Origin of the sequence: Streptomyces sp. NPDC001068, from assembly GCF_042897315.1 — a bacterium.
Classification (GTDB): domain Bacteria; phylum Actinomycetota; class Actinomycetes; order Streptomycetales; family Streptomycetaceae; genus Streptomyces.
Map to the genome: position 1 here is coordinate 427,677 of NZ_JBIAYD010000003.1, position 112,988 is coordinate 540,664.

At 71.2% G+C, this 112,988-nt stretch carries 100 protein-coding genes and 1 pseudogene (2 of these 101 cut by a window edge); 39 read left to right on the top strand and 62 right to left on the bottom strand.

What is annotated here, in order from left to right:
• Positions 1–1,220: the 3' portion of a M14 family zinc carboxypeptidase gene (locus tag ACFY3I_RS11335; protein WP_390860364.1), read on the top strand. The gene continues 106 nt to the left of window position 1, outside the view; 1,220 of the gene's 1,326 nt are visible here — the last part of the coding sequence; its start codon lies off the left edge, out of view; the stop codon is at positions 1,218–1,220.
• A gap of 162 nt (positions 1,221–1,382) precedes the next feature.
• Here ACFY3I_RS11335 and ACFY3I_RS11340 read toward each other — a convergent pair whose 3' ends face one another.
• The 7 genes from ACFY3I_RS11340 to ACFY3I_RS11370 all read right to left on the bottom strand — a co-directional run bounded on the left by ACFY3I_RS11340 (position 1,383) and on the right by ACFY3I_RS11370 (position 7,825).
• Positions 1,383–2,204: an enoyl-CoA hydratase/isomerase family protein gene (locus tag ACFY3I_RS11340; protein WP_390860365.1), complete on the bottom strand. Its 822-nt coding sequence runs from the start codon at positions 2,202–2,204 to the stop codon at positions 1,383–1,385.
• The gene (locus ACFY3I_RS11345; RefSeq protein WP_390860366.1) at positions 2,201–3,448 is read right to left on the bottom strand and encodes a cytochrome P450; all 1,248 of its coding nucleotides are present in this window, start codon (positions 3,446–3,448) and stop codon (positions 2,201–2,203) included. The genes ACFY3I_RS11340 and ACFY3I_RS11345 overlap by 4 nt, the downstream gene beginning before the upstream one ends.
• Positions 3,449–3,537: 89 nt before the next feature.
• Positions 3,538–4,914, bottom strand: a complete 1,377-nt coding sequence (locus ACFY3I_RS11350) for a cytochrome P450 (protein ID WP_365294006.1) — start codon at positions 4,912–4,914, stop codon at positions 3,538–3,540.
• Between the two features lie 9 nt (positions 4,915–4,923).
• Positions 4,924–5,484: an ATP/GTP-binding protein gene (locus tag ACFY3I_RS11355; RefSeq protein WP_365294004.1), complete on the bottom strand. Its 561-nt coding sequence runs from the start codon at positions 5,482–5,484 to the stop codon at positions 4,924–4,926.
• A gap of 4 nt (positions 5,485–5,488) precedes the next feature.
• Positions 5,489–5,878: a DUF742 domain-containing protein gene (locus ACFY3I_RS11360; RefSeq protein ID WP_365294002.1), complete on the bottom strand. Its 390-nt coding sequence runs from the start codon at positions 5,876–5,878 to the stop codon at positions 5,489–5,491.
• Positions 5,871–6,698, bottom strand: coding sequence for a roadblock/LC7 domain-containing protein (locus ACFY3I_RS11365; protein ID WP_390860510.1), 828 nt, complete (start codon positions 6,696–6,698; stop codon positions 5,871–5,873). The genes ACFY3I_RS11360 and ACFY3I_RS11365 overlap by 8 nt, the downstream gene beginning before the upstream one ends.
• Positions 6,699–6,718: 20 nt before the next feature.
• Positions 6,719–7,825, bottom strand: a complete 1,107-nt coding sequence (locus ACFY3I_RS11370; RefSeq protein ID WP_390860367.1) for an ATP-binding protein — start codon at positions 7,823–7,825, stop codon at positions 6,719–6,721.
• Positions 7,826–8,689: 864 nt separating this feature from the next.
• Between ACFY3I_RS11370 and ACFY3I_RS11375 the strand changes: the two genes are divergently transcribed.
• The gene (locus ACFY3I_RS11375) at positions 8,690–11,950 is read left to right on the top strand and encodes a choice-of-anchor D domain-containing protein (RefSeq protein WP_390860369.1); all 3,261 of its coding nucleotides are present in this window, start codon (positions 8,690–8,692) and stop codon (positions 11,948–11,950) included.
• 199 nt (positions 11,951–12,149) lie between these two features.
• Here the strand turns inward: ACFY3I_RS11375 and ACFY3I_RS11380 are convergent, their stop codons facing one another.
• The 5 genes from ACFY3I_RS11380 to ACFY3I_RS11400 form a co-directional block, all read right to left on the bottom strand.
• On the bottom strand, positions 12,150–15,641 hold the full coding sequence (locus ACFY3I_RS11380) for a phosphodiester glycosidase family protein (protein WP_390860370.1): 3,492 nt from the start codon (positions 15,639–15,641) through the stop codon (positions 12,150–12,152).
• Between the two features lie 388 nt (positions 15,642–16,029).
• Positions 16,030–16,644 carry a hypothetical protein gene (locus tag ACFY3I_RS11385; RefSeq protein WP_390860371.1) on the bottom strand — a complete coding sequence of 205 codons (615 nt, stop codon included), beginning with the start codon at positions 16,642–16,644 and terminating at the stop codon, positions 16,030–16,032.
• The gene (locus tag ACFY3I_RS11390; protein ID WP_390860372.1) at positions 16,641–17,303 is read right to left on the bottom strand and encodes a hypothetical protein; all 663 of its coding nucleotides are present in this window, start codon (positions 17,301–17,303) and stop codon (positions 16,641–16,643) included. Before ACFY3I_RS11390 ends, ACFY3I_RS11385 begins: the two co-directional genes overlap by 4 nt.
• A gap of 33 nt (positions 17,304–17,336) precedes the next feature.
• Positions 17,337–18,644 carry a hypothetical protein gene (locus ACFY3I_RS11395; RefSeq protein WP_390860373.1) on the bottom strand — a complete coding sequence of 436 codons (1,308 nt, stop codon included), beginning with the start codon at positions 18,642–18,644 and terminating at the stop codon, positions 17,337–17,339.
• Positions 18,645–18,725: 81 nt separating this feature from the next.
• Positions 18,726–19,004, bottom strand: coding sequence for a hypothetical protein (locus tag ACFY3I_RS11400; protein ID WP_390860374.1), 279 nt, complete (start codon positions 19,002–19,004; stop codon positions 18,726–18,728).
• Between the two features lie 659 nt (positions 19,005–19,663).
• On the opposite strand from ACFY3I_RS11400, the gene ACFY3I_RS11405 reads away from it, so the two are divergent.
• On the top strand, positions 19,664–20,245 hold the full coding sequence (locus ACFY3I_RS11405; RefSeq protein ID WP_390860375.1) for a Uma2 family endonuclease: 582 nt from the start codon (positions 19,664–19,666) through the stop codon (positions 20,243–20,245).
• Between the two features lie 109 nt (positions 20,246–20,354).
• Here ACFY3I_RS11405 and ychF read toward each other — a convergent pair whose 3' ends face one another.
• Positions 20,355–21,443 carry a redox-regulated ATPase YchF gene (gene ychF / locus ACFY3I_RS11410; protein WP_362172261.1) on the bottom strand — a complete coding sequence of 363 codons (1,089 nt, stop codon included), beginning with the start codon at positions 21,441–21,443 and terminating at the stop codon, positions 20,355–20,357.
• Between the two features lie 193 nt (positions 21,444–21,636).
• Between ychF and ACFY3I_RS11415 the strand changes: the two genes are divergently transcribed.
• Entirely contained in the window at positions 21,637–22,170 is a 534-nt protein-coding gene (locus ACFY3I_RS11415; RefSeq protein ID WP_390860376.1) for a DUF6542 domain-containing protein, read from the top strand.
• Positions 22,171–22,220: 50 nt separating this feature from the next.
• On the opposite strand, the gene ppgK is transcribed toward ACFY3I_RS11415, so the two are convergent.
• Entirely contained in the window at positions 22,221–22,970 is a 750-nt protein-coding gene (gene ppgK / locus ACFY3I_RS11420; RefSeq protein WP_390860377.1) for a polyphosphate--glucose phosphotransferase, read from the bottom strand.
• 76 nt (positions 22,971–23,046) lie between these two features.
• The gene (locus ACFY3I_RS11425) at positions 23,047–24,060 is read right to left on the bottom strand and encodes a 4-hydroxy-3-methylbut-2-enyl diphosphate reductase (protein ID WP_365293984.1); all 1,014 of its coding nucleotides are present in this window, start codon (positions 24,058–24,060) and stop codon (positions 23,047–23,049) included.
• 173 nt (positions 24,061–24,233) lie between these two features.
• Here ACFY3I_RS11425 and xseA point away from each other — a divergent pair, with 173 nt between their 5' ends.
• The 3 genes from xseA (at position 24,234) to ACFY3I_RS11440 (ending at position 26,530) form a co-directional block, all read left to right on the top strand.
• Positions 24,234–25,442, top strand: coding sequence for an exodeoxyribonuclease VII large subunit (gene xseA, locus ACFY3I_RS11430; RefSeq protein ID WP_365293982.1), 1,209 nt, complete (start codon positions 24,234–24,236; stop codon positions 25,440–25,442).
• A gap of 70 nt (positions 25,443–25,512) precedes the next feature.
• Positions 25,513–25,764: an exodeoxyribonuclease VII small subunit gene (locus tag ACFY3I_RS11435; protein WP_390860378.1), complete on the top strand. Its 252-nt coding sequence runs from the start codon at positions 25,513–25,515 to the stop codon at positions 25,762–25,764.
• Between the two features lie 175 nt (positions 25,765–25,939).
• The gene (locus ACFY3I_RS11440) at positions 25,940–26,530 is read left to right on the top strand and encodes a malonic semialdehyde reductase (protein WP_390860379.1); all 591 of its coding nucleotides are present in this window, start codon (positions 25,940–25,942) and stop codon (positions 26,528–26,530) included.
• 69 nt (positions 26,531–26,599) lie between these two features.
• Here the strand turns inward: ACFY3I_RS11440 and ACFY3I_RS11445 are convergent, their stop codons facing one another.
• Positions 26,600–27,124, bottom strand: coding sequence for a DUF4245 domain-containing protein (locus ACFY3I_RS11445; RefSeq protein ID WP_390860380.1), 525 nt, complete (start codon positions 27,122–27,124; stop codon positions 26,600–26,602).
• A 125-nt stretch (positions 27,125–27,249) separates the two neighbouring features.
• On the opposite strand from ACFY3I_RS11445, the gene glpX reads away from it, so the two are divergent.
• Complete coding sequence (gene glpX / locus ACFY3I_RS11450) at positions 27,250–28,284, top strand: class II fructose-bisphosphatase (protein ID WP_390860381.1); 1,035 nt, start codon at positions 27,250–27,252, stop codon at positions 28,282–28,284.
• Positions 28,285–28,438: 154 nt separating this feature from the next.
• On the opposite strand, the gene ACFY3I_RS11455 is transcribed toward glpX, so the two are convergent.
• Together ACFY3I_RS11455 and ACFY3I_RS11460 are read right to left on the bottom strand one after the other, a co-directional pair.
• Positions 28,439–28,822 (bottom strand): WhiB family transcriptional regulator, encoded by a 384-nt coding sequence (locus ACFY3I_RS11455; protein WP_365293970.1) that lies wholly within the window; start codon positions 28,820–28,822, stop codon positions 28,439–28,441.
• A 152-nt stretch (positions 28,823–28,974) separates the two neighbouring features.
• Positions 28,975–29,676: a DUF1707 domain-containing protein gene (locus tag ACFY3I_RS11460; protein WP_390860382.1), complete on the bottom strand. Its 702-nt coding sequence runs from the start codon at positions 29,674–29,676 to the stop codon at positions 28,975–28,977.
• 169 nt (positions 29,677–29,845) lie between these two features.
• On the opposite strand from ACFY3I_RS11460, the gene ACFY3I_RS11465 reads away from it, so the two are divergent.
• Positions 29,846–31,516, top strand: coding sequence for a fumarate hydratase (locus ACFY3I_RS11465; protein WP_390860383.1), 1,671 nt, complete (start codon positions 29,846–29,848; stop codon positions 31,514–31,516).
• A gap of 97 nt (positions 31,517–31,613) precedes the next feature.
• On the opposite strand, the gene ACFY3I_RS11470 is transcribed toward ACFY3I_RS11465, so the two are convergent.
• Complete coding sequence (locus ACFY3I_RS11470) at positions 31,614–31,988, bottom strand: hypothetical protein (RefSeq protein ID WP_390860384.1); 375 nt, start codon at positions 31,986–31,988, stop codon at positions 31,614–31,616.
• Positions 31,989–32,173: 185 nt separating this feature from the next.
• Here ACFY3I_RS11470 and ACFY3I_RS11475 point away from each other — a divergent pair, with 185 nt between their 5' ends.
• From ACFY3I_RS11475 to ACFY3I_RS11485, 3 genes are all read left to right on the top strand, one after another.
• Positions 32,174–33,559 carry a class II fumarate hydratase gene (locus ACFY3I_RS11475; protein ID WP_390860385.1) on the top strand — a complete coding sequence of 462 codons (1,386 nt, stop codon included), beginning with the start codon at positions 32,174–32,176 and terminating at the stop codon, positions 33,557–33,559.
• A gap of 84 nt (positions 33,560–33,643) precedes the next feature.
• Positions 33,644–34,357, top strand: coding sequence for a DUF402 domain-containing protein (locus tag ACFY3I_RS11480; protein ID WP_390860386.1), 714 nt, complete (start codon positions 33,644–33,646; stop codon positions 34,355–34,357).
• 305 nt (positions 34,358–34,662) lie between these two features.
• Positions 34,663–36,735, top strand: coding sequence for a SpoIIE family protein phosphatase (locus tag ACFY3I_RS11485; protein ID WP_390860387.1), 2,073 nt, complete (start codon positions 34,663–34,665; stop codon positions 36,733–36,735).
• Positions 36,736–36,860: 125 nt separating this feature from the next.
• Here ACFY3I_RS11485 and ACFY3I_RS11490 read toward each other — a convergent pair whose 3' ends face one another.
• On the bottom strand, positions 36,861–39,299 hold the full coding sequence (locus ACFY3I_RS11490) for a transglycosylase domain-containing protein (RefSeq protein ID WP_390860388.1): 2,439 nt from the start codon (positions 39,297–39,299) through the stop codon (positions 36,861–36,863).
• Between the two features lie 284 nt (positions 39,300–39,583).
• Here ACFY3I_RS11490 and ACFY3I_RS11495 point away from each other — a divergent pair, with 284 nt between their 5' ends.
• From ACFY3I_RS11495 to ACFY3I_RS11515, 5 genes are all read left to right on the top strand, one after another.
• The gene (locus ACFY3I_RS11495) at positions 39,584–40,501 is read left to right on the top strand and encodes an SPFH domain-containing protein (RefSeq protein WP_390860389.1); all 918 of its coding nucleotides are present in this window, start codon (positions 39,584–39,586) and stop codon (positions 40,499–40,501) included.
• On the top strand, positions 40,498–40,776 hold the full coding sequence (locus ACFY3I_RS11500; RefSeq protein ID WP_365293951.1) for a hypothetical protein: 279 nt from the start codon (positions 40,498–40,500) through the stop codon (positions 40,774–40,776). The genes ACFY3I_RS11495 and ACFY3I_RS11500 overlap by 4 nt, the downstream gene beginning before the upstream one ends.
• A gap of 118 nt (positions 40,777–40,894) precedes the next feature.
• Positions 40,895–41,419 (top strand): PadR family transcriptional regulator, encoded by a 525-nt coding sequence (locus tag ACFY3I_RS11505; RefSeq protein WP_365293949.1) that lies wholly within the window; start codon positions 40,895–40,897, stop codon positions 41,417–41,419.
• Positions 41,416–42,105, top strand: coding sequence for an ABC transporter ATP-binding protein (locus tag ACFY3I_RS11510; protein ID WP_365293947.1), 690 nt, complete (start codon positions 41,416–41,418; stop codon positions 42,103–42,105). Before ACFY3I_RS11505 ends, ACFY3I_RS11510 begins: the two co-directional genes overlap by 4 nt.
• Positions 42,102–44,447 carry an ABC transporter permease gene (locus ACFY3I_RS11515; protein ID WP_390860390.1) on the top strand — a complete coding sequence of 782 codons (2,346 nt, stop codon included), beginning with the start codon at positions 42,102–42,104 and terminating at the stop codon, positions 44,445–44,447. The genes ACFY3I_RS11510 and ACFY3I_RS11515 overlap by 4 nt, the downstream gene beginning before the upstream one ends.
• A gap of 101 nt (positions 44,448–44,548) precedes the next feature.
• Here ACFY3I_RS11515 and ACFY3I_RS11520 read toward each other — a convergent pair whose 3' ends face one another.
• From ACFY3I_RS11520 to ACFY3I_RS11540, 5 genes are all read right to left on the bottom strand, one after another.
• Positions 44,549–45,922, bottom strand: coding sequence for an AI-2E family transporter (locus ACFY3I_RS11520; protein ID WP_390860391.1), 1,374 nt, complete (start codon positions 45,920–45,922; stop codon positions 44,549–44,551).
• Positions 45,923–46,062: 140 nt separating this feature from the next.
• The gene (locus ACFY3I_RS11525; protein ID WP_365293941.1) at positions 46,063–46,746 is read right to left on the bottom strand and encodes a transglycosylase SLT domain-containing protein; all 684 of its coding nucleotides are present in this window, start codon (positions 46,744–46,746) and stop codon (positions 46,063–46,065) included.
• Between the two features lie 426 nt (positions 46,747–47,172).
• Positions 47,173–48,498, bottom strand: a complete 1,326-nt coding sequence (locus tag ACFY3I_RS11530) for a PhoH family protein (RefSeq protein WP_365293939.1) — start codon at positions 48,496–48,498, stop codon at positions 47,173–47,175.
• Between the two features lie 409 nt (positions 48,499–48,907).
• Positions 48,908–49,681: an isoprenyl transferase gene (locus ACFY3I_RS11535; protein ID WP_390860392.1), complete on the bottom strand. Its 774-nt coding sequence runs from the start codon at positions 49,679–49,681 to the stop codon at positions 48,908–48,910.
• 943 nt (positions 49,682–50,624) lie between these two features.
• The gene (locus ACFY3I_RS11540; RefSeq protein ID WP_390860393.1) at positions 50,625–51,449 is read right to left on the bottom strand and encodes a methyltransferase domain-containing protein; all 825 of its coding nucleotides are present in this window, start codon (positions 51,447–51,449) and stop codon (positions 50,625–50,627) included.
• Positions 51,450–51,501: 52 nt separating this feature from the next.
• On the opposite strand from ACFY3I_RS11540, the gene ACFY3I_RS11545 reads away from it, so the two are divergent.
• Entirely contained in the window at positions 51,502–52,026 is a 525-nt protein-coding gene (locus ACFY3I_RS11545; RefSeq protein ID WP_390860394.1) for a DinB family protein, read from the top strand.
• 88 nt (positions 52,027–52,114) lie between these two features.
• Here ACFY3I_RS11545 and ACFY3I_RS11550 read toward each other — a convergent pair whose 3' ends face one another.
• The 5 genes from ACFY3I_RS11550 to ACFY3I_RS11570 are packed head-to-tail and all read right to left on the bottom strand — an operon-like array spanning position 52,115 to position 55,966.
• On the bottom strand, positions 52,115–53,011 hold the full coding sequence (locus ACFY3I_RS11550) for an LLM class flavin-dependent oxidoreductase (RefSeq protein WP_390860395.1): 897 nt from the start codon (positions 53,009–53,011) through the stop codon (positions 52,115–52,117).
• 58 nt (positions 53,012–53,069) lie between these two features.
• Positions 53,070–53,726, bottom strand: a complete 657-nt coding sequence (locus ACFY3I_RS11555) for a hypothetical protein (RefSeq protein ID WP_390860396.1) — start codon at positions 53,724–53,726, stop codon at positions 53,070–53,072.
• Position 53,727: 1 nt separating this feature from the next.
• Positions 53,728–54,354 (bottom strand): hypothetical protein, encoded by a 627-nt coding sequence (locus ACFY3I_RS11560; RefSeq protein WP_390860397.1) that lies wholly within the window; start codon positions 54,352–54,354, stop codon positions 53,728–53,730.
• The gene (locus ACFY3I_RS11565) at positions 54,351–55,658 is read right to left on the bottom strand and encodes a hypothetical protein (protein WP_390860399.1); all 1,308 of its coding nucleotides are present in this window, start codon (positions 55,656–55,658) and stop codon (positions 54,351–54,353) included. Before ACFY3I_RS11565 ends, ACFY3I_RS11560 begins: the two co-directional genes overlap by 4 nt.
• Entirely contained in the window at positions 55,655–55,966 is a 312-nt protein-coding gene (locus ACFY3I_RS11570; RefSeq protein WP_390860400.1) for a hypothetical protein, read from the bottom strand. The genes ACFY3I_RS11565 and ACFY3I_RS11570 overlap by 4 nt, the downstream gene beginning before the upstream one ends.
• Before the next feature lie 219 nt (positions 55,967–56,185).
• Here ACFY3I_RS11570 and ACFY3I_RS11575 point away from each other — a divergent pair, with 219 nt between their 5' ends.
• The gene (locus ACFY3I_RS11575; RefSeq protein WP_390860401.1) at positions 56,186–56,548 is read left to right on the top strand and encodes a DUF192 domain-containing protein; all 363 of its coding nucleotides are present in this window, start codon (positions 56,186–56,188) and stop codon (positions 56,546–56,548) included.
• Positions 56,549–56,571: 23 nt separating this feature from the next.
• Here ACFY3I_RS11575 and ACFY3I_RS11580 read toward each other — a convergent pair whose 3' ends face one another.
• The 14 genes from ACFY3I_RS11580 to ACFY3I_RS11645 form a co-directional block, all read right to left on the bottom strand.
• Complete coding sequence (locus ACFY3I_RS11580; RefSeq protein ID WP_390860402.1) at positions 56,572–57,201, bottom strand: OmpA family protein; 630 nt, start codon at positions 57,199–57,201, stop codon at positions 56,572–56,574.
• Between the two features lie 7 nt (positions 57,202–57,208).
• Positions 57,209–57,793 (bottom strand): hypothetical protein, encoded by a 585-nt coding sequence (locus ACFY3I_RS11585; RefSeq protein ID WP_390860403.1) that lies wholly within the window; start codon positions 57,791–57,793, stop codon positions 57,209–57,211.
• A 35-nt stretch (positions 57,794–57,828) separates the two neighbouring features.
• Complete coding sequence (locus ACFY3I_RS11590) at positions 57,829–58,467, bottom strand: pilus assembly protein TadG-related protein (protein ID WP_390860511.1); 639 nt, start codon at positions 58,465–58,467, stop codon at positions 57,829–57,831.
• Positions 58,464–58,652: a hypothetical protein gene (locus tag ACFY3I_RS11595; RefSeq protein WP_362172351.1), complete on the bottom strand. Its 189-nt coding sequence runs from the start codon at positions 58,650–58,652 to the stop codon at positions 58,464–58,466. The genes ACFY3I_RS11590 and ACFY3I_RS11595 overlap by 4 nt, the downstream gene beginning before the upstream one ends.
• Before the next feature lie 108 nt (positions 58,653–58,760).
• Complete coding sequence (locus ACFY3I_RS11600; protein ID WP_390860404.1) at positions 58,761–59,513, bottom strand: response regulator; 753 nt, start codon at positions 59,511–59,513, stop codon at positions 58,761–58,763.
• A 41-nt stretch (positions 59,514–59,554) separates the two neighbouring features.
• The gene (locus ACFY3I_RS11605; protein WP_390860512.1) at positions 59,555–60,712 is read right to left on the bottom strand and encodes a sensor histidine kinase; all 1,158 of its coding nucleotides are present in this window, start codon (positions 60,710–60,712) and stop codon (positions 59,555–59,557) included.
• 180 nt (positions 60,713–60,892) lie between these two features.
• Positions 60,893–61,780: a DUF5936 domain-containing protein gene (locus ACFY3I_RS11610; RefSeq protein ID WP_390860405.1), complete on the bottom strand. Its 888-nt coding sequence runs from the start codon at positions 61,778–61,780 to the stop codon at positions 60,893–60,895.
• 11 nt (positions 61,781–61,791) lie between these two features.
• Positions 61,792–62,736 carry a type II secretion system F family protein gene (locus ACFY3I_RS11615; RefSeq protein WP_365293910.1) on the bottom strand — a complete coding sequence of 315 codons (945 nt, stop codon included), beginning with the start codon at positions 62,734–62,736 and terminating at the stop codon, positions 61,792–61,794.
• Between the two features lie 3 nt (positions 62,737–62,739).
• Entirely contained in the window at positions 62,740–64,077 is a 1,338-nt protein-coding gene (locus ACFY3I_RS11620; protein ID WP_390860406.1) for a CpaF family protein, read from the bottom strand.
• An 18-nt stretch (positions 64,078–64,095) separates the two neighbouring features.
• Complete coding sequence (locus ACFY3I_RS11625; protein WP_390860407.1) at positions 64,096–64,437, bottom strand: TadE/TadG family type IV pilus assembly protein; 342 nt, start codon at positions 64,435–64,437, stop codon at positions 64,096–64,098.
• Positions 64,434–64,763 (bottom strand): pilus assembly protein, encoded by a 330-nt coding sequence (locus tag ACFY3I_RS11630; protein WP_390860408.1) that lies wholly within the window; start codon positions 64,761–64,763, stop codon positions 64,434–64,436. Before ACFY3I_RS11630 ends, ACFY3I_RS11625 begins: the two co-directional genes overlap by 4 nt.
• 260 nt (positions 64,764–65,023) lie before the next feature.
• The gene (locus ACFY3I_RS11635) at positions 65,024–66,289 is read right to left on the bottom strand and encodes an AAA family ATPase (protein WP_365284302.1); all 1,266 of its coding nucleotides are present in this window, start codon (positions 66,287–66,289) and stop codon (positions 65,024–65,026) included.
• A gap of 12 nt (positions 66,290–66,301) precedes the next feature.
• Positions 66,302–67,006: a Flp pilus assembly protein CpaB gene (cpaB, locus tag ACFY3I_RS11640; protein ID WP_365284300.1), complete on the bottom strand. Its 705-nt coding sequence runs from the start codon at positions 67,004–67,006 to the stop codon at positions 66,302–66,304.
• Positions 67,007–67,088: 82 nt separating this feature from the next.
• Positions 67,089–68,021: a hypothetical protein gene (locus ACFY3I_RS11645; protein ID WP_390860409.1), complete on the bottom strand. Its 933-nt coding sequence runs from the start codon at positions 68,019–68,021 to the stop codon at positions 67,089–67,091.
• A gap of 202 nt (positions 68,022–68,223) precedes the next feature.
• Between ACFY3I_RS11645 and ACFY3I_RS11650 the strand changes: the two genes are divergently transcribed.
• Positions 68,224–69,948, top strand: coding sequence for a chitinase (locus tag ACFY3I_RS11650; protein ID WP_390860411.1), 1,725 nt, complete (start codon positions 68,224–68,226; stop codon positions 69,946–69,948).
• 131 nt (positions 69,949–70,079) lie between these two features.
• Here the strand turns inward: ACFY3I_RS11650 and ACFY3I_RS11655 are convergent, their stop codons facing one another.
• Positions 70,080–71,000 (bottom strand): MEDS domain-containing protein, encoded by a 921-nt coding sequence (locus ACFY3I_RS11655; RefSeq protein WP_390860413.1) that lies wholly within the window; start codon positions 70,998–71,000, stop codon positions 70,080–70,082.
• A gap of 338 nt (positions 71,001–71,338) precedes the next feature.
• Here ACFY3I_RS11655 and ACFY3I_RS11660 point away from each other — a divergent pair, with 338 nt between their 5' ends.
• Positions 71,339–72,694 carry a M14 family metallopeptidase gene (locus tag ACFY3I_RS11660; RefSeq protein WP_390860414.1) on the top strand — a complete coding sequence of 452 codons (1,356 nt, stop codon included), beginning with the start codon at positions 71,339–71,341 and terminating at the stop codon, positions 72,692–72,694.
• Here ACFY3I_RS11660 and ACFY3I_RS11665 read toward each other — a convergent pair.
• The 5 genes from ACFY3I_RS11665 to ACFY3I_RS11685 all read right to left on the bottom strand — a co-directional run bounded on the left by ACFY3I_RS11665 (position 72,691) and on the right by ACFY3I_RS11685 (position 77,392).
• Positions 72,691–73,290, bottom strand: a complete 600-nt coding sequence (locus ACFY3I_RS11665; RefSeq protein ID WP_390860415.1) for a hypothetical protein — start codon at positions 73,288–73,290, stop codon at positions 72,691–72,693. The two genes, ACFY3I_RS11660 and ACFY3I_RS11665, sit on opposite strands and share 4 nt — an antisense overlap.
• 64 nt (positions 73,291–73,354) lie before the next feature.
• A complete protein-coding gene (locus ACFY3I_RS11670; RefSeq protein WP_390860416.1) occupies positions 73,355–74,836 on the bottom strand; it encodes a GntP family permease in 1,482 nt (493 codons plus the stop codon).
• Between the two features lie 125 nt (positions 74,837–74,961).
• Positions 74,962–75,375, bottom strand: a complete 414-nt coding sequence (locus ACFY3I_RS11675) for a RidA family protein (protein ID WP_365284288.1) — start codon at positions 75,373–75,375, stop codon at positions 74,962–74,964.
• On the bottom strand, positions 75,372–76,133 hold the full coding sequence (locus ACFY3I_RS11680; RefSeq protein WP_365284286.1) for an IclR family transcriptional regulator: 762 nt from the start codon (positions 76,131–76,133) through the stop codon (positions 75,372–75,374). Before ACFY3I_RS11680 ends, ACFY3I_RS11675 begins: the two co-directional genes overlap by 4 nt.
• Positions 76,130–77,392 carry a sugar kinase gene (locus ACFY3I_RS11685; protein WP_390860417.1) on the bottom strand — a complete coding sequence of 421 codons (1,263 nt, stop codon included), beginning with the start codon at positions 77,390–77,392 and terminating at the stop codon, positions 76,130–76,132. Before ACFY3I_RS11685 ends, ACFY3I_RS11680 begins: the two co-directional genes overlap by 4 nt.
• A gap of 92 nt (positions 77,393–77,484) precedes the next feature.
• Between ACFY3I_RS11685 and ACFY3I_RS11690 the strand changes: the two genes are divergently transcribed.
• Entirely contained in the window at positions 77,485–78,810 is a 1,326-nt protein-coding gene (locus ACFY3I_RS11690) for an alanine racemase (protein ID WP_390860418.1), read from the top strand.
• Between the two features lie 8 nt (positions 78,811–78,818).
• Positions 78,819–80,435 carry an amidohydrolase family protein gene (locus tag ACFY3I_RS11695; RefSeq protein ID WP_390860419.1) on the top strand — a complete coding sequence of 539 codons (1,617 nt, stop codon included), beginning with the start codon at positions 78,819–78,821 and terminating at the stop codon, positions 80,433–80,435.
• 114 nt (positions 80,436–80,549) lie between these two features.
• Here the strand turns inward: ACFY3I_RS11695 and ACFY3I_RS11700 are convergent, their stop codons facing one another.
• Both ACFY3I_RS11700 and ACFY3I_RS11705 read right to left on the bottom strand, forming a co-directional pair.
• Positions 80,550–81,395 carry a serine protease gene (locus ACFY3I_RS11700; RefSeq protein ID WP_390860420.1) on the bottom strand — a complete coding sequence of 282 codons (846 nt, stop codon included), beginning with the start codon at positions 81,393–81,395 and terminating at the stop codon, positions 80,550–80,552.
• 220 nt (positions 81,396–81,615) lie between these two features.
• Positions 81,616–82,323, bottom strand: coding sequence for a hypothetical protein (locus ACFY3I_RS11705; RefSeq protein WP_390860421.1), 708 nt, complete (start codon positions 82,321–82,323; stop codon positions 81,616–81,618).
• Between the two features lie 146 nt (positions 82,324–82,469).
• Between ACFY3I_RS11705 and ACFY3I_RS11710 the strand changes: the two genes are divergently transcribed.
• The 6 genes from ACFY3I_RS11710 to ACFY3I_RS11735 all read left to right on the top strand — a co-directional run bounded on the left by ACFY3I_RS11710 (position 82,470) and on the right by ACFY3I_RS11735 (position 88,840).
• A complete protein-coding gene (locus ACFY3I_RS11710) occupies positions 82,470–83,681 on the top strand; it encodes a pyridoxal phosphate-dependent aminotransferase (RefSeq protein ID WP_390860422.1) in 1,212 nt (403 codons plus the stop codon).
• A gap of 84 nt (positions 83,682–83,765) precedes the next feature.
• A complete protein-coding gene (locus tag ACFY3I_RS11715) occupies positions 83,766–84,173 on the top strand; it encodes a hypothetical protein (protein WP_365284272.1) in 408 nt (135 codons plus the stop codon).
• A gap of 233 nt (positions 84,174–84,406) precedes the next feature.
• On the top strand, positions 84,407–85,483 hold the full coding sequence (locus ACFY3I_RS11720) for a hypothetical protein (RefSeq protein ID WP_365284270.1): 1,077 nt from the start codon (positions 84,407–84,409) through the stop codon (positions 85,481–85,483).
• A 30-nt stretch (positions 85,484–85,513) separates the two neighbouring features.
• Positions 85,514–86,713, top strand: a complete 1,200-nt coding sequence (locus ACFY3I_RS11725) for a toxic anion resistance protein (RefSeq protein WP_390860513.1) — start codon at positions 85,514–85,516, stop codon at positions 86,711–86,713.
• A complete protein-coding gene (locus ACFY3I_RS11730) occupies positions 86,710–88,251 on the top strand; it encodes a substrate-binding domain-containing protein (RefSeq protein WP_390860423.1) in 1,542 nt (513 codons plus the stop codon). Before ACFY3I_RS11725 ends, ACFY3I_RS11730 begins: the two co-directional genes overlap by 4 nt.
• Positions 88,238–88,840, top strand: a complete 603-nt coding sequence (locus ACFY3I_RS11735) for a hypothetical protein (protein WP_390860424.1) — start codon at positions 88,238–88,240, stop codon at positions 88,838–88,840. The genes ACFY3I_RS11730 and ACFY3I_RS11735 overlap by 14 nt, the downstream gene beginning before the upstream one ends.
• 255 nt (positions 88,841–89,095) lie before the next feature.
• On the opposite strand, the gene ACFY3I_RS11740 is transcribed toward ACFY3I_RS11735, so the two are convergent.
• Positions 89,096–90,940, bottom strand: a complete 1,845-nt coding sequence (locus ACFY3I_RS11740; RefSeq protein ID WP_390860425.1) for a phosphoenolpyruvate carboxykinase (GTP) — start codon at positions 90,938–90,940, stop codon at positions 89,096–89,098.
• Between the two features lie 368 nt (positions 90,941–91,308).
• On the opposite strand from ACFY3I_RS11740, the gene ACFY3I_RS11745 reads away from it, so the two are divergent.
• From ACFY3I_RS11745 to ACFY3I_RS11760, 4 genes are all read left to right on the top strand, one after another.
• Complete coding sequence (locus tag ACFY3I_RS11745; RefSeq protein ID WP_390860426.1) at positions 91,309–92,025, top strand: hemolysin III family protein; 717 nt, start codon at positions 91,309–91,311, stop codon at positions 92,023–92,025.
• 113 nt (positions 92,026–92,138) lie between these two features.
• Positions 92,139–93,713, top strand: a complete 1,575-nt coding sequence (locus ACFY3I_RS11750) for an MFS transporter (protein ID WP_390860427.1) — start codon at positions 92,139–92,141, stop codon at positions 93,711–93,713.
• Positions 93,710–94,351: a TetR/AcrR family transcriptional regulator gene (locus ACFY3I_RS11755; RefSeq protein WP_390860428.1), complete on the top strand. Its 642-nt coding sequence runs from the start codon at positions 93,710–93,712 to the stop codon at positions 94,349–94,351. Before ACFY3I_RS11750 ends, ACFY3I_RS11755 begins: the two co-directional genes overlap by 4 nt.
• A gap of 33 nt (positions 94,352–94,384) precedes the next feature.
• Positions 94,385–95,107 (top strand): Mut7-C RNAse domain-containing protein, encoded by a 723-nt coding sequence (locus ACFY3I_RS11760; RefSeq protein WP_390860429.1) that lies wholly within the window; start codon positions 94,385–94,387, stop codon positions 95,105–95,107.
• Positions 95,108–95,122: 15 nt separating this feature from the next.
• Here the strand turns inward: ACFY3I_RS11760 and ACFY3I_RS11765 are convergent, their stop codons facing one another.
• From ACFY3I_RS11765 to ACFY3I_RS11785, 5 genes are all read right to left on the bottom strand, one after another.
• Positions 95,123–96,481 carry a UDP-glucose dehydrogenase family protein gene (locus ACFY3I_RS11765; RefSeq protein ID WP_390860430.1) on the bottom strand — a complete coding sequence of 453 codons (1,359 nt, stop codon included), beginning with the start codon at positions 96,479–96,481 and terminating at the stop codon, positions 95,123–95,125.
• A 115-nt stretch (positions 96,482–96,596) separates the two neighbouring features.
• The gene (locus tag ACFY3I_RS11770; protein ID WP_390860431.1) at positions 96,597–97,820 is read right to left on the bottom strand and encodes a right-handed parallel beta-helix repeat-containing protein; all 1,224 of its coding nucleotides are present in this window, start codon (positions 97,818–97,820) and stop codon (positions 96,597–96,599) included.
• A 26-nt stretch (positions 97,821–97,846) separates the two neighbouring features.
• Positions 97,847–99,787 (bottom strand): right-handed parallel beta-helix repeat-containing protein, encoded by a 1,941-nt coding sequence (locus ACFY3I_RS11775; protein WP_390860432.1) that lies wholly within the window; start codon positions 99,785–99,787, stop codon positions 97,847–97,849.
• A 4-nt stretch (positions 99,788–99,791) separates the two neighbouring features.
• Complete coding sequence (locus ACFY3I_RS11780) at positions 99,792–101,078, bottom strand: glycosyltransferase family 2 protein (RefSeq protein ID WP_390860433.1); 1,287 nt, start codon at positions 101,076–101,078, stop codon at positions 99,792–99,794.
• A gap of 374 nt (positions 101,079–101,452) precedes the next feature.
• Complete coding sequence (locus ACFY3I_RS11785) at positions 101,453–103,480, bottom strand: thioredoxin domain-containing protein (RefSeq protein WP_390860434.1); 2,028 nt, start codon at positions 103,478–103,480, stop codon at positions 101,453–101,455.
• A gap of 228 nt (positions 103,481–103,708) precedes the next feature.
• Between ACFY3I_RS11785 and ACFY3I_RS11790 the strand changes: the two are divergent.
• Positions 103,709–103,936, top strand: a pseudogene (locus tag ACFY3I_RS11790) (Uma2 family endonuclease); the annotation flags it as partial.
• A gap of 110 nt (positions 103,937–104,046) precedes the next feature.
• Here the strand turns inward: ACFY3I_RS11790 and ACFY3I_RS11795 are convergent.
• Positions 104,047–104,673, bottom strand: a complete 627-nt coding sequence (locus tag ACFY3I_RS11795; protein ID WP_390860435.1) for an ArsR/SmtB family transcription factor — start codon at positions 104,671–104,673, stop codon at positions 104,047–104,049.
• Between the two features lie 199 nt (positions 104,674–104,872).
• Here ACFY3I_RS11795 and ACFY3I_RS11800 point away from each other — a divergent pair, with 199 nt between their 5' ends.
• Positions 104,873–105,271: a hypothetical protein gene (locus ACFY3I_RS11800; RefSeq protein WP_390860436.1), complete on the top strand. Its 399-nt coding sequence runs from the start codon at positions 104,873–104,875 to the stop codon at positions 105,269–105,271.
• A 167-nt stretch (positions 105,272–105,438) separates the two neighbouring features.
• The gene (locus ACFY3I_RS11805; RefSeq protein ID WP_390860437.1) at positions 105,439–108,639 is read left to right on the top strand and encodes a tetratricopeptide repeat protein; all 3,201 of its coding nucleotides are present in this window, start codon (positions 105,439–105,441) and stop codon (positions 108,637–108,639) included.
• A 6-nt stretch (positions 108,640–108,645) separates the two neighbouring features.
• Here ACFY3I_RS11805 and ACFY3I_RS11810 read toward each other — a convergent pair whose 3' ends face one another.
• A complete protein-coding gene (locus ACFY3I_RS11810; RefSeq protein ID WP_365284235.1) occupies positions 108,646–108,885 on the bottom strand; it encodes a hypothetical protein in 240 nt (79 codons plus the stop codon).
• A complete protein-coding gene (gene mca / locus ACFY3I_RS11815) occupies positions 108,878–109,759 on the bottom strand; it encodes a mycothiol conjugate amidase Mca (protein WP_365284233.1) in 882 nt (293 codons plus the stop codon). The genes ACFY3I_RS11810 and mca overlap by 8 nt, the downstream gene beginning before the upstream one ends.
• Before the next feature lie 137 nt (positions 109,760–109,896).
• Here mca and ACFY3I_RS11820 point away from each other — a divergent pair, with 137 nt between their 5' ends.
• The 3 genes from ACFY3I_RS11820 to ACFY3I_RS11830 all read left to right on the top strand — a co-directional run bounded on the left by ACFY3I_RS11820 (position 109,897) and on the right by ACFY3I_RS11830 (position 112,451).
• Positions 109,897–110,295: a DUF4307 domain-containing protein gene (locus tag ACFY3I_RS11820; protein ID WP_390860438.1), complete on the top strand. Its 399-nt coding sequence runs from the start codon at positions 109,897–109,899 to the stop codon at positions 110,293–110,295.
• 169 nt (positions 110,296–110,464) lie between these two features.
• On the top strand, positions 110,465–110,965 hold the full coding sequence (greA, locus tag ACFY3I_RS11825) for a transcription elongation factor GreA (protein ID WP_365284228.1): 501 nt from the start codon (positions 110,465–110,467) through the stop codon (positions 110,963–110,965).
• Between the two features lie 199 nt (positions 110,966–111,164).
• Positions 111,165–112,451 (top strand): hypothetical protein, encoded by a 1,287-nt coding sequence (locus ACFY3I_RS11830; RefSeq protein ID WP_390860439.1) that lies wholly within the window; start codon positions 111,165–111,167, stop codon positions 112,449–112,451.
• Positions 112,452–112,503: 52 nt separating this feature from the next.
• Here ACFY3I_RS11830 and ACFY3I_RS11835 read toward each other — a convergent pair whose 3' ends face one another.
• Positions 112,504–112,988, bottom strand: the 3' portion of a protein-coding gene (locus ACFY3I_RS11835; protein WP_390860514.1) for an ABC transporter permease. It continues 295 nt past the right edge of the window; the window shows 485 of its 780 coding nt (coding positions 296–780); the start codon falls outside the window, past its right edge; the stop codon is at positions 112,504–112,506.

Genomic DNA, 112,988 nt, shown 5'->3' on the forward strand with positions numbered 1-112,988 from the left:
CCCGGGCGGGCCGCCCGATCCTGATGCTGTCCGTGGGACACGGGCCGCACCACGTCCTGGTGGTGGCCCGCCCGCACCCCGACGAACCCGTCGGCGGCACGACCGCGATCGCCCTGGCGGAACTGGTCGCGAGCGCCACGCCGGCGCCCGGCGGCGGCCGGCCGGCCGGCGCGACCGACCCGTCCCTCGTCACCTGGGACATCGTCCTGTGCCTCGACCCGGACGGCGCCGCGCTGAGCGAGGGCATCGAGGAGGCGACCGCCACAACCGGTCACTCCCTCGCCGACTACTACCGCGCCGCCTACCGCCCGGTCGCGGCGGAACAGCCCGAGTGGGCTCCGATCGAGTCGCGGCACCTCCCGGAGAGCCAGGCGCTGTTCGACGTCGTCGACGAACTGCGACCGCTCCTGCAGTGCTCCCTGCACAGCGTCGAGGCGGGCGGCAGCTGGGTCCAGCTGACCCGGCCCCTCCCCCAACTCGTCACACCGTTCGCGAAGTCCGCCGCGTCCCTGGACATCCCGCTCCAGCACGGCACCTTCGACGCCCTGTACTGGGAGAACCCCGGACCCGGCGTCTACGTGCTGCCGCCGCCGGAGAGCACCGCCCGGCTGGCCGCCGGCTCGGAGAACATCGGGGCGTCCACCTGGTGCGCACCCGCACGGTACGGCGGGGTCACGGCGATCGTGGAGGTGCCCATGTGGGCCACCGACCTGGCCGACGACCCCTCTCCGCACCCGGAGGCCGGATCCGTCCTGCACGACCTGGCCGGGCTGGTACGGGACGGCGGACGGCAGGTGACCGCCGTCCTCGACAAAGCCCGCCCCTTCCTGCCCGCGCCCGAGGACAGCGCGCCCCGGCGCGTGCTGGAGTGGATGGCCGGCGGCCTCTACGACCTGGTCGCCGACTCCTGGGCGCCGCTCGCCCGGCAGGCCGCGGACGGCGGTCCACCGGGGCTGACGAGAGCCCAGGTCTGCGCGCTGGACGTCGTGGCCCGCCGGCAGCCGCTGCGCGCGGCGGGCCTGCTGCTGCGGCTGCTGGAGGCGGCGAAGGACCCCGCGGCGCCGGGGCTGCGCCATGGCCTGGACGAGCTTTTCACCGCGTGGGCCACGGACTTCGAGCTGGCCCTGCGCCTGCGCCGGGTGCCCGTGCACCGGCAGGTGGCCCACCAGACCCACACGGTGCTGGCGGCGGCCGAGAGCGCGCTGGCCGCCCTGCGCTGACCGCCCCCGGCCCACCGGCCCGGACGTCCCTCGCGCGGAATCGACTCGGCCGTCCCCGGGTTAGCGCTGCCGCGAATCCGGGGACGGCCGGGCGTGCCCTACGGCGGGTGCCGTCGGAAAGGCCGGTCACGGCGTCGGGGTGCGGGCCCCGCGCCCGGCCCGCTACGGGACGGGCGCCGTGCGCGGCTGGGTGAGCTGGGCGGCGAAGAGGTGGGCGTCGAGGAGGGCGGTGTCGGTCGTACGGGCGGCCTTCGCGTACCCGTTGAGCATGCGTTTGGTCAGGACGAGCGCCTGCGGCGAGCGTCGGGCGAGGGGTCTGGTCCAGGCGGTGACGGCGTCGTCCAGCCGGTCCATCGGGGCGACCTTGTGCAGGAGGCCCAGGCGGTGGGCGGCGGCGGCGTCGAAGTCCTCGCAGGTGAGCATGAGTTCGCGGATCCTGGCGGCGCCCGCCTCCGTGATCAGGCGGCCCATGGCGCCGCCCCAGGCGGGTGCCAGTCCGAGGCCGACCTCGGGCATGCGGAAGCGGCAGGTGTCCGCTCCCACGCGCAGGTCGCAGTAGGCGGCGAGCGCCAGGCCGGCGCCGATGACCCTGCCGTGGAGCCGGGCGACGGTGACGGCGTGGCTGTCCTCCAGGGCCTGGCACAGGCGCTGGGCCTTGTCGGCGATGCGCCGTACCGCGGTCCCGGTCGGGTCGGCCGCCAGGGCGTCCTGGAACTCACCGCGGTCGGCTCCCAGGCAGAAGTCCTCCCCCAGCGAGGAGAGCACCAGGACGCGTATGTCGGGTTGTTCGTGGAGGTCGTCGAGGACGGCTATGAGCGCGTCCAGCACGGCGGCGCTCAGGACGTCGTCCCGGGCGGCCGGGTTGAGCCGGACGTGGAGGACGGAGCCGGTCCGGGTGAGTGCCAGGGGTGCGGATTCGGAGGAGCGCGCGGGCCCCGGTACGGCGGCGGACCGGGCGACGGCGGACACGATTGGCGAGTTCATGCCAGTGATACATCCAGGTTCAGGAGGCGCCTGAACGCCACTCTCGACGCCTGCGCCGGGCGGCGGACGAGGGTGAGTCTCGGCAGACGGGTGATCATGTGGCGCAGCAGGGTCTGCGCCTCCAGCCGGGCGAGGGGGGCGCCCAGGCAGTAGTGGATGCCTCCGCTGAAGGCCAGGTGGGTCGCCCCGCGCCGGGGGTCGAAGGAGTCGGGGCCGGTGAACCGGGCGGGGTCGCGGTGGGCGGCGCCCACCATGAGGTGGACCATCTCCCCGGCGCGGACCTCGGTGCCCTCCAGAACGCAGTCCTCGGAGGCGACCCGGCTGATCACATGGGTCGGCGGGTCGTAGCGCAGCGCCTCCTCGACGAACGCGGGCACGAGGTCCGGGTGTTCGGCGAGCAGGCCCCAGCGGCCGGGGTCCTCGACCAGCAGGAGGGTCATGGTCGACAGCAGGGTCGCGGTCGTCTCCAGAGCCGCCAGCAGGACGAACAGGGCGAGGAAGTACACCGCCTCGTCGGCCTTGTCCTGGTCCGGTTCGAGCTCGTCCCAGGTACGTATCCAGCGGGAGACGGGGTCGTCGCCGGGGTGTCCGCGCCGGTCGCGGACGAGGGCGAGGAAGTAGGCGCGGAGCTCGGCCATGGCCGCGTCGGAGCGGGCCAGTTGGCTGGCGTTCGGAAGGAGCTCCTGGGTGAACACCTGGTCGTGGGTCAGTTCACGCAGCCGGGGCCAGTCCGCGCCGGGCAGTGCGAGCCAGTCGCCGATGGTGGCCACCGGCAGTTCGTCGCTGACCAGTGCCGCGAAGTCGGCCTCCCCGTCGCGCAGACGCTCGTGCAGGGTGTCGAGAAGCCGGTCGACCACCTGGCTCACCCGGCGGCCGATCTGGTCGATGGTGGTGCGGTCGAAGCTGCCCGCCGACCGGCGCACCCGGGTGTGCTCCGGAGGGTTGAGCGCGGGCAGGGTTCGGCTGATCTCCCGGGAGGAGGGGGCGCTCCAGCGGGTGCGCGCGCCCTGTTGCTCCCGCCACCTGGTGTCCGGTTCGAGCCACGCGCCACTGCGCAGTACGCGGTCGCACGTGCCGTAACCGGTCACGAGGTGACCGCCCCAGGGCGCGGGGCTGACATCGCCGCGCGCCCTGAGTTCGGTGTAGATAGGGAAGGGATCGGCCTGTCCTTCAGCCGTCCGAAGACGGGAGAACAGGGAGATGACGGTCCGACGGTCCGATGACGGAGTCGTGACGCTCCCCACGATGGCGGCTCCTTTCTGCCAGCCGCCATCCGTACCCTCCGGATGATTGAAGCATCCAATAACACATTGCTTTCATAGGGTTACTTGCGTCACTCGCCATTCATCCAGGCGCGGAACCGGCTGAACAGCCCGCCCTTGGGGCGCGGTGCGGCATGCGTCGGCCGACCGGCCTGGACGGGCTGCGAGAAGGCGGCGGACGGCTGCGGCACCGCGGCGGAGGACGGCGCCACGGGCCTGGTGCCCGCCGCGGGCGGCACGGTACGAGGGGTGTACCGGATGGGCACGGTCACCAGCGAGCGGCTCCACGGCGTCGCCACCCACGCGAGCTCCTTGAAGGGGACGCGCACCTCGACGTCGGGCAGCCGGTTGAGGAGCGACTCGACGGCGGTGGCCGCGATCATGAACGCCGGATCCTTGGCCGGGCAGGCGTGCGGGCCCGCCCCGAACGCCAGATGAGCCTTGGAGCTGAGCTTCTCGCGGTGTTCGGTCAGCCTCGGATCGGTGTTCGCCGCGGCGAAGGAGATCAGCACCGGGTCGCCCGTCCGGAGCGTGCGGTCTCCCAGCTCGACGTCCTGGGTGGGGTAGTGGGCCGCGTAGTTGGCGATCGGCGCGTAGTTCCACAGCGTCTTGACGACCGCGTCCTCCACCGGCAGGCCGCTCGGCCACTCGTCGTCGAGGTACAACGCGGTGCTGGTGCCGATGGACGCCGTCAGCGGCGCGGTTCCCCCGGAGAGCAGGGTCACCAGCTGGTGGAGCACCTCCTCGTCGGTCAGCCGGGCGGAGTGCACCATCAGGCGGGTGGTGAGATCCTCGCCGGGCTCCCGGCGCTTGAGGGCGATCAGCTCGGCCAGCGCGCCGCCCAGCGTCTCGTCGGCACCCGGGGTGCCCTGGAAGATGCCGGTGATCCCGACGATGACACGGTCGCCGATCTCGGGCGGGCAGCCGAACAGGTCGCCGAAGACCAGCAGGGGCAGCGGCTGGGCGTAGGCCGCCATCAGCTCGGCCTGGCCGAGCGCCTCGGAGCTGAACCGGCTGATCAGGTAGTCCGCCGACTGCTGGGTCAGCCGCACGAGCCGGCCCTGGTCGACGGTGGCCAGGCTGTCCGTGACCGCCTGCCGCAGCCGGGCGTGCGCCGCGCCGTCGCTGAACAGGGCGTTGGGGCGGTAGCCCATCATGGGCAGGGCCGGGCTGTCCCCGGGGACCCGCCCCTCGTTCAGGGCGTTCCAGCGGCGCGAGTCACGCACGAACAGGGTCGGGTTCTGCAGGATGTACAGACTGGCGTCGTAGCTGGTCACCAGCTCGACCTCGACGTCCGGCGCGATGTCGACCGGGGCGCTCGCCCCCTGGGAGCGCAGCCGGGCGTAGGTGCTCTCGGGGTCGGAGCCGAAGTCCGTCCCGTACAGCGGGACGTTGCCGTGTGCGGGGCAACCGGCCGGTATCCCAGCCGTGTCGAAGGGCTGTTGCATGCTGGGCTCCTAGCCGAGTGAGGACAAGAGGTGCTTCACGAGCGTGATGAGTGCCTGCATCGAGGAGTCCTGGTCACGGACGTCGCAGTCGATGACCGGCGTCTCCTCGGAGATGTTGAGCGCCTCGCACACCTCGGAGAGCGGGAACTGGCTCTTCCCGTCGAAGGTGTTGACGCCGATGACGTAGGGCAGACCGAACGCCTCGACCAGGTCGAGGACGGGGAACGTCTCCTCCAGCCGGTCGGGGTCCACCAGGACCAGCGCCCCGAGCGCTCCCCGGGACAGGCCCTCCCACATCTGCTTGAACCGCTCCTGGCCGGGGGTTCCGAAGATGTAGAGGACCAGGTCCTCGCTGAGGGTGAGACGCCCGAAGTCCATCGCCACGGTCGTGGTGGTCTTGTCCGGGGTCTCGGAGAGGTCGTCGAGGCCCTCGCTGGCCTCGGTGATCTCCTCTTCGGTCTGGAGCGGCTCTATCTCGGAGACACTTCCGATGTATGTGGTCTTCCCGACCGCGAAGTGGCCCACGACCAGGACCTTCACGGAGCGGGAGACGTCGGGATCCAGATACACGGGACTACGCTCCGGTTCGAATTCGCATCAGGCCGTCGAGCACGGCGGTGAGCAGGACGGGGTCGTGGCGTTCGGCGTGGGGTACCGGATTGCGCACGTGGATCAGGCCGTCCTCGGCCATCTGCGCCAGCAGGATGCGGATGATGCCCAGCGGCAGTTGGGTGTGGGCGGCGACCTCGGCGACCGAGAGGAAGCCGACCTCGATCAGGTCCATCACCGTTCGGGCCTCGGGCGCCAGCGTACGAGCCGTCGCCAGGGCACCGTCCTGCGCCGTGATGATGGTGGTGTGCTCGTACTCGCTGTCGCGGGGAAGGGCACGCCCCTGCGCGATGACGAAGAGTGGGACTAACGGGGTCGTGAGCTCCAACTCGGCGTCCAGGTCGTCGTCATGCATCGCCCGCCCTCCCTCCCCGAGCGCCGGATCCCGCGGTGAGCGCGGGCATCGTGTCGCTCAGACGTACGGTGAACTCTTCGATGTCGCAGCCGTGCTCGGCTGCCGCCGCCAGGAAGGCCCCGTCGCCGGCCGCGATCAGGAACACCCAGCCGTGCTCGAACTCGATGACCGTCTGGATCCAGGCGTCGTCCTGCCGGCCGCCCGCGAACGGCGCGGTCGCCCGGCTGTAGGCGTGGATGCCGGTCATGGCCGCCGAGATCGTGTCCGCGAGGTTCCGGCCGATCCCGGCGCTCGCCCCGCGGGGCAGTCCGTCCGCACCGAGCAGCAGGGCGTGCAGGGCTCCCGGTACCGAGGCCACCGCCTTGTCCAGCTCCGCGAGCAGGAAGACCGACCCGCCCTCCGCGCCACGCGGCGCCGAGGGGTCGTCCCCGGCCTGGTCCGCGTCGCCGGCGCTCACCCGCGGCGGGGCCGTGAGGTTGTTGCCCAGCCGGGAGACCAGCCGGTTCATCCGGAAGGAGAGCTGCTCCATGTCGACGTCGGGCTCCGCGGCGGCGGCCAGGTAGGCCCCCTGCCCGGCCCCGATCAGGAAGACCCAGCCGTGCTGGAACTCGATGACGGTCTGGATCCACCGCCGGTCCGGCGACGGTCCGGCGAAGTGGGCGGTGGCCCGGCTCAGCGACTGCATCCCGGCCATGGCGGCCGAGATGGTCCGCACGTCCTGGCCGGTCAGGCCGTCCGTCGACCCGCGCGGTATGCCGTCCGCGGACAGCACCACCGCGTGCCGTGCTCTGGGCACGTTGTCCACGATGTCCTGGACCATCCAGGACAGGTCTGGCGTACTCATGCGTTCTCGGACCCTCCGGGCGTCGGGGCGTCAAGGGAGGCCGCGTCACGCGCGGTCTGCGTACCGCGCTGCAGGGCGGCCAGGCTGCCGGCACCGCGCCGGGCACTCCGCCGCGGCGGCTGCTCGGTACCGGTGGTGATCCCGGTGGGCGACATCCGGGAGCCGCGCTTGGGCAGGCCGCCCGCGGTACGCGCCGGCCTTCCGGTCTCCATCGGCCGGATGCTGCTCACGGGCGCCTCGGCGGCCGGCGGCAGTGTCTCCTCCATGGTCCACAGCTCCTCGGGCAGCAGGACGACGGCTCGCACGCCGCCGTACCGGGAGACGCCGGTGACATCCACCGTGAAACCGTGCTGACGGGCGATCAGGCCGATCACCGGGAAGCCGAACTTCGGCTGGGTGCCCAGCTGGGACAGCCGGGGCAGGTTCTCGCCGGACAGCAGGGCGGTCGCCCGCTGCCGGTCCTCGTCGCCCATGCCGACACCGGCGTCGTCGATGACGATGCAGAGGTTCTTCTGGACCTGCCGGAACGTGACCTCGATCGGCGCGTCGGCCTGGGAGAAGCTGGCCGCGTTGTCGAGGAGTTCGGCGACCGCCAGGGCGACCGGCGCGACCGCGGAGGCCTTCAGCGCGATGCCGCTCGGCTGCATGATCTCGACCCGCTGGAAGTTGCGGATCTGGCTCTGCGCGCTGCGGACGACGTCGTAGACGCTGGCGGGCTGGTTGCGGCGGCCGAGCGGCGCTCCGCACATGACCGCGATGCCCTGCGCCTTGCGGGCCATCTGGGCGTTGGCGTGGGTGATGTCCATCAGGTCGGAGAGGACGGCGTGGCCGCCGTACTCGCGCTGGACCCCGTCGAGCAGGGTGGTCTGCTCGGCCGCGAGGCTCTGCAGGAACCGGGCGGCACCCTTGAGGACCGCCTTGGTGTTCTCCTCTGCGGCCTGCTCCGCCTCGCGGATGACACCGTCCTGCTCGTCCCGCAGCTTGACCAGGTCGACCTGGACGCGGTCGAGTTCGCCCTGGGCATACCGCAGCCGCGCCTCCAGCGCGGCCTCGGACTCCTTCTTCCTCCGCCCCAGGGCTCTGCTGCGGAGGACGAGTGCCACGACTGCGGCTGTGGCTATCACCGCTATCGCAACCAGGCACCAAAGAAGCACGTCTTGAGTCATGGAAACCTTTCCCGGCGCGTGGCATGTGGGCGTCAAGGGGGGTACGCCTCGCAGGATCCGCAACCCGTCCAGGGGACCGCATCGCCGATGGGTGCGGAGAGCTGACCGCGTTCACCCGCAGCGTCTGAGCAAAAGTGGATCAAGGTCGCAGACGGCGGAATGCTATCACCGTCAACTCAGGTACCAGACTTCACACCTTCGGGTTTCACAGGGTCAACATGTCCACACACAAAGGACGTTGACATCGTCGCGCCGAAGGGGCCGGAGCGGGGCGCGGCGGGGCCCGCGCCACCGGACCGAGGAGTCCGACCGGCACGTCAGGGCCGTCGAACGTGAACACGGTCCGCCGCCTCCGTCGAGCCGTCGTACGTCCGACGCCACCGCGCCGGGAACGGCCGGCGCGGTCCGCCCGACGCGAGCCGCCCCTCGCGGCCTGCCCCGCGAAACGGCGGACCGGTACACAGAAGACCCCAAAGCTCACTGTGAAAAGTCGAGGACGGTTCCGGTCCGTCGCGCGGAACGCGGCTGCCGGCGACGGCCACCCGCGACCGACCGGCACAAGTACCGGACGACCACCTCACATGGGATGAACCGTGTGGTTTGATGCGCGGGCCGCGACCGCGCGCCGCGTCCTCCCGTGCGAGGAGGCCGCCTGGGGCGCCGGAGCGGCTCCGGGGAGGGCGGTCGCGTGGGGAGCACGGTCGTGGGGCTTTCGGGTACCGGGCATCGGAGGGGGTTTTCGTCGTGGGTGCTGACAGACGCAGCGGTATACGCGGGAGATGGGCCGGGTGGCGCGGGCTGGTGCTCGCGGTGGCGGGCGCGCTGACGGCGGGGCTGGTCGGCGTGGGAGTCCCGCAGGCGCGGGCCAGCGAGACCACCGGGTCGGTGGACACGCTGCGGACCGGCTGGGACCAGGGCGAGGCAGGCCTGAGCGCGGCGGACGTGCGGTCCTCGTCGTTCGGGCAGTTGTGGAGGGCCCCGGCCCAGCTGGACGGGCAGATCTACGCGCAGCCGATCGTGGTCGGCGCCACGGTGGTGGCGGTCACCGAGAACAACATGGCCTACGGCCTGGACCGGACCACCGGCGCCGTGCTGTGGCACCGGAACTTCGGGCCCGCGTGGCCGGCCGCCACGCTCAGCTGCGGCGACCTGGCGCCGAACGTGGGCAGCACCGGCACACCGGTGTACGACCCGGCGACCGGCGCGGTCTACCTGACGACCAAGGTGAACGACGGCCCCAACGCGCTCAACCCGCACTGGTACATGCACGCGCTCGACCCGGTCACCGGCGCCGAGAAGCAGGGCTTCCCCGTCACGATCCAGGGCTCGGCGTCCAACGACCCGAGCCAGTCCTTCCTGCCCGCGTACGAGATGCAGCGGCCGGGACTGCTGCTGCTCGACGGGGTCGTGTACGCGGGCTTCGGCGGGCACTGCGACGCCAAGCCGTACCGCGGTTACGTGGTCGGCGTCAGCACCACCTCGCCCTCGGTGACGTCGATGTGGGCGGCGGAGACCGGCGCCAGCAACAGCGGCGCCGGCATCTGGCACTCCGGCGGCGGGCTGGTCTCCGACGGCCCCGGCCGGATCTTCGTGGCCACCGGCAACGGCGTCAGCCCGGCCCCCGGCCCGGGCAGCTCACCGCCCGGCACGCTCGCGGAGTCCGTGGTCCGGCTCCAGGTGCAGGCCGACCAGAGCCTGAAGGCCACGGACTTCTTCAGCCCGTCCAACGCGCCGACGCTGGACCAGCAGGACACCGACCTGGCCTCCGGCGGCCCGGTGGGCCTGCCGGACGGCTTCGGCACCGCCTCCCACCCGCACCTGATGGTGCAGCAGGGCAAGGACGGCCGGGTGTTCCTGCTGGACCGCGACCACCTCGGCGGCCGCTCCCAGGGCCCCGGCGGCACGGACGCGGTCGTCGGCGTCACCGGCCCGCTGAAGGGCCAGTGGGGCCACCCCGCCGTCTGGGGCGGCGACGGCGGCTACGTGTACGTCGTCGGCAACGGCGGCTCGCTGACGGCACTGCACCGCGGTGTGACCAGCAAGGGCGACCCGGCGCTGAGCGTCGCGGGCGCGAGCCAGGACTCCTTCCCCTACACCAGCGGCTCGCCGGTGGTCACCTCCGACGGGACGCGCTCGGGCAGCGCCCTGGTGTGGGTCGTGTGGTCGGGCGGCCCGACGGGCGTGGGCGCCCAGCTGCGCGCCTACGACCCGGTGCCGGACGCGAACGGCGTCCTGAGGCTGGTGTGGTCCGCCCCGATCGGCACCGCGCCCAAGTTCGCCGTCCCGGCGACCGACGGCAACCAGGTCTTCGTCGGGACGCGGGACGGCAGGGTCTACGCGTACGGCAACCCGGTCGGCAGCCCGCTCAGGGGCGGACCGGTCGAGTTCGGGACGGCGCGGGTCGGCGACACCGCGAGCACCGACGTCGTCCTGACGGAGAACCAGAACCCCTCCAGGGCGCTGACGATCAGGTCGGTGAGCGTCGAGGGCCCGTTCACCGCGGACACCTCGTCGCTGCCGGCCTCGATCCCGGCCGGCGGGCAGCTCACCGTACCGGTCACGTTCAGGCCGACCGCGGTTCTCGGCGCCAGCGGCACGCTCACCGTCGCCACCGGCGCGGGCACGTTCGCGCTGAGCCTGCACGGCGTCGGGACCAGGGCCGGGCTGGCCGCCTTCCCGGGCACGGTGTCCTTCGACAACCAGCCGACGGGGGTCGCGGCCACCGCGAACGTCCAGGTGACCAACACCGGCACCGAGCCGGAGACCATCACCTCCGTCACCCCGCCCACCGGGCCGTTCAGCGCCGACAACCTGCCGAGCGCCGACCCCGCGGACCCGACGGTCCTCCCGGCCCAGGGCTCGGTCGTGCTCCGCGTCGGCTACGCGCCGACGGCCACCGGCCGGCACTCCTCGTCGGTCACCCTGACGAGCACCAGCGGCACACTGACCATCCCGGTCGAGGGCAACGCGATCAGCGGCAAGGGACACCTGCTGCTCACTCCCCCGTCGCTGGCGTTCGGCGGGGTCACCCGCGGCACGTCGGTCACCAAGTCGTTCACCATCACCAACTCGGGCAACGTCCCGGTCACCATCACCAAGGCGAAGGCGCCGGCCGGCGTGTTCACCAGCGCGGACCCGCTGCCCGAGGGACTGGTCGTCGGGCCCGAGCAGAGCGTGCGGCAGACCGTCACCTTCGCACCGGCCACCGTCGGCGCCTTTTCGGCGTCCTACGAGATCACCGGCGACGCCGGGCAGGGCGCGATGCTGGAGACGGTCACCGGCACGGGCACCCCGCCGCCGGCCCAGCTCGGCACCCTGCTGGCGCGGGACGCCTCCGGCACGCTGTGGCAGTACCACGGCACGGGCGTGACGGCGGCGCCGCTCGCCAAGCGCCTCGCCGTCGGCCCCGGCTGGAACACGTACAACCTGATCACCAGCGTCTCGCGGGTGATGTCGGACGGCAGCGGCTCCGTCGTCGCCCGCGACACCACGGGCACGCTGTGGCTGTACCAGGGGACCGGAAAGGCGACGGCACCGTTCGCGGCCCGGAGGAAGGTGGGGCCGGGCTGGGGCGGCTACACCGCGCTGACCGGCACGGGCGACCTCACCGGTGACGGCAGGGCCGACCTGGTCGCCCGCGACAGCGGGGGCAGGCTCTGGCTCTACCGCGGCACCGGCAACGCCGCCGCCCCCTTCGCCGCCCGCACGCAGATCGGCACGGGCTGGAACACCTACTCCAGGCTGACCGGCGCGGGTGACGTGACGGGTGACGGCCGGGCCGACCTGGTCGCCCGCGACACCGGGGGCGTCCTGTGGCTGTACCGGGGCACCGGCAAGGCCGCCGCGCCCTTCGCCGCCCGCACCAGGATCGGCACGGGCTGGAACACCTACGACGCGTTCGCCGGACCGCGCGACGTCACCGGCGACGGCAGGGCCGACCTGCTGGCCCGCGACACCACGGGCACGCTGTGGCTCTACCCGGGGACCGGGAAGGCCGCGGCGCCGTACGCGGCGCGCGTCAGGACCGGACCCGGCTGGAAGATCTACAACTCCCTCGTCTGAACCCGTCCGAACCAGCGGTGCGATGACGGGGGATCAGGCCGGCGTCGCCGTCGAGTCCCGGGGCCCCCGCCCTGTCGGACCCCGGGGCTCCCGTCCTGTCGAGCCCCGGGGCTCCCGTCCTTCGCGACAGTGAGGGCGAGCACGTGGTACGTGCTCGCCCTCGGTCACGCCGGGTGGCGTGCCGTACGGAATGCCGCGGTCAGCCCCGCGCGGGCGGTACGACCTGGACGGTCCTGGAGGCCGTGACCGGCGCGAGCGAGCTGTCGTCGGTGTAGGGACGCATCGAGTCGTTGGTCACCGTCACCGTCACCGAGCCGGCCTTCAGCGCGGTCAGGATCCGGGTCCGCGGGTCCAGGATCGCGACCTTGCCCTTGCGGCGGGCGTCGTCGACCGCGTCCTGGCCGGTGCCGATCGCCAGGTTCGACGAACCGCTCCAGTGGACCGACATCGGGTACCGCAGCGGCACCACCCGCGAGCCGTTCGCGACGCCCTGCGGCTGCACGATGCTGCCCGACAGCCGCGCGGTCGAGCCCGCCTCGACCGACTCGGGGGTGTCCAGCGTGATCGACTGCGCGAAGGCCCGCACATCGGCCTGGAGCCACTGCTGACGCGCGTTGCGGTGCGAGTCCACCGACCAGTCGACCCAGCCGGTGAAGCCGCCGCGGTCCGGGGTGCCGTACGGGTCCTTGCCGGAGGACGGCAGCACCACGTACGGGACGCCCTCGAGGTGGTGGACGTCCGCGATCTGCGCGTGGGAGCCGACCATCACGGCGCCCTTGCCCGAGTCGTCGCGGAAGTCGGTCAGCAGGTTCTCGATCAGCGCGGCCTCGTCGCGGTCACCGAGCTGGCTGGACTTGGTCTCGGCCGGGTCGTCCACCGGGTGGTGGGCGAAGACCGCGACGTTGTCGACCGACTTGTCCTTCTTGGCGTCGGCCAGCGCCTGCTGGAGCATCGGGAGCTGGTCCCAGGCCGTGCCGCGCAGCGATCCCACGGAGCTGGCCAGCAGGATGAAGCGGGTGCCCTTGTGGTCGAACGTGCGGTAGGGCCTGCCGAACTCCGCGGTGAAGTTCGTCAGGTCCTGCTGGACGTTGTTCAGGCCGTAGGACTCGTGGTTGCCCGGCACGTAGTAGCAGGGGATGGAACCGGCGTCCGGGTCCGGGGCGCTGTCGGCGGGCGGCTCCTGGCCGACCGGGATCAGGTCGCAGCCGGCGTCGGTGAGCACCTGGCGGGCGAGCTCGAGGTCCTGCGGCAGGCCGCGGTCGGTGATGTCCCCGTTGAGGACCAGCAGGTCGGGGTGGGTCTTGCGGATCCGCTGGACGGCGGCCGTGGCGACCTGGGTCAGCGTCGGGTTGTCGGCGGTGAACTGCACGTCCGACAGCGTCGCGAACTTCCAGGTGCTGCTGCCCTTGAGCAGCGTGCCGTCGTCGGAGACCAGCGGGTCGGGCGCGAGGTCGGGCTGCGCGGGCAGGTCCACCGGCGTCGGGACGTCGGCCTCGATGCGGTCCAGGACGAACGTGCCCGCCTTCTGCTGCGAGACGCTGGTGTTGATGCCCTGGAAGCCCGAGATCGCGATCGGGAACTTGGTCCCGGCCGGGACCTGGAACGTCGCGTACTGCCAGTCGCTGCTCGCGGACAGCCCGGTGCCGTACAGGCCGACGCTCTTGCCGCTGGAGTCGGTGTAGGCGAGGTAGCTCAGACCGCTGGGCACGCTGATGCTGGACTTGAGCCGCACCCGCAGGCGCAGCGGCTGGCCGGGCACCTCGACGCGCTGGGAGGACGTGATGCCGACGTTGCGCATGGCGTTGAAGTCGATCCGCAGGCCCTCGGGGGCCTGCGAGAACGTCGTGGCCGCGGTGCTGTTGTTGCGCCAGCGGGCGAGCACGTCGTCGTCGAAGTCGTAGACCGTCCTGGTCTGCACGCCGATCGTGATCGGCAGCTGCGCGGTCACACCGCCGGCCGTGATCTTCAGGGTCGTGCTGGCGTTGGCCAGCGGGGTGATCCGCAGCTTGCCGTCCACGGCCTTGATGTCGACGACGCCGTGGTCGTAGTCGAGCGAGAGGTCCTGCGGGTCGATCGGGGCCGTGTAGCCCTCGGCGTCGCGGCCGGTCACCGCGACGGTGGCCGCGTCGTCGGGCGTCACGCCGGCGATCGACAGCAGCTTGGAGGACGGCTCGACGCTGGTGAGCGGGCCGAGGACGGAGACCGTCGCGTGCCCCTCCACGCCACCGGCGTCGGCGTCGACCGTGATCGGGCCGTGCGCCTGGGGGGCGGTGAGCGTGGCACCCTCGACGGTCGCCTCGCGCGCGGACCACCGCACGGAGTCGGGGTCGACCGTCACCGGCGTCTGGTGGTTGTCCACGCCCTGTGCGGTGAACGTGCGGTGCAGCCCGGGGAAGACCTTGAGGCCGCCGTCGGCCGAGACCGCGCCGGCGGTCGGCTTGACGAGGAGCTGGTGCAGCCGGCCGTCGCCCTTGGAGACGAACACGCCGACGCCGTTGGTGTTGCTGCGTTCCTGACCGTCGGACGGGGTGTTCCGGATGGTCACCTGGTCCTCGCCGAGCGGGCGGGCGACCATCTCGCTCGAACCGCCGCTGTCGAGGACGACGGCGGTCTGCACGCCCTGCGCGACCATGTCGTGGGCCACCTTGTCGAGCCCGACGCCGCCCTTGCCGGTGCCGCCGGGGCCGTTCCACTCGCCGAGCACGAGCGTGTGCCCGCCGTCCTTGAAACCGAACGAGGTGCGCGGGGAGATCGAGGTGGTCAGGCCGGCGCGGGCCTTGCCGTCGGAGACGATGACGCCCTCGCCGTTGCCGCCGTGGCCGAGCGCGAACTTCATCGTCCTGGCAACGTTGTCGGACAGCTCCCAGTCCAGTGCCGCCGGGTCGCCGGGCTGCAGCGCGCGGATCGCGGCCGCCGAGGCGCCGGTGCCGACCAGGTAGAACCCGTCGTCCGGGATCGCTCCCGCGCCCGCGGGACCGTTGGGGGTGACGGACACGACCTTGCCGTCGCGGACCAGCACCTCGGCGAGGTCCTGGTCCACGCCGATGAACGGCCGGTTGCGGCTGTAGGTGCCCCACGCGGAGGTGAAGGCGACCATGCCGCCGGCGGGGACCGGGTGGGGCTCGGGGTCCGCGGCGTTGACCGACAGGAGCTTGTGGTCGGTGCCGCCGAAGTTCGCGGACGCGTCGACCATGACGTTCACCAGCTGGGCGATGCCGTCCTTGCTGACGCCGACGTGCGGCTGCACCGGGGCGGCTTCCGGACCACCGAGGTTGGTGGTCTTGAGCAGCTTGCCGTCCTGGATCTCGGCGCCGTGCGCGGCGGTGGAGTTGCCCAGGTCGTAGAAGTCACCGTTCACCCCGGCGACGGCACCGGCCTTGTCGGCGACCCCGCTGAGCGGGCCGCCGGAGGCGACCGGACCGGCGGTCAACAGGTCCGTGCTGACCGCGCTGTTGGACAGGTCCACGGTCAGGAACCGCGCGTCGTACCAGCCGCCCTGGTCGAGCGCCTGCACGTGCTGCAGGCTGACACCCGGACCGATCTTCTCGGTCGTGTCGACCAGCGGTATGCCGCCGGTGACGGGCGCGGGCGTGCCGCCGTCCGCGTACGCCACGGCGGGAGCGGCCGCGAGCGCGGTCGCCGTGGCGAGCACCACGAGCAGGGTTCTTGCCCGTCGATGGTTCGTGACCATCACATTCATGGAAACCTCGGGTCGGAGGAGGGCGCGGAGGCCACGCCCCCGCTACGCCCGTGGCGGATCACGGGTGCGAGAGCCGATTAGAGGGAGCCAGTGCGGAGCGCACATGAAGTCTTCACATTCAGCCAATGAACCCTGGCTGTGATGTCACTTGCGCGGTAAGGGGGCTGACACCCCGTCGGGTCGCCCGCCAGGGGATCCACCGGGGGCGGCGGTCGCGAGCGCGCCCTCTCCGCTCGCGGTACCGGTCGCACCGCCGAGGGCCGTGCTCCCGTCCCGGGGCCGTTCCTACGCCCGACCGCCGAACCACATCACGGACAGCACCGGCCGGACGAGTCCGAGCACCTTCCTCAGATCCCTGCACCGGCTCCCTGGTCGCCGATCACTCCCAGTGCAACGTCCGGGCCACGGTGTCGAACAGCTCCACCATCTGATCCGCGAGCGGATCGATCGGAGTGGAGAAATTCAGCATCAACCACCGCTCGCTCGCCGGAATCGGCACGTAGTACGTGAGAGTCGTCGTAGGCATGGTGTTGCCGAGCTCTGTCTGGGGGTCCGCTTCCTTCCTGCGCCGGGACCGCGCTGCCTTGCCGGCGGCCGGAAGATGTTCGACACTCACCTCGCCGTACCTGCCCTGGCCACCTGTGGCCAGGTGCTCCGCCAGCTCTTCGGCATCGGAGGTACGCGGCCACTCGTCCGGCGCCGGGATGCTGACCAGCAGTGAGGAGGCAAGCGGGACCGGACCCACGGAGAGCGTGGACAGGTACAGCTCGGTTCCGCCGACCTTGTACGCGTCCTTCGCCTTCCGCTGGATGTCCCGCATGAACTGCTTCTTGAGGTGGGGCGCATCGTCCACGCCGCGGAACGTCAACTCCGCGAGAGCCACGATGGCACGGTCACGGTCGTCCGGTGGATCGAGCGGGAGCTGGAACCAGCCGTCCGGCACGATGACGCGGTAATCCCCGGGCGGCGAGGAGAACTGCTCTGCTGTCTTCATTCGGCCCCTCCGCCGGCCGGGGCCGCCAAGCCCCCTGTGGAGAGCGGAGTGAGCCGCATGGAGCGTACGGCCTCGTCGGCCAACTCCGTGATCTCTTCCGTACGGGCGATCTTCTCCCAGGTCACTGTGACGACGACCAGGGTTTCCATGCGGGGCGGAAAGACAGCGTAACGAATGTATTCGGTCAGCTTCCGGCCGAACCCGAGTCTGCGCTTCACCTCCAGCATGGACTGGACCCGGACCGCCGGTCCGGCGGGCAGATCGAGACGGGTGATCTGCGGCTCACCGGTGACCCGGGCGTTCCCCCACTCCAGCAGCAGGGGGGTGACCTCCTCGGCGGTGGGCCGGGGGACGCCCTCATCGCCATAGCCCTCGACCATGAGGCCGGCGAGCGCCTCCCCCATCTCCGTGTAGTACGCCGCCGCGAGGACTGGCACATCAGCGTTCAGGCTCACGGCCCGTTCGACCATGTCGTCGAAGACCGCGCTTTTCTCGATCTCCAGGCCAAGTGGATTGAGGCGATTCACCACCTCTGTGGCCAGGGCCTTGGCCTCGGCCTTCGTGCCTTCCTGAAGCGTCAGGTCGATCCAGCCCGGCTGGAATTCGAAGATACACTCGAAGGTCTCAGCCAGCGGGGCGCCATCGCTCGATGCGGTCACGTCTCTCCCTTTCAGCGGAGCATGATCGTCCGCTCAGCCCAGGAGCGGGTCGAGGTTTCCGTCCAGGCCCAGCCCGCCCAGCGTAATGCCAGCCCCGACGACCGACATGCGGCTGGCGGTCCGCGAGATCCGATTCAGCGCGCCGGTGTCGAATTGTCCACCCAGTGCCGCCGTTCCCATTTTGACCGACTTGAGGTCGGACGCCACACCCGGATCGGCCATGGAGAAGGACTTGGGAATTCCCTTGAGCAGACTTCCGCCGCCCCGCGCGCGAAACTCGTTCCAAGCCTGGTTGTAGTTCCCGTTTCCGGGCTTCAGAGCCTTGAGGTTGTCACTCCAGGCCCCCTTGGAGAACGGCTCGGTGAAAGGCTCCTTGAGGGAGTTCCAGACATCAGCCTTGTCCAGCTCGAACTGCTTTCCGGACAGCCGCCGAAGATTCCTATTGGCCCGACCCACCTGACGGGCGGTGCGAGCAGCCCCAGCCCTGCCAAGCCTGCCCAGCGCACCCTTCGCGAACTTTCCGGCGATCTTGGAGAAGCCCTTGCCGACACCCATCATCAGGAACCCGAGTGCAGCCATCCCCAGGTCCATCCACTCTGCGTTTCCTTGCAGCACCTGAACGAACGTCGCAATGAAGTTGATGAGGGTCGCGATCATCGCAATGGCACCCAGTACGCCGGCCAGGGCCTGCCCGATCACCGGAATCCAACCGACGACCAGGGACAGAATTCCGCAGACTGTGGCAACCCAGGACGTCACGTCGGCGATTTCCTTGACCAACGTGTCCCAGTAGCCGTCCTTCAGGGAGTCGTGGTTGATGATCGCGTCGACGGATTCGGCAGCGCGCCTGGCCGCGTCATCACGAATCTTCGTCGCCTGGCTGATTCTCTCGCGGGCAGTCTCGATCTCATCCTTGGCAGCGTCCCGTTGCGCCTCGTAACCCTTGCGGTCCTTGTCGACGTCCTCCTTCTTGCGTCCCTTGCCGGACAGGCCGTCCAGACTCTTCTGCGCGGCCCCCTTGCGCTCCTCGGCGTCCTGGGCATCTTGCAGGGCGGCGTCGGCGATCTCCTGGGCACGGTTGAGATCCGAGGCGTAGTTCCGGGAACTGGCGTGCAGCTTGTCCTCGTAGCCGCCGCCCACATCGACGACCGTGGAGCCGACGGCCGTCGCCGCGGTGTCGTACCGCTTGAGGGCGGCCTCCAGTTTCTTGACGTTTCCTCTCGCCCTCTCGCGGAACTCCTTGCCCGCTTTGCTGTCCCAGGCGTCGACCTCGACAACCGCCTTCAGATTTTTGATCTGACGCTCGAGCTCGTCGGCTGTCTTACGCAGAGTCTTGCCCAACGACGCCAGTCGGTCGGGGTCTCCAGGAACCGGATCACTCTCCGCCACCGGATGCCAGTCGCGTGGCCTTCCTCCCACGGCCTACTCCCCCTTCACCTTCGAGGCCCGGGAACTCCGAATGGCCTCCGCCAGCTGATGATCGATGTCCTCGTAGGCCTTCGCAGTCGCCTTCGCAATACTCGCCAGCGCGTCGACCTCGCCGGTCAGCTTCTCTCTGCTGATCTCCCAGTTGTCGGCGAAGTCCTCGAACTTGTGCGCAAGATGGGCATCACCGAAGTCATCCGAGTAGTCACCGATTTTGCCGATACCGTCGAACGCCTTCTTGATGCTGTTGAGTCCCCTGCCCATGCTCTCGATCACGTCGAGATCAAGCTGTTGGTGATCACCTTCGCCGGCCACAGCGCCCCCAAGATGTCGCGTGTCTCACCGCACCCTTGGTGCGGTTCTCGATGGACTCGTCGTCGTACCCGCCGAATGCCTTCAGTCGCTGCGGTTCGGCCTCCCCCCATGGCCTGATTGATGCCGCCCACCCGGTCGCCCACCGGCCGTCCGCAGGAGCAAAGATCCTACGGGAGGGCGCTGTCGAGACGACCCACGTTCCCGGGCCACGACAGAAGGTGACCATGCCAACTCATAGAGGCCTGCGAAGGACTCACTCGTGGGCCGGAGGACCGGATCCGCAGGCCATAGATCCTGAGAGGAGAGTCGACCGGTGCAAGAGCGAGCGCCGCAACCCGAAGAGACGGAACACCTCGCCGCTCTCCGGGCCGCGCAAGCAGAGCATCTGCGCGCCCTTCCGGAATCAGCACGTGTCTCGACGGGTTCACGCCCTCGCGGAACACCCGAGACCGGTACCGGTCATCGCAGGAACGCGGTGGCTCCCGGGGGACCGCACGGCAGTGGCCTCGGGCGCCTGAGAGCAGTAGGGCCGCGTGCCCGTTCACGAAGGCCCGGGGGACAGGCGGCCGGGCGTTGGGCGTCTCGTGGCCCGAGTCTCGCCGGATCGCTACGGTTGAGCCATGACCGCACTGCCCGACTGGATGCGCCCGCCGCGCGTGGAAGGCTGGTTCGCGGAGGACCTGGACCGCCTCCCCGAGGCGCCCCGCCACACCGAGCTGATCGACGGAGCCCTCGTCTTCATGATGTCGCCAAAGCGGTCCTGGCGCGGCCGCCTCGTCACTTCCCTCACCACCGCACTCATGGCCACCGCACCCGCCGGTTTCGAGATCGAACGTGAGATGACAATCCGCCTCGACGAGCGAAATCGCCCGGAGCCGGATCTGCTCGTGACGACCGCCCCCTACGACCCGGACCGCACGTGGTATTCACCGGAAGAGGTCCGGCTCATCGTCGAGGTCGTCTCACCCGAGTCCGCCCACCGCGACCGCACCGTGAAGCTGCACAAGTACGCAGAGGCCAAGATCCCGCACTACTGGTGCATCGAGGACGAGGACGGCGCCCCCGTCGTGCACGTCTACGAACTGGACGAACCGACCGGAGCCTACGCACCCGCGGGCATCTTCCGGGGCACTCTGAAGCGCCCGGTGCCGTTCGGGATCAGCCTGGATCTCGACACGCTCACCCCGCCGCGGGGCGACTAGAAGTCGCCCGCGCATCGGCCCGGGGAACGCCGAAGGGGCCGGGCTGCCCGGAGCCCGGCCCCTTCTGGTCCGCGCGGTCGGCGGAACACCTGGCGCGGTGACGGACCGCTCACACGTTGAAGCGGAACTCCACCACGTCGCCGTCCTGCATGACGTACTCCTTGCCCTCCATGCGGGCCTTGCCCTTCGCGCGGGCCTCGGTGACCGAGCCGGTCTCGACCAGGTCGTCGAAGGAGATGACCTCCGCCTTGATGAAGCCCTTCTGGAAGTCGGTGTGGATGACACCGGCCGCCTCGGGGGCCGTGGCGCCCTTCTTGATGGTCCAGGCGCGGGATTCCTTGGGGCCGGCCGTGAGGTACGTCTGCAGGCCGAGCGTGTTGAAGCCGACCCGGGCGAGGGTGGCGAGGCCGGGCTCCTCCGCGCCGACCGACTCCAGCAGCTCCAGCGCGTCCTCCTCGTCCAGCTCCGCGAGGTCCGCCTCCAGCTTGGCGTTGAGGAAGATCGCCTCGGCCGGGGCGACCAGGGCGCGCTGCTCGGCCTTGAAGGTGTCGTCGGTCAGCTCGTCCTCGTCGACGTTGAAGACGTAGAGGAAGGGCTTGGTGGTGAGGAGGTGCAGGTCGTGGAGGAGCTCGGCGCGCTCGGAGCCCTGGAGGATGCCCTGGGAGAACAGGGTGTCGCCCTTCTCCAGGATCTCCTTGGCCTCCTCGACGGCCTTGACCTTGGGCGCCACGTCCTTCTTGATCCGCGACTCCTTCTGCAGGCGCGGCAGGACCTTCTCGATCGTCTGCAGGTCGGCGAGGATCAGCTCGGTGTTGATCGTCTCGATGTCGTCCTTCGGCGAGACCTTGCCGTCGACGTGCACGACGTTCTCGTCCTTGAAGGCCCGGATGACCTGGCAGATCGCGTCGGACTCACGGATGTTCGCGAGGAACTTGTTGCCCAGGCCCTCGCCCTCGGAGGCGCCGCGCACGATGCCCGCGATGTCGACGAAGTCGACCGTCGCCGGGAGGATCCGCTGCGAGGAGAAGATCTCGGACAGCTTGGCCAGGCGGGCGTCGGGGACGCCGACCACGCCCACGTTGGGCTCGATCGTGGCGAACGGGTAGTTGGCCGCAAGCACGTCGTTCTTGGTCAGGGCGTTGAACAGGGTCGACTTGCCGACGTTGGGCAGGCCGACGATTCCGATCGTGAGCGACACGTTGCGACTTCCCGTAGTGAGTGGGTGAGTGAGCCGGAGGCTGCTGCCGGCGGGCCGGCCGATCCACCAGTTTACGGGGTTCGGGCGCCCTGGCCGGCGGCCGTGTCGAACACCTGGACAGGCTCTGCTCTTCGGCTTGGTTTCGGCGTGTCTGGGGTGCGACTGAGCACATTAACCGACCTAAGTTGGTCCGGTGGAGCATCACAGGACCCGTCCCCGTCAGCACGGACAGCGCCGTGGCGCCCCCCGCCCGCCCCTGCCGCCGCAGGCCGGACGGAGACCCGCGGCCGAGCGCCGGCCGGCCCCGGGCGGGTCCCGTCCGGCGGCCGCCGCGGGGCCCCGGCAGCCCTCGGGCCCCCGGCTCACCGGTCTGGGCGGCGGCCTGTTCTGCGTGACCGCGATGTTCCTGCTCGGCTTCCTGGACGACCTCCTGTTCGGGGCGTCCCTGACCGGGTACGGCGTGCTGTCCCTGCCGGTGTGCGCGCTGACCGCGCTGTGGGTGCGCGGGAGCGATCTGCTGACCGCTCCCGTCGTCGTCCCGATCGCCTTCGCCGCGGGGCTGCTGACCGTCGCCGACGACGGCGGCGGCGGTTTCCTCGGCGGTGTGATGGGCCTGGTGACGGCCCTGTCCACGCAGGCCGGCTGGCTCTACGGCGGCACGCTGGTCGCCGGGCTGATCACCGTGGTGCGCCGGATCCGGATGATCCGGCGCAGGCGCCGCGGCTGAGCGACCGGCCCGCCCCGACCGGTCCCCCGGCTGTCGTGAGCCGCCCGCCGCTACCTGGCGTGGTGGGCGGCACGCATCGCCGCGCCCACGATCCCCGCGTTGTTCTGCAGCTGGGCCGGCACGATCTCGGCCTTGACGCCCTCGATGTAGGGCAGGAACTTCTCGGCCTTGCGGCTCACGCCGCCGCCGATGATGAACAGGTCCGGGGTGAACAGCATCTCGACGTGGGCGAGGTACTTGGTGACCCGGTGCGCCCAGTGCTCCCAGCTGAGGTCGTTGTCCTCCTTGGCCTTGCTGGACGCCTTCTTCTCGGCGTCGTGGCCGTCCAGCTCCAGGTGGCCCAGCTCGGTGTTGGGCACCAGCTCGCCGTCGGTGAACAGGGCGCTGCCGATGCCTGTGCCGAAGGTGAGCAGGATGACCACGCCCTTGCGGTCCCGGCCGGCGCCGAACTGCATCTCGGCCACACCCGCCGCGTCGGCGTCGTTGACCACCGTCACCGGAAGGCCGCCGAGGCGGTCGCTGAACAGCGTGCGCGCGTCGGTGTCGACCCAGCTCTTGTCGACGTTCGCCGCCGTACGGATGTGGGTGCCGTCGCTGATCACTCCGGGGAAGGTGAGCCCGACCGGGCCGGTCCAGCCGAAGTGGTCGACCACCTGCTTGACCCCGTCGGCGACGCCGTCGGGCGTCGCCGGATGCGGGGTGAGCACCTTGTGGCGCTCCTGGGCCAGGTCGCCCTTGTCCAGGTCCACGGGAGCGCCCTTGATCCCGGAACCACCGATGTCCACGCCGAAGATCTGCATGGCTCCACGTTACGTCGTACGACTGACAGTCACGACGCCGGACTGCCCGCGGTCACACCGTCGTACGAGTGCGGGGTCAGGCCCCGGTGCCGCTGCCGCCGCGCTCGGCGACCAGGGCGGCCGCCTCTTCGCGCAGGTCACGGCGGAGTTCCTTGGGCAGCGAGAAGGTGATGGACTCCTCGGCCGCCTTGACGATCTCCACGTCGCCGTAGCCGCGCTCGGCCAGCCACTCCAGGACCTCCTCGACCAGCACCTCGGGGACGGAGGCTCCGGAGGTGACGCCGACCGTGGTGACCCCCTCGAGCCAGGCCTCGTCGACCTCGGCGGCGAAGTCGACCAGGTAGGCGGCGCGGGCGCCGGCCAGCTTGGCGACCTCCACGAGGCGCTTGGAGTTGGAGGAGTTGCGGGAGCCGACCACGATGACCAGGTCGGCCTCGGCGCCCATCTGCTTCACGGCGAGCTGACGGTTCTGGGTGGCGTAGCAGATGTCGTCGCTCGGCGGGGAGATGAGCTGCGGGAACTTCTCCTTCAGGGCGTCGACCGTCTCCATGGTCTCGTCGACGGAGAGCGTGGTCTGGGAGAGCCAGACGACCTTGGACTCGTCGCGGACCTCGACCTTGGCCACGTCGGCGGGGCCGTCGACGAGCTGGATGTGGTCGGGGGCCTCGCCGGAGGTGCCGATGACCTCCTCGTGGCCCTCGTGGCCGATCAGGAGGATGTCGTAGTCCTCGCCCGCGTACCGGACGGCTTCCTTGTGGACCTTGGTGACGAGCGGGCAGGTCGCGTCGATGGAGGCGAGGCGGCCGAGCCGGGCCTCCTCGTGGACGACGGGGGCGACGCCGTGCGCGGAGAACATCACGATGTTCCCCTCCGGGACCTCCTCGGTCCGCTCGACGAAGATCGCGCCCTTCTTCTCCAGGGTCTGCACGACGTACTTGTTGTGGACGATCTCGTGCCGGACGTAGATCGGGGCCCCGTACTGCTCCAGGGCCTTCTCGACGGCGATCACGGCGCGGTCCACACCCGCGCAGTAGCCACGGGGGGCGGCGAGCAGGACACGGCGGCCAGGCGAAGCGGTCATGCCACCCATCGTAAGGCCGCGTCCGGGGGCCGAAGAGCGCCTCCGGGTGACGATCCAGGGAAGATCGCCGCACGGCGGAGAGGGGTGCGGCACCCGCGCGCGCGTGAGGCGGGCGGGGTCCGCCGCGGGGCGGGCGCCCGCGCGGTGGCGGTCGTGTCGGTGGGCGCCGTTACTCTCGGCGCATGGCCTTGAACACGTCTGTCGAAGCGCCCGTGCCGGTCGGCGAGGTGTCCCGGTTGATCGGCGGCTGGATCGACCGGCTGGGCGCCGTGTGGGTGGAGGGGCAGATCACCCAGCTGTCCCGGCGGCCCGGGGCGGGCGTGGTGTTCCTGACGCTGCGGGATCCGTCGTACGACATCTCGATCGCCGTGACGTGCTACCGGCAGGTGTTCGACGCGGTCGCCGACGTCGTCGGCGAGGGGGCGCGGGTCGTCGTCCACGCGAAACCGGAGTGGTACGCGCCGCGTGGGCAGCTGTCGTTGCGGGCGGCCGAGATAAGGCCGGTCGGGGTCGGGGAGCTGCTGGCGCGGCTGGAGGCGCTCAAGAAGTCGCTGGCCGCCGAGGGGCTGTTCGACGCCGAGCGCAAGAAGCCGCTGCCGTTCCTGCCGCAGCTGATCGGGCTGGTGTGCGGGCGGGCCTCGGCCGCCGAGCGCGATGTCCTGGAGAACGCCCGGCACCGGTGGCCCGCGGTGCGGTTCGAGGTGCGGAACGTGCCGGTGCAGGGTGTGCACGCGGTGCCGCAGGTCGTGCAGGCGGTGAAGGAGCTCGACGCGCTCCCGGACGTCGACGTGATCGTCGTGGCCCGTGGCGGTGGCAGCGTGGAGGACTTGCTGCCGTTCTCCGACGAGCAGCTGGTGCGGGCGGTCGCCGAGTGCCGTACGCCGGTGGTGTCCGCGATCGGGCACGAGCCCGACACCCCGCTGCTCGACTATGTCGCCGACCTGCGGGCCTCCACCCCGACCGACGCCGCCAAGAAGGTCGTGCCGGACGTCGGGGAGGAGCTGGAGCGGGTGCGGATGCTGCGCGACCGGGCCCGGCGGTGCGTGGACGGGCTGGTGGCGCGCGAGGAGCGGGGGCTGGCGCATGCGCTGGCGCGGCCCGTCATGGAGGATCCGCACCGGATGCTCGACGAGCGGGCCGATCATGTCGCCTCGCTGGTGGACCGGTCGCGGCGCACCCTCGGGCATCTGCTGGACCGCGCCGACTCGGAGCTGACGCACACGCACGCGCGCGTGGTGGCCCTCTCCCCCGCCGCCACGCTGCGGCGCGGTTACGCCGTGCTCCAGAAGAGCGACGGTCACGTGGTGCGGGACCCGGGGGACGTCGAGCCGGGCGAGGCGTTGCGGGCGCGGGTCGCCGAGGGCGACTTCACGGTGCGGGCCGACGGCTGACGCCGTGCCCGGGCCGGGCGACGCGCGGTCGTCGAGCAGTCGTTGAACAGTGGATGAGAGAGGTCGGGGCATGAGCAGCAGGACGGAAGAGGCCGCGCTGTCGTACGAGCAGGCGCGGGACGAGCTGATCGAGACGGTGCGGCGGCTGGAGGCCGGCGGGACCAGCCTGGAGGAGTCGCTCGCGCTCTGGGAGCGCGGGGAGGAGCTGGCCCGGGTGTGCCGGCGCTGGCTGGAGGGGGCCCGGGCCCGGCTGGACGCGGCGCTGGCCGCGGAGGAGGAAGGGGAGGAGGCGGAGGCCGGGGACGGCGCCGGAGAGGGCTAGGGGCGGCTCGGGAGCGGGCGTCGGCGGGGGTGTGCGAGGGCGGAGGCTGTGAGGCGGCTCACCCGATCGGCGGTATTTGTTGAACCTTGAACCTTCACCGCGTATGGTCTTCCCTGTCAGCCTATCCGGACCGCGGTCCGGATGTGACGGAACACCACCCCCAGGAAGTACGCACATGTCTCTTGTTCTTGACCCCGCCGCTCAGGACCTGCTGTTCCGCGAGGCCCGCACCGCCAACACGTTCACCGACGAGCCGGTGACCGACGAGCAGGTCCAGGCGATCTACGACCTGGTCAAGTACGGCCCGACCTCCATGAACCAGTCGCCGCTGCGGGTCGTCCTCGTACGCTCCCCCGAGGCCCGTGAGCGCCTGGTGCAGCACATGGCCGAGGGCAACCAGAAGAAGACCGCCACCGCCCCGCTGGTCGCGATCCTCGCCGCCGACAACGAGTTCCACGAGGAGCTGCCGGAGCTCTTCCCGCACTTCCCGCAGGCCAAGGACGCCGTCTTCGGCGACCGCGCCGTGCGCGAGAGCAACGCCGCGCTGAACGCCGCCCTCCAGGCCGCGTACTTCATCATCGGGATCCGCGCCGCCGGCCTCGCCGCCGGCCCGATGACCGGTGTCGACTTCGCGGGCGTCCAGAAGGAGTTCCTGGACGACGACCACACCCCGTTCGTGGTCATCAACATCGGCAAGCCGGGCGAGGACGCCTGGTTCCCGCGCTCCCCGCGCCTGGCCTACGACGACGTCGTCACGACCGTCTGAGCCACCCCGCAAGCACGAGAGGCCCCCGGCGACCGCGCCGGGGGCCTCTCGCGTCACCGCCGGGGCGGGTCAGGACATCTTCAGCGCCGCGGCCATCTTCGTCAGCTGGGCGAAGGAGGCGGTGCCCGCCACCACGGTCGTGGAGCCGGGGGTGTCCGCCAGCACCAGGGCGTCGTAGCGGCCGCCGGTGTAGTGCGTCCACGTGCGGTCGCCGATCTTCTCGGTCGCCTTCGTGGCCGTCCCGCCCTGGCTCGCGTCGCCGATGAAGTCCACCGGCTTCTGAGTCGACTGCTCGATCTGGACGTACTGACCGTCGGGGGTCTGGTACCCGAGGTGCCAGCGGTCGCCCTCCTCGCCCCGGAAACGGACCGAGGTGGCCTTCCAGTCGCCGGGCAGGCCCTCCGGCGCGGCCACCGGATAGGTCGCCGCGCGCCGGGCCGTCAGAAGCTCGACCCGGTAGTCGACCCGCTGGATGTCGGGAGCGTGATCGTCGTGCGGGACGAGCAGGTAGATGAAGCCCGCCGCGAGGCCGATCAGGGCCAGGGAGAGGATCATGTCCCGGACCGTCTTCTGCTTGCCGTTCGTGCCTGCCACGCCCCCTATCGTCGCAGGTGCCCGTCGCGCTCATCCGTGGGGTCCCCTGCTCATTCTGTCGACCTGGCGCTAGAGTCGACGGGAACCCTCATCCGGCCGTCGTCGTATCAGAAAGGTGCGCTCCGATGACCGAGCATCATCACTTGCCGACCGAACTCGATGTCCCCTCCGAGGCCCCCGACCGCAACCTCGCCCTGGAACTCGTCCGGGTGACCGAGGCCGCAGCACTGGCCGCGGGCCGCTGGGTGGGCCGCGGCGACAAGAACGGCGCCGACGGCGCCGCGGTACGCGCGATGCGGACCCTCGTCTCCACCGTGTCGATGAACGGCGTGGTCGTCATCGGGGAGGGCGAGAAGGACGAAGCCCCGATGCTCTTCAACGGAGAGCACATCGGTGACGGCACCGGCCCCGAGGTCGACATCGCCGTCGACCCGATCGACGGGACCACGCTGACCGCCAAGGGCATGCCCAACGCGATCGCCGTCCTGGCCGCCGCCGAGCGCGGCGCCATGTTCGACCCGTCCGCCGTCTTCTACATGGACAAGCTGGTCACGGGCCCGGAGGCGGCCGACTTCGTCGACATCGACGCGCCGGTCTCCGTCAACATCCGGCGGGTCGCAAAGGCCAAGCGCGCCACCCCCGAGGACGTGACCGTCGTCATCCTCGACCGGCCGCGGCACGCCGGGATCATCAAGGAGATCCGCGAGGCCGGCGCCCGCATCAAGCTCATCTCCGACGGAGACGTCGCCGGCTCGGTCTACGCGCTGCGCGAGGGCACCGGCGTCGACATGCTGCTGGGGATCGGCGGTACCCCCGAGGGCATCATCTCGGCGTGCGCCGTGAAGTGCCTGGGCGGGACCATCCAGGGCAAGCTGTGGCCCAAGGACGACGCGGAGCGGCAGCGGGCGATCGACGCCGGACACGACCTGGACCGGGTGCTGACCACCGAGGACCTGGTCACCGGCGAGAACGTGTTCTTCGTCGCCACCGGCATCACCGACGGCGAGCTGCTGCGCGGGGTGCGGTACCGGTCGGAGACCGCGCTGACCGAGTCCATCGTGATGCGGTCGAAGTCGGGGACGGTACGGAAGATCGACTCCGAGCACCGGCTGCGCAAGCTGCGGGCGTACAGCACCGTGGACGTCGACCGGGCGAAGTAGCGCCGGCGGGGAGGGACTGCCGACCGTTCGCGGCCGCCGCAGGTGCGATGCGGCTGGTCGCGCCCACGCGGCGGAGCCGCATGCCGGCACAGCCCCGCGCCCCTTCGGGGCACTGCTCGAAAGGCGCCCTCTGTGCGGAGAGGGCGCCTTCCGCTCAGCCCGCCTGCGCTATGCGCGTCGTCGCCGCCGCTCGTGCCGCCTTCTTCAGCTCCATGTCACGGCGCCTGCGCCGGGCCAGGACCACCCGGCGTTCCGCCGCGGTGAGACCGCCCCAGACGCCGTACGGCTCGGGCTGGAGCAGCGCGTGTTCGCGGCACTCGACCATCACCGGGCAGCGGGCGCAGACCCGCTTCGCCGCCTCCTCCCGGGAGAGCCTGGCGGCGGTGGGTTCCTTGGAGGGTGCGAAGAACAGGCCAGCCTCGTCGCGCCGGCACACCGCCTCGGTGTGCCAGGGTGCGTCTTGGTCCCTGTCCCGCACTGGCCCCCGCTGGGCCGGCACGGCAGCTACCTGCAGGGACGAATGCGGCGGTTGCAGCACGGTCTACTCCTGACGACGGCTTCGCGAGCGAGAGACGATGCAGCAAGGCCTACCCGCTGTACGCAGGCCTATGCACAGCGTCCCCAACAGCCGCGCCGGGGCGGCTTGTTCGCGACCCCGGGCGCCGCGCGCCGGGCCGTGATTCGCGTCCGTCAACGGTCCAGGTGTTTGCGCAACTTCCTGTCGACCTTGTCCTGAACCCGGTCCAGGATGTCCTCGATGAGCTTCCCGCGCTTCGGCCGCGCCTCCACGTTGCCCAGCACGGCCCAGCCCTCGACGTAGACGACCGGGGCGTCGGAGTCCACCGAGTCCCGCGTGTCCGCCTCGAAGTTGCCCAGCACACCGCCGCCGGTGCCGCGCAGGGACACGTTCTCCGGGACGCGGATCTGCACGTCCCCGAAGACCGAGAACGCCCTGATGACGACCTGCTGGTACTCGAAGATCGCCTCGGTGAGGTCGAGCTCGACGGAGCCGAAGACCGCGTAGGCGTGCAGCCGGCGGCCGGCCCGCCAGCGGCCCCGGCGGCGGGCGCTGCTGAAGACGGCCACCACGTTGCCGTCGGGCTCCACGGGGATCGCGCCGGGCGTCGGCCGCGGCGGCACCGGGGTGTAGGCGGGGGCGGGCCGGTGGGCGTGCGCCGCCGGCAGGTCCCGTATGAAGACCTCCAGCTCGCCCACCGTCTTGGCGCTCAGCACGCCCTCCACGCGCTCGGCGTGTTCGTCGGCGGTCAGGCGGCCCTCGGCGAGGGCCTCCCGCAGGATGTCGGCGATGCGGTCACGGTCGGCGTCCGAGGCGCGCAGCTCGGCGACCGGCGTCCCGGCGCGCTCCTGGGGGGTCTGCTTCTGAAGGTCCACGGCAGCAGAGTACCGAAACGCGATAGATCGCGACTAGAGGTGTGGACAACCTCGGGTGTGTCGAACTGAGCCTTACCTCACAAGCTCCGGGCCGGAGGCAGGTCCTACGCTGGAGAGCGCCCGCCGACGTCGACGGGCAGCCGTCCGTCAGAGTGAGGAATGGGCTGAGATGCCTGAGTTCGCGTACACCGATCTGCTCCCCCAGGGCGAGGACACCACCCCCTACCGGCTGGTGACCTCGGAGGGCGTGTCCACTGCCGAGGGACCGGACGGGCGGACGTTCCTCAAGGTGGAGCCGGAGGCGCTGCGCAAGCTGGCGGAAGAGGCGATCCACGACATCCAGCACTACCTGCGGCCCGCCCACCTCGCCCAGCTCCGCCGGATCATCGACGACCCGGAGGCGTCGGCCAACGACAAGTTCGTCGCGCTCGACCTGCTCAAGAACGCCAACATCGCGGCGGCCGGCGTACTGCCCATGTGCCAGGACACCGGCACCGCGATCGTCATGGGCAAGCGCGGCCAGAACGTGCTGACCGAGGGCGGCGACGAGGCGGCGCTCAGCCGCGGCATCTACGACGCCTACCTGAACCTCAACCTGCGCTACTCGCAGATGGCTCCGCTCACCATGTGGGAGGAGAAGAACACCGGCTCGAACCTGCCCGCCCAGATCGAGCTGTACGCGACCGACGGCGGCGCCTACAAGTTCCTCTTCATGGCGAAGGGCGGCGGCTCGGCCAACAAGTCGTTCCTCTACCAGGAGACGAAGGCCGTTCTGAACGAGGCCTCCATGATGAAGTTCCTGGAGGAGAAGATCCGCTCGCTCGGTACGGCCGCCTGCCCGCCGTACCACCTGGCGATCGTCGTCGGCGGCACGAGCGCCGAGTACGCGCTGAAGACCGCGAAGTACGCCTCCGCGCACTACCTGGACGAGATCCCGGCGGAGGGCTCCGAGCTCGGCCACGGCTTCCGGGACAAGGACCTGGAGCAGAAGGTCTTCGAGCTGACGCAGAAGATCGGGATCGGCGCGCAGTTCGGCGGCAAGTACTTCTGCCACGACGTGCGCGTGGTGCGGCTGCCCCGGCACGGCGCGTCCTGCCCGGTCGCCATCGCCGTCTCCTGCTCCGCGGACCGGCAGGCCGTCGCGAAGATCACCGCGGAGGGCGTCTTCCTGGAGCAGCTGGAGACGGACCCGGCGCGGTTCCTGCCGGAGACCACCGACGAGCACCTGGACGAGTCGTCGGACGTGGTGAAGATCGACCTGAACCAGCCGATGGACACGATCCTCGCCGAGCTGACGAAGTACCCGGTCAAGACGCGGCTCTCGCTCACCGGTCCGCTGGTCGTCGCCCGTGACATCGCGCACGCCAAGATCAAGGAGCGGCTCGACGCGGGCGAGGAGATGCCGCAGTACCTGAAGGACCACCCGGTGTACTACGCCGGTCCGGCCAAGACGCCCGAGGGCTACGCCTCGGGTTCCTTCGGCCCCACGACGGCCGGGCGCATGGACTCCTACGTGGAGCAGTTCCAGGCCGCCGGCGGCTCCAAGGTGATGCTCGCCAAGGGCAACCGCAGCAAGCAGGTCACCGACGCCTGCGCCGGCCATGGCGGCTTCTACCTCGGCTCCATCGGCGGTCCGGCCGCCCGGCTCGCCCAGGACTGCATCAAGAAGGTCGAGGTCGTCGAGTACGAGGAGCTCGGCATGGAGGCCGTCTGGAAGATCGAGGTCGAGGACTTCCCGGCGTTCGTCGTCGTGGACGACAAGGGCAACGACTTCTTCCAGGATCCCGCCCCGGCTCCGACGTTCACGACGATCCCGGTGCGCGGGCCCGGCCTCGCGTAACGGCTTCCGGGCGGCGGGGCGGGAGCGTCCGGCCTCGCGTAACGGCCTTCGGGGCGGTGGGGCGGGAGCGTCCGCACTCGCCGCCCCTGCCCGTTCGTCAGTAGGGCATGCAGCCGAACCAGTTCAGCCGGTCGCCGTCCTTGGTGTAGCCCATGCAGCTGATGGTCCGGTCGTGCCGTGTCGTGGTCCGGTCGACCGGTCCGTTCAGGTAGTCCGTCTTGTGGTGGGCCTCCACCAGGGTGTCGAACTCGACGCGGTACCAGTGCTTCCCGCTGGAGGTCACCTTGCAGCCGCGGCCGGTGATGTTGCGGCTGGGGTCGCCACTCCACACCGGCCGTTCGGCGCGGTCGCAGTGGGCGCGGTGGCTGTCGCCGCCGGCGGCCGCGGTGCCGGCTCCCGTGCCCAGCAGGGTCGCCGCGCCTATGGACACCGCCGCGATGGCGCCGAGCAGACCCTTGGGAGTGAAGTTCATCGGTTGGTCCTCCTGCCAGCCGTGGTGACGGCGGGGAATCGCCGTGTCACCTTGGGCAGATAGTCACACTTATCCGTGATGTCCTGCCTGCCGGCAGCGGGCTCCGTCCCCCGACCCGGTGACACCGGTGGTGCCAATGCAGCAGGCCCCGGAACAACCGCGGTACGCCGATCGCTGATACCGGCATGAGCGACTACCGCATCGAACACGACTCCATGGGCGAGGTCCGGGTCCCGGCGCACGCCAAGTGGCGGGCCCAGACGCAGCGGGCCGTCGAGAACTTCCCCGTCTCCGGACAGCGGATCGAGCGCGCGCACATCGAGGCGCTGGCCCGGATCAAGGGCGCGGCGGCCAAGGTGAACGCCGAGCTGGGGGTGGTCGACGAGGACATGGCCCGGGCGATCCAGGAGGCGGCCGCGGAGGTCGCCGAGGGGAAGTGGGACGACCAGTTCCCGGTGGACGTGTTCCAGACCGGGTCGGGGACCTCGTCCAACATGAACACCAACGAGGTGCTCGCGACGCTGGCGACCGAGCGGCTCGGGCGCGAGGTGCACCCCAACGACCACGTCAACGCCTCGCAGTCGTCGAACGACGTGTTTCCGTCGTCCATCCACATCGCCGCCACGGCCGCCGTCACCCGCGACCTGATCCCGGCCCTCGACCATCTGGCCGCGGCCCTGGAGCGCAAGTCCGCGGAGTTCGCCGACGTGGTGAAGTCCGGGCGGACCCATCTGATGGACGCCACCCCGGTGACCCTGGGGCAGGAGTTCGGCGGGTACGCGGCGCAGGTGCGGTACGGCGTGGAGCGGCTGCGGGCCTCGCTGCCCCGACTGGCCGAACTGCCGCTCGGCGGCACGGCGGTGGGAACCGGCATCAACACCCCGCCGGGGTTCTCCGCCGCGGTGATCGAGGAGGTCGCGCGGGTCACCGGCCTGCCGTTCACCGAGGCGCGCGACCACTTCGAGGCGCAGGGCGCCCGGGACGGGATCGTGGAGACCAGCGGGCAGCTGCGGACGATCGCGGTCGGCCTGACGAAGATCGCCAACGATCTGCGCTGGATGTCCTCGGGGCCGCGGACCGGGCTCGCCGAGATCGCGCTGCCGGATCTGCAGCCGGGCTCCTCGATCATGCCGGGCAAGGTCAACCCGGTGATCCCGGAGGCCGTCCTGATGGTGGCCGCCCAGGTCATCGGCAACGACCAGACCATCACGGTGGCCGGCGCGGCCGGGAACTTCGAGCTCAACGTGATGCTGCCGGTCATCGGCAAGAACGTGCTGGAGTCGGTCCGGCTGCTCGCCAACGTCACCCGGCTGCTCGCCGACCGGACCGTGGACGGCGTCACGGCGCACCGGGAGCGTGCCCGGGAGTACGCCGAGTCGTCCCCGTCGGTGGTCACGCCGCTCAACCGGTACATCGGGTACGAGGAGGCCGCCAAGGTGGCCAAGAAGGCGCTGGCGGAGCGCAAGACGATCCGCCAGGTGGTCGTCGAGGGCGGGTACGTCGAAAGGGGCGACCTGACCGCCGCGCAGCTGGACGAGGCGCTGGATGTCCTGCGGATGACACGGCCGTAACCGCGTGCGAACGATTCGCGCCGCCCGGCCAGAACCGTGACGTCCACCGCAGCGTCGTATGCCTGTGGCACCTAATATCTGTGCATGGCAGACGGTGGAGCGGTGAGACGCGTGACGCGCGGGGAAACGGGCGGTGCGACCGGTGGTGCGGCCGGGTTCTGGGCTCCGGGGAGCCAGATCCTGTGGCGGTACCGGGAGAACGCCGGGCCCGGTTTCCACATCGCGCGCCCCGTCACCGTCGTCCGGGACGACGAGGAGCTGCTGGCCGTGTGGCTGGCGCCCGGCACCGAGTGCGTCAGGCCCGTGTTCGCCGACGGCGGCCGGGTCGCCGAGGAGCCGCTGGAGACCCGGTACACCAAGCCGCGCACCGTCCGGCGCGGCCACTGGTTCGGCACCGGGGTTCTGAAGCTGGCCCGGCCCGGCCGGCCCTGGTCGGTGTGGCTGTTCTGGGAACCGGGCTGGCAGTTCAAGAACTGGTACGTCAACCTCGAACAGCCACTGTCCCGTTGGGACGGCGGGGTGGACTCGGAGGATCACTTCCTGGACATCTCCGTGGATCCCGACCGCAGTTGGCGCTGGCTCGACGAGGACGAGTTCGCCCAGGCGCAGCGGGACGGCCTGATGGACGCGGAGACGGCCGAGCGGGTGCGGGCGGCGGGCGCGGCCGCGGTGGCCTCCGTACGGGCCTGGGAGCCGCCGTTCTCGGACGGCTGGCAGCACTGGCGCCCGGATCCGGCGTGGGCGGTACCGTCGCTGCCGGAGGACTGGGACCGTACGCCCGCGCACGTGTCCACATGAGACCCTTGATGCGCCCCCGGTGCACAACCGTAGGATCGTCCTCCGCAAGGGCGCGTTGAGCACAACTCCCGGAGTCTTCATCCGGGCTGACCGAACGTCACCGAGGGGCGGCAGGACGTGAGCGAGGGGTACGAGGGCAGCACCGGCGAGCGGGGCGCGACCCGTAGATCGTCCGGCGGTGACACGGAGACGGCCGCCCGCCACGCCGGAAATCCGTTCCTGGGACACGCAATCCGGGTATCGGAGTTTCGGCGGGACCACCTGCGTGCCCGGCGCGCAGCCCCGGACGGACGGATTCGACACGCGTGACGGAGCAGCCCACGTCCTACGAGCGCCCACAGCCGGGCGCCGACCCCGCGGAGACCCGCGGGGCGCTGCTGCGTACCCCGCAGCCGCAGGCCCGTCCGCTCGGCGCCACCGCCTTACCGCCGCAGGCCCGCGCGGAGGAGACGCCCTCCGGTCCCGGTACCAGTACGTCCAAGGAGCACTCCGTCAACGGCCCCGAGCACGCCCAGCCCACCAGCGCTGAGCCCGATCCGCACCGGCCGCGCCCCACGCCGGAGGGCATTCCGCCGCAGCCCGGCGCCGACCAGGAACGGTCGGCGGGCTCGGCCGCCCAGGAGCGCCGTACCGGACGCGGCCTGCCGCCCGGGCGGCCCATGCCGATGCGCCGGGACGGCGACCGGCTGCGCTTCGTCGGCGCCGCCACCCGCCGGATCGCCCGCGGCATGGACCTGGACGAGATCGTGATGGGGCTGTGCCGGGCGACCGTGCCGACCTTCTCGGACGCGATCCTGGTCTATCTGCGCGACCCGCTGCCGGTCGGCGACGAGCGGCCGGTCGGCCCGGTGGTGCTGCGGCTGCGCCGTACCGACCGGATCCCCGAGGACCGGGACACCGACGGTTTTCCGCCGCTGCCCGTCCCGGAGCCGGACGCGGCCGACATCGGCCTGGCCGCGCTCACGGCCGAGCTGTGCGAGGTCCGGCCGGGCGGGGCGCTCAACGAGGTGCTGCGGGGCGTACGGCCGGTCTTCGCCGACTCCCCCGCCGCCCGCTCGGCGCTGCCCGAACTGCTCGGCGCGGGCGCCGAGGCGCTCGTACCCGGCGGACAGCACGCGATCCTCGCGCCGCTGCGCGGCCGGCGCCGGGTGATCGGCGCCGCGCTGTTCCTGCGCCGCCCGGAGCGGCTCGCCTTCGAGGCGGACGACCTGCTGGTCGCCGCCCAGCTGGCCACGCACAGCGCGCTCGGCATCGACAAGGCGGTGCTGTACGGCCGGGAGGCCTACATCGCCGACGAGCTGCAGCGGACCATGCTGCCGGAGCACCTGCCGAGCGCCACCGGCGTACGGCTGGCCTCGCGCTACCTGCCCGCGGCGGAGACCGCGCGGGTCGGCGGCGACTGGTACGACGCGATCCCGCTGCCGGGCAGCCGGGTGGCGCTGGTGGTGGGCGACGTCATGGGGCACTCGATGACGTCGGCGGCCATCATGGGCCAGCTGCGCACCACCGCGCAGACGCTGGCGGGTCTGGACCTGCCGCCGCAGGAGGTGCTGCACCACCTGGACGAGCAGGCGCAGCGGCTGGGCACCGACCGGATGGCGACCTGCCTGTACGCGGTCTACGACCCGGTGTCGCACCGCATCACCATCGCCAACGCGGGCCATCCGCCGCCGGTCCTGCTGCACCTGGGCGGTCATGCCGAGGTGCTGCGGGTGCCGGCGGGGGCACCGATCGGGGTCGGCGGGGTCGACTTCGAGGCGGTGGAGCTGGACGCGCCGGCCGGGGCGACGCTGCTGCTGTACACCGACGGTCTCGTGGAGTCCCGGCTGCGGGACGTGTGGACCGGGATAGAGCAGCTGCGGGAGAAGCTCGCCGCGACCGCGCAGCTGACCGGGCCGGACCATCCGCCGCCGCTGGAAGCGCTGTGCGACGAGGTGCTCGACATGCTCGGGCCCGGTGACCGCGACGACGACATCGCGCTGCTCGCGGCCCGGTTCGACGGGATCGCGCCGAGCGACGTGGCGTACTGGTTCCTGGAGCCGGAGGACGCGGCGCCCGGGCGGGCCCGGCGGCTGGCCCGGCGGGCGCTGGCGCGCTGGGGGCTGGAGGAGCTGAGCGACTCCGTGGAGCTGCTGGTCAGCGAGGTCGTGACCAACGCGGTGCGGTACGCGTCGCGGCCGGTGACGCTGCGGCTGCTGCGGACCGACGTGCTGCGCTGCGAAGTCGGCGACGACGTGCCGCAGTTGCCGCGGCTGCGGCAGGCCCGGGCGACGGACGAGGGCGGCCGGGGACTGTACCTGCTGAACCGGCTGGCCCGGCGCTGGGGGGCGACCCGGCTGAGCACCGGCAAGGTCGTCTGGTTCGAACTGAACCGGTAGCGCCGCCGGCCGGTGGTGGCTTGTCGCGCAGTTCCCCGCGCCCCTTTCAGGGGCGTCGGCCGCAGCGCCCTCAAGGGGCGCGGGGAACTGCGCGAACGGCCCCCACCGGGCCCGCGGCCGGACGACTACTGGAAGTCGTCCGCCGCCGGATCCAGCGGGTTGTCGGTGATGCCGCCCGTCGGGGACTGGCTCGGCGAGTTCGACGGCGTGTTGGACGGCGGCGGTGCCGACGTCGTCGCGCTCTGGCTCGGCGTGTTCGACGGCGTGTTGGACGGCGGCGCGGACTTCGTCGGGGTCTGGCTCGGGGTCTGCGACGGCGTCTCGGACGGGGTCGCGGACTTCGACGGGGTCAGCGTGGGCTGGACGGCCGCGCCCAGGTCGGTGTTCAGGTCGAACTTCTGCTTCTTCGTGACACCGAAGGTGTACGTCGCCCAGATCTGCGCCGGGTAACCGCCACCGTTGATACGGCCGGTGCCGGGGATCAGACCGGTGGCGCCGGTGAGGGACACCTGGCTGTGCTTCTTGTAGTCCTCACCGAACAGACCGACCGACGTCACCAGGTCGGGCGTGTAGCCGGTGAACCAGGCCGACTTGTTGTTGTCGGAGGTACCCGTCTTGCCGGCCACCTGCTGGCCCTTGCGCAGCGGGTTCTGGGCGACGGACACCTTGGCCGTACCGTCGTCGACCACGCCGGTCAGGACCGAGGTCACCTGGTCGGCGGCGCTCATGCTGATCACCGGGTCGCCGACCGGGTCCGGCGGATCGACCCTGCGGCCGGTCTTCTCCGCCGACGCGAGGATGGTCGGGGTGACCTTCTTGCCGTGGTTGTCGAGGGTGGCGTACACCCCGGCCATCTCCAGCGGGCTGGCGCCCATGCTGCCCAGGGTCTGCGCGGGCACCGCCGGCAGGTTCGTGGTGTCCAGGCCGAGGTCGTCGGCGGCCTTCATCACGTTCTTCATGCCGACGTCGACGCCCATCTGCGCGAACACCGAGTTGACGGACTTGTTCATCGCCGTCTGCACGGTGATGTCGCCGTAGTCGGCGTTGTCCTCGTTCGGCGGCGAGAAGGCGATGTCGCTGCCCTTGACCGGGCGGCGGCTGGTGCCGTCGTAGACCGTGTTGGCGTTGATCTCCTTGCCGTCCTGCGTCTTGGCGTTCTGGTCCAGGGCCGCGGCGAGGATGATCGGCTTGAAGGTGGAGGCCGGCTGGTAGTCGGCGCGGGTGGCGTTGTTCGTGTAGTGCTTGTAGTAGTCGATGCCGCCGTACAGGGCGACGATCCTGCCCGTCTTCGGGTCGACGGAGACGGCGCCGGCCTGGACGTTCTTGTCGACCGTCCGCTTCTTGCCGTCGAGCTTGCCGGTGAGCTGGCTCTTGACGGCCGCCTCCAGCTTGGCCTGCCGCTTCGGGTCGATGTTGAGGGTGATCGTCCAGCCCTGGTCCACGACCTGGGCCTCCGCCTCGGAGCGGGTGAGGCCCTGGGTCTTCATCAGCTGGTTCTCCAGCTGGGTGTTGGCCAGTTCGACCAGGTAGCCCTTCTGGCCCTCCAGTCCGGAGGCGGCCTTCGGCTCCTTGGGCTTGGGGAACGTCATGCCGTCACGCTTGGTCTTGTCCAGCCAGCCCTGGCCGACCATGTTGTTCAGGGTGTAGTTCCACCGGTCCACCACCAGCTTCTTGCCGATGGGGCCCGCCACCGCCCAGTCGTACTGGCTGGGCGCCTGGAGCAGCGCGGCCAGGTAGGCGCCCTGTTCGACCGTGAGGTCCTGGGCGTCGACGCGGTAGTAGGCCTGGGCGGCGGCCTGGATGCCGTAGGCGCCCCGGCCGTAGTAGCTGGTGTTGATGTAGCCCGCGAGGATGTCGTCCTTGGACTTCTCGCGGTCCACCTTCAGGGAGATGACCAGTTCCTTCAGCTTGCGCGTGACGGTCTGGTTCTGGTCCAGGTAGTAGTTCTTGACGTACTGCTGGGTGATCGTCGAACCGCCCTGGGTGCCGCGGCCGCGCGCGGTGTTGTAGAGGCCGCGGGCCATGCCCTTCAGGTCGATGCCGTTGTCGCTGTAGAACGACTTGTTCTCCGCGGCGACGAAGGTGTGCTGGACGTCCTTCGGGACCTTGGAGAGGTCCACGATCTCGCGGTTGACGGTGCCCTTGCGGGCCAGGACCGAGCCGTCGCTGTACTTGTAGACGTTGCTCTGCGTCTGCGCGAGGGAGTTGCCCGCGGGGACCGACACCATCATGTACAGCACGATGAAGCCGCCGATGCCGAGCAGGCAGAAGGCGAAGAAGGTGCCGAGCATCTTCTTCCAGGTGAACAGCCGGCGTATCCGGCCCTTGGCGGGCTTGCCGCCCTTGGCGGAGCTCCCCTTGGCGGAGTTCCCCTTCGCGGCGGCCTTGCGGCGTTCCGCGCGGGTGCCGCCCTCGGCCTGGGAGGGCCCGACGGCCGTCGTGGTGCCGCCCGGGGACTCGAGTATCTCGGGTGCCCCGGGTGCGGCCGGCGGCGACGAGCGGCGCTCGGGCGCGGCGCGGCGGCCGCCGCGCTGACGCGCTTTTCTCTCTTCCGCTCGTCCCATGAGTCCGTCTGCTCCGCTTCGTCTCGGCTGTCACACGTGTGTACGGGTGTCACACAAGTACGTGGCTCAGGTCAGCTCAGAAAGCTAACACCGCTCTCTATGACAAAGAGCAGACGATCCGCCCTATACGGACGTGACAATCAGCACCCCGCTCCAACGGAACCGACGAGCGAGAGACGCCCAGGGTTGCCTGGAGGAACAAAGTGATATCACTTGGATAGAAGGAAGCTAGACGGTGCACGTCACCGCCGCCCGTCGTCCACTCAGTCACCAAGGGGGAAACCATGTCCGCTCACGACTCCTCGACGGCCGCCGACATACCCGAGATGCCGGCTCCGCGGGTACGGGAGTTCGCAGCGCACAGCATCAGCGGCGGACTCGCCCTGCTGCTGGGCCTGCTGGGCCTCGCCGCCGCCGTCGCGCTGTTCGCGGCCGCCTCCGTGAACGCCGGCTTCGCCGTCGGAGGCGTCGTCGTCTTCCTGGCGGCCGTCATCGCGATGCGCGGCCTGAACACGGTGGCGCCGGGCGAGGCACGGGTAGTGCAGCTCTTCGGGCGGTACCGGGGCACGATCCGGCAGGACGGGCTGCGCTGGGTCAACCCCTTCACCGCGCGCACGAAGATCTCCACCCGGGTCCGCAACCACGAGACCGCCGTGCTCAAGGTCAACGACGCCTACGGCAACCCGATCGAGCTCGCCGCGGTCGTCGTCTGGAAGGTCGAGGACACCGCACGGGCCGTCTTCGAGGTGGACGACTACACGAAGTTCGTCGCGACGCAGACCGAGACCGCCGTACGGCACATCGCCATCGAGTACCCGTACGACGCGCACGACGAGGACGGGCTGTCGCTGCGCGGCAACGCCGAGGAGATCACCGAGAAGCTGGCCGTCGAGCTCCAGGCGCGGGTGGAGGCGGCCGGGGTGCGGGTCGTGGAGTCACGTTTCACGCACCTCGCGTACGCGCCCGAGATCGCCTCGGCGATGCTCCAGCGGCAGCAGGCCGGCGCGGTGGTGGCCGCGCGGCGGCAGATCGTCGACGGCGCGGTGGGCATGGTGGAGGCGGCACTCGCGCGGATCGCGGAGCAGGACATCGTGGAGCTGGACGAGGAGCGCAAGGCGGCGATGGTGTCCAACCTGATGGTGGTGCTCTGCGGGGACCGGGCCCCGCAGCCGGTGCTGAACACCGGGACGCTGTACCAGTGACGGACTCGCCCGAGGAGGCGCCGCGGCGTCGGCCGCAGCAGCGCAAGCAGGTGCTGCTGCGGCTGGACCCGGCCGTGTACGAGGCGCTGGCGCGCTGGGCCGGGGACGAGTTGCGGTCGGCCAACGCGCAGATCGAGTTCCTGCTGCGGCGCGCCCTCGCCGAGGCCGGGCGGCTCCCCGGCGAGACGGGCCCCCTCCCCCGCCGCGGCCGCCCCCCGGCCGGCCCCGCCCCCGACTCTCCGGGACCGGAGCCGGGGCAGCCCCGCGCCCGGTGACACCGCGCTGTCGCACAACCGTGACAAACGGCCCCCACCTGCACGTCCACACCGGCGGCCATGATCTACACACGGTGCGTATACATAGGGCGTATACACCGTGTGTAGAGTGCGTTTCATGTCCATTGGCCACACCCTCCTGGGGATCCTGGAGTCCGGCCCGCGCCACGGTTACGACCTGAAGCGGGCCTTCGACGAGAAGTTCGGTCACGACCGGCCGCTGCACTACGGCCAGGTCTACTCGACGATGTCCCGCCTGCTGAAGAACGGTCTGGTGGAGGTCGACGGCATCGAGGCCGGCGGCGGCCCCGAGCGCAAGCGGTACGCCATCACCGACGCGGGCGTCACCGACGTCGAGAAGTGGCTGGCGACTCCGGAGAAGCCGGAGGAGTACCTCCAGTCGACCCTGTACACCAAGGTCGTGCTCGCCCTGCTGACCCACCGCGACGCCGGCGACGTCCTCGACAGCCAGCGCTCCGAGCACCTGCGCAGCATGCGCATCCTCACCGACCGCAAGCGCCGGGGCGACCTCGCCGACCAGCTCGTCTGCGACCACGCCCTGTTCCACCTGGAGGCCGACCTGCGGTGGCTCGAGCTCACCGCCGCCCGCCTCGACAAGCTCCGCACGGAGGTGACCAAGTGACCGCTCCCGCCGGCTCACTGCTCGCGGCCGAGGACCTGCGCAAGGCCTACGGCCCCACGCTCGCGCTCGACGGCGCCGGGTTCTCCATACATCCGGGCGAGGTCGTCGCCGTGATGGGACCGTCCGGCTCCGGCAAGTCGACCCTCCTGCACTGTCTCGCCGGGATCGTGCAGCCCGACTCGGGCTCGATCCTCTACGCCGGGCGCGAGATGGCCACCATGAACGACACCCAGCGCAGCGCCCTGCGCCGCAGCGAGTTCGGGTTCGTCTTCCAGTTCGGCCAGCTGGTCCCCGAGCTGACGTGCGTGGAGAACGTGGCGCTGCCGCTGCGGCTGAACGGCACCTCCCGCAAGGAGGCCGAACAGACCGCGCTCGGCTGGATGCAGAAGCTGGAGGTCGACGACCTGAGCCGCAAGCGGCCCGGCGAGGTCTCCGGCGGCCAGGGGCAGCGGGTCGCGGTGGCCCGGGCACTGGTGACCAAGCCCCGGGTGCTGTTCGCCGACGAACCCACCGGCGCGCTGGACTCCCTGAACGGCGAGCGCGTGATGGAGCTGCTGACGGAAGCGGCGCGCTCCACCAACGCGGCCGTCGTCCTCGTCACCCACGAGGCCCGGGTGGCCGCCTACTCGGACCGCGAGATCGTCGTACGCGACGGCAGGTCCAGGGACATGGAGCGGGCGGTATGAACGTCAGGCAGTGGTCCAGGGACCTGGGTCTGGGGGTCCGGTTCGCCTTCGGAGGCGGACGCGAGGGCTGGTTCCGGGCTACGCTGACGGCCATCGGGGTGGGCCTCGGAGTGGCTCTGCTGCTCCTCACCACGGCCCTCCCGAGCGCGCTGGCCGTGCGCCACCAGCGCGATGTGGCGCGGGCGGACTACACGTACGTCTACGACCACATGAAGGCCGGCGAGAAGACGTTCGTCGTCGCCGACATCGAGACCCCCTACCACGGCAAGGACATCCGCGGCCGGATGATCCAGCGCGAGGGCGCGAAGGCACCGGTTCCGCCCGGGCTCAGCGCCTACCCGGCCGACGGCGCCATGGCCGTCTCGCCCGCGCTGAAGCGGCTGCTCGACTCCCCCGACGGCGCACTGCTGCGCGCCCGGCTGCCGTACCGGATCACCGCCACCATCGCGGAGAGCGGACTCACCGGCTCGCAGGAACTCGCCTACTACGCGGGCTCCGACAGCCTCGCCGACCACATCGATCCGCCGAACGTCGCCCGGATCGACCACTTCGGCAGCCCGAGGTCGCCGGACGCGGAGACCGACCCGGTCCTGACCCTGCTGGTCCTCGTGGTGTTCGTGGTGCTGCTGATGCCGGTCGCCGTGTTCGTCGCGGCCGCCGTCCGTTTCGGCGGCGAGCGCCGCGACCGGCGGCTGGCCGCGCTGCGGCTGGTCGGCTCCGACGGCCGGATGGTACGGCGGATCGCGGCCGGCGAGGCGATGGCGGGCGCGCTGCTCGGCCTGGTCTTCGGCATCGGCTTCTTCCTGCTCGGCCGCCAGTTCGCGGGCAACGCCGAGGTGTTCGGCACCAGTGTGTTCCCGAGCTACCTCAACCCCTCGCCGCTGCTGGCCGCGCTGGTGGCCGTCACCGTCCCGGCGGCGGCCGTGCTGGTGACCATGTTCACCCTGCGCGGGGTGGTCATCGAACCGCTCGGCGTGGTGCGGACGGCGAAGCCCCGACGGCGCCGGCTGTGGTGGCGGCTGCTGCTGCCGGTGGCCGGTCTGGCCGCGCTCTACCCGATGATCGGACAGGGCCGCACCAACGGCGACTTCAACGAGTACCTGGTCACCGGCGGTGTCCTGCTGCTCCTGGTCGGTATCACCGCCCTGCTGCCGTGGGTCGTCGAAGCGGTCGTGGCACGGCTCGGCCGGGGCGCGGTGGCCTGGCAACTGGCGGTACGCCGACTCCAGTTGAGCAGCGGCACGGCCGCACGCCTGGTGAACGGCATCGCGGTGGCGGTGGCCGGCGCGATCGCCCTCCAGATGCTGTTCTCCGGCGTCCAGGCCGACTACACCAAGCTGACCGGCAACGACCTCACCCGCGCCCAGATGGAGGTCCAGGTGCCGAACGGCGTCCCGGTGCCCGAGGTGGCCAAGGCCATGTCCGGTACCAAGGGCGTGCTCAAGGTGGTCTCGATCGCCGACGGCCAGGCGGGCGACCGCAGGAAGGAGCCGCAGCAGACCGCCTCGGTGAGCGTCGGCAGCTGCGCCTCGCTGCGCGAGGTGGCGACCCTCCCGTCCTGCCACGACGGCGACTCGTTCGTACTCAAGGGCTCCGACGCCGACTCCGAGACGACGAAGCTGCTGACGGCCGGCGAGAGGCACGGCCGGACGCTCTACCTCAACCCCGCCTACGACGGCGAGGACAACCGTCCCGTCAGCCCGTGGACGGTACCGGCCGGGCTCAAGCAGGCACAGAGCCGCGAGGACCCCACCGGCTACAAGCGCAGCGGCTTCCTGCTCACCCCGGGCGCGCTGCCGCACGGTGCCAGCACCGCGGTGCAGGGCGTCGTCTACCTGTCCATGGACTCCGCGGTCCGTGACGCCAACGAGTACGTGATCAACACGGCGGTCCGGATCGACCCGCTGATGCAGGCGCAGACGCTGACCACGTTCGAGCGGGACGGCGAGTTCGACTCCATCCGCAACGGGCTGTTCGTCGGCGCCGCCGCCGTGCTGTCGCTGATCGGGGCGAGCCTGCTGGTCGGTCAGCTGGAGCAGCTGCGCGAGCGCAAGAAGCTGCTGTCGGCGCTGGTCGCCTTCGGCACCAGGCGCCGCACGCTGAGCCTGTCGGTGCTGTGGCAGACGGCGATCCCGGTCGGGCTCGGTCTGGTGCTGGCCGGTGTGGTGGGCCTGACGCTCGGCACGGTCCTGCTGAAGATGGTCGGCTCCACGGTCCGGGTGGACTGGCCCGGCGTGGCGGCGATGGCCGGCTTCGGCGCCGCGGTCGTCCTCGCGGTGACACTGCTGAGCCTGCCGCCGCTGCTGCGCCTGATGCGCCCGGACGGCCTGCGGACGGAGTAGCGGTCCGCCGGCCGGAGGTCCCGGCCGGCCGTGGCGCTGGACGCGGAGGCCGTGCTCACCGAGGTCGAGTGGGCACCGCCGCCCCGTGGACCCCGCTCGTCTCAGTGAGCGGGGTCCTCCGCGTTCCCGGATCCCACGTCGGCCCGGACGCCCGCCGTGTCCCCGGTGTCCTCGGCGGTCACCGACGTCTCGGACGCCGGTTCGGCCGGTTCCTCGCCCTCGTACCGTTCGCGCGAGTACTGGTGCAGATAGCTGACCACCGTGTTCGTCACCGCCACCAGCGGCACGGCGACCACCGCGCCGCCGATGCCGGCGACCATGCCGCCGGCCGCGACCGTGAGGACCACCGCGAGCGGATGGACGCGGACCGCGCGGCCGAGGATGAACGGCTGCAGGATGTGGCCCTCGATCTGCTGGACCGCCAGGACGACGACGAGGGTCATGACCGCGGTGAAGACGCCCTGGGTGACGAGCGCGACCACCACCGCGAGGGCGCCCGAGGCGACGGCACCGACCAGCGGGATGAACGAGAACAGGAAGATGAACACGGCGAGCGGGACGGCCATCGGGACGTCCAGGAAGTAGATGCCCAGGCCGATGCAGATGGCGTCGATGAGCGCGACCAGGACCGTGCCGCGGACGTACGCGGTGAGCGTGCGCCAGGCGCGCGGGCCGGCCCCGGCCACTCCCTCGCGGGCGGCGGCGGGCACCAGCTTGAGGAACCACTGCCAGATCCGCGCGCCGTCGTAGAGCAGGAAGAGCGTGGAGAAGAAGACCAGCAGGATGCCGGTCAGGGCCTCCACGACGACCTGGACGCCCTCCAGGCCGAACGAGGTGATCTGGTCGGTGTTGGCGCCGATCGCCTCGCGGAGGTTCTTGGCGATCTGGTTGATCTGTTTGTCGGTGACGTGGAAGGGCCCCTTGAGCAGCCAGTCCCGCAGGTCGTCGATGCCGTTCTGGACCTGGTCGGAGAGCGTGTCGACGTTCTCCATGACCTGCCAGGTCACGAACCAGCCCATCAGGCCGATCACCACGAACCCGGAGATGGCGGTGAGCGCGGTGGCGGGGCCGCGGGGCATCCCGTAACGGCACAGCCGCGCGACCGTGGGCTGCAGCAGCGCGGTGACGAGCAGCGCGATGACGAAGGCGAACACCACGAGTTGGACGGCGCTGATGACCCGCATCAGGATCCAGACCGTGCCGGCCAGCACCAGCAGCCGCCAGCCGGCCTCGGCGGCGACCCGCACCCCCCAGGGGATGGCCGTGACCGGGTCGGGGCGTGGCACGGGCTTGCGAACGGGCCGGGGGGCGGCGGCGGGCGCCGGTTCGGGAGCGGAAGCGGCCTGGGCGGGTACCACGGGCGGTTCCGGCTCGGCGAGCTCGCGCTCCACCTCGGCCCGGCGCTCGTCCAACCGCTCGCCCATCTCGCTCAGTCCGGCGCCGAGCCTGCCGAGCCAGTGGGGCACTCGCGACATGTTCCGCTCTCTTTCCCCGTGTCTCCGGGTGCTCCTCACCTGCTCACCCCTGGAGTCGTTCGATCCGACCGTACAGGGCGACAGCCCCTCCCCCTAGGACGGGGAGGGGCTGTCGAAGGTTGAGAGAAGCCGAGCGGCCTCTAGTACCAGCTGTTGGCCTGCCAGAACGACCAGGCCTGGCAGGGGCTGCCGTACCGGGAGTTCATGTAGTTCAGGCCCCACTTGATCTGGGTGGCCGGGTTGGTCTGCCAGTCGGCGCCCACGGAGGACATCTTGGAGCCGGGCAGCGCCTGGAAGAGACCGTAGGCACCGGAGGAGGCGTTGACCGCCTGGTAGTTCCAGCCGGACTCGTGGCTCACGATGTTGCTGAAGCACTGGAACTGGCCGCTGGCGACCATCTGCTGCGCCATCGCCTGGATCTGCGACACGGAGTACGAGCTCTGGACCGCGAAGGTGACAGAGGAGCGGCTGGCCGCTTCCTTCGCCTCGGCGCGCTCCTTGGCTTCCTTCGCCGCCTGCTCGGCCTCGGCCTTCTTGGCGGTCGCGGCCTTGGCCGCCGCCACCCGGGCCGCCTGCTCGGCGTCCTTCTTGGCACTCGCGTCGGCCTGGATGGCCACGGCGTCGGCCTGCTGCGTCAGGGACGCGGTCTGCACCGTCGCCTGCTGACCCGCGGGGATGTCCGCGAGAAGCGTGGCGTCGGCTGCCGTCGCCTCAGCGTCGTTGGGCTGTGCGACGCTGCCCGAGGCAACACCGACAACGCTTCCGACGGCGGTGACCGCGGTGGCCGAGGCCACTGCGAATCCCCGGACCGAAATCCGGCTCACACGGTTTCCTTCCAGCATCGTCCGCTTCGGTGACCCTGGCGGACGCAATCGTTCCCCTGACGCTGGCCTCCCAACTGCGGGGTCACGGGAGGCACGGGCCCGTCGGGCGGCTCCCCGGGGGGAACGCCGTGTGATGCTCGGGCGGCATACGACGTCGCTATGGAATTAGCCGTGGTGCTTCTGTGTTGCCGTACCGCTGGGGGTACAGGTGTGTCGTATGCGGGGCCTGACAGGACTGAGACTCTGCCGTAACCCGACGCCGGGTGGCAATTCCGAGTTGCGTGTGAAAGCTCACATCCCGTTTCCCCCAGGGGATTTCAGGAAACCCACACGCGCGAAGGCGCCGCCCGGCTAGGGTCATGGCCTTTGCCGGACGGCGCCAACGAGTGGGTAATCAACCCAAGTCGGTCACTTGGATCAGATGCGTCAGAGGTGTCCGTCCTCCAGCATTTCGGTCACAAGGGCGGCGATCTGGGACCTCTCGGACCGGGTGAGGGTGACGTGCGCGAAGAGCGGATGCCCCTTCAGCTTCTCCACCACCGCGACCACGCCGTCGTACCGGCCCACCCGGAGGTTGTCCCGCTGGGCGACGTCATGGGTCAGAACCACCCTCGAATTCGCACCGATCCGGGACAGAACGGTCAGCAGGACGTTCCGTTCCAGCGACTGGGCCTCGTCCACGATCACGAACGCGTCGTGCAGGGAGCGGCCGCGGATGTGGGTGAGCGGCAGCACCTCCAGCATCCCGCGTGCGGTGACCTCCTCGATGACGTCACGGCTGGTGACCGCCGAAAGGGTGTCGAAGACCGCCTGCGCCCAGGGGCTCATCTTCTCGGACTCGGAGCCGGGCAGATAGCCCAGCTCCTGCCCGCCGACCGCGTACAGCGGACGGAAGACCATCACCTTCTTGTGCTGGCGGCGCTCCAGGACCGCCTCCAGACCCGCGCACAGCGCCAGCGCCGACTTGCCGGTGCCGGCCCGGCCGCCCATGGACACGATCCCGACGTCCGGGTCGAGCAGCAGATCGAGCGCGATGCGCTGTTCGGCGCTGCGGCCCTTGATGCCGAACGCCTCCCGGTCGCCGCGCACCACCCGGACGTTGCCGTCGGCCGTCACCCGGCCGAGTGCCTTGCCACGCTCGGACTGGATGGTCAGGCCGGTGTGCACGGGGAGGTCGGACGCCTCCGGGACGTACACGTGCCCTTCCTCGAAGAGGATGTCCACCTGTTCGCCGGAGAGCGTCAGTTCGGACATTCCGGTCCAGCCCGAGGCGCCCGTGATGGCGAGCTCGGCGCGGTACTCCTCGGCCAGCAGGCCGACCGACGACGCCTTGATCCTGAGCGGGAGGTCCTTCGAGACGACGGTGACGTCGTATCCCTCGGCCTGCAGGTTGCGGGCCACCGCGAGGATGCGGGAGTCGTTGTCCCCCAGGCGGTAGCCGCTGGGCAGCACGCTGGGGTCCGAGTGATTGAGCTCGACACGGATCGTGCCGCCGAGATCCCCGATCGGGATGGGCGCGTCCAGACGGCCGTGCCGGACCCGGTAGTCGTCGAGCAGGCGCAGGGCCTGCCGGGCGAAGTAGCCGAGTTCGGGATGGTGCCGTTTGGCCTCCAGTTCCGTGACCACCACGATCGGAAGCACGACCTCGTGCTCGTCGAAGCGGGTCATGGCATTGGGGTCGGCCAGCAGGACGCTGGTGTCGAGAACATAGGTGCGCCGGTCGGACTTGCGGCGCGTTGTGCTGGTCACCACGGAAGGACGTACCCCCTCGGATGAGGTCGGGGAGCGACGAAGAGGAGCTGGACCGGTTGACGGCCACCCTGCACGGGCCGAAAACCGGCCCCCCGCTGCTTCTTCCGTGCCGTGACCGCACGGTAGGGCTGGTGCAAAGGGCCTCCCGGGCGGACGACCCCGAGTCGCCCGCTGAGATCCGATGCCCGTGGTTCGGGCATCGACCTGCTTGCCTTATGCCCTCGAACATGCGCCGCCATGCCACGGTCTGCGACGACGCGCAGGTGAACTCCGTGTTACTGGCGCCCCGAGACGGGTGATTCACGCCTCATGGGTGCGGTGGGGTCGTCCGCCGTGGCGGGGAGGTCGTCCAGCGTGACGACGGTGACGGGAGTCGTATGCCGCGCCGGCGTCCGCCGTCACGAACACGTCACCCGCCGTAGCGGCGGTGGCGGGCCGCGTAGTCCCGCAGCGCGCGCAGGAAGTCGACCTTGCGGAACGCGGGCCAGAAGACCTCGCAGAAGTAGTACTCGGCGTGCGCGGTCTGCCAGAGCATGAATCCGGACAGCCGCTGCTCGCCACTGGTGCGGATCACCAGGTCCGGATCGGGCTGGGCGCCGGTGTAGAGGTGCCGGCCGATCGCGTCGACGGTGACGGAGTCGGCGAGGTCCTCCATCGCGACGCCCTTGTCGTGGGCGTCGAGGATCATCGAGCGGACGGCGTCGGCGATCTCCTGACGGCCGCCGTAGCCGATGGCGACGTTCACCAGTATTCCGTCGACGTGCGCGGTGGCCTCCTCGGCCTCCTTGAGCGCGTTCTGCATCGGGGAGGGCAGCAGGTCGGGGGTGCCGACGTGGTGGACCCGCCAGCGGCCGTCGGCGGCGAGGGTGCGCACCACGTCCTCGATGATGCCGAGGAGGGGGACCAACTCCTCCTTGGCGCGGTCGAAGTTGTCCGTGGAGAGCAGCCAGAGGGTGACGACCTCGACGTCGGTCTCGGAGCACCAGCCGAGGAATTCCTCGATCTTCTCGGCGCCGGCCCGGTGGCCGTGCACGGTGCTGGAGCCGGCGGCCTTCGCCCAGCGGCGGTTGCCGTCCATGATGACGCCGATGTGCTTGGGCACCTGAGCGTGGTCCAGGTGGCCTTCCACCCGGCGTGCGTAGAGCCTGACGAGCAGGCCGCGCAGCTTGTCGCGCAGGTTCACTTGAATCCGCCCCTCGTGTCTCGCTGCGGGGTTCCGCGGGCCGAAGCCTACCCCTCCGGGAGTTGAGGCGGACGAAGCGGGGAGGGGCCGCCGGGGGGTCAGGAGCCGGTGCGTACCAATGCGTTCCGGTGCGTCGCGGTGCGGTCGGGTGCGGTCGGGTGCGTGCCGATACGCGTGCCGATACGCGTGCGGACCGGGCGCGGGGCGGGGCGGGTTCGAGGCGCGTACGGCGCCGAGTGCGGCGGGGAGGGTTCCGCGGGGGCGACTCGGTGCGTGGGAAGAAAAAACGGGCCGGTCCGTGGGGGGGGAGACGGACCGGCCCGAGGGGGGGCTTCCACCATAACCCTTTGTAAGTGATGCTGCGTGCATCGGCGTGCCACAACTACTCTCCGCAGTCGCCCGGCGACGCCCGGAGGGGCTGGAAACGCTGGATCCGAGGGCCTCGGGTGGCCGATTCACAGCGGATTCCCAGGAAAACTGGCGGCATTCGGGGAGATCAAGAGGGTTTGAGTCATCTTGGGGAAGCCTCGGCGGGTTGTTCCGACGTCCCTCCGACGGGCTACCCGGGCTGCGAACGACGCCTTGACGCGAGCCGCGGGGGCATCACGGCACCGCGCAGCCCCCTCCTCTGCGCGGTGCCGCCCGCGCAGCTTTGCTCACGCGAATTACCTTGGTCCGAACTTACGTGAGTCGATGTGTGGATACAGGACCTCTGCGGTAACGATGTGAAAACTGTGCACGGACGGAAAGTGAACGCGGAGCCCAAATATTCGCATATGCGTCAACCGAAAGTTGTATGGGCGAATTAACCCGATGACACCTGCGCTGTCCTGACATGCCGCGCCCCGATCCCGCGTCCTCCCCCAGCACAGGGTGGACGTTCGCGGGCTCGAACGACCGTTCCCGGCCATTCTTCGGCACCTGGCATTGCAAGGCGGGTGGATCAGGCCCGGCGCTCCGGCTTGCGGACGTCGAAGAGGTGCCTGGTGCTGTGCGCCACGAACGGCCCTTCCTCCTCGATCCGCCGGTGCAGGGAACGGAGCCGGGACTCGTGCCCCTCGACCGTGAATCCGGGGACCATCCAGACGACCTTCCGCAGGAAGTGCACGACGGCGGCGATGTCGTGGAACTCCATCCGCAGCCGTTCGGCCCGCAGATCCACGACGTCGAGCCCGGCCGCCTCCGCCTCGGCACGCTCCCGGTCGGGGTGCCGTCCGCCGCGCACCGCCGCCGGCCGAGGCCCGAGGAAGTACTCCACCAGCTCGAAGACGCTCGCGGGGCCGACGTGCTGGGCGAAGTAGGTGCCGCCGGGGCGCAGCACACGCGCGATCTCCGGCCAGTGGGCCCGCACCGGATGGCGGCTGAGCACCAGGTCGAAGGTCTCGTCGGCGAACGGCAGCGGGGCGTCCTCCGGCGAGGCGACGACCACGACACCGCGCGCCCCGAGCAGCGCGCCGGCCTTGCCGACGTTCGGCGGCCAGCCCTCGGTGGCCGCGAGCAGACGGGGCCGGGAAGCGGGAGCGCCCGGCCAGGAGGCGTTCTCCGCGGCCGTGTCGAGGGCGAAGTCGAGGACCTCGCCGCCGCCGGTCTGGATGTCCAGGGCCGCGGCGGCACGGGCCAGCCGCTCGCCGGCCGCCCGGGCATAGCCCCAGGAGGGACGCTCCTCGGTGGCCCGGCCCTCGAACCAGGAGAAGTCCCAGCCCTCGGTGGGCACGGCGGCGCCCTCGGCCACGAGGTCCTCGAAAGTGTGGTGCGTCTGATCGGGCATGGTCCGCATGGTCTCAGCCGGCTGTCGGTGCCCGCTGCTAATTTCGCCCACCATGACGACGACCGAGAACACGTACACCGCCGGTGAGAAGGACATCCTGCACGCGAGCCTGGACCGGCACCGGGACGTGGTGCTGTGGAAACTGGAGGGCCTCGACGACGAACAGCTGCGCCGCCCGATGACTCCGTCCGGGACGAACCTGCTGGGCCTGGTCAAGCATCTGGCGTCGGTGGAGTACGGCTGGTTCGTGGCGAGCTTCGGCGAAGAGGTGGAGCCGCTCTGGTTCGACCCGTACACGGACGACGACCTGTCGGTCGGCCCCGGCGAGACGACCCGGCAGATCCTCGACTTCTACGGCCGTGCGCGCGCGGCGGCCGACGCGGTGATCACCGGCCGCCCCCTGGACACGCTGGGCCGGCCGGACTGGCGGGACCACCCGGTCTCCCTGCGCTGGGTACTGGTCCACATGATCGAGGAGACCGCCCGGCACGCCGGGCACGTCGACATCCTGCGGGAACTGGTCGACGGGGCGACGGGCGACCACCCCCGGCCCACACCGCCCACGAACACCGACTGAGCGGGCCGGCGGGTGTATTGCGGGAGGGGGCTGCCGGCCCCCGGGGCTGGAGGCGTCTGGGGGCGTAGGCCTGGAGGGGGCTGCCGGCTCATGGCAGGAGGGGCCGGACCTCCTCGGCGGTGAACCGTACGAAGGCCTCGGGATCCGGGTCGTCCCCGGTCGGCTGGAGGATCACGGTGTCCGCGCCCGCCTCGGTGAGCCGCCGCACCGCTTCGGCGACGGCGCCCGCGTCCCCGGCCACGCCGAGGCCGGGGACGGACTCCAAGCCCTCCGCGGTGAGTTCGGCGCGGAGCCGGGCGGCCGCGTCGGGCCCGGTGGCCGTGAGGAGGTAGACCACGATCTCGTGCGGCTCGTCCGCGCCGCGCCCGGCGGCCGCCCGGCCCTCCTCCACGAGCCGCCGGGCCCGGCGGACGCCGTCGGGTGGGGTCGCGGCGGTGAGGATCGTCCCGTCGGCGGCCTCGCCGGTGAGGCGGAGCGTGCGGGGGCCCTCGGCTCCGGCGAGGACCGGGACGGGGCGGCGGCCGGGGCCGGGGGCGGTGGGCGGCCAGTCGAGCGCGACGTCGTCGAGCCGGACGTAGCGCCCCTCCACGGTGAGCCGCTCACCGCGCAACAGTGCGCGCAGGGCGTCGAGATGCTCGCGGAGCAGGGTGAGCGGGGACTCGGCGCGGGCGCCGACCTGGCCCATCCAGTCCTGCACGCCGTGGCCGACGCCGAGGATCGCGCGCCCGGGGAACATCCGGTGCAGCGCGGCGGCCTCCATCGCGGTGACGGCGACGTTGCGCAACGGCACCGGCAACAGCCCGACGCCGATCCGCACCCGCTCCGACCAGGCGAGGGCAGCGGCGGCGGTGGAGATCCCGCCCTCCCGGAAACAGTCCTCCCAGAGCCACAGCTCCTCCACCCCGACCTGATCCGCGAGCCGAACCACGTCACGAAGCCGCTCGGGGGGCAACTGGGGGCGGAATACGGCGCCTAGTGTGGTCATGGGATCTTCCTAACCGGAGTGCAGGGCCTGCCACAACCGCCTGGGCCGAAGTCACCGCTCACGGCATCGCGGACTGTGGCTCCGGCAGACGAACCCCCGCGCGACGGGCGCGTTCGAGGGCGGCGGGACTTGCCTCGCCGGGATCGGCGAATCCGCGCTTGTCCTTCGGGCACTGATGAAGCACATACAGGCGACGAGGTCCGGGGGCTGCGATCACCGCGGCGAATCGGGGGTCCCCGGCGAACCACACCTTCTCGGCCTGTGCGGTCTTCGCGGTCGAGTAGCTACGCCCGAGACGGCGCCTCCACCACATCGACCGGGTGTGCACCTTGAGGATCAACGCCAGTATTTCACCGGGTCGCTCGGGGTTGGGAAGTCTCAACCAGACGTCCCCGGCAGTGGCTCCGGGAATCCTCCCGATGCCGCTCTCCGGCTTTTCGAACTCCTGCCACGGGTAGGCGCGAAGCAGCCGTCGCGTGTGGAAGGCCCACGAGATGTAGGCCGGTTGGAGGAACGCCCGGTAGAACGAATAGAGAAGGGGGACGAAGAAGAGCCACAAGGTCCAGGTGATCGACATGGTCACGTACCAGAGCAGCAATCCCAGCCAAACGGCCGGCCACAAGATCTGCCCCAAGAACGCGCAGGTGATCAGCTTCGCCCAGGCACGACGGGTCTCGGGGTCGTCCCAGGCCGTGGGGAGGTGCGTGGGGGGCATCTCATTCCTTGCCGAATACGTCATCGGGTACATCAGGAAGCGGATTTTCGAAACTGACCGTACCGGCGATGTCCCTGAGCAGGGCCCGATAGTGGATCGCCCTCTCCACGTGTGTCGTTGCCAGTGACAGGATTGCGATCCGTCGGCCGTCCGGGCATGGAACGTAAGCTGTGATCTGCAGTAGTTGGCGCCCGACGGTCAGCCCCAGCTCAGGTGGCGCGGCAATACGCGTCTGGGCGAGTGAAGCGGGACCGCTGGGCAGTTCCAGAGTCTCGATGTGGTCCGCGTTCTCCAGTCCGCAGACGGCACGGGCCGCGAGGACGCTGCGTGGGCTCCACTCGGTGTCGCGCCAGGCCAGCGTGAAGAGGGACAGCAGCGGTCCGCCGCCGTCCTCGTCGTCGCCGTGCAGACCGAGGCTGACGTGCACCGCTCCGGCCGCGAGAAGCAGATGTGCCAGTCGGAGAGCCGGGTCGGAAACCGTCGATGAATCTGTCTCTTGCGCCGGATGGCCACCGTCAGCCGTCAGCCCCTCGACGGGAAGCGCGACAAATCCGGGAGGCAGCGCGAACCAGACATCGGCGTCCTTGCTCCGGGTGGAAGCGTCGATCACGTAGGCGACACCGCTCATGTCGCCTCACCCGCACCGCGCAGCAGGAAGTGGAGAGCGCCCATGGTCGCGGGAGCATCCACGCCGAGTGTTCTGGGTCCGTCGAGAAGGCTCGTGACGGTCTTGGCCGCATCGTTGTCCAGAGTGTCGACGAAGCTGCTGGTCACACCGTAGACAGCTGTGCCGGCTCCCAGAATCGTCGCCGGCCTGTCGATCTTCTCGACAACGGGTGCCAGCCGTCCGCCGAACACCCGCGGATGAGAGAGCACGTTCACGGCGCCCTCGGCCGCGGCGGCCTCGGTTCTGATCGAAGCGCCCACCGTCCTGATCGAGGTCCCCGCCCTGACACCGGCTCTGGCGATCTTCTGCCCGAGAGTCAGGGCCTCGTCTGCCTCACCGGCCACCGAGGCCGTCGCCGACAGCAGTTCAGGAGCCTTCATGGCTCCCTTGGCCACCGCCCCGAGTCCCGGCAGTATGCCGAGAAAGTCGCCGGCGGTCCCGAGCAGGTCTGCCCAGAAGTCGACGTCCAGTTCGCCCTTGGAGAAGCCGTCCTTCAAGGACGCCAGGAGTTCGGGGTCGCCGACGCGCAGGCCGAAGGCCGTTCCGCTGAGGAGTCCGGCCGCCAGGAACAGCATCCACGGGGCGACGGCCGTCAGGCCCAGCAGGGCGATCACGCCCAGCACGGCCGCGCAGGCGCTGAGAATGTCCGGGAGGTTGTCGCCCAGCCAGTCCGTGAACCTGTCCCAGGCGTCCGGTTCGTGCGGCGCCAGCCGGTGCGCGGCGTCGCCGATGCGCCGTGCCCGCCTGCGGGCGGTGTCCTCGTGTTCGGCCGCGAGGCAGCGGGCCCGTTTCAGTACGTCGTCCAGGTCGTCCCGCGCCGCCGTGACCCTGCCGTTCGCCGCGTCCAGGGCCGGGTCGGTGTCACCCCGCTTCCGGTCCGAGGCCTTCTTCACCCGGTCCACGTGGCCCTGGGCGCACCGCAGTGCCGCGTGCGCGTCCCCGGCCTCCGCGTCCAGCTTCCTGGCCCGCCGCTGGAACTCGCCGAGTTCCCCGGCCCACAGGCCCAGCTGCCTCGCGGCCTCGTGGACGGAGTGGGCGCCGTTCTCGAGGTTGAGCGGCAGCGGGCCGTTCTTCAACTGCTCGCGGAACGCGACCGCCGCGTCGCCCTCCCAGTAGCTGCCGTTCATCAGACCGGTGACCTTGGAGTGTGCCTTCTCCATCTCCTTCGCGCAGTTGGACAGTCTGCGGTGGAGGTCGAGCACCAGGTCCGTACTGCCGGGAGCGGGGTCGAACCCGAGGTGTGCGTAGGGATTCGTGCCCGTCACGTCTTCCCGTTCTTCCGCCGCGCCTTCTCCAACGCCTTCGCCAGGGCCACGTCCACCTCGTGGAAGTCGTCCTTGGCCTTCTTCGTGATGTCCGTGAGCTCCCCGATCTGCTCGGCGATCTCCTTGGCCCCGTAGTGCCAGTCCTCCTGGAACCGGTCGCAGGCCTCGTCGAGGCCGTCCGTGCCGAGACCGTTGACGCCCGGGTCGTGCAGAACCCTCTGAAGGGCCGTGAACGACTCCTGCGCTCTCCTCAGGTCCTTGAAGAACCGGTCGAGTTCCGTACCGTCGACCTTCAACCGCTCAGCCATGGGAACGCCTCTCCTGGTCCTCGCCAACGTATCCGTGGAACAGGAGCGGAACCGGGCGGCCGCCCGCCGGACCGGCGGCGGCAGAACGGCCGGCAGGCCCGTTCCGGGGCTGGATACCGCGCCCTGGCGGGCACCTGTCCGCCGCCGCGGGCATCACCCGTCCGTGTTGCGGCTACGGTCGCTCCGGTGGACCCCTGCGAGACACGGAAGAGGCGGACGATGAGGCGCTGGCGGGACGGGCGAGGAAAGCTGGTCATCCACGGCGGCGGGGAACCGGTCGTCGTCCCGCTGGAGATCGCCACGTCCTACCGTGCCCGTACCAGGGGCCTGTTGGGGCGGGAGGCGCTCGACGGGGCGATCCTGCTCTCCCCCGCCAACGGCATCCACACCTTCCGGATGCGGATGCCGATCGACGTCGCCTACCTGGACCGCCGCCTGACCGTCATCGCCGTCCGCACCATGCGCCCGGGGCTGCTGGGCCTGCCCCGGCTCCGTTCCCGGCACGTGCTGGAGGCCGAGGCGGGGGCCATGGCGGGATGGGGTGTCGAGGTGGGGGCGCGGGTGGCCGTCGAAGTGGGGTGACCCGGGGTGCAGCTCACCCGTCGTCAGCTTCCCGTCCTCGGGAACGTCACCTCCACGCGGCGGTTCTTCTTGCGGCCCTCCTCCGTGGAGTTGTCGGAGATCGGGTACTGCTCGCCGTAGCCGCGGACGTCGAAGGTGATGTTCGGGTCGTTGAGGTCCTGGTCGAGGACGCTCTGTACGGCGTTGGCGCGCTGCCGGGAGAGAACGTCTCCGTGGGCCGAGGAGCCCAGGTTGTCCGTGAAGCCGAAGACGCGCACCTGGGTGGCGTTCTGCTTCCTGATCTCCTCCGCGATCGTGTCGATCCGTGCCTTCGCCGCCGCGCTCAGCTTGGAGCTGTCCTTGCCGAACAGCACCTCGGCCTGGAGGGCGAACGTCACGTCGGCGTTGGTGTCCTCGCGGCGCTCGTCACCGCTCTGGTCCTCCACGACCGACTTGATGTCCAGGACCTTGGGATCGGCGAGGGTGGCACCCTCGGGGAGCTTCAGGTCGGGGTCCGTCGGGTCGATCTTCACGGGCGCGTCGGCGGAGGGCTCGGTGCCCGGGGGGACGTTCGGGTCACCGCCGTCGGCGCGGGCGGCCGTCGCGCCGCAGAGATTCGCGACCAGGAGGAGCGTGGCGGCGCCCAGGGCCAGCGGAAGACGTGGTGTGGTCACGGCCGCCTCACCCGGAGATCTGGATCGTGCCGCTGGAGAAGGTCGGAAGCTGGAGGGTGACCTCGGTGGTGTCGGCGGGTGGGGCGGGGAACTGCATGAAGACCGCGAGTGTCTGTCCAGCCTTGAGTGTCGAGAAGCCGGTTGTCGTCAGGGGGCGGCCGTCTGTGTCGCGCAGCACGTAGTACCGCTTCTTCCCTTTGGAATCGACGAGCGTGGCGCCGCCGAGTGAGCGGCCGTTTCGGATGATCTCCGTCTCGTTACCGCTGAGGCCCGAGGGAATGACGACCGTCTGGGCACCGTCGTTCTTGAGGATGCCGTTCACCGTGACGAATCCACCGGAGTCGCGTTGCGCGGAGCTGACCTGGAGAAGGAGACCGTTCGAACCCTGCAACTCCGCGATGGGAGTGGACGACTGACCCTCCTGGGTGCTTGGGGCGGGCCGGCCGCTCCTGGACGCCGAAGCCTGCGGCGCCTTCGCGTCGCCGCCTCCCCCGCCTCCGCCCCCGCAGGCGGCCGCGCCCAGGGCCAGGCCGGCCGCGGCGATCAGAGCAACCGTCCCCCTACGGGCCTTCGTGGTGAACCGAACGCTCATCGCTCCGCTTCCTTCTTCACTCGTCGATTCGCTTGTCATTCGGCCAGATGGACATCGAAGAGGTCTTCGGGTTTGGGGAGGTCCGTGAGGTGGTTCGGATCCAGGTCCCAGACTCCACGGCCCCGGCAGGTGAGTTCGGGCAGCTGCGGGTCGTCACCCGGGGACGGGCTTACGGTGGGGTCCGGGGAAGGGGCTGGAGAAGGGTCCGGGGCGGGGAACGTGCAGAGCGATTCGATCACGGCGGTGGCTTGCGCCCGCGACTTGACGTTCTCCGTGCCTGGTACGACTGAGTCGCCCACCGACTTGTTGGTCTTGGCTACGATCTCGTAGCGCAGCGGACCATCCGGGTGGCACTGCAGACGGGTGGCGTTGTTCTGTGCCAGGAGTTGGTCGGCGCGCCAGCACGGGTCGTTGACCGGGGCATTGCCCTGGAAGACGTCCTGCCACTTGGCCGGTTCGAGTACGTCCAGCAGCCACTGGTCCGCCAGTTGCTTACGGGTGTCGAGGGCTGCCGCGAGAGCCGCCGAGTCGGCCGCCGTCTGGGCGCCGTTGCGGTTCACCGCGGCCTGCCCGACCGCAAAGTAGGCGAGCGCGAGGAAGAGCAGACCCGCCACCACCGTGATGTAGACGGGGAAGGCCTGCCCTGAGTCTCGAGAACCGCGTGCGACCGTCAGCCGGTGACCTCGGCGATCTTCGAAGTGATCGCGTCGTAGATCGTCTGGCCGATGCTCGTGCCCGTGATCGCCAGCACGATCGCCACCACCACCGCGATGATCCCCAGGTACTCGACCGCGGTCTGCCCCCGGTCGTCGGCGCGGCGCTGCAGCGCGACAAGCATCCTCAGCATCCGGTCGCTCATGGTGCTCCCCTCCGGGTTCGGTTCCGATCCTCGCACCGTACGGCGGAACATACTCGTCCGCCGAGGGTCCCAGGACCCAAATCCGGACCCAGTTCACCCTGTTCATCCTCATGCCACCCCCAGCCACTTGGCCGTCGCCCGCGCGCGGGTGGTGGTGTGGAGCTTGGCGAAGATGCGGTTGATGTGGTTCTTCACCGTCTTCTCGCTGATGAAACAGACGGCGGCGATCTGCCGGTTGTCCATGCCGGACGCGATGAGGTCCATGATCTCCGCCTCTCTGTCGCTCAGTTGAAACCGGGACTTCGACGACTGTCCCACAGTGGATTGCAGTTGCGAAAGGCCTTTGGATGGAAAATGTGTTGGGAGGGTGGGAGTTTCGGACTTTGCGTGTGCAGTTGCAGGCCCTCTGATGTGAGCCAGCAACGCGTTCGTGGCCGTGGGCGTGAAGTGCGGCCGGCCGGCGGCCACGTCCCGTACCGCCTGCGTCAGCTGTGCTGTCGTGAACTCGCCGTGGACCAGGTAGCCGCCCGCGCCCAGCCGTACCGCCTCCTGCACGATCGCCGTCTCGTCGCTGTACGTCAGCATCATGACGGGGGCCTGCCGTACCAGGTGCGGCAGCGCGGACATGCCGTCGACCCCGGGCATGCGGACGTCCAGGAGGATGACGTCGGGGCGGACCCGCAGAGCCGCCTCGTAGGCCGCGCGGCCGTCGTCGGCCTCCGCCACCACCGTGAGGTCGTCCGGCGCGGACAGCACCGCCGTCAGGCCCGCGCGGATCACCGGGTTGTCGTCGGCCACCAGGACGCGCAGGGGCGGGGGCGGTGGGGGTTCTTCGGGTTCCGTGAAGGGGTGGTGGGGCATCCGGGGACCTCCTCTCGTCTCCGTCGTACGTGCCTTCCGCGTCACGTCAGCGGCACCTCCACACGGACCTCGGTGCCCTCGTCGGAGGTCAGCAGCAGCCGCGCGCCCATCGACGCGGCGCGTTCCGTCATGCCGAGCAGTCCGAAGTGGCCGTCGCGGCTCAGGTCTTCCAGGGTCGTGCCCCTCGGCAGGCCCCGGCCGTCGTCCCGGATGGTCACCACCAGATGGGTGGGCGTGGCCTCGGCCCGTACGTCGACCCGCGTCGCCCGTGCGTGGCGGTACGCGTTCTCCAGTGCCTCCGCCGTGATGCTCAGCAGCGGACGGCTCACGGCGGACGTCAGCGGGAAACGGGTGGCCGGACCGTCGTAGGTCGCCGGAAGGGACGTACGGGTGGTGAAGTCCGTGGCCAGCGACTCCAGTTCGGCGCCGACGTCCGTCGCCCCCGAGTCCTGTTCGGCCCGCAGGTCCGTCAGCAGCCCCCGGGACTCCTCCACCGCCCTGCGGGCCGCGGTCGCCACCAGTTCCGCCTGCCGTCTGATCAGGGCCGGATCGAGGCGGTCCGGGGACGCGGCCGTCGAGTCCGCGAGGCCGTCGGCGATCAGCGCCACACCGTGCAGGGTCTTGGTCACCGAATCGTGCATCTCGCGGGCCAGCCGGGCGCGTTCGGCGCTCACCGCCTCCGCCGCCGCGAGGCGGGTGCGGGCTTCGGTGAGGGCCTCGCCGGCGGCGCCGAAGCGGAGCATCAGGGTGCGCAGGGCCGAGCCCATGGCGCCGGTGATCACGCACAGGCCGGGCAGGAGGAGGGAGTCCGCCACCGCGGTGTGGTGCTTCAGCGTCTCCGACACGGCCAGCAGGATCAGCGCCTGGAGGGAGGCGAAGACCGCGGCCCCGCGCCAGCTGTAGAGGAGGCCGGCCAGGAGCGGGGTGCAGACGCTGACGTACGCCAGGGTCGTGTCGGGGCCCGCCGAGACCAGGAGGAGGAAGCCGAAGAGGGTGTCGACGGCGAGCAGCGAGGGGTGGCGCAGCAGGAGCGGGCCGAAGCGCTGCCAGTCGCGGAAGAGGACGTACGAGGTCATGAAGGTGACGACCACCGCCGAGCCGACCAGGCGGGTGCCCAGGCCTGGCGTGGCGTTGAGGAGGGCCGCGGGCGACGCCACGGCGATCATCGCCAGGCGGAATCCGAAGACCTGGCGGCCCATCGCCTGCAGGGCTCGGATCTCGACCTTCCCGTCGCCCCTGTCTCCGTCACCCTTGTTCCCGTACCTCTCGTTCTTCTCGTTCTTCTCGTTCTTCTCGCTCTTCTCGTTCTTCTCGTTCTTCTCGTCGTCCTTCCGTGCCGTCATCGGCTTCACCCCCTCCCTCGGCGACGTCCCTCTCGGCTATTTCCCCGTGACCGATCCGAAGTCGACCCCGGAGCCCAGCAGCAGGCCGGCGGCCAGCAGGAGCATCGTGGCCGGGACCATGAACGTGGTGATCATCAGCGTGGCCCTCGGCACCGCGCGGGCCGCCTTGCGGCGGGCGTTCTGGGCGTCCGTGCGGCGCATGTCCTTGGCCAGGGCGACCAGGGTGTCGACGATCGGCGCGCCCAGCTCCTCGCCCTGCTGGAGCGCCGTGACGAACATCGCCACCTGTTCGGAGTCGTTGCGGCGGCGGAGTTCCGCGAACGCCTGGCGGCGGCTCATGCCCAGGTCCAGCTGGCGCAGGGTGATGCGCAGTTCGTCCGCCCAGGGGCCCTCGTAGTGGGAGGCGACCCGGTCCAGGGCCTGGCGGAAGCCGAGGCCGGCGCTGACCACCACCGCGAGGACGTCCAGGAAGTCGGGCAGGGTGCGTTCGATGACGTCCTTGCGGATGCGCATCGCCGACCAGATGCCGACCTCCGTCCAGAACGCGCCGAAGAGGAGGAGCAGGAGGGCCACCAGCCACTGGCCGCGGAGCAGGAAGACCAGGAAGCCGACGGTGCCCAGGGCGCCGTAGACCGCGCGGCGGGCCGCGTACCGGTCGATCGTCAGGCCGCCGGGGTTGCCCGCCAGGTCGATCTTGCGGCGGTACCTGGCCACCATGCGCGGGCCCATCAGGCGCAGTACGGCGGGGGCGTAGCGCATGCCCATGCGGTCGATGAGGGAGTTGGCGGCGCCGGTGCGGGTCGCGCCGACCTCCAGGGCGACCGCCAGGTCGGCGGGGAGTTTCGCGTCCGCGCGGTACATCCGGACGCCCGCGAAGACGCCCCAGACGCCGAGTGTCATCAAGAGGGCCAGAAGCAGTGGCATGGTCATGGCCCCTATACGTCGATACGGCTGAGGCGGCGGATGAGGACGAAGCCGACGACGTAGAGGCCGAACGCGACGAGGACGGCGGCCTGCCCGAGGGCGGTGCCCGTCATGCGGTCCAGCGTGCCGTCCTTGACCCCGTTCATCAGGAACAGGGCGCCGACGCCGAGCGCCGGGACGGCGTACGAGGTCATCGTCACCTGGGAGAGCTGGGTGCGGATCTCGCGCCGGGTCTCCTTGCGTTCCTCCAGGGTCTCGGTCAGGTTGCGCAGGGCGGAGACGACCTGGCCGCCGGCCCGGTTGGAGAGGACGAGCGTGGTGACCAGGACGACCAGTTCGCGGGACGGGAGCCGTTCGGCCAGTTCACCGAGCGCGTCCTCCATGGTGTGGCCGATCGCCAGCTGGTCGGCCACCTTGCCGAGTTCCTCACCGGCCGGGGCCTCCAGCTCCTCCGCCGCCATGCCGATGGCGGTGCGCAGGGCGAGGCCCGCGTGGGTGGCGTTGGCCAGGATGCGGGCCAGTTCGGGGAGTTGGCCGATGAACCGCTCGATGCGCTTCTGGCGCTGCCAGTTGAGGAACTGGACCGCGGCGAGGACCCCGAGGAGGCCGGCGATCGGCCCGAAGAAGGGGGCGAGGGTGGCCTGGCCGATCAGCCAGAGGGCCACCACCGCGGCGATCATGTAGACGAAGAACTCGCCCGGGGTCACGTCCAGGCCCGTCGCCGCGAGCCGGAGTTCCAGCCGCCTGCCGACGCCCGTGCCGCGCAGCCGCCGGTCGAGGTTGCGGAAGCGGCGCCTGCGGCCGGTGAGCGGAGCCTCGCCGGTGTAGGAGAGCCGGTCCACCAGGGCGGCGCGCTGGGCCCGGCCGGAGGCGTAGGTGTGCAGGCCCACCACGGCCAGGAGGCAGGTCAGCAGGGTGACGCCGGTGGTGAGGGTGACGAGGTCGTGGAGGGGCATGGCCTACCTCGCTTCTCGGGTGGTGAGCTGGTCGAAGTGCTGGGCCACGCCGAAGGCCTGGGGGATCGGCTGGCTCGCCATGTAGAGGCGGTCGGCGGTGCGGCGCGGGAGCGGGAAGTACCGGAAGGTGCCGTGGACGTGGCCGTCGTGGGTCATGGGCAGGGCGTCGAAGCGGGCCACCGTCACCAGCCGGTAGGGCTCGCTGCCGTGGCTGTCCAGCACGGCGATCTCGGTGATCCGGCGGACGCCGTCCGCGAACCGCGTCAGCTGGACGAGGATCTCGACCGCGCTGTTGATCTGGTCGTGCAGCGCGGCGAAGGGGACTTCGACGTCCGACATGGAGGCGAGGGTCTGGAGCCGGGTCAGGGCGTCCTCGGCACTGTTGGCGTGCACGGTGGCGAGCGAGCCGTCGTGACCGGTGGACATGGCCTGGAGCATGTCCAGGGACTCGCCGCCGCGGACCTCGCCGACCACGATCCGGTCGGGTCGCATCCGCAGCGAGTTGCGGACCAGGTCGCGGATGGTGATCTGGCCCTTGCCCTCGACGTTCGCCGGGCGGGACTCCAGCCGGACCACGTGCGACTGCTGGAGCTGGAGTTCGGCGGAGTCCTCGATGGTGATGATGCGTTCGTGTGCCGGGATCAGCCCGGACAGGGCGTTGAGCAGGGTGGTCTTGCCGGTGCCGGTGGCCCCCGAGACGATGACGTTGAACTTCGCCTGCACCAGCGCGGCCAGCAGGTAGACCATCGGCTCGTCGAGCGAGCCGAAGCCGATCAGCTCCTGGAGGGTGAAGGAGCGCGGGAAGCGGCGGATGGTGAGGATCGGGCCGGTCAGGGAGAGCGGCGGGATGATCACGTTGACGCGTTCGCCGGAGGGCAGGCGGGCGTCCACCATCGGATTGGACTCGTCCACGCGGCGGTTGACGGTGGAGACGATCCGCTCGATGGTCTGCATCAGCTGGTCCGCGGAGGCGAACCGCAGCGGCAGCTGCTCCACCCGGCCGCCGCGCTCGACGAAGATCGCGTCGGCGCCGTTGACCATGATCTCGGTGATCGACGCGTCCTCGAGGAGGGGCTCCAGGATGCCGAGACCGAGGGCCTCGTCGACGACCCGGCGGATCAGCTGGGAGCGTTCGGCGGTCGACAGCACCGGGCCCTCGCGGCTGATGATGTGGCCGAGGACGCGTTCCAGGCGGGCCCGGCGCTCGGCGGCGGCCAGCGTGCTCATCTCCGCGAGGTCGATCTCCTCCAGGAGCTTGGCCCGGTAGGAGGAGACCAGATGGCCGTCCTCGCCCCGGCTGCCGTGCTCCTCGGGGGAGTTGATCCGTGCCCGCAGGCTCATGGTTGCCGTGCTCCTCGTTCAGTGGTCGACGGGCATCGTGGCGGACTTGGTGGCGTTGCCCAGCTCCCAGACGATCTTGGGGATGTGGACGGTGGCGGTGACGGTCACCGAGTCGCCGCCGTCGGCGGTCGCGCAGGTCACGGCGAGGCTGACCGCGGCCGCGCAGGCGGCGTCGGCGCTCTGCCGCAGCGAGGCGGCCCGGGCGCCCGCGCGGGCCGCCGTCCCGGCCTGTTCGGCGGCGTAGGCGACGGCGCCGAGCTGGATGCCGGCCAGCCCCACGATGAGCAGGACCGGGATGAACCCGAGGTACTCGACGGCCACCTGGCCGCGGTCGCGGTCGCGTCGTTCGCGGTGCGTCACCTCTTCACCTCCTCCACGGTGCCGGCGTGGCCGTGGACCGTGACGGGGAAGTCGATCGTGCCGGGGAAGAGGACCGGGACGCGCAGGTAGACGTCCGCGGTCACCATGCCGGTGCCGCCGCACTGTCTCACCTCGGCGCCCTGCTGCCAGGCGCCGGAGAGGTCCTCCAGCGCGGCACGCCGGCAAACGGCGAACCGGTCCCCCGGCGAGACCGCCGTACCCGCCCGTACGCCCTCGTCGGCGGCGTTCCCGGCGAGCGTGAAGGCGTAGCCGACGAGGACCGCCTGCCACATCAGCACGAGGGTGAGGATGATGACCGGGGTCATGCCGAGGAGTTCGATGGTGACCTGGCCGCGGTCGGGTGCGAGTGCGCGGGCGGCCGGCCGTCGTTCGGGTGCGGCGCCGCTGTGGCCGTTCGCGCAGTTCCCCGCGCCCCGTGGGCGCGTCCCAGGCGGGCGCCTCCTCGAAACGTGTCGCAGGGCAGCGCCCCGAAGGGGCGCGGGGAACTGCGCGACCAGCCCCCACCGGTCCGCACCCGACCCACGGCCGACCGCCCCCGGCCGCCCACGCCCCGCCCGCGGGATCCTCACGGCAGTTCCTTCCGTCGCCGGAAGCCGACCGCCGCCCGCTCCCCGCCCCGGGCCCGCGTCCCGGCCCGGCGTGGGGGCGGTGCCCCGTCACCCGTGCGGACCAGCCCCAGCTCGCCCGCGAGGGCCCACAGCGCCTGCTTCACCGTGCTCCGCGCGTCCAGTTCGTGCATCCGTCCCGCGTCCACCGCGCCCTGCAGTTCCTTGAAGTTGGCGGGGATCGGGGTCGTGGCCAGGGCGGTCCCGGTGATGCGGGCGATCAGGGCGGGCTGGATCTCCGTACCGCGCGTGTAGCGGTTGACGACCACCGTGGTCTCCTCCGCCTTGCGGATCTGCAGCCGGTCCCACATCCGCACCGTGCGCTTGGCGGCGCGTACCGCGACCACGTCGGGGGTGGTGACCAGGAGTGCCAGGTCGGCGGTCTCCACGGCCGCCGCGCCGGCCCCGCCGAGCTGGGCCCCGCAGTCGACGACCACGACCTCGTAGCGGGAGCGCAGGGCGCTGAGGATCTGGCGGGCGGCCCGGTCGGTGACCTCCTCGCCGCGTTCGCCCTCGGCGGGTGCGAGGAGCAGGGCGAGCCCGGAGTCGTGGCGGAAGACGGCCTCGGCCATGACCCGGGGGGAGATGTCGCCCACCGCGGCCAGGTCGGCGACCGAGCGGCGGAACTGGACGTCCAGGTAGGAGGCGACGTCCCCGGTCTGGAGGTCGAGGTCGACCAGTGCGGTGGGGTGGCCGGAGGCCTGCGCGGCGAGGGCGACCTGGATCGCCACCAGGGTCGCGCCCGTCCCTCCCTTGGCTCCGCTGACGGTGACGACGGTCCCGCCGACGCCGGCGAACGCGTCGGCGCCGTGGCCGAGGTGGCGCCGTACGCCCGTGGACCACTGGGCGACCGCCTGGACGCGGCCGGCCAGTTCCTCGTAGCTCATGGGGATCCCGACCAGGCCGCGGGCGCCGGAGTCCATCGCGGCGGCGAACAGGCCGGGGCTGGTGTCGGTGGTGACGAGGACGACGCCGACCGCCGGGAAACGCAGGGCGACCTCGCGGATCAGCTCCAGTGCGGGGACGGGGCCGATGCGTTCGTGGACGACCACGACCTCGGGGAGTTCGTCGACGGACTCCGAGGCGAACCGGGCCAGGGAGTCCACGAGTTGGGTGGAGTCGACGACGGGGGGCAGCGGTTCGCAGTCCGGGAGCTGGCTGAGCAGGGAGACCATGGAGCGGACGGCGTCCGCGTCACCGCCGGCGGGGAGGATCCTGATGGGCATGCGAGGCGCCTCTCACTTGTCCGTCGCGAGTTCGTAGGTGCGGTCCTTGTCCGGCACGGTGGTGGTCGTGCCGGGCGCGACCAGGGCGAGCCGGACCCGCTGGGCGAAGGACTCCGCGTAGGTGAGGCGCTGGGCGTCGAGCGTGGACAGCGCGAAGGTGATGGGGACGGCGTCGGTGGGCTGCTGGTTCCTGTCGTCCGGGTCGACGTAGCTGAGCTGCGCGCCGACGTCCAGGACCCGGGCGTTGGTGACGATGATCTTCGACTGGTCGGGGGCGCTCTGCTGTTTGCCCTCGAAGGTGGCGTAGACGTTGACCAGGGAGCCCGGGGTGATCTTGCCGGCCACTCCGGTGGCCGCGTCGATCATGATCGCGACCTCCTGTTCGCCGGCCTTCAGCGCGGGCTGGTCGACGATCATGTCGGTCTGGAGCAGGGAGCCCTTCTTCAGCGTGGTGACCGCGATCTTGCCCTGGATGGCACCGAGGCTGGTGACGGCGTTGGCGGACAGCCACCGCTCGGGCATCTCGACCTTCTCGAACTGGCCGGCGCTCAGCGTCGTGTACGGCTTGACGTCCGATCGGACCTTGTACGCGGTGACCTTGGGGCCGACCTCGGACTTCGCGTTGTCGACGACCGAGAGCACGCCGGCGAACGCGCCGAGCGCGCAGATCACCGACAGGATCAGGAGTATCACGCCGCGGCGCTGACGGGAGTTCATGGACCGTGCGACCTCATCGGGGAAGCGGGGAAGCGGGAAGGGTGGGGGAAGCGGGGAGCCGGGCGGCCGGCGGTGGTGCGGGTCAGGCGGGCGTCGTCCGTTGTTCCAGCGCGCGGTGGGCCGGCAGGTCGTACACGGGCGGGGTGGCGGAGCAGAAGACGCAGCGGTCGCCGATGACGTCGATGCCGCACCAGTGGCAGCTGGTCCGCCGCACCGAGGTGACGAGTTGGTAGAGGACCGACAGGTCGGCGAGGTAGCTGGTGAACTCGATCACCCGGCCGGTCCCCCACCAGAGGGCCGACTCGGCCGGCAGCGGGGTCTCGCGCAGTCCGTACGCGCCCCAGGAGTTGGCGAGGCCCCCGATCCACTCGGACTGCAGCTGTCCTTTGGCGACCAGCATCCAGGTGCTGAACTCGGGTCCGGCCAGGGTGGTGTCCGGGCCGACCCGGACCAGTTGCGGCTGGGGGTGCGCGACGACCGCGAACTGGGTGCCGGGCATCCAGGACTTGGCGTGCGCCCTGAGGGTGACCGGGATCCGGTCCAGCTTGGCGACCGAGCCGAGGACCGCGCCGGAGTGGATGTAGTGGGTGAGCAGCCGGCCCGCGGAGGCGAGGACGCCGGGGCTGAGGTCGCAGGAGGCCAGTTGCCGCAACTGCCGGGCCAGGACGGCGATGCCGAGGGGCGGCAGGTCCGGCCGGAACAGGGCGATGCGGTCGCTCTCCAGCAGGGCGCGCAGGGTGTGCAGGCGCCGGGTGACGGATTCGGGTACGGCCGCGGAGCAGACGACGATCACATGCCCGTGCTGCTCGATGAGCGCGACGAATTCGGCGAGGACGTGGTCGAGGGGCCGCTGGTCCAGATCCCGGAGCACGACCGCGGGCACGGTCCGCTCGTCCTGCACCGGCAGCGCCATGTCGGCGCTGGTCACGGCAATGGCAGTTGGCACGCGCAGCTCCCCGCTCTTCACACCCCGGCGGCCCACCGGTGTTACTCGAGTGAGCCGGGACGACTTCATTGCGTGACTACCTCAGCACTGTAACCACGCCTCTGTGACCGGAGAACAGCGTTTGTCCAGCTGTCTGGGATCCGTGACCATACAACTCGCGCCAAATCGGGACAGGTTGAGCATATGTCCGGGGCCTGATCCGGTCAGCGGCGCCCGGAAATCTGGTCTGGACCTATTGACACGTGAATTGGTCTGGACCACCTTGATTGTCATGCCCAGACTCATCCCCCGACTCGTGTCCCGGCATGCCGGGCAGCGAGCCATCCGCACCTGGTCTGCCGTGGCCGCGCTCGCCACGGCACTCGCCGTGGCGGGCCTGACCGCCGCCCCGGCCTCCGCCGCCGACGTCAACAACGTGAAGAACGCCGGCTTCGAGTCGGCACTCGCCAACTGGACCTGCTCGGCGGGCAGCGGTACGACCGTCTCCTCCCCCGTCCACTCCGGTGCCGCCGCCCTGAAGGCGACCCCGGCCGGGCAGGACTACGCCCAGTGCAGCCAGACGGTGGCGGTGAAGGCCAACTCGACCTACACGCTCAGCGCGTGGGTGCAGGGCTCCTACACCTACCTCGGCGTGACCGGCACCGGCACCACCGACGTGTCGACGTGGACCCCGAACACGTCCTGGACCCAGCTGTCGACGACCTTCACCACCGGCTCCTCGACCACCTCGGTGACGGTCTGGACGCACGGCTGGTACGGCCAGCCCGCCTACTACGCCGACGACGTCTCGGTCTTCGGCCCCGACGGCGGCGGCGGTTCCGACCCGAACCCGACCGTCCCCGCGACCCCGTCCGGCCTCGCGGTCTCCGGTACGACGTCGTCCTCCGTGTCCCTGGCCTGGAACGCGGTGTCGGGCGCGACCGGCTACAACGTGTACCGGGGCGGCACCAAGGTCGGCGCGGTCAGCGGCGCCTCGGCCACCGTCACCGGCCTCGCCGCCTCGACGTCGTACTCCTTCCAGGTCACCGCGACCAACTCGGCCGGTGAGTCGGCGAAGTCGACGGCGGTGACGGGGACGACCACCGCGACCGGCGGCAACGGCGGCGGCACGCTGCCCAAGCACGCGGTCACCGGCTACTGGCAGAACTTCAACAACGGCGCGACCGTCCAGAAGATCTCCGACGTGCCCTCCTCCTACGACATCATCGCCGTCGCCTTCGCGGACGCGACCGGCACACCGGGCGCGGTCGCCTTCAACCTCGACTCCGCCGGGCTCGGCGGCTACACGGTCGACCAGTTCAAGGCCGACATCAGGGCCAAGCAGGCGGCCGGCAAGAAGGTCATCGTCTCGATCGGCGGCCAGAACGGCACGATCTCGGTGAGCGACTCGTCGTCCGCGACGAACTTCGCCAACTCCGTCTACTCGCTGATGCAGACGTACGGCTTCGACGGCGTCGACATCGACCTGGAGAACGGCATCAACGCCACCTACATGAGCCAGGCGCTGCGCTCCCTGTCGTCGAAGGCGGGCTCCTCGCTGATCATCACCATGGCCCCGCAGACGATCGACATGCAGTCGACGTCCAACGGGTACTTCCAGACGGCCCTGAACATCAAGGACATCCTCACGGTCGTCAACATGCAGTACTACAACAGCGGTTCCATGCTGGGCTGCGACGGCAAGGTGTACAGCCAGGGCTCGGTGGACTTCCTCACCGCGCTGGCCTGCATCCAGCTCCAGGGCGGGCTGGCCCCGTCCCAGGTGGGCCTCGGTCTGCCGGCGTCGCCCAGCGCGGCGGGCGGCGGCCACGTCTCCCCGACGGTGGTCAACAACGCCCTGGACTGCCTGACCAAGGCGACCAACTGCGGTTCCTTCAAGCCGGCCACGACCTACCCCGGCCTGCGCGGCGCCATGACCTGGTCGACCAACTGGGACGCCTCGTCCGGCAACGCGTGGTCCAACTCGGTGGGCGCGCACGTGCACGGCCTGCCGTAACCCGAGGTCCGCGGGCGGTACCGGTCGCACCGGTGCCGCCCGCACACGGGCCGCGACGCCCCCCATCGCCGCGGCCCGACCCGGCGGCCCGACGTGGCGGTCCATTCCGGCGGTCCACTCCGGCGGTCCGGTCATCCGTACTGGACGCGGATCCTCGCACCGTCCCCGGCCGTGCCGTCCCGGACGTCGACGTACGCGCACACCTGCCGGGTGAACCACAGCCCGTGCCCGGGTTCCGGCTCCCCGCCCGGCGGCGGCACGAACCCGGCGAGCGGATCCGCCACCGCCCGGCACAGCCGCAGCTCGCAGACACAGGCGGGCGCCTCGCCCCAGGCGACGAAGTCGACGACCGGCCCGTGCGCGACGGCGGCCGCCGCCACCGCGTGCGTGAACAGCTCCGCCTCCCGGGCCGCCAGTCCCCGCCCGGCCGACCATGCGCGCACCGACTCCGCTCCCGGCAGCCGGGTGACCGTCCGGGGCGGCGGCGCCAGCGGTACCGCGTCCAGCTCGCGCACCAGCACCGACGGCTGTTCGTACACCCCGGTCCCCGGATGGGCGCGGCGGGCCGCGTCGACCACCGCCGGGCCCGCCGTCCGGATGTCGTACGCGCACAGGACCGTGGTGGCGGACGGCGCGAAGAGGAGGTTGGCGAGGGACTCGTACCGGATCCACTCGGCGCTCTCCCGCACCGAACGCCCGGCGCGGCCGGCCCAGTCGGGTTCCATCAGGAGGTGGACACGGCCGCCGGGTCCGGCGTTCGCGGCCAGGTAGCCGGCGCCCCGGGCCACGGCGTTGGCGGCCGTGCCCGTGTACCAGTCGGCGTGGTCGACGAACCCGATGTCCCGGGCGTCGGTGCCGAGCGCGTCGCGCAGGACGGCCAGCAGGGCGGGGGCGGCGATGGCGACGGGCGGCGGCTCGTCGCGGGCGGCGAGCCCCTCGGCGAGGAAGGGCAGGGCGGCGGCGACGAACCCCTCGTCCGAACCGAACGCGGCCATCCGGTGGTCGAAGCGGTCCGGCGCCGCGGCGGGGTGCGCGCTCGTGCTTCTGCTCATCGGCTCTCCTGTGGGTCAGCGCCGGACGATCACCCGGACGGAGCCGGTGAGCGGGACCGGCCGGGCCTCGGCCGGCGGTGGCCGTCCGTCCACGTTCTCCCGCTGGACCGGGCAGACGGGTGCGGACATCACGCGGGTGGGTGCACTTGGGCGGGAGCCGCCTGCGGTTGCGGGTAAAGGCGTACTCTGTGCGGCCGTTTCGTCCGGCCGGCGCAGCGGCCGATTTTACTGTCTTGACCTGTTCATGTCATTCCTCGACGATGAGCGGCACCGCACAGCACCCGCACAGCCATGTCGCACGGCACCACCCCCCTCACCCCCCACCCCCAGGAGACCTCATGCGACTCCGCATCCGCGGTTCCGGCGCCCGTGGCCGCGGCCGGACCGCCGCGCTCGGCGTCCTGCTGGCCCTCGCCCTCGCGGCTCCCGTGTCGGCGGCCTCCGGTCACGCGTCCGCCGACAGCGCCCGCCCGGCGCCGCCCTCCGCCGACGACGTCCGGCAGTACGAGATCCACCAGAGCACCACGCCCGTGACCCGCGCGGCCATCCAGCGGACCGGGGTCAGCGTGGACGAGGCCGACGAGGAGACGGTGGTCGTCTCCGGACGGGCCTCGCAGGTCGCCGCGCTGAAACGCCTCGGCTACGAGGTCACCCCCCTCGGCGCGGCACCGGACCGCTCCGGTGGCGCCGACCGGCTGCGGCTGTTCGACTTCCCGTCGGCCGACTCGAAGTACCACAACTACGCCGAGGCGAACGCCGAGATCGACCAGCGGATCGCCGCCTACCCGGGCATCATGAGCAAACGGGTGATCGGCAAGTCGTACCAGGGCCGGGACATCGTCGCGGTCAAGGTCAGCGACAACGTCGCCACGGACGAGAACGAACCCGAGGTCCTGCTGACCTTCCATCAGCACGCGCGTGAGCACCTCACGGTGGAGATGGCGCTGTACCTGCTGCGGGAGCTCGGCGCGGGATACGCCTCCGACTCACGGGTCAGGAACATCGTCGACGGCCGGGAGATCTGGATCGTGCCGGATCTCAACCCGGACGGCGGCGAGTACGACATCGCCACCGGCTCCTACCGGTCCTGGCGCAAGAACCGGCAGCCCAACTCCGGCTCCTCGTACGTCGGTACCGACCTGAACCGGAACTGGAACCACCGGTGGGGCTGCTGCGGCGGGTCCTCGGGCAGCGCGTCCGCGGAGACCTACCGGGGCGCGGCCCCCGAGTCGGCGCCCGAGGTGAAGGTCGTCGCGGACTTCGCGCGCAGCCGGGTGATCGGCGGGAAACAGCAGATCAAGGCCGGGATCGACTTCCACACGTACAGCGAACTGGTGCTGTGGCCGTACGGGTACACGACGGCCGACACGGGCACCGGCATGACCGCCGACGACGCGGCCGCGTTCAAGGCCCTGGGCCGGAAGATGGCGGCGAGCAACGGCTACACGCCGGAGCAGTCCAGCGATCTGTACATCACCGACGGGTCGATCGACGACTACCTGTGGGGCACCCAGAAGATCTTCGACTTCACCTTCGAGATGTACCCGACGTCCAGTTCCGGGGGCGGGTTCTACCCGCCCGACGAGGTGATCGAGCGGGAGACCTCCCGGAACCGGGACGCGGTGTTCCAACTGCTGGAGAACGCGGACTGCGTGTACCGGACGATCGGCAAGGAGGCGCAGTACTGCGCCTAGGGCGCCGTGGGGCCGGCCTGGTCCTCGGTCTCGTCCTCCGTCTGCGAGGCGGCTTCCTTCTTCTCGCCGTCCTCGAAGTAGGCGTCCAGGACCGCGTCCAGGTCGTCCTCCCACTCCTTGAAGCGGGAGCGGGCCGTCGCCTCGATCTCGATGGGGTACCAGCGGCGGTCCGGGGTGTGGACGGTGATCGTGAACCGCTTCCCGAAGCGCGGTGCCTCGGTCTCGATCGCGCCGATCTCGTCCCAGCGGAACTCGCACTTCTCCTCGTCGAGGCTGAGGCGCACGCCCTGGTGGTCGGCGACTATCCGGGCGCGCCGGTCGGAGGCGTCGAAGCGGGGACCGTCGGCGGCCCCCTCCTCGTCGTCCCCGTCGACCGCGGCCCCGGCCGCGGCCTCGACCCCGGCGTCCTCCACGGCCTTGGTGGTGGACGCCGGTTCGGCCGTGCCGTCGGCGGCCTCCGCCTCCTCGGCCTCGGCGGCCTGCGCCCGTGCGTCCGCCGGTTCGGCGGACGTGGGCGAGGTGAGCCCGGGGATGAAGGCCGGGTCGAATCCGGCGCCTTCCAGGGGCTGGCTGTTGGCTCCTATGCGCTGCTCCACAGCGGGCAGTATGGTCCAAGAACCTGTGCCGGACACAGCCAGCCCCGACTTCGTTATCAGACGCCTACACGAAGACGCTGAGGACGGCCGCCACCGCGAACCCGGCCACCGAGAGCACCGTCTCCAGAACGGTCCAGGTCCTCAGGGTGTCCCGCTCGCTGATGCCGAAGTACTTGGCGACCATCCAGAAGCCGCCGTCGTTCACGTGCGAGGCGAAGATGGAGCCCGCCGACACGGCCATGATCACCAGGGCGACGAACGCCTGGGAGTGGTGACCCTCGCTCAGCAGCGGGGCGACGATGCCGGCCGTCGTCACGATCGCCACCGTCGCCGAGCCCTGCGCGACCCGCAGCACGACGGAGATCAGGTAGGACAGCACGATCACCGGCAGGCCGACGCCGTGGAAGGTGTCGGACAGGGCCTGGGCGACCCCGCTCGCCTTCAGCACGGCACCGAAGATGCCGCCCGCGCCGACCACCAGCAGGATGTTGCCGACCGGCTTGAGCGAGGCGGTGGACACCGTCTCCAGGGACTTGCGGGACCAGCCGCGCCGGATGCCCAGCAGGTAGTAGGCGAGCACCAGGGCGATGGTGAGGGCGACCATCGGGGTGCCGAAGAACTCGATCACCGAGCGGCCGGTGGAGGGGTCCAGGGCGATGGAGGAGAAGGTCGCGGCGAGGATCAGGACCAGCGGGGTGCCGATGATGGCGAGGACCGTACCGAGCGCGACGGGCTCCTCCCGCGGCTCGACGCCGGCCGCGCGCTGTTCGGCCAGCACGGCCTGCTTGGCCTCGTCGGCCGCCTCGACCATGTCCTGCGGTACGCCGACGAAGATCCGCCTGCCGATCCAGGCCGAGTACGCCCAGGCGGCGAGCACCGCCGGGACACCGCAGACGACGCCCATCAGGATGACCCAGCCGAGGTCGACGTGGAGCAGGGCGGCGGCGGCCACCGGCCCGGGGTGCGGGGGCAGGAAGGCGTGCGTCATGGACAGACCGGCGAGCAGCGGGAGGCAGTACAGCAGGATCGACTTGCCGCCGCGCTTGGCGGCCGCGTAGACGAGCGGGGCCAGCACGAAGATGCCGACGTCGAAGAAGACCGGGATGCCGAAGATGAGACCGGTCAGGCCCATGGCGAGCGGGGCGCGCTTCTCACCGAAGAGGTTGAGCAGCCGGGAGGCCAGCACCTCGGCCCCGCCGCTGACTTCGAGGATCGCGCCGAGCATGGTGCCGAGGCCGATGATGATCGCGACATGGCCGAGAATGCCGCCCATGCCGGACTCGACGGTGGAGACGGCGTCCGAGCGCTGGACGGTGCCGAAGAGTTCGGTGACCGAGAGTCCGGCGAGCAGGCCGACGGCTATGGAGACGGCGAGCAGGGCGACGAAGGGCTGGAGCCGCGCCTTGATGATGAGGAGGAGCAGCAGGGCGATGCCGATGGCGGCGACGGTGAGCAGGCCGGCGGTGCCGTCGAGCAGGAGGAGCAGTCCTCCGGTGTGGGGTGGCGCGGCGGGTGGGGTGGCGGCGGCGAGCGGCAGCGACGTCATGTGGGGGTCCTCTTCGTAGGAACATGGTGCTTTCGGGCAGGGGGGATCGCGGCACGGCGCCCCGTGGGGGTGCCGTGCCGTGACCGGCGTGCGGTGTGCGGGAGTTGCGGGTGTGCCCGGGGACGTCAGGCGTCGAGGACGGCGAGGGCGTCGATCTCGATCAGGAGGCCGGCGGGCAGACCGACGTAGACGGTCGTGCGGGCGGCGGGCGGGGCGGTGAGGCCCTGCTCCTCGAAGTAGGCGTTGTAGAGGGCGTTCATCTCGGCGAAGTGGTCGACGTCGGTGAGGTAGACGCGGATCATCATCGCGTCGTCCCAGGAGGCGCCGCCCTCCTCCAGGATCGCCTTGACGTTGGCGAGGGTCTGGAGGGTCTGCTCGCGCAGCGTGGGGCCGGCCGGGGTCGGGGGCTTGCCCTCCTCGGCGGGCAGGAAGCCGACCTGGCCGGCGACCTGGAGGATGTTGCCCTTGCGCACGCCGTGCGAGAACCGGGCGGGCGGGGTGGTGTGGGTCGTGGGGGTGAGGGCGGTCTTCTCGGTCATCGGGCTTCCTTGATCGGGGTTCTGCCTGAGTACTCGCCGCTGATCGCGTCCGCCGTGCGGCGCACCTGCGGGAGCAGGGTGAGGAGTTCGTCGGCGGTGACGACGACGTTGGGCGCGGAGACCGACATCGCGGCGACGACCCGGCCGTCGGCGCCGCGGACGGGGGCCGCGACGCAGTTGATGGACTCCTCGTGGCCACCGAGGTCGGTGGCCCAGCCCTGTTCGCGCACCTTGGCCAGTTCCTTGCGGAAGGCCTCCGCGTTCGGTGTCGAACGGGCCGTGTACATGGGGTAGTCGAGCCTGTCGGTGAGGGCGCGGCGGTCGGGCTCGGGCAGGTCGGCGAGGAGCAGTTTGGCGACGGCGGCGACGGTGATGGCGACCGGCTTGCCGATCCGCGAGTACATGCGCACCGGGTAGCGGCTCTCGACCTTGTCGATGTAGAGGACCTCGCCCTCCTCGAACACGGCGAGGTGGACGGTGTGCCCGCAGGCCTCGTTGAGGCGGGCCAGGTGGGGGTGGGCGATCTCGCGGACGTCGAGGTTCTCCATCGCCTCCTGGGCGAGTGCGAAGAGGCGGGCGCCCAGCCGGTAGCGCTGGTCGGACTGGCGGTAGACGAGCCCGTGTTCGTGGAGGGTGCGCAGCAGCCGCAGCGCGGTCGACTTGTGCACGCCGAGGCGCTCGGCGACCCGGCCGAGGTCGGCGGGGCCCTCGGCGAGCAGCGGCAGGATGCTGAGCGCGCGGTCGACGGTCTGGCTCATGGGGTGCGTACCTCCTCTTCGGCCGCGTCGGCTTCGGTCCAGCCGGGGCCGAGTCGAAGTCTCTCCCACGCGAGGTCGCCCAGGGCGGTCAGCCGGTCGGCGGTGTCGCGGGCGGGGGGCGGGGCGAGGTCGGCGGGCGTGGTCAGCGCGGCGGCGGCGTAGAGGTGACCGAGCCGCAGGGTCCGCCGCAGCGGCAGGCCGCGCAGGGTCCCGGAGAGGAACCCGGCGGCGAAGGCGTCCCCGGCGCCGACGGGGGCGACGACGTCGACGGCGGGGGCGGGTTCGAAGGTCCCCGCGGTGGGTGCGGGGCTTTCGCTCACCGGCACCGGCGGGGTGCCGCACGACTGACCGCCACGGGGTGAGCCGGCCGGGCACCCGCAGCCACAGCGCCCCGTGAGGGGCGCGGTGAACCGCTCGACCGGCCACGACGGCGCCGCACCCTCGCCCGCGTCCGTGCCCGCACCCGCACCCGCACCCGCACCCGCACCCGCACCCGCACCCGGCACGAACGCCGTGGCCCCCGCCGCCCCTTGTTTCACGACCAGCACGGACGGTTCCGGCAGCAGCTCACGGACCGCCGCCGGGCCGCCGGTCACCCCCCACGCCTCCTCCGCCTCGTCCTCCCCCACGAACACGATGTCGGCCCGGCGGGCCAGCTCCAGCAGGACCTCCGGACCGTTCCCCGAACCCCACAGTCCCCGGCGGTAGTTGACGTCGAAGGACACCACCGGGCGGCCCTCGGCGGGGGCCGTCAGCTCCCGCAGCAGTTCCAGGCATCCGGGGGACAGCGCGGCGGTGATCCCGGACAGGTGCAGGACGCGTCCCGCCCGTACCGCCGCCAGATCCACCGTCCGCGCCGACATCGCGGACGCCGCCGACCCCGCCCGGTAGTAGGCGACCTCGTGCGCGTCCGTCGCGCGGTCCCCCGCCGTACGGAAGTAGACCCCCGTGGGACGGACCGGATCGCGGTCCACGTGCCCGACGTCGACGCCGTACGAGGCCACCGTCTCGACCAGGTGGTCACCGAACCCGTCCGCGCCGGCCCGGCTGACCCACCGCACGGCGTGCCCGGCGGCGGCCAGCGCGCACGCCACGTTGGACTCGGCGCCGCCGATCGCGCGGTCGAAGGACGGTACGTCCGCGAGGCGCCCCGGCCGGGTGGGCAGGAAGGCCACCATGGACTCGCCGAGCGCGACGACGTCCACGGCGGCCACGGCGGCCACGACGTCGGCGGCGTGGGCGGCGTCGGTGGCGTTCACGATGGTCGTGACTCCTCGTCGTGTCGGGTCGCGGCGGGCTCCATTGACCCGGCGTCGGCGTGGATGTTAGACAGCGGTCAGCGATATACGCAATGGACGTTGCACATAATGCAACCCACCGGCTCCAGGGAGGCTCCGTGTCCACCGACACCGGCACCGACGCGCTCGCCCGACTCGCGGACGAACGCGTCGACCACCGCTTCAAGGGCCTCCCGCCCGACGCCGACGGCCTCACCGTCGGCGAGCTCACCGCCCAGCGCCGCAACCTCTTCTCCGACGGCTTCGCCACGCCCGTACTGGCCCTCTCCGCCGAGCGCCTGGAACACAACCTCGCGCTCATGGAGTCGTACACCGCGCGGCACGGCCTCGCCTTCGCCCCGCACGGCAAGACCTCCATGGCCCCGCAGCTCTTCCGGCGTCAGACGGAGCACGGCGCCTGGGGCATCACGCTCGCCGTCCCGCACCAGGTCCGGGTGGCCCGCGCCTTCGGCACCCGGCGGATCTTCCTCGCGAACGAGCTCGTGGACGCCCCGGCCCTGCGCTGGATCGCCGCCGAGCTGGAGCGCGACCCGGAGTTCCGCTTCGTCTGCTACGTCGACTCCGTGCGCGGAGTGGAGCTGATGGAGGCCGCGCTGAAGGGGAACGGCTCCCGTCCGGTCGACGTCGTCGTGGAGCTGGCCGCCGGGGAAGGCGCCCGGACCGGTGTCAGGGGCGAGGCGGAGTGCGCGGCGGTCGCGGACGCGGTGGCCGCCGCGGAGACGCTGCGGCTGGTGGGCGTCGCCGGGTACGAGGGCGAGGTCCCGCAGGCCGACCCCGACCGGGTGCACGCCTACCTGCGCCGGCTCGTCGAACTCGCCGTGGACCTCGACGCGGCCGGACACTTCGCCGACGCCGACGAGATTGTGGTCAGCGCGGGCGGCAGCGCCTGGTTCGACGCGGTCGCCGACGTCTTCGCCGGCATCCCCGCGCTCTCCCTGCCCGTACGGAAGCTGCTGCGGTCCGGCGCCTACGTCTCGCACGACGACGGCCGCTACAAGGAGGTCACCCCCTTCAACCGCGTGCCCGAGGAGGGCGCCCTGGAGCCGGCCTTCCGGCTCTGGGCGCAGATCGTCTCGCGCCCCTCCGCGGAGCAGGCCTTCGCCAACGCCGGCAAGCGGGACGCGGCCTACGACCTGGACCTCCCGGCCGCCCAGGTGGTCCGCCGGGACGGCACCGAGCGCCCGGCGACCGGGGTCTCGGTCACCGGACTGTCCGACCAGCACACCTGGCTCGCCACCACCGCCGAGGCCGATCTCCAGGTCGGGGACTGGGTGGGACTGGGCCTGTCGCACCCGTGCACCTCGTTCGACAAGTGGCAGCTCATCCCGGTCGCCGAGGCGGACGGCACGGTCGTCGACTACGTCCGCACGTTCTTCTAGGAGGGGTCATGGAGGATCTGGTCATCCGGGACGCCGACGTCGTCGACGGCAGCGGTGCGCCCTCCTACCGGGCGGACGTGGTGGTCGACGGCGGCCGGATCGTCGCCGTCGTCAAGGAGGCCGCGGCGGCCGGCTGCCAGCGCCCGCGCGCGACACGCGAGCTGGACGCCGAGGGCCTGGTCCTCTCCCCCGGTTTCATCGACATGCACGCCCACAGCGACCTGGCGCTGCTCCGCGACCCGGACCACAGCGCCAAGGCCGCGCAGGGGGTCACGCTCGAAGTCCTCGGCCAGGACGGGCTGTCGTACGCGCCGGTGGACGACCGCACCCTCGCCGAGGTGCGCCGGGCGATCGCCGGCTGGAACGGCCCCGGTGACGACGTCGACTTCGACTGGCGCTCGGTCGGCGGGTACCTGGACCGGCTGGACCGGGGCGTCGCCGTCAACGCGGCCTATCTGATCCCCCAGGGCACGGTCCGCGCGCTGGCCGTCGGCTGGGAGGACCGCGCCGCGACCCCGGCCGAGCTGGACCGGATGCGGCGGCTGGTGGCCGAGGGCATGGAACAGGGCGCGGTCGGCATGTCCTCCGGCCTCACCTACACCCCCGGCATGTACGCCGGGGACGCCGAACTGACCGAACTGTGCCGGGTGGTGGCGTCCTACGACGGCTACTACTGCCCGCACCACCGCTCGTACGGGGCGGGCGCCCTGGAGGCGTACGAGGAGATGGTGGCGCTGTCCCGGGAGGCGGGCTGCTCCCTGCACCTGGCGCACGCCACCATGAACTTCGGGGTGAACAGGGGACGGGCGCCCGAGCTGCTGTCCCTGCTGGACAGGGCCCTCGCGGACGGCGCCGACATCACGCTCGACACCTACCCCTACACTCCCGGCTGCACGACCCTCGCGGCGATGCTGCCGAGCTGGGCCAACGAGGGCGGACCGGACGCGGTGCTGGCGCGGCTCGCGGACGACGAGACCTCCGAACGCATCCGCCACCATCTGGAGTCGATCGGCTCCGACGGCTGCCACGGCGTGCCCATCGAGTGGGACACCATCGAGATCTCCGGCGTGGCCGATCCGGCGCTGGCGGACCTCGTCGGCCGTACGCTCGAGGAGTCGGCGCGGCTGCGCGGCGAGACCCCGTGGACGACGGCCCGCCGCCTGCTGCTGGCGGACCGGCTGGCCCCGTCCATCCTCCAGCACGTCGGCCACGAGGAGAACGTCCGCGCGATCATGCGCCACCGCGTCCACACCGGCGGTTCGGACGGCATCCTGCGGGGCAGCAAGCCGCACCCCCGCGCCTACGGCACCTTCCCGCACTATCTCGGCCACTACGTGCGGGAGTTGGGAGTCCTGTCCCTGGAGGAGTGCGTCGCCCACCTCACCGGCCGTCCCGCGGCCCGGCTGCGCCTGCCGGACCGCGGACTCGTCCGCGAGGGGTACCGGGCCGACCTCGTGCTCTTCGACCCGGAGACGGTGGCCGCGGGCTCGACGTTCGAGGAGCCCCGCCGCCTGCCGACCGGCATCCCGTACGTCCTGATCGACGGCCGCTTCGTGATGGAGGACGGCCGGAGAACCGGCGAACTCGCGGGACGTTCCGTCCGACGTGCGCCCCGTCGCCCTTAGGGGCGCCGGGGGTACCCCCGGCCGAAGGCCGGGGGAGGAACCGCGCGACCAGCCCCTACGCACCCGCACCCGCACCCGGCAACGGCGCGCCAACCCCTACCGGCCCGCCAACCCCTACGGCTTCGGCAGGGTGCACCCGCTCGCGTTCAGGTTCAGCACGTTCCCCGTCGTGAAGCACGCCGGGATGATGTACGTCTCCTCCGCGTAGTTGATGCCCTGCCGGACCGTGACGTTCCCGTTCGCGTCCACCTCGCACGGGTTGTCGACCGTGCACCGGCCGCCGTCCTCGTTGCCGGTGTTGTTGACGGCGACGACCTGTCCCGTGCCGGTGTCGATCACCGGCGAGCCCGAGGTCCCGCCGATGGTGTTGCAGGCGGAGGTGTAACGGACCGAGTCCTTCCAGGTCCAGTCGCCCTCCTTCAGCCGGTACACGAACCCGTCGATGCTGCAGCTGTAGATCGTCTTCCAGTACCCGGAGACGACCTTGATGGCGGTACCGGCGACGGGGTGCGTGCCGCTGACGGTCAACGGGCTTATGCCGTACGAGCTTTTGATCGCCGCGTAGGTCGTGGTGGTGCGGTAGATCGTGACGTCCGTGTCGGTCATCGTGGAGTAGACGACCCGGTTGGCGCGGAGCGTGGCGACCTTGGTGCCGGCGGAGTTCAGCAGGCCGAAGGTGCGGCTGGAGGACTGGTTGGTGATGACCTCGCCGGGCTCCGGGAAGCCGGTCTCCAGGCAGTGGCCGTTGGTGAGCACCAGTGCCGGGTCGGTGTCCGCGGAGTTCGCGAAGCGGATGACCGAGCCGGAGCAGTTGCTGAGCGAGACGGTGCCGGCGAAGTTGACGGCCACCGCGGCGGCCGCCTTCGGCTGCGCCGCGGCCGTGGGCGCGGCGATCGCCGGTGCCGCGCCCATCCCGGTGATGGCCAGGGAGGCGAGCGCGGCGACGAGAGGCTTGTTCATGTGGGGTCCCCTCTATACGACGAGGGTGACCGGAGATCTTCCGGCCACCCGCAATCTTGTCATGCACATTTTCAGCACGAAGGATCGCGGATGCGCCACGCGGTTTCCGGTCGGACCTGCCGGGGCCCGTCACCCTGGATGACGGCCGACCAGTGCGCCTGGTTGGCCCGTTGTGCCGATCGCCCGGCCACCCGGACGTGGCCGGAAAGCGGTCCGCCGTTCAGCGGTGGTGGCCACCACCCCGGCCGTGCCCGTGTCCCGGGTGCCAGGACCAGGTGTTCCCGGCCGACGGCGTGGGCGGCTGGGGCGCCGAAGGCGGGGCGACGGCGCTGCGGGAGGCGGTGGGAGACGGCGGGGCACCGCTGTGCGTGGACGCACTCGCGGACGACGGGTCGCCGACCGGCGCGGTGGCCAGGGCGGCCGTCGACGCGGCCACGACCGGAGCCGCCGACGCCGTGGCGGGCGCGGCCGGGGAACCGTTCGGCCCCGCCTCGTCCGGTTTCCCGGACGGCGTCCGGTCCGACGTGCGCTCCGCACCGCTGCGGCCGTCCCGCGCGCCGTCCGACGACGAGGAGGGCGCGGGCGAGGAGCCGGGGAGGACGACGACAGAGGTGATCAGCGCGGCCACGGAGGCGACGCCCAGCGCGCCGACCGCGACGGCGACCCGCTTCGAACGCCGGCCGGCCGTGTCGCGGGCGGCCCGCCGCCGGTCCGCACGGCCCGCTCCCCGCGGACCCGGGGCGGCGGGCGCGGCGGGGACGGAGGGGGCGGCGGGGACGATCCTGGGCAGTTCGCGCGTCTCGTCGTAGGCGTTGAGCCAGCCGTGCGCGGACGCCGGGTCCCGGAACTCCTCGTACGCGGGGGCCGGTCCGCCCTCGGGGCGGTAGAGCTTGGCGGGCCCGGTCTCTTCGTCGGCAGGTCTCGGCATGGACGCGGATTCTAGGAGGGAAGGGGCCGATGAGACAGCTACCGGCGATAACAGGCCAAACCGCCGGTACGCGCCACGCGACTCTCCGTGTCCACGTGGTGGAAAACACGACGCGACGAGCGTTACCGCACCGTAAGCTCACCGGCATGCAGGTGATCCAGTCGACCAAGCTCGCCAACGTCTGTTACGAGATCCGGGGCCCGGTTCTCGAGGAGGCGATGCGGCTAGAGGCGGCGGGACACCGCATCCTCAAGCTCAACACCGGGAACCCGGCCGCCTTCGGCTTCGACTGCCCCCCGGAGATCCTGGAGGACATCCTCCGCAACGTCTCCTCGGCGCACGGCTACGGCGACGCGAAGGGCCTGCTGGCGGCCCGGCGGGCGGTCGTCATGCACAACCAGACCCTCGGCATCGAGACCGACGTCGAGCACGTCTTCATCGGCAACGGCGTCTCCGAGCTGATCGTGATGGCGATGCAGGGCCTGCTGGACGACGGCGACGAGGTCCTCGTGCCGGCACCGGACTACCCCCTGTGGACGGCGGCGGTCTCCCTCTCCGGCGGCACCGCGGTCCACTATCGCTGCGACGAGCAGTCCGACTGGATGCCCGACCTCGCCGACGTCGAACGCAAGGTCACCGACCGCACCAAGGCGATCGTCGTCATCAACCCGAACAACCCGACGGGCGCGGTGTACGACGAGGCGGTGCTGCGCGGACTGACGGACATCGCCCGCCGCCACAACCTGCTGGTCTGCTCGGACGAGATCTACGACAAGATCCTCTACGACGGCGCCACGCACACCCCGACCGCCGCGGTCGCCCCGGACTTGCTCACGCTCACCTTCAACGGCATGTCCAAGGCCTACCGGGTGGCCGGTTACCGGGTCGGGTGGATGGCCATATCCGGCCCCCGCGCGCACGCCGACTCCTACATCGAGGGTCTGACGATCCTGGCGAACATGCGGCTGTGCGCGAACATGCCCGGCCAGCACGGGGTCGTGGCGGCGCTCAGCGGACGCCAGACGATCGACGACCTGGTGCTGCCGGGCGGGCGGCTGAAGGAGCAGGTGGACACGGCGTACGAGCTGCTCACCCAGATCCCCGGCGTGACCTGCGTACGGCCCAAGGGCGCCCTCTACCTCTTCCCGCGCCTGGACCCCCAGGTCTTCAAGATCAAGGACGACCGGCAGATGGTCCTGGACCTGCTGCGGCAGGAGAAGATCATGGTCGTCCAGGGCACCGGGTTCAACTGGCCGGAACCGGATCACTTCCGGGTCGTGACCCTGCCGTCGGTGGGTGACCTGCGGGACGCGATCAGCCGGATCGGCCGCTTCCTGGACGGCTACGGGCAGCCGTAGCCGGGCCACGGACGGTGAACCGGGTCAACTTTAGACGAGATCCAAGGTAGGATGGCTTCCTGACAGCACAGGAGGCCATCTCCCATGTACGAACCGATCCGCACCAAGTCGGTCCACAGCACGATGGTCGGCACCCCCTCCGACTTCCCCCACCGGACGCGCGAGGAGGAGCTGGACATCCAGCTCGCCGGACATCTCGCGGCGCTGCTCGCCGTCACCGACGAACTCCGCGGCCTCACGCCCTCCACCGACCTCGACGCCGCCGCGACCCGGCTGGCGGAGCAGGTCGCCCGGCTGCGCGGCGGACGTACCCCGGTCCGCGCGTCGCCTGCCACGGCCGGCCGGCCGGCCCCCCTGCACGAGCGCGCCCACGCCCTGGCCGGCCGCGCACTGGTCGTCGCGGCGTCCCGGGCGGACACCGCGGCGGCGATCCTCGCGGCCGAGCGCATGGACGCCCACGCCGCGGCGAGCGCACTCACCGCCACGGCCTGACCCGGCCGGCCGCCGGGCCCACCCCCGCCCGCCGGCCCGCCCCCCGGACGGCCCCGGTCCGCGCGCCCCCGAAGCGCGCGCGGACCGGGTTGCCACAACTCCCCGTCCCGGGACGGCCTTTCCTGCACCTCTGATCGGCTCTCGTCCCCCCGTAGTAATCCGGGACGTCCGATTCACCCCCCGTTCACCCCGGTCGCCCAGGAACGTGGGGTTCCGCGAGCACGCTCCCCCGCGTGAGACGTATCGCGGGAATCGTCCTGGCGGTGCTGCTGATCGGCGGCGTGGTGGCTGCCGTCGTCGCAGGCCGGCATGGGGACGACAAGGGCACGGCAACGAAGACCGTGCGTGGTGTGATCGGTTCGGAGAAGTCGGACTTCTTCGCCGATCCCGATGTGGTGAAGGCCCTCGCCGCCAAGGGCTACACCGTGAAGACGGAGGCGTCGGGGTCATGGGCCATGGACGGCCTGGACCTGAAGGGCTACGACTTCGCCTTCCCGTCCAGTTCGGCGCCCGCCGACCAGCTGGCCGAGAAGTACCACGCCCGCCAGCCGCTGCCGAGGCCCTTCTACTCGCCGCTCGTGGTGGTCGCCCACCGCAGCGCGGCCGAGGTGCTGGCGGCCAACGGCCTGGCCGTGCTCGACGGCAAGGGCAAGGGCACGCTGAAGATGGCCGCCTACCTGGACGCCGCCCGGCACGACCGGACCTGGCAGCAGCTCAAGGGGGCCAAGGCGCACGGCGAGCTGACCGGGACGCTGTACATCACCAGCACCGACCCGGAGACGTCCAACTCGGGCGCCCTCTACCTCGCCGCGACCTCCTACGTCGCCAACGGCGGCCGGGTGGTGGCGGGTGACGCCGACGTCGCGAGGACGGCACCGCTGCTGCACAAGCTCGTCAGCGTGCAGGGCGCCCAACAGCCCAGCAGCGACTCGGTGTTCCGGGACTTCATCTCCGGTGCCGGCAACCCGCTGGTGTGCCTGTACGAGTCGCAGGTCGTCTCCCTGCTCGCCGAACAGCACGGCGCCGACGACCTGGTGGTCCTCTACCCGGACACCACGGTCAACAGCGACCACACGATCGTGCCGATGGACGACGCCGGGCGGGGGCTCGGCGAACTCCTCAGCACCGATCCGACCCTGCGCAAGCTCGCCGTGAAGCACGGCTTCCGGCCCCAGGGCGACTCCGCCGAGTTCGTCACGGCCACCGCCGACCGGGCCGCGTACCTCAACCAGACACTGACCGGCGTCCGGCAGGCGCCCGTGCCCACCTCCGCGGTGCTGCACGAGATGGCCCGCCGGGCGCGCGGCTGACGGGGGGATCTCATGAGCAACTTCGACAAGATGAGGCCGAGCGGCGGCGAGCACCCGCCCACACTGAGCGGTGAGGACGTCTTCACCCTGACCCCGCCGGAGGCCGTCGCGCCGGTGCCGCGGGAGAAGGCCGGCGGGCTCGTGCCCGTCGACGACAGCGTCCGTACCGACATGGCGCACCGGGCCTCCGTCTACGTCCGGGACCTCGCCGCCCTGGACGCGCGCTCCCCGGAGTTCGCGGGCAAGGTCGGCGAGATCACCGCGCTCGGCGCCGGCGAGATGCGCAGCGCCGCCTCGCAGTCCAACCGCATGCTGGAGCGGGCCGTCCGCAGCCTGCCCGACAAGGGCGGCGACGCCCAGGGCAAGGTGGCCGGATCGCTCGTCGAACTGCGCCGGGTCGTCGAGGACCTGGACCCGCGCGACCTGCCCGCGGGCAAGGGCCGCAAGTTCCTGTCCCGGCTGCCCGGCGGCAACAAGCTCCGCGACCACGTCGCCAAGTACGCCTCCGCGCAGGGGACGCTCAACAAGATCGTGGGTTCGCTCCGCGGCGGCCAGGACGAACTCCGGCGCGACAACGCCGCGTTGCAGACCGAGCGGGTCCGGCTCTGGGAGACCATGGGCAAGCTCCAGGAGTACGTGGTCCTCACCCAGGCCCTGGACAACGCCGTGGAACAGCACATCGGCCGGAACCCGGATCCCGAGGAGGCCGACGCGCTCCGCGCGGACGTGCTCTTCCCGGTCCGGCAGAAGCACCAGGACCTGCTCACCCAGCTCGCCGTCTCGGCGCAGGGCTACCTGGCGATGGACGTCGTACGGCGCAACAACGACGAGCTGATCAAGGGCGTCGAACGCGCCGCCACCACCACCGTCTCGGCGCTGCGCATCTCGGTGATGCTGGCCTCCGCGCTGGACAACCAGAAGAAGGTCATCGAGCAGGTCAACGCGTTGCGCGGAACGACCGAGGAACTCATCCGGGGCAACGCCGAGATGCTCGCGAGCCAGAGCGGGGAGATCCAGCGCATCGCCGCCGACCCGGCCGTCGGCGCCGAGACGCTGCGCGCCGCCTTCCAGCAGATCTACCGCACCCTGGACGCCATCGACACCTACAAGGTCCAGGCGACCGAGGTGATGGCGAACACCGTGCAGTCCCTCACCGACGAACTCCAGTCGGCCAGTGCCTACCTGGAGCGCAGCCGCACCAAGGGCGCGCTGGAGGGCGGCCCGGCATGAACAGACGCCCGCTGGTGACCCTGCTGGCCACCGCCGCCCTGCTGACCGGGTGCACCTCCGCCGGCAGCCACCCCGACGACGACGCCACGGCCCCGAAGCCCGGCACCCTGCGCGTCCTGGCCTCCTCCGAACTCAGCGACATGACGGCGGTCTTCGACCGGGTCCGCAAGGACACCGGGGTGACGATCCGCCCCACCTACATGGGCACCCTGGACGCCGTCGACCTGGTCGCCCGGGGCAGGGCCGCCGGCCGGTACGACGCCCTGTGGCTGTCCTCCGACGACTACCTGCGGCTGCGCCCGGAGGCGGCGAAGAAGGTGGTCTCGGAGACCTCGATCATGTCCAGCCCGGTCGCGATCGGCGTGCGGACGGCCACCGTCGCCTCCCTCGGCTGGAAGCCGGCCGACGTCACCTGGTCCCAGGTCGAGCAGGCCGTCGAGTCCGGCAGGCTGACCTACGGCATGACCGACCCGGCCCGCTCCAACTCCGGTTTCTCCACCCTGGTCTCGGTGGCCTCCGCGCTCTCCGGCGCCCAGTCGGCGCTCACCGACGCCGACGTGGCAAAGGCGACCCCCCGGCTGAAGAAGTTCTTCAAGGGCCAGACGCTCACCTCGGGCTCCTCCGGCTGGCTGGCCTCCGCCTACCGGCGGCGCGGCGACGTCGGCGCCCTGCTCAACTACGAGTCCGTCCTCAAGGGCATCCCCGGTCTCACCGTGATCCGCCCCGCCGACGGCGTGATCACCGCGGACTACCCGCTCTCCTCCCTCGCCGCCTCCTCGGCCGACACCCGCGAGGACGTCCGCCGGGTGGCCGAGGATCTGCGCACGACGGCCGTGCAGAAGCTGATCACCGACACGACGCACCGCCGCCCGGTGGTCGCCTCGGTGCCGCCGGCCGCCGGCCTGGACACCTCCCGCCGCCGCGAACTCCCCTTCCCCGGCAGCAGGTCGGTGGCCGACGGACTGATCTCCGCGTACGAGAACGAACTGCGCCGGCCGTCCCGCACGGTCTACGTCCTGGACACCTCGGGCTCGATGGAGGGCGACCGTCTCGCCCGCCTGAAGAAGGCCCTCGGCGACCTCACGGGCGACTTCCGCGACCGCGAGGAGGTCACCCTGATGCCGTTCGGCTCGGACGTGAAGAACGTCAGCACGCACGTCGTCGACCCGGCCGACCCGGACACCGGGCTGAACGCGATCCGCAAGGACACCGACGCCCTGCGGGCCGCCGGCGACACCGCCGTCTACACGTCCCTGGAGAAGGCGTACGACCGGCTGCGCACCGACCGGGACACCTTCACCTCGATCGTGCTGATGACGGACGGCGAGAACACCACGGGCGCCAAGGCCGGCGAGTTCGACGCCTTCTACCGCGGTCTGTCCACCGCCCGGCGGAACATCCCCGTCTTCCCGATCCTGTTCGGGGACTCCTCCCGTTCCGAACTCCAACACATCGCCGACCTGACCGGCGGCCGCCTCTTCGACGCCCAACAGGGGTCCCTGGACGGCGCCTTCGAGGAGATCCGTGGCTACCAGTAAGTTCCTCGGCTATCTGGAGTCCCGCAAGAACCTCACCGGCTCGGCGGGCGGTCTGCTCGGTCTGGTCCTCACCTTCACCGGGGTGGCCGGCCCGTACTGGCCGGTGGTGGTCGCGGGCCTGTACGGCGCGGGCGCGCTGATCGCGCCGCCGGAACGCCCGCCGCTGCCGGACTTCCCGACGCCGTCGGCCCAGCTGGAGGGGGTGCGGGCCGACTTCGGCAAGCTGGAGACCTACCTGACGGAGGTCGGACTGCCCGCGTCCGCAGAGGCCCGGCTCACCGAACTGACGGACCTGCTCACGGCGTTGCTCGACCCGGGCTGGGCGGCCGAACTGCTGGCCCAGGACCCGGAGGGGGTCCATGTGCTGTCCCGGACGGTACGGCAGGACATCCCGGAGGCGGTCGACAGCTTCGTACGGACGAGATGGTGGACCCGCCTCACCCCCGGCCAGGAGCCCCCCGAGCAGCACTTGGAGCGTCAGCTCACCGTCCTCACGGAGGAGGCGGAACGCCTGGCGGCGACCCTCAGGGACACCGAGGCCAGACGCCAGGAGACACATACCCGCTACCTGGAGGAGAGGGGCAACTGAAAGCGCCCCGAAGGGGGCGCGGGGAACTGCGCGAACGACCACGACGGCGCCGCACCCGACAAAGCACCCCCGGCTGCGCCCCCCACAGGCGAAGGCCCGCCGCCCCCGCCCCCGTCGGGGCGGACGGGAAGTGACGGGAACGACGGGCCCAGGGCCGCACACGCCGTTGTGCGCGGCCTCGCCGGTCACACCGCGGCCGGTCGTGACGATCGCTGGTCAGGGCACACCCGTACCGGCCGCGGAGTCTTCAGGGGGTCAGCCCAGGCGCTCGACCAGCGCCCGGTACTCGTCCCACAGCTCCTTCGGCGTGTGCTCGCCGAAGGTGTTCAGGTGGTCGGGGACCAGCGCGGCCTCCTCGCGCCAGATCTCCTTGTCGACGGTGAGCAGGAAGTCGAGGTCGCCGTCGGACAGGTCGAGCCCCTTGGTGTCGAGGGACTCGCGCGTCGGCAGCACGCCGATCGGCGTCTCCACACCCTCCGCCTTGCCGTCCAGCCGCTCCACGATCCACTTCAGGACCCGCGAGTTCTCGCCGAAACCGGGCCAGACGAACTTGCCCTGGTCGTTCTTGCGGAACCAGTTGACGTAGTAGATCTTCGGGAGCTTCGCCTGGTCCTTGTCCTTGGCGACGTCGACCCAGTGCGCCATGTAGTCGCCCATGTTGTAGCCGCAGAACGGCAGCATCGCGAACGGGTCGCGGCGCAGCTCGCCGACCTTGCCCTCGGCCGCGGCGGTCTTCTCCGAGGCCACGTTGGCGCCCAGGAACACGCCGTGGTTCCAGTCGAAGGACTCGGTCACCAGCGGCACCGCGGTGGCGCGGCGGCCGCCGAAGAGGATCGCCGAGATCGGCACACCCTTCGGGTCCTCCCACTCCGGCGCGATGATCGGGCACTGCGCGGCGGGCACCGTGAAGCGGGCGTTGGGGTGGGCGGCCGGGGTCTCGGTCCCCGGCGTCCAGTCGTTGCCCTTCCAGTCGGTGAGGTGGGCCGGGGTCTCCTCCGTCATGCCCTCCCACCAGATGTCGTTGTCGTCGGTGAGCGCGACGTTGGTGAAGACCGCGTTGCCCCAGAGCGTCTTCATCGCGTTGGCGTTGGTGTGCTCACCGGTGCCGGGCGCGACGCCGAAGAAGCCGGCCTCGGGGTTGATCGCGTAGAGGCGGCCGTCCTGGCCGAAGCGCATCCACGCGATGTCGTCGCCGATGGTCTCGACGGTCCAGCCGGAGACGGTGGGCTCCAGCATGGCGAGGTTGGTCTTGCCGCAGGCGCTCGGGAAGGCCGCGGCGACGTACTTGGACTCGCCCTGCGGCGGGGTGAGCTTGAGGATCAGCATGTGCTCGGCGAGCCAGCCCTCGTCGCGCGCCATGACGGAGGCGATGCGCAGGGCGTAGCACTTCTTGCCGAGCAGGGCGTTGCCGCCGTAGCCGGAGCCGTAGGACCAGATCTCGCGGGACTCGGGGAAGTGCGAGATGTACTTGGTCCGGTTGCAGGGCCAGGGCACGTCGGCCTGGCCGGGCTCCAGCGGGGCGCCGAGGGTGTGCACGGCCTTCACGAAGAAGCCCTCGTCGCCGAGTTCGTCGAGGACGGCCTGGCCCATGCGCGTCATCGTGCGCATCGAGGCGGCGACGTAGGCGGAGTCGGTGATCTCCACGCCGATCGCGGAGAGCGGGGAGCCGAGGGGGCCCATGCAGAACGGGACGACGTACATCGTCCGGCCCTTCATCGCGCCGCGGAACAGGCCCTGCTCGCCCGAGAAGCTGTTTCCTTCTCCGGTAAAGATGGCCCGCATCTCGGCGGGGGCCTTCCAGTGGTTGGTCGGGCCGGCGTCCTTCTCCTGCTCGGAGCAGATGAAGGTGCGGTCCTCGACCCGAGCGACGTCGGTCGGGTCGGAGGCCGCGTAGTAGGAGTGGGGGCGCTTGATCGGGTCGAGCTTCTTGAAGGTGCCCTTCGCCACGAGCTCCTCGCACAGTCGCTCGTACTCGGCCTCGGATCCGTCACACCAGACCACACTGTCCGGCTGCGTCAGTTCGGCGATCTCGTTGACCCACGAGATGAGTTCCTGGTGCTGGGTGGGGATGAGGGTGGGAGCCGCGATGTCGCGCGCCACGGTTGCTCCTAAATGAGGGATTTTTTGATCTTTTTGGTCCGCTGGGGACCTTGTCGCCCCGTGGGGGCTACGACCCGGATGCTTCACAGTCCTCGACTGCCTGGCGCTCATCCGGTGCCGACCGCACTCATTTGATCCTCCGGCTCGATCACCCATCTGTCCAGAGGGAGTCACAGATGAGCGACGTGAGGAAGGCCACGGTCTCGGCGCCCACCTGCGTTTCTTTGCGTCCACATTGAGTTCGCCGCAAGGTCTTTTTGCCCGGCCATGGAGGACCGCGCGGAGTCCGTGAGACGATGGCCACTCCGGGGCCCGTCATCGGCCGAGACTGATCCGTAACCTACGGTTCCGTAGGTACGATGCGGTGCATGACTGCGCCCGTCCCCGACGCGCCCACGGACTCGCCGGCCGCAGGCCGCGGATCCAGCGCGCTCTCCTCCCTGTCGCACCAGGTCAAGCCCAAGTTGCGCGGCTGGCTGCATCTGGGCATGTTTCCGGCCGTACTCGTCTCGGGCCTCGTCCTGACCGCCCTCGCCAACTCGCCTCGCGGCCGTGTCGCCTGCGGGATCTACGTCCTGACGGCATGTCTGCTGTTCGGCGTGAGCGCGCTGTACCACCGGGGCAACTGGAGCCCGCGCATGGACGGCGTCCTGCGCAGACTCGACCACGCCAACATCTTCCTGATCATCGCGGGCACCTACACCCCGCTGACGCTGCTGCTCCTGCCGGCCTCGAAGGGCCAGTGGCTGCTGTGGGGCGTCTGGGCCGCGGCGGCCGCCGGCATCGTCTTCCGGGTCTTCTGGGTCGGCGCCCCTCGCTGGCTGTACACGCCCTGCTACATAGCGATGGGCTGGGCGGCGGTGTTCTACCTTCCCGACTTCATGCGCACCGGCGGAATCGCCGTACTGGTCCTGGTGATCGTCGGCGGGCTCCTCTACAGCGCGGGCGGCGTGATCTACGGCATCAAGCGCCCGAACCCGTCACCGCGCTACTTCGGCTTCCACGAGGTCTTCCACTCCTTCACGCTGGCCGCGTTCGTCGTCCACTACGTGGGGATCTCACTGGTGGCCTACCAGCACGCGTAGCTCCACCACCGCTCCTCGAGCGGCCACGGCTCCCGAGCCGTGGCCGCTTTTCTCATGCCCTGACATCGACTCCCTATTGACAGGTACTAGATTTTGAAAGCTACTCTCACTTCATGGTTACTGTCACGCAATCCGAAGAGACAACCGGCGACCCCCGCCGCTGGTGGGCCCTGGGCGCCCTGGTGGCGAGCATGCTGGTGCTCGGCTTCGACACCACGATCCTCAACGTGGCGCTCCCGACCATGGCCGGGGAGCTCGGCGCCACCACCAGCCAGCAGCAGTGGATGGCGGACGCCTACGTCGTCGTCTTCGCCTCCCTGATGCTCCCGGCCGGACTCCTCGGCGACCGCTTCGGCCGCCGCCGGATGCTCGTCACCGGCCTGGTGATCTTCCTCGCCGGGTCCCTGGCCGGCTCCCTCGCCGACGACGTGGACTGGGTGATCGCCGCCCGCACGGTGATGGGCGTCGGCGCGGCGCTGGTGATGCCGCTCGCCATGTCCGTGCTGCCCTCCCTGTTCGGGCCGCGGGAACGCACCAGGGCCGTCGGCATCGTCTCGGCCGCCTCCGCGCTCGGCCTGCCGCTGGGGCCGATCATCGGCGGCTTCCTGCTCAACCACTTCTGGTGGGGCTCGGTCTTCCTGATCAACGTCCCGATGGCCGCCATCGGCGTCGCCGCCTGCGTCTTCCTGCTCCCCGAGACCCGCGACCCCGCCTCCCCCAAGGTCGACGCGCTGTCCACCGCGCTCACCGCGACCGGCCTCGGCGCCCTGATCTACGCGATCATCGAGGCCCCCGACCGCGGCTGGGGCGACCCGCTGGTCCTCGCCCTGCTGGCGGCCTCCGTCGCCCTGATCACGGGCCTGGTGGTCCGGGAACGCCGGGTCGAGCGCCCCATGCTCGACATGACCCTGCTCGCCCACCGCGGCTTCCTGCTCAACACGCTCGCCGCGACGCTCGTGATGTTCGTGCTCTCCGGCCTGCTCTTCGTGCTGCCGCCCTATCTCCAGGCGGTCCTCGGCAACGACGCCTTCGGCACCGGCCTGAGGCTGCTGCCCATGATGGGCGGGCTGCTGGTGGCCGCACGGGGCGCCGAAGCGATGGTCGCCCGCTTCGGATCACGCGCCGTGATCGCCACCGGCCTGGTCGTCCTCGCCTTCGCCGCGATCCTCGGCAGCCGTACGACCGTGGACTCCGGGTACGGCTACACCGCGCTGTGGCTGTCCGTCGCGGGCCTCGGTTTCGGCTTCTCGGTGGTCCCCGCCATGGACGGCGCCCTCGGCGCGCTCCCCGCCGACCGGGCCGGCAGCGGGTCCGGGCTGCTGATGACCACCCGCCAGGTCGGCGGCGCCATCGGCATCGCCCTGCTCGGCAGCCTGCTCGCGAGCACCTTCCGCGACCGTCTGGACGTGACCGGCCTGCCCGCCGCGCTCGGCCACACCGCCGGCGAGTCGGTGGTCGCCGCCCACCTGGTCGCCGAGAAGACCGGCTCCGCCCCGCTGGTCGCCTCCGCGAACGCCGCCTACGTGCACGGCATGGGCCTGGTCCTGCTGGTGTGCGGCATCGCCGCGCTGGCCACCGCGCTGCTGGCCGCCGCGTTCCTGCCCGACACACCGGCCGGCCGGCCCACCGACCGGGAAGGGAACGAGGACACGGCCGTGGCCCCCGCCACCGCCGATGCCGGACAATGACCAGCATGACGGCACCGCACACCTCCTTCTCCCCGGCCGACAACCCCCGGCTCGGCCTGCGCGAACGGAAGAAGATCAAGACCCGCGAGGCGATCCGCGAGGCGATGTACGCGCTGGTCGAGGACCAGGGGTACGAGGCCACGACGATCGAGCAGATCGCCGAGCGGGCCGAGGTGTCGCCGTCGACCGTCTTCCGGTACTTCCCCACCAAGGAGGACATCGTCCTCACGGACGAGTACGACCCGCTGATCCTGGAGGAGCTCCGCGCCCGGCCGGCCGACGAGCCGTGGCCGGAGTCCCTTCGCCACGTCATGCACCGGGCGGTCGCCCTGGGCATGAAGGACGCCCACGCGGTCTCCCGGCTGCGCACCCGCCTGATGGTCGAGGTGCCGGCGGTGCGCTCCCGGATGATGGAGAGCATGTCGGAGACCGGCAGGCTGCTCTGCCAGGCCATCGGCGAGCGCACCGGGCGCGACCCGAAGAGCCTGGAGGTGCGGGTCTACGCGATGTCCATCGTCGGCGGGCTGATGGAGACCTCGATGTACTGGGCGGAGCAGGAGCACGAGCCCGAGTTCAAGGATCTCGTCGACCGTGCCCTGAACGTCATCGAACACGGTCTGCCGCCGGAAAAACCCTGAGGCCCCAGGCGCCCCGCGTGCCATCCTGAGCGGGTGAACACCGCCGAGATCCGCGTCGAAGTCGCCCCCGAACTGGCCCTGTTCGTCCCGCACGCCCGCCGCACCGGCGCCCATCCGCTGGCCGTCGACGGCGTCTCCACGCTCGGTCACGTGATCGAGTCCCTCGGCGTCCCGCTCACCGAGGTCGGCGCTCTGGAGGTGGACGGGCGGCAGGTCCCGGCCGGACACATCCCGACGGCGGGCGAGTCGGTGTCGGTGCGCGCGGTCCGGCGCCCGCAGCAGGTACCGGGCGCCCCGCTCCGCTTCCTCCTCGACGTCCACCTCGGCACCCTCGCCCGCCGGCTGCGCCTGCTGGGCGTGGACACCGCCTACGAGTCGACGGACATCGGCGACCCGGCCCTCTCGGCCCGTTCGGCGGCCGAGAAACGCGTGCTGCTCAGCCGCGACCGGGGCCTGCTGCGCCGCCGCGAACTGTGGGCCGGCGCCTACGTGTACAGCACCAGCCCCGACGACCAGCTCCACGACGTCCTCGACCGCTTCGCCCCCGAGCTGCGCCCGTGGACCCGCTGCACGGCCTGCAACGGCCCGCTGCGCAAGGCGACCAAGGAAGAGGTCGCGGACCAGCTCAAGGGCGGGACGCAGAAGTCGTACGACGTCTTCGCCCAGTGCACGGAGTGCGGCCGCGCCTACTGGAAGGGCGCGCACCACCAGCAGCTGGAGGCCATCGTGGAGCGGGCCCTCGCCGAGTTCGCCTGAGGGCCCGAAGGACGGTCAGGGGCGGCCCAGCGCCCGGTACTCCCAGCCGGCCGCCCGCCACTCGGCGGGGTCGAGGGCGTGCCGGCCGTCCACCACCCGGCGGCGGTTCACCACCGACCCCATGACCTCCGGGTCGATCTCCCGGAACTGCGCCCACTCGGTCAGCAGCACCACCACGTCGGCGCCCGCGGCGGCCCCCAGCACGTCGGTGCCGTACGTCAGCTCGGGGTGCACACGGCGGGCGTTGTCCATCGCCACCGGGTCGTAGACGGTCACCTGGGCGCCGGCCCGGTGCAGCGAGGCGGCGACGTCCAGCGCCGGGGCGTCCCGGACGTCGTCGGAGTCGGGCTTGAAGGCCGCCCCCAGCGCCACCACCTTCGCGCCGGCCAGGTCTCCGCCGACCAGTTCCCGCACCAGGTCGACGGTGCGGGCCCGGCGGCGCTGGTTGATGCCGTCCACCTCGCGCAGGAACGCCACCGCCTGGGCGACGTCCAGCTCCTCGGCACGGTGGATGAACGCCCTGATGTCCTTGGGCAGGCAGCCGCCGCCGAAGCCCAGTCCCGGCCTGAGGAACCGGCCGCCGATCCGGTCGTCGTAGGCCAGCGCCTCCGCCAGCCGGTGCACGTCGGCACCGGTGGCCTCGCAGACCTCCGCCATGGCGTTGATGTACGAGATCTTCGTGGCCAGGAAGGAGTTGGCGGCGACCTTGACCAGTTCGGCGGTCGGCAGGTCGGCCACCACCACCGGGGTGCCCTGCGCGATGACCGGGGCGAACGCGGCGCGCAGCCGCTCCTCCGCCCAGGCGGACTCGGTGCCGAACACCAGCCGGTCGGGGTGGAGCGTGTCCTCGATCGCGAAGCCCTCACGCAGGAACTCCGGGTTCCAGGCGAGTTCGACCTCGTCGCCGGCCGGCGCGGTCGCGCGGACCAGCTCCGCCAGCCGGGCCGCGGTGCCCACCGGCACCGTGGACTTGCCGACCACCAGGGCCCGTCGGCGCAGGTGCCGGGCCAGCTCGGTGACCGCGCCCTCCACGTGGGTGAGGTCCGCGGCGTAGGAGCCGGGCCGCTGCGGGGTGCCCACGCAGATGAAGTGGACGTCCCCGAACTCCGCGGCCTCGGCGAGGCTGGTGGTGAAGTGCAGCCGGCCGGAGTCCTGCGCCTTGACCAGGAGTTCCGCGAGCCCTGGCTCGAAGAACGGCACCTGACCGGCTCTCAGCATCTCGATCTTGCCGGGATCCACGTCGACGCCGAGCACCTCGTAGCCGAGTGCCGCCATGCACACGGCGTGCGTGGCGCCCAGGTAGCCGGTGCCGATGACGGTGAGACGGGGGGCGTCGGTGCCGTCGGAACGGGTGCCGTCGAGAAGGGTGTCCATGATGCCTCCGAGGGGATGCCCGGGCGGGAAGTGCGCATGCCGGGGACGCGCGTGGGTGAGGGAGAGGGAACTGCGGTGGCGGGCGGGGCCCGGCTGCGCGCCGGGCCCCTCGCCGTCAGGACGAACAGGCGGTGTTGGCCAGGCCCTTCGCCGCGTCGCTGACCTTGTTGTCGCAGGCGACCTTGTTGTTCTCGACGGGGGCGAGATGGAAGCCGTAGCCGGGGCCGTCCACCTGGGCGGTGTTGCCCTTGAACACGTTTCCGGTGCCCCAGCCGTCGAGGATCCGGTGGGTCTGGAAGCCGTCCTCACTGGTGTGCCGGCCGACGTTGCCCTTGATCAGCCAGTTGTTTCCCTTGACGTCCACCCAGGAGTCGTTGTGTCCTCCGCTGAGCTGCGCGCCGTCGAAGGTGTTGTTGATCAGGTAGCCGCCGGTGGTGCCCTCCTTGATGTCGACGGACTCGGCGGTGGTGGCGCTGACGTGGTTGCCCATGATGACGTTGTCGTCGCTCTTGTCGGGCTTGCAGTCGGTGACCGTGCACCAGTTGGACTCCGCCGTGCCGACGTAGATGCCCTCGCCGAACTTCTCCTTGCGCTTGCCGGTGTCACGCACGGTGTTGCCCGACACCGTGTTGCCGGAGCTGAAGTCGCGGAGATGGATGCCCTCGTCCCCGATGTTCTCGACGGTCAGGCCCTGGATGAGGGTGCCGCGGACGTGGTCGGCCATGACCCCCTTCTGGCCGTTGCGGACCGTGAAGCCGATCAGCCGCCAGTGGCTGGCGCCGTCCAGGTGGAAGGCGTAACCGCCGTCGACGTCACCGGCGTCGATCACCGCGCCGGGGCCGCCGCACAGGAAGATCGGCCGGCTCCCGGTGCCGGAGTTGCCGGCGGTGAACCGGTCGCCGTACACCCCGTCCCGCATCCGGATGACGTCGCCGGGCCGCGCCTCGTCCAGGGCCTGGGCAAGGGACTTGGCGTCCCCCACGGTGACCGTGGGGGCCGGGCACCTCGTCTCTCCGGTCAGGGCCGCCGCGGCGGAGCCGGACGCGGCGGGCTCCGCCGTCCCCGCGTCGGACGCCGTACCGCTCGGTTCCGGAGCGGCGGAGGCGGCACCGGCGTCGTCGGTGTCTCCGTCGTCGCCGCCGGGTGTGGCCACCGGAATGGTGGGTCCCGCGTCGGGGCCGGCCCCGTACACCACGGGCGAGCCGTTGCCGGCGGAGGCCGCCACGATCAGCGCCACCAACGCGACCAGCAGGGCGGCCGAGGCCACCCACAGCGGCAGGCCGCCGGAGAGCCAGATCCGGCGCGCCCGTTCCGCCATCGTGGGCGGTGTTCCCGGCATTTGGGTCCCCTCGGGGGTTTCCTCGCTCATTCGCTCATCACCGGCACCTTGCGGCGGCCCGCGACCTCGATCTCGTCCGGCGGCGGGGCGGGCAGCGGTGCCTTGTCGGAGTACGGGTGGACGATCCCGCCGACCCGCCCGTGACCGCGCCGCCTGCGCCGGCCCATGGCCGCCGAGAACAGGATCAGCAGCAGGATGCCCACCCACAGCAGTGTCATCGGGCTCGCGTAGTGCTTGACCCTGACCCAGAAGGAACTGGTGTCGTACCAGGCGAAGGTCTGGTTCTCCTTGATGTCGGCCGCGCCGTGGGAACGGCCGGCGTCCAGCGCGCTCGGGCCGACCCCGCCGATCACGTTGAAGGACACCGTCGTACCGTCCACGCCGCCGACCAGGCTGACTCCGTGGCTGGTTGCGTCCTGGACGGTGTTGCCGCGTATCTCGGCGGCCGAGTCGCGGACGTACACGCCGGTCTCCGGGCCGTCGATGATGTTGCCGGTGACCGTGGCGTCGCTGACGCCGTCCCGCACCGAGATGCCCTGCCGGTGCTGGCCGGTGAGGCGGTTGCCGGTGATGGACACCTTGTCCGCCTCCAGGCGGGCCACGATCCCCATGTCACCGCCCTCGATGCGGTTGTTCTGCACGCCGACGTCGAACCCGCCGAGCACCTCGACGCCGTAACGGCCGTTGTCCTTCGCCACGCTGTTGGCGACCGAGTTGGAGCCGTAGCTGTCGACGGCCTGCCCGGAGGCGGAGGGGCCGTCGGCGAGCGGCTTGCCGCTGAGGGTGTAGCCGTTGCCGCCGTTGCCCTGCGCGGTGGAGCCGCTGATCCGCACCTGCTGGGTGGCGCGGGAGAGGATGAAGCCGTCGCCGCCGTTGTCCTTGGCGACCGTGCGCTGCACCAGCGAACTGGAGACGAAGCGGTGCAGCACCACGCCGTCCTCCAGGCTGTCCTCGACGGTCGTGTCGCTGATCTCGATCCCGGTGGCGCTGGAGATGAAGATCCCGAAGGCGTTGCCGGTGATGGTCGAGTGCGTGATGGACCCGGAGACGTAGGAGAGTCCGCCGGTGGAGAAGCGGGCGTCGGGAGTGGTCAGCTCACCGGAGGGCATGGCGGTGACGTCTCCGCTGCTGGAGCCCTCGTCCTGCGCGTCGCCCTGGTCCCTGGCCCGGTCGCGCGCGGACTTGCCGTGGACCTGCCCGGCGTCCTCCAGCGAACCGGTGTTGGGCCGGTCGGTGCCGGTGAGGCTGAGCCCGCCGGTGCGGCCGCTCCAGAAGCCCAGGTCCGAGAGTTTGGCGTGGGTCATCTCGAACTGGCCGCCGATGGTGCGGACGTAGGCGCGGCCGTCGCGGACGTCGGTGTCGGCCTTGTTGGCCTGCGGGTCCCAGCTGGTGATCGTCAACGGCGCCTGGGCGGTGCCCTGGAGCGCCAGTTCGCCGCCGAAGGAGACGATGGAGACGAAGCCGGTGCGGTTGCTGGCCATCCGCAGGGTGAGGCCGCCGGGGTTGGACAGCTTCAGCTTGGCGCCGACGTTGAGATAGATGTTCTCGGTCAGCAGGTACGAGCCGTCCTTGCGCCGCAGGAACGTCTGCGGGGCGAGTTTCAGCAGGTCCGCGATGGTGTAGGCGTTGCTGCGCTCGGTGAGCACCAGGGTGTACCCGTTGTCGGTGTCCAGCCGGTACGGCACGGTCCACTTGGTGGACTGCAGGGGTGCCACCGAGGTGAACGCCCGCACCTGGTTGAGCCGGTGGTCCTCGTCGGCGACCAGCGCGGCCTGGGTCTCCGCGTCCTCGGCGGCCACCTTCTGCTTCCTGTCCGCGTCCCCGTCGGCGTGCGCCGCGACGGACGTGCCCAGCAGCAGAGTCGCCGCCGCCGCGAAGGCGCCGAGCAGCGCCGCGGTTCTGGCGCCGGCCCTGCGCAGCCGGGCACCGGGGCCCGGTGCGGCGGGGTTCATGGATTGCGCTGACATGACGTCAGATCACCTCCGGCTGGAGAGCGGAGTGGTTCTGACCGCCGCCGGAGAGGGTGGCCGCGCTCTGGCCCTCGCCCCCGACGCTGGAGGAACTGCGGGTGAGCCAGCCCTGCTTGTTCATGGTGAGGAAGGCGTACAGCTTGATCGGCAGCGAGATCATGATGACCACGACGGCGGTCAGCGGCAGCAGCAGGATCTCCTGCGGGTGCCTGCGCAGATGCGAGTAGCCGCGGACCGCGCGGCCCAGCAGCAGCCAGACGAGGGTGAGGGCGATGCCTCGCGCGCTGAGGTCGAGCCGGTTCAGCAGCAGGTAGCCGAGGGCCATGCCCATGGTCACCGGGGTGAGCAGGATCTGCAGCACGCTGATCTTGGTGACCATGGGGACCCGCCAGAGCCAGCCCTTGTACAGCGCGGTCAGGTAGCACCGGTAGGAGTTGCGGCTCCACCGCACCCGCTGCTTCACGAAGGCCCGGAAGGACGAGGGGAACATGGAGACCGCGCGCGCGGAGGACTGGTGCACCGTCCGGTAGCCGGAGGCGAGCACCAGCCAGGTCAGCCGGCCGTCGTCACCGGCCACGCAGCGGCGGCCGAGGAAGAACTCGTTCTCCAGGTTGTCCAGGACCGGCAGGACCGCGGCCCGCCGGTAGGCGGCCGTACGGCCCGACAGGCAGGCCACGGCTCCGGCCCGGCCCATGGCCGGGACGTAGTCGTAGTAGCGGAGGTTGACCAGCCAGTCGGCTATGCGGCGCCAGACGCTGGTGGTGCGCTGGTAGACGTTCTGCTGGGTGCCCACCCCGCCGACCGCGGGGTCCACGAAGGGCATCTGAACGGCGTCGAGGAGCCCCGGCTCCCAGCGGGTGTCGGAGTCCACCAGGACGAGGACCTCCCCGGTGGCGGCACGGATGCCGACCCCCAGGGCGGAACGTTTCCCCCTGTGTTCGAAGGCGAGCACCCGCACGCGGGGGTCCTCCACCAGCGACAGCCGGCGCAGTACCTCGTGGTCCTCGACGTCGGGAACGATGATGATCTCAGCCGGATCCTGGGCGAGCCAGGTGTCCAGGCACTCCAGCAGGATGTCGGGGTCCTCCCGGTACGCCGGGACCACCACGGAGACACTGGTGCGGAAGTTGTTGACGACTGGTCTGGCGAACCGGGAGAGCACCGCTCGGTACAGCCAGAGCGCCCAGACGAAGAGTCCGGCAAGCCCCAGCGGCATCAGCTCTCGCCACGAAGTTTCCCCCACAGCCTCGACGATCCACGACCACAGCTGGTCGAAGAACTCGGACAATGTTGCGTTCTCCCCCCACATAACAAGGCTGCCTCGGTCCGAAAAGCGACAGAACCGGGCACTGCTTCAGCGATGCTAGGAGTTGTCGGGTGAACAGGGGCCACACGGAGCACAAACTTCGCTCACAAAATCTTCACACCTTGCTCGTCACGGACGTGCCGAGCCGCCGGACGGCGGGTGCGCGGGGGCCCCGGTTCTCCAATCCCTCCCCGGCCGTGACGTTGTGTCACACGAGTCACGGCGCGACGAGATCATATGGGGGTGATGTGAAGAGCACGAACTCTTCCGATAAATGACATGTTTCGACGCGACAAGCAGCAGGCGCGATCAGTTCGAACACGCGCCCGAATCCGACCTCCCGCCCGTGCGGGCCGTCAGCCCCCCAGCGCCGCTTTCAGCCGCTCCGGGTCGGTGGTCGGGGCGTCACAGGTGAAGTGGCGGCAGACGTAGGCGGCCGCCCCGCCCTCGACGAGCGGGCGGCCGGCGAGCAGCGGGAACTCGTCGCTCTCCGGGGTCCCCACGGCCACCACCGCGCCAGGGGCCAGACCCAGCAGCGCGCCGCGGTGCAGAGCGGCCGTACGGGCGTCCCCGGGGCCCGGTCCCACGACCGCGATCTCGCGCGGGCCGTCGAGCAGCGCCTCGGCGACGGCCAGGCCCCACCCGATGAAGCGCGGCACCCGCGGGCCGAGCGTCCTGACGACACCCAACGCCCGTTCCGCCGCCGTGCGATGGGGCTCCGACCCGGTGTGGGCGGCGTAGCCGAGCAGCGCACCGGCGGCCGCCGTCCAGCCGGAGGGCGCGGCGTTGTCGGTCGGGTCCTGCGGCCGGCGGATCAGCCGCTCGGCGTCCGAGGCGGTGTCGTACAGGGCGCCGGTCTCCGGGTCGGTGAACCGGACCAGGACATGGTCGAGCAGCAGCCCCGCGAACTCCAGCCAGACGCCGTCGCCGGTCACGGACGCCAGCGCCAGGAAGCCCTCGGCGACGTCGCCGTAGTCCTCCAGCACGCCCGCGTGGGCACCGGACCGGCCGCTCCTGCTGGTGCGGGCGATCCTCGCCTGGTCGTCGAGATGCAGCCGCACGAGGAGATCCGCGGCGCCGACCGCGGCCTCGACCAGGTCGGGCCGGTCGAAGTACGCCCCGGTCTCGGCGAGGGCGGCGACGGCGAGCCCGTTCCAGGCGGCGACGACCTTGTCGTCCCGGCCCGGCGCGGGGCGCTCCGCGCGCTTCGCGAGCAGCCGCCGCCTGACCGACTCGACCTTCTCGGCGTCGAACACGCCTTCCTGCTGGGGCAGTTGGAGAACGGATCGGCCGTGCTCGAAGGTGCCTTCCTCGGTGACGCCGAAGTACCGGGCGGCGAGGTCGGCGTCCGGTCCGAGGGCCTCGGCGAGCTGCGCGGGGGTCCACACGTAGTACGCGCCCTCGACGTGCGCGCCGGTCCCGTCGTCGCTGTCGGCGTCGAGGGCGGAGGCGAACCCGCCCTCCTCGGTGCGCAGTTCACGCACCATGAAGTCGGCGGTCTCCAGCGCGACCCGGCGGGCCTGCTCGGACCCCGTGGCCCGCCACAGGTGCGCGTACGCCCGGCACAGCAGGGCGTTGTCGTACAGCATCTTCTCGAAGTGCGGCACGGTCCAGTCGCGGTCGACGGAGTACCGGGCGAAGCCGCCGCCGAGCTGGTCGTAGAGGCCGCCGCGGGCCATGCGTTCGCAGGTGTCCGCGGCCATCTGCAGGGCGCCCTCGGAACCGGTCCGGGCATGGTGCCGCAGCAGGAACTCGACGACCATGGACGGCGGGAACTTGGGGGCGCCGCCGAACCCGCCGCGCTGCTCGTCGTATTCACGGGTGAGCCCGAGCAGGGCCTGGGCGAGTTCCTGCTCGCCCGGCGGCCGGTCGCCCTGATGGCTGATCTCCCGCTCGGCGAGATCGTGCACGATCTTCCCGGCGACCTCGGCGACCTCGTCCCGCCGGTCCGCCCAGGCGCTGCGGACCCCCTCCAGGACCTGCCGGAAGGAGGGCATCCCGTGCCGCGGGGCGGGCGGGAAGTAGGTGCCGAAGTAGAAGGGTTCGGCGTCGGGCGTCAGGAAGACGGTCATGGGCCAGCCGCCCTGCCCGGTCGCGGCCTGCACGGCCTCCATGTAGACGGCGTCGATGTCCGGCCGTTCCTCGCGGTCGACCTTGACGGCGACGAAGTGCTCGTTGAGGTAGTCGGCGGTCGCCCGGTCCTCGAAGGACTCGTGGGCCATGACATGGCACCAGTGGCACGCCGAATACCCGACCGACAACAGGACCGGCACGTCACGCCGCCGCGCCTCCTCGAAGGCCGCCGGCTCCCAGGGCCACCAGTCGACCGGATTGTCCGCGTGCTGAAGCAGATAAGGCGAGGTCACACCAGCCAGCCGGTTCATGCGTCCCAGCCTCTCACAACGCCTCGTACGAACGGCCGAACCCTCGCGACCCCGCCTCGCCCGACGGAATCGCACCTGTGAGTCATCACGCGGCGGGCGGTCCCCCCTCCCCGGGGCGGTGCCGGACTCTCCCCGGCGCTCGTCCGAGTCGGACGGTCCGACACCTCGCAACAGCAGGCTGGGCGCGGCAGCGCCGGACCTGCCGAGGCTCCTCGAAGGAGGTACACCGTGACCGCCGAGATGGTGGCGCCCGCGTGGATGCACACACAGATCAGCGCGGAGCAGTACGACTCCTGGTCCGAGGAACAGTGCGCCGGCATCGAGATCGTGGACGGGATGGTCGTCGTTAGCCCGAGCGCCTCCGAACGGCACAACCGGCTGACTCGGGTCCTGGCCAATGCCCTGGACGCCGCCGCGGGTCCGGACTGGAACGCCGACACGGACTTCGACGTCCGCGATGGGGCGAGGCCACCAGCCGGCCGGTCCGTGCGGGTCCCGGCCGCTCACAGGACCCGGCCCCAGCGGCGAGGCCCGCAGGGGCCGGAACCCGCACGGGCCGGGGCGCCTCAGGGACCGGCAGGTTCGCCCTCCCGCTCCGGCACGGTGTCGGGCGCCGCGTAGAAACGCAGACTGACCCGGCGCGCCCCGTCGGGGACCGCGTCGTCCGGGCGGCTGTAGCGGTCGAGCAGCTCCTGGTAGGCGTGGACGAAGGCGTGCAGGTCGTCCTTGGTCATCCAGGCGCCGGCGCGCTGCACCTGGGACCAGCCCTGCGGGCCCCGGTACTCCTCGTGGGCGCGGCGGAACAGCCTGGTGTCGACCTCGATCCTGAGCAGGGCGAGATGCTCGGCCGCCGCGTACTCCTCGTCCGACATGGTGGCCGGGTCGGGCGCGGTGTGACTGAACGGCAGGCCCCGCCACCACCGTTCGCGTCCTCCCGACTTCTCCGGGATCTCCTCGATGAGCCTCAGCTCGGCGAGTCTGCGCAGGTGGTAGCTGGTGGTGCCGGAGCTCTCGCCGAGTTCACGGGCGAGCACGGTGGAGTTGGCCTCGCCGTGCCGGCCGAGATAGTCGAGGATCCGGCGGCGCAGCGGGTTGCCCAGCACCTTGTAGAGGGCGGTGCGTTCGGGGCCGGTCAGCTCGGTGTGCGCTGCCGGGTCGGGCGCGGCGGGCGTCCTGGGCGTGCCGTCGGTCATGCGGTCACCGTATCCCCGCGACCCCTGGGGGAACCCTGATCCTTCCCCGATGTCCACCGAATTCTCTTTGCAGAGATTTCTCTGCGGTCTAGCGTGGGGGCATGCCGGAGGAGCCGTGGGCACGCACGGTTCCGCGGAGCCGGAACAACGCGAGGGGGCGCAGATGTTAGAGGGGTCGACGGCGACGAAGGCGCGGAGGATGAAGCGGACGAGGCGGTTGAAGAGGTGGGCGCTGATCCTTCTGGGATCGTCCGCCGTGCTGCTCGTACCGTGGATGGTGGTGCTGGCGCTCACGCTGCCCACCAGGGCCGAGGTGCACAACTGGCGGCTGGCCTGGATCGGGCTGGACGTCCTGATGGCGGTGGGCTGCGCGGCCACGGCCGTGCTGGGGCTGCGCGGCGACGCCCGGGCCCGTCTGACGGCCTCGGCGACGGCGTCGGTGGCGATCCTGGACGCGTGGTTCGACATAACGACCTCGGCGGTCGGCACGGCCCTGCTGGAGGCGCTCGGCAGCGCGGTCGCCGAGGCTTGCCTGGCCGCGGCGTGTGTCTTCCTGGCGCTGTCCAAGGGCCGGCAGAGCGAGCCCGCGCCACGCTGACCGGCCGGTTCCCCGACGCTCCCGCCCCCGGTGGGCCGCCCTCGACGCGCCGTGCCGACGCCCCAGGCCCCCGGTGATCGCGCTTCGATGATCCGGCCCTCTCGCCACTTCGCCTTCTCCCAAGGACACTCGTAGCCAAAGGAGTTACCGCTGGAGGGGGACGGGACATGCGGGACGCCCATCGGGCGGAAGCCGACCGGCTGCTGGTGACGGCCGTGGAGGAGGAGGTCCGCCGCTCCGGCGGCCGCGTCGACGGACAGCTGCTGCTGTCACGGGCCCGCGGCGGCCTGGAGGCGATGGCACAGAACGCCGCCGAGGAGTACGACACCTACACCCACGCCCTCGACACGAGGGCGGCCGCCCGGCAGAGCTTCGCCCAGCGGTACGCCAGAGCGGGCGCCGGAACCTCCCTGCTGGTGGCGGCCGTCGCGGGAGCCGCCGCCACCGTGGCCGACCTCTCCCTGGGTACGGGCGCCGGTACGGCACTCGGCGCGGGCGTGGCCGCCGGAGTGATCGGCGCGGCCGCCACGGTCGTCAAGGTCGCCGGCGCGCACCTCCCGGCCGCGCACCACGAGGCCGGCGAGGCGGGCCAGCCCGGCGGTCCCGAGCAGCTGCGTCTGCAGTGGCTCACCGCGTTGGAGGTGCGGGGCATCCGCCCCTTCCTCGACCAGCAGCGGGTGCTCAGCGCGTCCACCGGTCCGAAGAAGCAGGCCCCGGGGCTGCGCGGCGCGGACAAGAGCGCGGCGGCCCGCAGGCGCACGGTGCTGCAGCAGTCGTTCGGGCAGCTCCCCGACGCGGACAACGCGTTCGCGGGGCGTCACCAGGAGCTGGCACGCATCCGGCAGTGGGCGCAGGCGGCACGGGCGACCACGGAGACCCGTCCGACCGTGGTGGTCCTGCACGGGGAGCCGGGCTCCGGGCGCACCACGCTCGCGGTCCGGGCCACCCACGAACTGAAGGACTTCTTCCGGGGTGCCGTCGTGGTCGATCTGCGCGGTGGCGGTCACGGCGAACCGCCGCTGCCCACCCGGGACGCGCTGCTGCACCTGCTCAACCGGCTGGGCGCGCCGCGCGAACAACTGCTGTTCCGCGAACGCTCCTCGCCCGACCAGCAGGTCAAGCGGCTGAGCGAGCTGTACCACCAGCACCTGACGGGACTGCCGGTGACGATCGTCATGGACGACGCCTCGGACGCCGAGCAGGTGCGCACGCTGATCCCGGAGCGCTCGGACAGCCTGGTCCTGGTCACCACCCGGAAGCCGCTCGACCTGCCCGCGGACCTGCCGGCCTGGGTGCACCAGCTTCCGGTGACGGCGCTGGACGCGGCGGGCGCGGAGGAGCTGCTGGGCGCGGCGGCGCAGGACGCGTCGGGGCCGTACGACGCGCAGTCCGCCGAGCGGATCCGGGAGTTGTGCGGCGGGCTGCCACTGGCGCTGCGGGTGGCGGGCTCGTCGCTGGGTTCGCGTTCACCGCTCCAGCTGGCGACGGACCTCGACGCCTACGGACCGGTCGAGCCCGTGGAGCGGGTGCTGTGGCTGCGCTACACCGACCAGTCGGACATCGGACGCCGGCTGCTGCGACGGCTCGCGCTGGCCGGGCGGGCCTCGCTCGGCGCGGCGGCCGCGGCGGCCCTGCTGGCCACCGACGAGGCGGAGGCCGGCCGGCAGCTGGCCGCGCTCGCGCGGGCCGGGCTGATCGACCACGTCCGGGGCAGCCGCTACCGGCTGCACGACCTGGTGCGTGCCTTCGCCCAGGCCCGCCTCGCCGACGAGGAGGAGCCCGCCGACCGTACAGCCGCGCAGGAGCGGCTGATCGTGAACTACGGGGAGCTGGCCGACTCCGTGCTGCGGCTGGTGGACGGCAACATGTCGACCCGCTCGGACCGGTTCAGCCCGCACGGCTTCACCTCGCTCGACGAGGCACTGCGCTGGCTGGACGACGAGTCGAGTTTCATCACGGCGGCGCTGCGGCACGCCGAGGGCGTCGACCAGGCGGCCGTGCAGAACCTGCTGGGCGCGCTGTGCGACTACTGCCTGCTCCGCGGCGACCTGTACCGGCTCGGCGAGATCAGCGAGCTGGCGCAGGCGGTGGACCAGGGACTGCTGGTGCGTTCGGTGCAGTGGCGTACCGGTATCGCCGCCCGTCACCTGGGCGAACTCGACAAGGCGCGCACCACCCTCGCCTCGGTCGTGGACCTCTACATGGAGGCGCACCACGACGCCGGCGCGGCGCGCGCCCTGTGCTCCCTCGGGATCACCTTGCACCACCAGGGCAACCTCACCGAGGCGGCGGCCAGGCTCCAGGAGGCGCTGGATCTCCAGGCGGCTCCCCAGCTGGCGACCGACCGGGCCTGGACGATGCACGCGCTGGCGGCGGTGCAGCGCGACCGCGCCCGGCTGGCGGAGGCGTTGGACCTGCTCACCCGCTCGCTCGTGCTGCACGCGGAGGGCGGTTCGGTGCACGGCGAGGCCTGGGCGCACTTCCAGCTCGGTCAGCTGGCGCTGCGGATGGGTGACGTGCCCCGGGCGGAGCGCGAGCTGGGGGCGGCGCTGGAACGCTACGGCCGTACCCGCGACGCCCGTGGCGAGGCCTGGGCGCTGACCCAGCTGGCGCGGACCCGGCTGGTGGACGGTGACGCCTCCCCGGCGGTGGACGCACTGCGGCAGGCGGCCGTCCGGCACCGGGAGAACGAGGACGCGCGCGGCGAGGCCTGGACCGTCTACTACCTCGGTCAGGCGCTGGAGGAGACCGGCACGCTGGACCTGGCGGTCCGGGAGCTGGAGCGCTCACGCACGATGTTCTCCCGGATGCGGGACGTCTACGGACTGGCCTGCGCCCGCCACCACTCGGCACGGGTGACCCGCGACCAGCGGGCGGCCCAGACCGGCTCGCTGCGCAATTCCGGCTTCGCCCGCCAGCTCCTGGTCGACGCCCGCGCCGACTTCCAGCGCATCGGTGTCGTCCACGGCGAGGCCTGGACCTGTCTGGAGCTGGCCGTCGTGGACGCCGGCAACAGCCGCACCGAGCAGGCCCTGGCCCTGTGCGAGGAGGCCGCCACGCTGTTCTCGTCCTACGGCGACCGCCGCGGCGAGGACTGGGCGCGGTTCCTGCGCTGCACCCTGCTCCCCTACGCCGCGCCGGGCGGCGTGGAGGTCGGCACGGCGGTCGCCCGGGAGGAGCTGGCCCAGCTCTCCCGCGGCGCCCACCCGCTGCGCGACGGGAAGCTGACCGAGCACATCACGACGTACGGCCTGCTGCTGGACCGCGGGGTGACCCTGGAGTCCGGCTGGCAGGCCTGGCGTCTGGGCATGGTTCCCAGCCGGCACGCCCGCGAGGTGATGGGGGTGCCGGTGCCGGACGCGGTGTGATTCGGGTCAGCCCTTGGGGCCGGCCACCGGAGTCCCCGGGTCCGCCTTGGCGTCCGGGGCCTCCTTGAAGTCGACCTTCTGCATGTGCTTGCTCATGGACTTCATCAGGCCCCAGACGGCCAGGGCCATCACCGCGAAGACGATGAAACCGAGGACCCCGGGGGTGACCTTGTTCTCGTCGACCTCCTTGGCGAGGGGGACGAGGTGCGTCAGTGCCAGGTTTGCGCTTGCGCTCATGTCAGGCATTGTCGCGGATGCCCGCAAAGAGGTCGTCCTCGGGGAGGGAGGTGTCGACGAGCGACTTCGCGAGCTCGTACTCCTCGGTGGGCCAGACCTCCTTCTGGAGGTCCATCGGAACCTTGAACCAGCCGCCGTCGGGGTCGATCTGCGTGGCGTGGGCGATCAGTGCCTTGTCGCGGATCTCGAAGAAGTCCGCGCACGGGATGTGCGTGGTCAGGGTGCGCTCGGTGCGCTCGCTCTCGTTCCACCGCTTCAGCCAGTCGCCGTACGGGGACTCCATGCCACGCGCCAGCAGCGCCTCGTGCAGCGCCTCGGTGCGGGGGCGGTTGAAGCCCTGGTTGTAGTACAGCTTCCGCGGCTCGTGAACGGGCCCGTACACGGCCTCGGGGTACTTCTCGGCGTCGGACGCGCCCTCGAAGGCCACCATCGAGATCTTGTGGGTCATGATGTGGTCGGGGTGCGGGTAGCCGCCGTTCTCGTCGTAGGTGGTGATCACCTGCGGGCGGAACGCGCGGATCTTGCGGACGAGCTCACCGGCCGCCTTGTCGACGTCCTCCAGGGCGAAGCAGCCCTCGGGGAGCGGCGGCAGCGGGTCGCCCTCGGGCAGGCCGGAGTCGACGAAGCCGAGCCACTCCTGCTTGACGCCGAGGATCTCCCGGGCCTCGTCCATCTCCTTCTTGCGTACCTCGTGGATGTGCTCCTCGATGTACTCGTCGCCCTGCAGCTTGGGGTTGAGGATGGAGCCGCGCTCCCCGCCCGTGCAGGTCACGACCAGCACGTCCACCCCCTCGGACACGTACTTCGCCATGGTCGCCGCGCCCTTGCTCGACTCGTCGTCGGGGTGGGCGTGGACGGCCATCAGTCGCAGCTGGTCAGTCAAGACTCAATCCTCGGTAACTCGGCGCCCCGGTTTCTTCGGGTGCGATCGGCGCTTCTATAGTGACCGAATCGGGGGGCGAATAATTCCGGGGTCCGGGTCCTGCCGGGTCCGGGAGGGTTCCTGCCAGGAGGACGATCATGAGTACCGCGAGTACGCGGCTGCCCGAGGGCCGCTACGGCCGCCCCTCGGACGAGGCCGCCGACCGCAAGCTCAAGATCACCGGTGCCGTCCTCGGCGCCCTGCTGCTCGCCCTGGTCGGCTATTTCGCCTACCACTATGTGGTGAAGACCGAGATCAGCGCCCAGGTGGTCGCCTTCGACGCCTCCGACAGCGCCGTCAAGGTGCATCTGGAGGTCCACAAGGACGCCGGCGCCTCCGGGTACTGCACCCTGCGCTCCCAGTCCGCGGACGGCTCCGAGGTGGGCCGGGCGGACTTCCGCTTCACCGGCTCCGCGACCGAGATCGACCGCGTGGTCACCCTCCGTACGACGGCCCGGGGCACCACGGCGGAACTGCTCGGCTGCCACACGGGCTGACACCTGTCACGAATACGTAGAGCCTCACCTGCGCCGACGTGATTCTGATGGCTTATGTCCTCCCCCTTACGCCGTTGAATTGTTAGGCTCGTGGTTTCGCCCTTCCGTGAAGGAACATGCTTCTGGGTAGGGCGATGCTTTGTATTCCCAGTACCTACGAGGAGCACCTGTGACCCAGACCAGTGAGAACGTCACCTGGCTGACCCAGGAGGCGTACAACCAGCTCAGGGCCGAGCTGGAGTACCTGTCTGGTCCTGCGCGCACGGAGATCGCCGCCAAGATCGCGGCCGCGCGCGAGGAGGGCGACCTGCGCGAGAACGGCGGGTACCACGCGGCCAAGGAGGAGCAGGGCAAGCAGGAGCTCCGTGTGCGCCAGCTGACCCAGCTCCTGGAGAACGCCAAGGTCGGCGAGGCTCCGACCTCCGCGGACGGCGCCGTCGCGCCCGGCATGGTGGTGACCATCGCCTTCGACGGCGACGAGGACGACACCATGACGTTCCTCCTGGCCTCGCGCGAGTACGCGAGCGCCGACGTCGAGACCTACTCGCCGCAGTCCCCGCTGGGCACCGGTGTCATCGGACACAAGGTCGGCGAGGACGCGGAGTACGAGCTGCCGAACGGCAAGAAGGCCTCGGTGAAGATCCTCAAGGCCGAGCCCTACTCCGGCTGACCCCCGAAGCCACCTGCCCCCGACGTCCCGTGGACGCCGGGGGCATCGTCGTCGTGCGCGCCGCACGGCCATGGTGCGCCGCAGGGCGGCGGAGGCAGCGGCCGTGCAACCGTTCGAGGCCCTCGGGAGTCTGGCGACGCAGGAATGTTCACCCGGGGAAAACCGTCCGTTTGCCCCCGTTCCGACAGGGGTTCCCTCCATGCCGATGCGTCCGCACAGCCGCCGCGTCTCCCGGGCCGCCGCCACCCTCGGGGCCGCCGGCCTGATCGCGCTGGCCGCGGCCCCCGCCGCCTTCGCCGATGAGACCGCGGCCGAACTGGTCGTCGGGGGCATCGGGCCGATCGACGGGGTGAAACCGGGGACCACCTTCGACCTGCCGGTCACCGTGGCGAACAAGGGCACCGAAGCCGCGGACAAGGTGTGGGTCCACTACGCCGTCACCCGGGGACTCGACTTCACGGAGGTTCCCTCCAACTGCCGGGCACAGTACGTCCGCTCCTACGACGAGATGCCCGAGTTGTGGACGGTGGCGTGCGAGTTCGACCAGGCGGTGCAGCCGGGCGTCGTCTACACGACCGACAGGCCTCTGCGCGTGAAGGCACTGGATCGCGCGCTCTACGACGAACTGTGGCTGCGTGTCGGGGAAGAAGATCCAGGGGTGGACGAGAACGGCACCGCGCCGGTGGCGGGCACCGCACCGGCGCTGAAACTGGTCGAAGGACAGGCCGGGGGCGCGGGGTCCACGCGAGTCGTCCATCTGCCCGTCACCTCCGTCAACACGGCCGACTACCAGGTGACGGGTGCCACATTGAAGGGCGAGGTCGGTGAAACGGTGCCGATGAAGGTGGAGTTCGTCAACGCCGGCCCCGCCTGGGTCATGGGCCGGCCGGAGATCCCGTCCGTCAGCGTCGTCGTCACGCCGCCCGCCGGAACGTCGGTCGTCAAGACCGCCATGTTCTGCAAGGCCAAGGGCGCGGCGTACCGATGCGGCATGCTCGCGGGAGCTCTCAACGAGGGCGGCCGACAGCCCTACACCTTCAGACTGAAGATCGAGAAGCGCGTGGCGCACGCGAAGGGGACGGTGGCGCTGAGCACCGAGGCGCTTCCGTTCGACCCCCTCAAGGCCGACGACAAGGCCGACATCACCCTGGACGTCACCGGTGGGGAGCCGACAGGCTCGACGGGCGGGGCAGGCGGCTCGACGGGCGGGGCAGGCGGCTCGACGGGTGGGGCAGGCGGCTCGGCGAGCGGGTCGGGCGGCTCGGCGAGCGGGTCGGGCGGCGGGGCAGGCGGATCGGCGAGCGGGTCGGGCGGCTCGGCCGGTGGGTCGGCGTCCGGCAGCGGCGGGGCCACGGCGAACGGCGGCAGCCTGGCGGAGACCGGGTCCTCGGCGCTGCCGATCACGGGCGTGGCCGCCGCGGCTCTGGTCACGGGTGCGGGCACGCTGGTCATCGCGCGCCGCCGCCGGGACCAGAGCCCGACCTGACGACCGTCCGAGGCGGCGCCTCGGGCAGCCGGCCGGCCCGAGCCGCCCCTGCTCAGCCCGCAGCCCGGCGGTACTTGCGGACCGCGAGCGTGCGGAAGGCCAGGATGATCACGACCGACCAGATCAGCGAGGCCACGATCGGGTGCTGCATCGGCCAGGCGTCGGACGCGTTGAAGCCCGGCGGCAGGTTGCCGAACAGCTCACGGGCGGCCTGCACGGTGGCGCTGAACGGGTTCCACTCCGCGATGTGCCGCAGGAACGTCGGCAGGTGGCTCGCGTCCACGAACGCGTTCGAGATGAACGTCAGCGGGAACAGCCAGATCAGACCGCCCGAGGTCGCGGCTTCCGGGGTGCGCACGGACAGGCCGATGAGCGCGCCGATCCAGGAGAACGCGTACCCGAGCAGCAGGAGCAGGCCGAAGCCGGCGAGCACCTTGCCGATGTTCTCGTGGGTGCGCCAGCCGACGATCAGCGCGACGACGGCCAGCACGACCAGGGTGAGCGCGGTCTGCACCAGGTCGGCGATGGTCCGCCCGG

What these genes read in the sequence shown, in the direction of transcription:
- ACFY3I_RS11540 (WP_390860393.1), bottom strand. Translation starts at nt 51,449, where the DNA reads ATGCCCGATCAGACGCACCACACTTTCGAGGACCTCGTGGCCGAGGGC.
- ACFY3I_RS11660 (WP_390860414.1), top strand. Translation starts at nt 71,339, where the DNA reads ATGCGACTCCGCATCCGCGGTTCCGGCGCCCGTGGCCGCGGCCGGACC.
- ACFY3I_RS11700 (WP_390860420.1), bottom strand. Translation starts at nt 81,395, where the DNA reads ATGAACAAGCCTCTCGTCGCCGCGCTCGCCTCCCTGGCCATCACCGGG.
- ACFY3I_RS11785 (WP_390860434.1), bottom strand. Translation starts at nt 103,480, where the DNA reads ATGAACCGGCTGGCTGGTGTGACCTCGCCTTATCTGCTTCAGCACGCG.
- ACFY3I_RS11585 (WP_390860403.1), bottom strand. Translation starts at nt 57,793, where the DNA reads ATGAGCGTTCGGTTCACCACGAAGGCCCGTAGGGGGACGGTTGCTCTG.
- ACFY3I_RS11360 (WP_365294002.1), bottom strand. Translation starts at nt 5,878, where the DNA reads ATGCATGACGACGACCTGGACGCCGAGTTGGAGCTCACGACCCCGTTA.
- ACFY3I_RS11365 (WP_390860510.1), bottom strand. Translation starts at nt 6,698, where the DNA reads ATGGTCCAGGACATCGTGGACAACGTGCCCAGAGCACGGCACGCGGTG.
- ACFY3I_RS11680 (WP_365284286.1), bottom strand. Translation starts at nt 76,133, where the DNA reads ATGAGCCAGACCGTCGACCGCGCGCTCAGCATCCTGCCGCTGCTCGCC.
- ACFY3I_RS11470 (WP_390860384.1), bottom strand. Translation starts at nt 31,988, where the DNA reads ATGAACTTCACTCCCAAGGGTCTGCTCGGCGCCATCGCGGCGGTGTCC.
- ACFY3I_RS11820 (WP_390860438.1), top strand. Translation starts at nt 109,897, where the DNA reads ATGAGTACCGCGAGTACGCGGCTGCCCGAGGGCCGCTACGGCCGCCCC.
- ACFY3I_RS11620 (WP_390860406.1), bottom strand. Translation starts at nt 64,077, where the DNA reads ATGAGCCTGCGGGCACGGATCAACTCCCCCGAGGAGCACGGCAGCCGG.
- ACFY3I_RS11385 (WP_390860371.1), bottom strand. Translation starts at nt 16,644, where the DNA reads ATGAAGACAGCAGAGCAGTTCTCCTCGCCGCCCGGGGATTACCGCGTC.
- ACFY3I_RS11560 (WP_390860397.1), bottom strand. Translation starts at nt 54,354, where the DNA reads ATGAGCGGTGTCGCCTACGTGATCGACGCTTCCACCCGGAGCAAGGAC.
- ACFY3I_RS11575 (WP_390860401.1), top strand. Translation starts at nt 56,186, where the DNA reads ATGAGGCGCTGGCGGGACGGGCGAGGAAAGCTGGTCATCCACGGCGGC.
- ACFY3I_RS11545 (WP_390860394.1), top strand. Translation starts at nt 51,502, where the DNA reads ATGACGACGACCGAGAACACGTACACCGCCGGTGAGAAGGACATCCTG.
- ACFY3I_RS11650 (WP_390860411.1), top strand. Translation starts at nt 68,224, where the DNA reads ATGCCCAGACTCATCCCCCGACTCGTGTCCCGGCATGCCGGGCAGCGA.
- xseA (WP_365293982.1), top strand. Translation starts at nt 24,234, where the DNA reads ATGGCCTTGAACACGTCTGTCGAAGCGCCCGTGCCGGTCGGCGAGGTG.
- ACFY3I_RS11770 (WP_390860431.1), bottom strand. Translation starts at nt 97,820, where the DNA reads ATGCCGGGAACACCGCCCACGATGGCGGAACGGGCGCGCCGGATCTGG.
- ACFY3I_RS11435 (WP_390860378.1), top strand. Translation starts at nt 25,513, where the DNA reads ATGAGCAGCAGGACGGAAGAGGCCGCGCTGTCGTACGAGCAGGCGCGG.
- ACFY3I_RS11750 (WP_390860427.1), top strand. Translation starts at nt 92,139, where the DNA reads ATGGTTACTGTCACGCAATCCGAAGAGACAACCGGCGACCCCCGCCGC.
- ACFY3I_RS11465 (WP_390860383.1), top strand. Translation starts at nt 29,846, where the DNA reads ATGCCTGAGTTCGCGTACACCGATCTGCTCCCCCAGGGCGAGGACACC.
- ACFY3I_RS11615 (WP_365293910.1), bottom strand. Translation starts at nt 62,736, where the DNA reads ATGCCCCTCCACGACCTCGTCACCCTCACCACCGGCGTCACCCTGCTG.
- ACFY3I_RS11520 (WP_390860391.1), bottom strand. Translation starts at nt 45,922, where the DNA reads ATGTCGCGAGTGCCCCACTGGCTCGGCAGGCTCGGCGCCGGACTGAGC.
- ACFY3I_RS11440 (WP_390860379.1), top strand. Translation starts at nt 25,940, where the DNA reads ATGTCTCTTGTTCTTGACCCCGCCGCTCAGGACCTGCTGTTCCGCGAG.
- ACFY3I_RS11755 (WP_390860428.1), top strand. Translation starts at nt 93,710, where the DNA reads ATGACCAGCATGACGGCACCGCACACCTCCTTCTCCCCGGCCGACAAC.
- ACFY3I_RS11350 (WP_365294006.1), bottom strand. Translation starts at nt 4,914, where the DNA reads ATGCAACAGCCCTTCGACACGGCTGGGATACCGGCCGGTTGCCCCGCA.
- ACFY3I_RS11490 (WP_390860388.1), bottom strand. Translation starts at nt 39,299, where the DNA reads ATGGGACGAGCGGAAGAGAGAAAAGCGCGTCAGCGCGGCGGCCGCCGC.
- ACFY3I_RS11605 (WP_390860512.1), bottom strand. Translation starts at nt 60,712, where the DNA reads ATGGGCCGCCAGGTCTTCGGATTCCGCCTGGCGATGATCGCCGTGGCG.
- ACFY3I_RS11690 (WP_390860418.1), top strand. Translation starts at nt 77,485, where the DNA reads ATGGACGTTGCACATAATGCAACCCACCGGCTCCAGGGAGGCTCCGTG.
- ACFY3I_RS11705 (WP_390860421.1), bottom strand. Translation starts at nt 82,323, where the DNA reads ATGCCGAGACCTGCCGACGAAGAGACCGGGCCCGCCAAGCTCTACCGC.
- ACFY3I_RS11645 (WP_390860409.1), bottom strand. Translation starts at nt 68,021, where the DNA reads ATGAAGTCGTCCCGGCTCACTCGAGTAACACCGGTGGGCCGCCGGGGT.
- ACFY3I_RS11805 (WP_390860437.1), top strand. Translation starts at nt 105,439, where the DNA reads ATGCGGGACGCCCATCGGGCGGAAGCCGACCGGCTGCTGGTGACGGCC.
- ACFY3I_RS11630 (WP_390860408.1), bottom strand. Translation starts at nt 64,763, where the DNA reads ATGACCCCGGTCATCATCCTCACCCTCGTGCTGATGTGGCAGGCGGTC.
- ACFY3I_RS11425 (WP_365293984.1), bottom strand. Translation starts at nt 24,060, where the DNA reads ATGGGTGGCATGACCGCTTCGCCTGGCCGCCGTGTCCTGCTCGCCGCC.
- ACFY3I_RS11595 (WP_362172351.1), bottom strand. Translation starts at nt 58,652, where the DNA reads ATGAGCGACCGGATGCTGAGGATGCTTGTCGCGCTGCAGCGCCGCGCC.
- ACFY3I_RS11765 (WP_390860430.1), bottom strand. Translation starts at nt 96,481, where the DNA reads ATGGACACCCTTCTCGACGGCACCCGTTCCGACGGCACCGACGCCCCC.
- ACFY3I_RS11475 (WP_390860385.1), top strand. Translation starts at nt 32,174, where the DNA reads ATGAGCGACTACCGCATCGAACACGACTCCATGGGCGAGGTCCGGGTC.
- ACFY3I_RS11810 (WP_365284235.1), bottom strand. Translation starts at nt 108,885, where the DNA reads ATGCCTGACATGAGCGCAAGCGCAAACCTGGCACTGACGCACCTCGTC.
- ACFY3I_RS11670 (WP_390860416.1), bottom strand. Translation starts at nt 74,836, where the DNA reads ATGACGTCGCTGCCGCTCGCCGCCGCCACCCCACCCGCCGCGCCACCC.
- ACFY3I_RS11725 (WP_390860513.1), top strand. Translation starts at nt 85,514, where the DNA reads ATGAGGCCGAGCGGCGGCGAGCACCCGCCCACACTGAGCGGTGAGGAC.
- ACFY3I_RS11795 (WP_390860435.1), bottom strand. Translation starts at nt 104,673, where the DNA reads ATGACCGACGGCACGCCCAGGACGCCCGCCGCGCCCGACCCGGCAGCG.
- ACFY3I_RS11775 (WP_390860432.1), bottom strand. Translation starts at nt 99,787, where the DNA reads ATGTCAGCGCAATCCATGAACCCCGCCGCACCGGGCCCCGGTGCCCGG.
- ACFY3I_RS11380 (WP_390860370.1), bottom strand. Translation starts at nt 15,641, where the DNA reads ATGGTCACGAACCATCGACGGGCAAGAACCCTGCTCGTGGTGCTCGCC.
- glpX (WP_390860381.1), top strand. Translation starts at nt 27,250, where the DNA reads ATGACCGAGCATCATCACTTGCCGACCGAACTCGATGTCCCCTCCGAG.
- ACFY3I_RS11340 (WP_390860365.1), bottom strand. Translation starts at nt 2,204, where the DNA reads ATGAACTCGCCAATCGTGTCCGCCGTCGCCCGGTCCGCCGCCGTACCG.
- ACFY3I_RS11405 (WP_390860375.1), top strand. Translation starts at nt 19,664, where the DNA reads ATGACCGCACTGCCCGACTGGATGCGCCCGCCGCGCGTGGAAGGCTGG.
- ACFY3I_RS11480 (WP_390860386.1), top strand. Translation starts at nt 33,644, where the DNA reads ATGGCAGACGGTGGAGCGGTGAGACGCGTGACGCGCGGGGAAACGGGC.
- ACFY3I_RS11550 (WP_390860395.1), bottom strand. Translation starts at nt 53,011, where the DNA reads ATGACCACACTAGGCGCCGTATTCCGCCCCCAGTTGCCCCCCGAGCGG.
- ACFY3I_RS11715 (WP_365284272.1), top strand. Translation starts at nt 83,766, where the DNA reads ATGTACGAACCGATCCGCACCAAGTCGGTCCACAGCACGATGGTCGGC.
- ACFY3I_RS11570 (WP_390860400.1), bottom strand. Translation starts at nt 55,966, where the DNA reads ATGGCTGAGCGGTTGAAGGTCGACGGTACGGAACTCGACCGGTTCTTC.
- ACFY3I_RS11515 (WP_390860390.1), top strand. Translation starts at nt 42,102, where the DNA reads ATGAACGTCAGGCAGTGGTCCAGGGACCTGGGTCTGGGGGTCCGGTTC.
- ppgK (WP_390860377.1), bottom strand. Translation starts at nt 22,970, where the DNA reads ATGCAGATCTTCGGCGTGGACATCGGTGGTTCCGGGATCAAGGGCGCT.
- ACFY3I_RS11505 (WP_365293949.1), top strand. Translation starts at nt 40,895, where the DNA reads ATGTCCATTGGCCACACCCTCCTGGGGATCCTGGAGTCCGGCCCGCGC.
- ACFY3I_RS11495 (WP_390860389.1), top strand. Translation starts at nt 39,584, where the DNA reads ATGTCCGCTCACGACTCCTCGACGGCCGCCGACATACCCGAGATGCCG.
- ACFY3I_RS11675 (WP_365284288.1), bottom strand. Translation starts at nt 75,375, where the DNA reads ATGACCGAGAAGACCGCCCTCACCCCCACGACCCACACCACCCCGCCC.
- ACFY3I_RS11610 (WP_390860405.1), bottom strand. Translation starts at nt 61,780, where the DNA reads ATGCCACTGCTTCTGGCCCTCTTGATGACACTCGGCGTCTGGGGCGTC.
- ACFY3I_RS11635 (WP_365284302.1), bottom strand. Translation starts at nt 66,289, where the DNA reads ATGCCCATCAGGATCCTCCCCGCCGGCGGTGACGCGGACGCCGTCCGC.
- cpaB (WP_365284300.1), bottom strand. Translation starts at nt 67,006, where the DNA reads ATGAACTCCCGTCAGCGCCGCGGCGTGATACTCCTGATCCTGTCGGTG.
- ACFY3I_RS11800 (WP_390860436.1), top strand. Translation starts at nt 104,873, where the DNA reads ATGAAGCGGACGAGGCGGTTGAAGAGGTGGGCGCTGATCCTTCTGGGA.
- ACFY3I_RS11600 (WP_390860404.1), bottom strand. Translation starts at nt 59,513, where the DNA reads ATGCCCCACCACCCCTTCACGGAACCCGAAGAACCCCCACCGCCCCCG.
- ACFY3I_RS11745 (WP_390860426.1), top strand. Translation starts at nt 91,309, where the DNA reads ATGACTGCGCCCGTCCCCGACGCGCCCACGGACTCGCCGGCCGCAGGC.
- ACFY3I_RS11830 (WP_390860439.1), top strand. Translation starts at nt 111,165, where the DNA reads ATGCCGATGCGTCCGCACAGCCGCCGCGTCTCCCGGGCCGCCGCCACC.
- ACFY3I_RS11695 (WP_390860419.1), top strand. Translation starts at nt 78,819, where the DNA reads ATGGAGGATCTGGTCATCCGGGACGCCGACGTCGTCGACGGCAGCGGT.
- ACFY3I_RS11710 (WP_390860422.1), top strand. Translation starts at nt 82,470, where the DNA reads ATGCAGGTGATCCAGTCGACCAAGCTCGCCAACGTCTGTTACGAGATC.
- ACFY3I_RS11655 (WP_390860413.1), bottom strand. Translation starts at nt 71,000, where the DNA reads ATGAGCAGAAGCACGAGCGCGCACCCCGCCGCGGCGCCGGACCGCTTC.
- ACFY3I_RS11555 (WP_390860396.1), bottom strand. Translation starts at nt 53,726, where the DNA reads ATGCCCCCCACGCACCTCCCCACGGCCTGGGACGACCCCGAGACCCGT.
- ACFY3I_RS11730 (WP_390860423.1), top strand. Translation starts at nt 86,710, where the DNA reads ATGAACAGACGCCCGCTGGTGACCCTGCTGGCCACCGCCGCCCTGCTG.